Here is a 115,343-nt window from a genome sequence, read left to right as displayed (position 1 = left end):
GGTTTCATATGGAAGATTTCAATGGGTGTATGTTTCAGAAGGCCGTTGAAGAAGTTTCTAAAATATATCCATCAACCATGCAACCCGCTATAGAATATAAAGAGTGGTTGCTCGAAAGAATCCGTTTTGCTTTAGAGCAGTTGGCAATAAAACAGCCACTTCAGTTGGCTGTACTTTTGACTAGTATTCTCGATGGGATGACGATACAAGCACAAATTGATAAAAATTCGGTCAATATTGAGGAATACTGGAAACGTGTTTATCAGTTAATTCAATTGGAACTCATGGCCGTTTAAATTTTACTGTGCTTATCGTTTGCTGCTTATAAATTTTAAAAAATAAAAAAGCGTGAATATTATAGTTATATATCACGCCTCGCTGAAAGTTCTTGGTTTAGTATTAATATTGAAGTCTCTTTCATAATGAAATTGGCTAAAATATTAATACTATGAGGAGTTTGAAAACTCCCTTCTTATGTTGTTTTTATACTTGTAAAGTGCCCTCTGGATGTATTATAAACTTCAGCTAAATAAAACAAATCAGCAGTATACAGACCTGTCTGTTTATGTTTGAGATTATAGGTACTTTTATTGCTTAAGACAACAATTTTTAGTCAGTTTTTTGACAAATTCTGACCAAAAATGTTGGTGTGGTTGAAATTCACTCACATTTATTCAGATTTAATAAAAAATAAATATTTGAAAATAAAAAAAAACCGAGGAAATTCCTCGGTTTTTCAATATGACGCGGTATTATTTTTCAACAAATGCACGTTCAACCACATAATCGCCAAGCACACCCATACGAGGTGATTCTTTTAGCCCATGCTGGTCTAAAAGTGCAACAACGTCTTTTAGGAATGCAGGGCTACCGCAAAGCATTGCGCGGTCAGTTTCTGGGTTGAAACGTGGTAGACCAATTTTTTCGAAGATTTCACCACTTTCAATTGCCGTGGTTACACGCCCTTGGTTTGGATATTCTTCGCGTGTTACAGTTGGGTAATAAACCAGCTTGTCTTTAATGCCTAATTCTTCGAAAAATTCATGGTTTGGAAGTTCATTATTAATTAAATCTTGGTAGGCCAATTCAGAGATGAAACGTGTACCGTGAACAACAATCACTTTTTCAAAGCGTTCATAGGTTTCAGGATCACGAATGGTTGCCAAGAATGGCGCAAGACCAGTACCTGAAGAAAGTAGGTACAAGTTTTTACCTGGGTTTAAGTCATCAAGCACTAAAGTACCTGTAGGCTTTTTAGAAACTAAGATTTCGTCGCCCACTTTTACTTTTTGTAAAATAGAGGTTAAAGGACCATCTGGCACTTTAATTGAGAAAAACTCTAATTCTTCTTCGTAGTTAGCACTGGCAATAGAATAAGCACGCATTAAAGGCTTACCGTTTACTTCAAGACCAATCATCACAAATTGACCATTTTTAAAACGTAGCGCAGTGTCACGCGTGGTTTTAAAACTGAATAATGTGTCATTCCAGTGGTGGACGTGAGTAATCTTCTCGACGTTGAAAGCAGCCATTAAAGGTCTCAATAAATTATCAAATTAGAACAGCTTACTATTCTAATCTAAAAACATTCTCGATAAACTGAATATATTTAATTGAGCTTATCAGAAAAATTGATTATGACTGAACTTAAAGTGCCTATTATTGGGTATATGAACTCGCCTTATCGTGAAAAATTTGGTATTCCGAGACAACCTAATTTGGTTCAAGTCGAATCTTATATTGAAATGGTTGAACCTTATAATGATTTATTGGCGTTCGAAGGCATTAATGAATTTAGTCATTTGTGGTTAATTTGGCAGTTTCATGACAATAAAAATCAACAAGATAGCCATAATTTTCGCCCTCAAGTCCGACCACCCCGTTTAGGGGGAAATAAGAAAATGGGGGTGTTTGCGACACGGAGTATGTATCGTCCTGCACCTATGGGCTTGTCTGTGGTGCAGTTGAAAGAAGTGAAAAAAGTCGGTAAGTCTGTTCGTGTGTATGTGACAGGGAGTGATTTGCTCAATGGCACACCAATTTTAGATATTAAGCCATATATTCAATATTCAGATGCCGTTGTTGCTGCAAAAAGTGGTTATGCGCAGCATGAGCCTGAACGAATGCGGGTTATTTGGAGCGAAAGTGCGGAGCAACAAAAGCAAGAGTTGATTCAGGTTCAAAACTTAGATGATCGAATTGTGAGTGAGTTGGAGCAAGTTTTATCCTTGGATCCAAGACCTGCTTATCAAAATGATGCAGCGCGGATTTATAAAATGAATTTTGCTCATTTAGATGTGAGTTTTTCTGTCGGGTTAGGCAATATTACGGTTGTTGATATTGTTCAACTCTAGCGTAGGCTGACCCAGAAAAGCACACTGATTAAAACGAGCATATGTAGTATTTGAGCAGGAACGAATACGCGCGCGAATTTCCAGCCACCCGTTAAAGTCGCATTAATAGATTTCGAAATTGCATGAGCGCCTAAGCCTAAAATCATGGCATAGAGTAATGTTGAGTTGGTTGGATCACCTTGAATGACCACGGCCGCTGCGGCTGCGTGAATTTCAAATAGTGAAGCTAACAGCGTTCCTGCAATTAATCCGGCATCCCCAAGTAAAAGATTGAGTCCATAAATTCCTGCTTGAATAATAGTTAATGTACCTGCAATGATGGCAGCTTCTTTTAAGCTAAACATTCGGCTATCGATTAATTCTATATTTTCAGGTGCTTTTGCGTTACGTAAAAGCCATAAAGCACAGAGAGCGAGAATAATGATGGCAAGTAATGATGGAAAAATCAGAATTTTTAGCCAACTTACAGACACGCCAGCAATAATAATTAACAGCAGCAATAAGGTGGAAATACAGGACATCAGTGCTGCACCTGCATTAGCATTTGCTTCTGCACGACCTGAGCGAACTTCCATACCTAAGCTGGCGATGGTGGCTGTACTCGATACAAAACCAGATGCTATAGATGAAAGCATGAGGGCATTTTTTGAAGACAGTAAGCGTTTTGCAATATGCGCTAAAGTTTGAACCACCAGTATAAGCGCTAGCAGTTTTAAAATAATATAAGGGTTGAGGACTGAACCCCATAAAGGTGTGTTTGGGGTCAGCGGTAAACCAATTAAAATCAGCGCGAGTAAAAATAAACCATCTTTAAACTCAGCTTCGGTAATCCATTTGCTTGCAATACCATGTATTGAATGTTTCATCATTAAAATAATGGTCAGTACAACGGATAAACTTGCAGCCAGTGTAATGTTCCAAAGGCAAAGTGCGCCGATAAAATAGGTCATGACAAAGGCCAGTTCAGTGGTTACACCAGGATCTTTAAGCTGGTTTTTAAGCGAAAAAATACCAATTCCACCAATAATGATTGCACCGACCAGACCAAAAATAGCGCCAAAAGTAAAACATAGCGCACCAAGTAATGCACAGATGACAAATGAACGAACGCCAGCAAAGCTATGTTGATTTTCACGTTGTTTGCTTCTTTCACGCTCTAAACCGATTAATAAACCACAACCTAAAGCCGCAGCCATAATCATCAGTAATTCTTGAAATGATGTGCTTTGAAGCGATAGATTAAGCAGATTATTCACAGTATTAATCCAAAAACTTAAGGTTGGGGAGTGTGGTGGTTAATTGAACAGTGTATGAAGCATTATTGGCTATAAATCAGCGAAAGTAAAAGTATAATCGTCGTTAAGTTAAGAGTAGTAATGGCCTTTATTTTGAAAGTGAGATAAGGGATCAATAAAGTTAATTTAACGCTCAAGTGCTTATTTTTATAAAAGTGATTTAAGCGAGATGAAATTTAGTTTGCTATAGTATTGCGATGTTTTGGGGCTTAGAACAATGAATTTTAATTTTGAAATGGACACATCTTGGTGTCTGGAACAATTACAAAAAGATGAACGTATTACCGAGCGCAATAAGCTACTGATACAAACGACACATCGGCAACGTGAGCAACTCAAGTGGCATCCATTGCAGTGGATTGCAAATTTTGATCTGGTGGATCAATCGCACCCTCAATCCACCCTGACTTTAAACCGTTTATGTCAGTGGATTGCAGAAAAAGCCAATATTCCTTTTTATATTATTGATCCTTTGAAAGCAGATGTGCAGGCATTGACCAGTGTGATGTCGCAAGAATTTGCTGTACGTAATAAAATTTTAGCGGTTGAAATTCAAGCAGATAAAGTATTTATTGCAACGGATCAACCTTATAAAACAGAGTGGGTTGCGAACTTAGAACACAGTCTTTTACCGAAAAAAATTCAGCGTGTATTGTTAAGTCCAGACCAGTTACAGCGCTATTTGGTGGAATATTACCAAGTTAGTCGTGCTGTAAATTCATCACAAAAAGCCAATGCTTATGATCGTGATCACAAAGGGGTAGAGGCGCTCTTACAATTGGGAGATACCCAAAATCCAGATGCCAATGATCAGCATATTGTCAAGCTTGTGGATTGGGTTCTACAGTTTGCCTTTGAACAAGGCGCGAGTGATATTCATCTCGAACCGCGTAAAGATGCAGGAAAGGTACGCTTTCGAATAGATGGTGTATTGCATACCATTTATAAAATGCCAGCCAATACACTGACCGCGGTGATTTCACGGATTAAAATTTTAGGTCGGATGAATGTGGCTGAAAAGCGTAAACCTCAAGATGGTCGCTTAAAAACCCGTACCCCGAAAGGGCAAGAAACAGAGCTACGTTTATCGACTTTACCGACTGCGTTTGGCGAAAAAATGGTGATGCGTATTTTTGACCCCGAAGTTTTGGTCAGAAGTTTTCAACAGTTGGGCTTTGAAGGCGATTTACTCAGTGATTGGCAAGCCTTAACGTCACATAGTCACGGCATTATTTTGGTGACGGGGCCGACGGGTTCGGGAAAAACCACGACTTTGTATTCTTCACTGAAACAGCTGGCAACAGAACAAGTGAATGTCTGTACGATTGAAGACCCGATTGAAATGCTTGAACCGAGTTTTAATCAAATGCAGGTAAATCAAGGGATTGATTTGGGCTTTGCCGATGGCGTTCGCGCTTTAATGCGTCAAGACCCCGATATTATTATGGTGGGTGAGATTCGAGATCAAGATACCGCAAATATGGCGATCCAAGCTGCGTTGACAGGTCATTTGGTGTTATCTACTTTACATACCAACGATGCACCTTCAAGTCTGACGCGATTGCATGATTTAGGCATCCAGCCATTTTTAACTGCGGCGACCATTTTAGGGGTTCTGGCACAGCGTCTGGTGCGGAAACTGTGCCCACATTGTAAACAAGAAACCTTTATTAATGAGCAAGAATGGAAGCATTTAACTTTTGATTATGAAATCGAAATGCCGAACTTTGTATTCCATGCTGTTGGTTGTGAAGAATGTCGTCACACGGGATATAAAGGTCGTATTGGTATTTATGAATTTATGCCTTTAAGTTTGGAGAGCAAACAACTGATTGGGGCAAATGCTAATTTAAACCAGTTGCGTCATCAGGCCAAGAAAGAAGGCATCGAACCCCTTCGAATTGCGGGTGCACGTAAAGTTTTAGCAGGCATGACCACTTTAGAAGAAGTCTTGCGCGTGGTGCCTTTGAATTAAAGCATTGGTGAAAATTAAGAAATCTTAAGATTCACCTCATCTTTATTTGTTTTAATGACTTTATCGAAAAGGTGAACAAAAAGATGAGGGTTTTAAGCATGAATATGATTTCAAAAGCAGCTTTAATTGCAGGTTTGGTGGGTGCAACAACATTTGCTATGGCAAATACCGCAGTCAATCAAACTGCAATTGCACCGCAAGTGACCACGACAGTTAAACAGGCATTGACTTTAAAAGACGACACGAAAGTACAGCTCAAAGGTTATGTGGTTAAAGCTTTAGGGGATGAGAAATATCAATTCCGCGATAATACGGGCACGATTACCGTCGATATTGATGATGAGTTATGGCAAGGTAAACCAATCTCTGCAAAAACACCTGTCACCTTGATTGGTGAAGTTGATATTGATTACAAACCTGCAAAACGTGTTGAAATTGATGTGGAAGCCGTTAAGTTTTAAGTTGTTCACGCAGCTGAAATAATAGATATCAGTGACTTAAGCAGATATCTATCTCAAAACCACATGCGTTATTCATGTGGTTTTTTCAATTTAATGCCTTTTAAAGCATGTTATCTTAAAAGTAAATCATGTCTAAATATGAGAACAACACATGCGAATCTTACTGGCAGAAGATGATGCCTCCCAAGCAGAAAGCATAAAAACATGGCTAGAAATGGATGGTTATAATATTGATTGGGTTGAGCGTGGTGATCATGCCATTTTAGCCCTTGAACAGCATCAGTATGATTGTGTGTTACTGGATCGTGGACTTCCTAAAATCAATGGCGATGACATTCTTAAAACTATACGCGCACAGCAACAACCCACGCCCGTAATTTTTATTACAGCGCAGGACAGTATTCATGATCGTGTTGAAGGTTTAGATTTGGGTGCAAATGATTATTTGGTCAAACCTTTTAGTTTGGAAGAACTTTCAGCCCGTGTACGTTCGCAATTGCGACAACATCAAGCTCAAGTGGGGCAATATCTTCATTTTGCCAATTTACAATTAGACCCACAAGCAAAAACCCTAAAGCAAGATGGTGAACCCATTAACCTCACTGCAAAAGAGTTTCAAATTTTGCATAAGTTGATGCAAAAACCAGATCATGTGGTCACACGTGAACAATTAGAAGAATCTTTATATGCGTGGGGCGATGAAATAGAGAGCAATGCGATTGAAGTCTTTATTTATCAATTGCGTAAAAAAATAGGCAGCCAATATATTAAAACCATTCGTGGTTTAGGCTATCGCATGAGTCACGATTAATATGCGCAAAACTGTCTCTTTACAAACCAAACTGATTAAAACCTCATTATTCAGTTCAATTCTGACAGGGCTGTTGGCATTGTTGCTGTTTGTGCTGATTTCACTGTATCAGACCATGCAAGTGCAAGATCAAATCATGGATGAAATTGCCGATATGCTCTTGATTTCGGATATAACCACACATTCAGGACAACAGGTGGATGAGCTGAGCGATGAGTTTGATATTCAATACCAATTAAAAGATCAGCAACAGATTCTCACCGAATCAAAAGAATTCCCGCTAGAACAGCAAAATTCAAAACTGCAAATGCAGACATCAAATGGTTATCGTTATATTTGGCAAGATCAGCAATTATGGCGCATGTATAGCGCTGAAGATGCTGAATTGAAGATGTCTGTGACTATGCTACAACCTGTAGGGGAACGCTTTAAAGAGCTGGCTCAAAATGTCATGGGTTACAGCCTGATTTTAATTTTGCTTTGGTTCATACAGTGGTTGATTTTACATTTTGCGGTGAAACGTCAATTTAAAGTCATTCAGCAATTGTCTAAAAACATTGCTGAAAAAAATGCCGATGATTTAGCACCCATTCAGCAGCAAGTGCCTGAGTTAAAAGAATTACAGCCGATGGTATTGCAGTTGAATCAGTTGTTGCAGCGGCTTAAACAATCCTTGCTTGCAGAACAGCGCTTTACTGCGGATGCTTCGCATGAACTGCGTTCGCCTTTATCGGCTATTCAGATGCGCTTACAGGTGCTTAAACGTAAATATCCAGACTTAAATCAGGACTTGGCGAGTATTCAAAATGATGTCAGCCGGGGTACGCAAGTTTTAGAAAATTTACTTTTACTGGCGCGTCTTGATCCAACCAATACCAACCAATTACCTAAAATAGACGTTAATTTACAGGCTATTGTTTCCGATGTTATTCAAGCTTTGCAACCCTTTGCACTAGAGAAAAATATTCAGATTACAACACAGATCGCGGATGATCTTTCTATCCTTGCCAATGAAAAATTAATTTTTACCTGTATGCGAAACCTTGTTGATAATGCAATTCGCTATGCTGGGCAAGGCGGACATGTATTTATTGATGTACAACAAAGGCAGCAAAATGTGGTCATAACCATTGCCGATGATGGGCAAGCACTCACTGAAGAGGTTTTACAGCGTTTAGGTGAGCGTTTTTATCGTGCCTTAGGAACAAAAACACAAGGCTCTGGACTAGGACTTTCGATTTGTCAAAAAATAATGCAATTACATGCAGGTGAAATTCATTTTTCTAAATCTGGCTATGGTGGATTACAGGTCACGCTGCAATTGCCGTTGCCTAATAAATAACTAAAAAGCAGTATGTTTGTGCACATACTGCTTGTTTCCACGTTTATTGTTTTAAATTATGATTATTTTTATTTGGTTAAAATGAGTCGATTATTGCGCGTGAGGCGCAAGCGATATTCTTCTCCAGCATGCATAATTCGGATTTCTCTGCCTAAGGAAAATAAGTTGTTCGAGTACAACATAGGTAGTGAGTGAGCTGCGTCATTATTACGTGTAAATAGGCTAAATGGTGCGTTCATTCCTTCGACTCCGTGGTATATGGGGGAACGATTTAAATGATAATCATTATCGAATAGGCCTGTCAATCAATTATTTAACAATTTATAAAAAACTTAAATTTGCTTACACTCCGTTATATTTTCACGCAAAGGAGTACGCAATGTCCAAACCCACGATTCATGTTGCAATTGCTATTTTATTGCATCAGGGCAAAGTATTGGTTGGGTGGCGTGAAGCAAAGCAGCATCAGGGCAATAAGCATGAATTTCCAGGGGGAAAAGTAGAAGAGGGGGAAACACCTTTAGCTGCCTGCCGCCGTGAAATTTATGAAGAAGTCGGTGTTGGTTTGCAAGATTGGCATACTTTTGATGTGATTCATCATGAATATGATGATGTGATCGTCAACTTGCATTTATTTCATGCCATTGTACCCACCGCATTATTGAATGAAATTCAACAGCCTTGGGCGTGGTATAGCCGTGATGAATTATTGAGTTTGAATTTTCCGAAAGCCAATCAAGCCATGATCCAGCGGCTTTGTTGGGCACATCAAATTAAAATTTCAGATCAATTAGATGTCTTGACACAATTACATCAAGATCAACTTATGTATTGGCGTGTTGAGGGAACTCAGGCGCAGATCGTTGAACTTTCAGCGTTGCGTGTTGAACAACTGTCTCAGCTCATTCTTAATGTTGATATTTACACGAAATTGAATACCATCCAACAACAAGCGATTTCTGCAATTCATTTAAAACAATCGCAACTGATGTCTCTAAAGCAAGGTGATTTAAGCATTGGAAAACGTCATATTGCGGCTTGTCATGATTTGGCAGCAATGCAACAGGCACAGCGCATTGGTTGTGATGCAATTGTATTGAGTCCAGTACTTGCGACAGCAACACATCCAGAAACGCCTGCACTTGGGTGGCAGCAGTTTAAGGCTTTAGCATCGCAAGTTGATATTCCTGTTTTTGCACTCGGTGGTATGCAAGCGAGTGATCTTGGTTTGGCGCAAGAACGGGGTGCATATGGTATTGCAGGTATTCGATTCTTATAAAAATGGTTGAATAGGATGTATTGAGCAATAATATTTAGATTTCAATACATCCTAGATTTTATAAGCTTTTCAGTGCCTTTTGCGCTTGTTGAATCATTTTTTGATCTTTTTGCTGTTGTGCAGCTTTTAAAATCACCTGCCAAAGTTGTTTCTTCATGGCATTGCTTTGTGCGTAACTTAGCCCTCGTTGTGCGAGAGCCTCAGCATTTGCAGGCTTATTTTTTTTCTGCGCAACCAAGGCCAAATACAAAAAAGTCTCGGCAGATTGTGGTGCTAAACGCTGTGCTTGAAGTGCAGCAGCTTCTGCTTCATTCCATTTTCCTTGTGTATAGGCTTGCTGAGTTTTTTGCATAAGTTTTTTGAATGCGGGTAGTTGACGACCATCTTCAAATTGCTGTTTGCTTCTTTGTTCTGGAATCACCACTTGCATTTTTTTACGTTGAATTTCTTCACGATCATAAGGCGTAATAACAACACCATCCGATTTTTTAATGGTCTTTTTTTCAGTAGACGGTTTTTTTTCTACTTCTGGTTGCTGAGGTGTTGGTAGGCTTTGACAGCCAACCAACCCTATTAAACCTAAACCGATTGCTATCTGTTTATATTTGCTGAATCGTACATTCATGCTTAATTTTCACCACTAATTATCATAGCCACCACTTGAAATGACTTTCTCATTACTTGGCAGATCGCGCTGCATTTCAGTTTCGCTTTCACGAATATAGTTTTCAATACTATCGTTTTGATCTGCGGGGGCTTGATTGTTTTCAGTATCGGGAGTGTAAACAGGCTCTACTTGATAATGCGGTAAACCACAACCTGTTGCCTCACGAGGCACATTATTACGTAGCAGTGGAATATACATTGCACCTTCACAGCCTTGCGCAGATAAGTGTCCAGTCGCACGATCAATCCATTGCCATTGCACATTTTCTGTTTGGCGTAAATTCACTGGTTTTTGGCGCAATTGCTTCATAACATTGGTCCAAACTGGAAGTGCACCAGAAGAACCCGTTAATCCTGTCACTTTGTTGTCGTCTAAACCCAGCCAAACCACACTTAAATAGTTGCCAGAATAACCTGCGAACCATGAGTCGCGTGTATCATTCGTGGTTCCAGATTTTCCTGCCAGTTTCAAGTCTGTCGGAAGAGCGCTATATGCCGAACGTCCAGTACCCGCGCTCATGACTTGTTGTAAACCGTAATTTAAAATATATGCAGCAGAAGGGTCGATGGTATTTTGAACTGTAAGACCGTAACGTTCTAACAAACGACCATTCGAATCGACCACTGAGCGAATGGATTTGATTGGATATTTGAAGCCACCCGTTGCAAAGTTGCTATAAACACTCATCACTTCCATAGGTGACATATCAACAGCACCCAGAAAAATAGACGGATAATTTGGAATGTCTGATGTCACACCAAATTTTTTCAGATGATTGCTAAATGTTGAAAGTCCAAATTCTTGTCCTAAACGCACCGCTGCAAGGTTGTATGAATTTGCCAAAGCTTCTGCCATAGGAACCACACCATGTCCACCACCACTATAATTTTTAGGTGTCCACGTTTTTCCTTCACTTAAAATGTTGATCGAGCTGTCTTCAATTGGACTTGCCCAATTGTAACGTCCAGATTCAATAGCACTTAAATAAATGACGGGTTTAAGTAACGAACCGACTTGGCGCTTGGCATCTAAGGCACGGTTAAAACCAGTAAAGTCTTGGGTTGAACCCACAGCTGCAACCAATTCACCATTTTCAGGATGAGAGATTAAAACAGCACCTTGCAAGTCTTTTAGGCGTTTAGGATTTGCATTGGCTAAGCGTGAAACAGATGCTTTAAAGGCTTCTTGCACTTGAGTTTGCGCAATAGGATCAAGTGTAGTGAAAATTTTCAAACCCTGATTGGTTAAATCACCTTCTTGATATTCAGTACGTAATTGACGACGTACAATATCGAGGAAGTCTGGGAAACGTGCAGGGCCTAATGTTGGTTTTGCAATCACGTTTAATGGTCGTGCAGTTTCTTGCTCAAACTGTTTTTGAGTCAGATAACCCATGACCAACATATTATTGAGCACAATATCACGACGTTTTTTTGCACCTTCAGGGTTTTTCCATGGGTTAAATAACGTCGGGCCTTGAACTAAACCAACTAAATAGGCTTGTTGGGCAATATTTAATTCGCTTAAAGGTAAACCAAAGTAAAATTGTGAAGCAAGACCGTAACCATTAATCGAATAATTACCATTTTGCCCCAGATTTACTTCATTTAAATAGGCTTCTAAAATTTCGTCTTTATCGTAATGTAGTTCAATTAACAATGCCATTAAGGCTTCATTGACTTTACGTTTTAAGGTTTTTTCGGGGCTTAAATAAAAGTTTTTAACCAACTGCTGAGTCAGCGTCGAACCACCTTGACGTTTACCTCCAGTCACATTACTGACTAAAGCACGTGCCGTACCACGAACTGAAATACCGTGATGATGATAGAAGTTACGATCTTCAGTGGCAATCAGGGCTTCAATTAATGGTTTAGGTACATTTTTAAGTTTAATCAGGACACGGTCTTCATTATGTTGAGGATAAATTCCCCCAATCAATAACGGCTCTAAACGCGCAATTCCAGTAGAAGAAGGTTTGGTTGCACTGACCTCACCAATTTGATTATCGGCAAAAGTGACTTTTAGAACCTGTTCTGGTTCAACACTGTCACCAAAGTCAAAACCTCGGGTATGCACATAGAGTTCATCACCTGACGTAACATAACTACCCGATTTGGTATAACTCTCTGAATTTTTATAACCCAATAATTTTAATTCTTGGGTGAAATCTGTTTGATTGACGGGCGCATTGGTATAAACCTCTAAAGGACGCGCAAAAACTTTTGCAGGAATATCCCAGCGTTGTCCTTCAAATTTATCTCGTACAATATTGTCCATTCGTATTAAGTAGATGCTAAAAACTAAGAAAACACCAATGACTAATATTGAGAAAATAAGGGCCAGTAAACCGATACCGCGTTCAGACTTCATCAATGAGTATAAGATCCAAATAAATTATGCTAATGATGCGAAGCTTTTCATTTTTTTGCAATAATTAATCTGTGAACGACGACAAAATATAACGCTAAAAAAGTCAGTCTAGAGGTAATGAGTTGTTGATTTTATAAAAGATGTTATTTTACAGTTGAGTCTGTTTTTAGATGTATTGGATGGGTTTTAATCAGTATTACCCAAAGTGAGGTATTACGGATTATGGCATGGCTGAAGTGTGGATTAAAAAATGTGATCTTTATCATGAAAACCGAATACCGTTATAGTTTATATAAGGTGAGCTTTAAGTGTAGGTGTGGCTTGAGAAAATGGTTTATTTTAGATTGGTAAATCGATATAGCTTGTATGATCAACTTTTAAAGTTTTTTAAAATGAATAGGGTTAATGCTATGATATGCATGAATCGTAGCGGAGCGATGACTTAGGTGCAAATTTCACATAAAAATTTTCGTAACATTGGATTGATCGGACGTCCAGATAAATCCTCCGTGGTTGAAACTTTAAGTCTCATTCATAACCATCTTTTACGTTTAGGGCTTCATCCTGTTTTTGATTCAGAAACAGCAGCATTGGTTCCTGATAGTCGTAATACGCAAACAGTAAGCCGTAGTTTGCTGGGTGAAGTGGTTGATTTGGTGATTGTAGTCGGTGGTGATGGTTCTTTGTTACATGCTGCACGTGCTTTGGTAAAACACAATACGCCAGTCATTGGCATCAACCGTGGTCGTTTGGGCTTCTTAACCGATATTAAGCCGACCGAGGTGATTTTTAAACTGGATCAAGTACTCAAAGGTGAATTTCAGCTAGACCGTCGTTTTCTATTGGAAATGGAAATTCGTTCTAAAGGCGAAAATATTTATGATGCGATTGCTTTGAATGATGTGGTCTTGCATTCAGGTCGCTCGGTTCATATGATTGACTTTGAATTGAATATTGATGGTCAGTATGTCTATCGCCAGCATAGTGATGGTTTAATTGTGTCTACCCCAACGGGTTCTACAGCGTATGCTTTATCAGGTGGTGGACCGATTGTTCATCCAAGTATGGATGCCATCTCTTTAGTGCCTATGCATCCGCATACATTATCTTCACGTCCTATTGTCGTTGGTGGGCATAGTGAAATTAAGATTATGATTCGCGAAAACCGTGTGTTACCTATGGTCAGTGCCGATGGTCAACATAGCGTTTCACTGAGTGTGGGTGATAGTTTACATATCCGTAAACATCCATTTAAATTGAATTTACTTCATCCACCGGGTTATGACTTCTATATGGCATGTCGTACCAAACTTGGTTGGAATCAAGATTTTGACTCTTTACAACAGCAGGATTAAATGATGAATATTGAACAAATGCTTGCCGTACTCGATCCTGAAATTGTTTCGCGTTTAAAAACAGCAGTAGAAATTGGAAAATGGCCAAATGGCCTTGTTTTAACCGCAGAACAGCGTCAAATTTGTATGCAAGCTGTCATTGCGTGGGAAGCTCAAAATTTACCTGAAAAGGAACGTAGTGGCTATATTGATAAAGGCCATAAAGAGGAAGGGGAAGAATGTGATTCACATGTTCCTGAGCCTGAATTTCAACCGATTCGTTTTGTTTAATGATGAATGGTTTTAGTCGCTTAACTTTAAATTGAAGTTGTGATTATGGCTACACGTAAAAGCCATTCGCAACTGTTCGAGGCAGGACGATATTAATATCGTCCTGTTTTTGCGAGAGAGATGACACTTTGTGGTATTTGCCGAGTTTTGCGAATGGAAAAAGTTTTGGTTACTTTTTTTAAAAGTAACACAACGAGCTCCAGATATTTGCGAATAAACGGTAAGACTCCGCAGAGCCTGATCTTTTAGCCTATTAAATAACTTTTCGGCTTTGCCAAAGCTCTTTGGCTTTTAGCATTGCTTCATCATAAGAATCACAAACTCCCATGGTATATAACGCAATACCCATGGTTTCAGTGACGGCAATTTCACCATATTCATGATGTTGCTTGCCTTCCCAAACCGCTTTAAATACGGCTAAATCCAGTTCTTCTTCAATCGGACTACGGTTTTCGGTCAATTTTGGTAATTCGTGTTCATACAGCTCACCATTTTTAATGCCACAAATTAAAGTTTTAGCATCAGGATTGCGTTCAAATTCGCCCCCTTCACCTTTAATGACAGCACTATTTTTATAGCCTAATTTAAAAGCCGTTTGCTGGTGTGAACCACGATAAGCAGGATGAAAAATCGCTTGCATGGTTGCTTTTGCATTAAATGGATTAATTAGGCGAGCTAGAGTATGAATGGGGGAGCGTAAGCCCATTACATTACGCAGTGCAATTAAATCACTCAGTATTGGGGAAATTACTTCTAGAGGAATATAGGCAAAATTGTGTTGTTGTAATTGTTGTTTCACATCTATTTCATTTTGGCAAATAGTATAACCGAGGTATTCCAATACTTGTTCTGTATATATACGGTTAATTGTATGTCCTGATGCACCATGCATCACCACCTTATAGCCATTTTGAGCAAGGGTGAGGGCTGCCAATAAAAACCAAGGATAGTGTTTTCGCTTGCCTGCATAAGATGACCAATCTAAATCAACATCTAAATGTTGAAAATGAAGTTGATCACGCGTTGCTTGTACAAAGCCAGTCAGCTCATCTACAGATTCTTCTTTAACACGTAGCAGCATTAAGAAAGCACCAAGCTGAACATCTAAAACGTCACCTTTCAAGATCATACTAAACGCTTGGTAAGCTTCATCAAAACTGAGCGAGCGCGCACCATTTTTCCCTTTACCTACAATACGAACAAATTGTGCAAAGGGATGTTCAAAATCTTTGTAGAGGTTTCTTTTATTGTTCATGCGTGCGTACCACAGTATTTCGTATGAAAATGAATGTCCACACTATGACATAAAAATAAAATGAAGAAAAAGATAATATCCATATTAGACTAATGTCTGAATGGATTTTGTGTGAAAAACAATCGAAAAGGACGCGTGTTAACAATTTCTTGATCTAAAATCAAGTACACTTTCTTCTTATAGAATTTATTTAAATTTTCATGATCTCCTTAGTCTAATTTTTTGCATTTAATAGATATTCTCTCAAATATTATTTGCGAAATTGACTATTTCATTTGTGAATCTTTTTTTGTTTTCATCTTAAGTCGGGTTTTTCACAAGAACTCATTGTCTTTTTGCATCTTGTAAAAAGGTTTAGGGTTGTATATTCGTAAGAATAGGCAAGAGAAAATGGATATTTCTGCGTGCGGAAATACATGAAGAAGTTATGATTATGGCTAAAAAACCTTTATATAAATCACTTTATTTTCAAGTGATTATTGCCATTATTGCGGGCGTGTTAATAGGTCACTTTTTCCCAAGTGGTACACAACTAGTCAATGGTGTTGAAAAACATGTGCCTGGTTTAGGCGAGCAATTAAAACCGTTGGGTGATGGATTTATTCGCCTAATCAAAATGATTATTGCACCTGTAATTTTCTGTACTGTGGTCAGTGGTATTGCTGGCATGGAAAGCATGAAGTCTGTGGGTAAGACAGGCGGTATTGCTTTACTTTATTTTGAAATCGTATCCACGATTGCCTTACTTGTTGGTTTGCTTGTAATTAATATTGCAAAACCGGGTGTAGGCATGAATATTGATCCTGCATCTTTGGATATATCGGGTATTTCTAAATATGTAGAATCAGGTCAATCACAATCGACGATTGATTTCTTTATGAATATCATTCCGAATACTGTTGTAGGTGCATTTGCTGAAGGTGAAATTCTTCAAGTCTTATTGTTCGCTCTTCTGTTCGGCTTTGCGTTGCATAAGTTGGGTGATGCGGGTAAACCTGTACTAAAATTTATCGATCAAATTTCTCATGTCTTCTTCAATATCGTAAATATGATTATGAAGTTGGCTCCAATCGGTGCATTTGGTGCAATGGCATTTACCATTGGTAAATATGGTATTGGCAGTCTTGCACAATTAGCGCAATTGATCATCTGCTTCTACATTACGTGTTTACTGTTTATTTTCATTGTATTAGGCTCAATCTCTCGTTTTTGTGGTTTTAATATTTTGAAAATGATTCGGATGATTCGTGAAGAACTCCTTATTGTATTGGGAACGTCATCTTCGGAATCAGTGCTTCCGCGGATGTTGAAGAAGCTTGAAATCGCGGGTTGTGAAAAATCAGTTGTTGGTTTAGTTATTCCTACAGGTTATTCATTTAACCTAGATGGTACGTCTATTTATTTGACGATGGCGGCTATTTTTATTGCACAAGCGACCAACACACCTTTGGATATTGAGCATCAAATTACCCTGTTAGTAGTGTTGTTGATTTCCTCTAAAGGTGCTGCGGGTGTAACAGGTTCAGGTTTTATTGTCATGGCGGCAACGTTATCTGCGGTAGGGCATATTCCAGTAGCAGGCTTGGCATTGATTTTGGGTATTGACCGTTTCATGTCAGAAGCACGTGCATTAACCAATCTTGTGGGTAACTCATTGGCAACGATTGTTGTGGCAAAATGGGTCGGACAATTGGATAAAGAGCAACTAGATTATGCTTTGGCCAATCCAGAAGAAGTGGATCGCTTAATGTCAGAAGAAAATAAAACCCATGCATAATTAAGCATGAATGAAAAAAGGAAGCTTCGGCTTCCTTTTTTATTGACTATAAAAGTCATAAAAATGACAGGAATAGGACATGACAGCGGACGATAAAATCACTAGCATGGCAAGAAGCTAAAAACTAAAACTGAAAATAAGGATGATATATGCTGGCTTATGATGCTGATCTAGAACTGTTTCGTGATAATTTTAAACGCTTTATGAATGAGCATATTGCACCTCATTATGAGCAATGGGAACATGAAGGCATTATGCCGCGTTCGATTTGGAACCTGTTGGGGGCAAATGGTTTCTTATGTGTCGATGTGCCTGAAGAATACGGTGGCTATGGCGTTCCGATCAATTATTCACTGATGTTGGTTGAAGAGTCAGCCCGTGCAGGATTTAGTGCCTTATCAACAGGTATTTCATGTCATTCTGAAATTGCAGCACCGTATATTTTGCATATTGGCACAGAACAACAGAAACAATATTGGTTGCCAAAAATGGTTGCTGGTGAAGTCGTCGGTGCAATTGGCATGACTGAACCGGGTGCAGGTTCAGACTTACAAGCCATGCGAACCAATGCAATTTTGCAGGGTGATCACTATCTTTTAAATGGTTCAAAAACCTTTATTTCAAATGGTCAGCATGCCGACTTGGTGGTGTTGGCGGTGAAAACCGATCCGCAAGCACGAGCAAAAGGTGTCTCTTTGATGTTGCTGGATACTCATTTAGAAGGTTTTAAAAAGGGCACCAACCTGAATAAAATAGGTCTACATTCACAAGATACTTCAGAACTGTTCTTCGATAATATTCAAGTGCCCAAAGATCAACTATTGGGTCAAGTAGGGCAAGGTTTTGCTTATTTGATGCAAGAATTACCACGTGAACGTACGGCTATTGCCTCCACTGCTATTGGTGCTATTCGTGGTTCGATTGATGTCACGATTGCTTACGTAAAAGAACGTCAAGCATTTGGGCAGCCGATTAGTCAATTTCAAAATACACGATTTGTTTTGGCTCAGGCAAAAATAGATGAACAAGCCACAGCCGCTTTTTATAATCAAAATGTCGAACTGTATATGCAAGGTAAACTAGATGTTGAAACTGCCGCAGCATTGAAAAGTTTTAGTACCGATATGCAAATGAAAATTGCCGATAACTTGTTACAGCTTTTTGGTGGTTATGGTTATATGACTGAATATCCAATTTCACGTTTCTTTGTGGATGCACGTATTCAACGCATTTACGGTGGTACTAATGAAATTATGAAAGAAATTGTAGCGCGTAGTATTTTAGGGCGTTAATGACTGGTTGTTTAGGTCTAAATAAAAAGAGCCGAAAGGCTCTTTTTATTGACTCAACACCATTAAACTTTCTTTAATAAAGGCTGCTAAGTCGTCAGGAGAGCGAGAAGAAATATACAGATTATTGTCATTCACCACACCGACATCGTAATACACAGCACCTGCATTAATTAGATCTGTGGCGACGGTTTTAATGGTGGTCATTAACCGACCTTTAACCACCTTTGCAGCAATAAGCAGTTGAGGGCCGTGACAAATACTCATAATGGGTTTTTGTGCATGGGCAAAATTACGGACAAAATCGACAAACCGATGATCAAGACACAATCGGTTGGGAGAATGTCCTCCGGGAATAAGTAAGGCATCAAAATCATGCACAGAAACACTGTCTATACTTTGATCGATAGTGACCGCAGATTTGCGTTTTTGACCATAAACAATATTACCTGCTCTGTTTTCAATATTTAAAATGCTATGACGTGCAGCTCGAAAGGCCTGTACGGGTTCCGAGTATGCAATATCTTCAAAATCATGGGTCACTAAAACGGCGATTCTTTTTGACATTATTATTCTCCGAATTGCTTTATTAAAAGAATATAGAGGAATCATTAAATTTTTGTGATGGATTTTGGTAAATAACTCTTGTAAAAGAGAAAGCCCCAAAGACTAAGCTTTAGGGCTGAATTTTAATGCTGTAATAAGCTGAAATTAATCAATATATTTTTGACTTTCCATTTGACGAAGTTCGGCACGTAAAATTTTTCCGACGGTTGACTTTGGTAACTCATTCAATATTTCAATCAATTTTGGGACTTTGTAGGCAGTTAGGTTGTCTTTGCAATGTTTGAGGATTTCATTGACAGAAAGATTGGCATTACTCGAGGCAATAAATGCTTTAACCGATTCTCCGGTTTGATCATCGGGTATACCAATAACAGCAGCTTCAATGATATCTGGATGCTCGGCTAGAATTGCTTCAATTTCATTGGGATAAACATTAAAACCTGAAACAATGACCATATCTTTTTTACGATCTAAAATATAACAAAAGCCATCTTCATCTACTTTGGCAATATCACCTGTATGCAACCAACCATCAATAAATGTTTCAGCCGTTTCAGTGGGGCGGTTTAAATAACCCAATACAATTTGTGGCCCTTTTACACAGAGTTCACCCGCTTCACCGAATGGAACTTCGTGACCTTGTTCATTGACAATTTTAATGTCGGAGCCTGGCAATGGAAAACCAACAGAACCCTGACGAATTTTACGGATGGGTGGATGGAGTAGCGCAGCACAACTGGTTTCTGTCATGCCAAAACCTTCAATAATTGTGCCGATTTTAGCTTGCCAGTTTTCTGCTGTTGCAGGACGTAATGCAGTACCGCCAGAAATGCTACAGGTCAGTTTCGGTGGGTTTGCAGTAAACCAACTTTCAGCCAATAAGCCCGCATATAGCGTATCGACCCCAGTTAACCAAGTGACTTTGAAGTTTTCAAAAGCAGGTTTTAAATTGCTAATTGGTCGTGGAGAAGGAATCAGCAGATTATGAGAACCAGCTTCAAAGAACATGAGGAAATTTACGCTAAAGGCAAAAATATGGTACAGCGGAATCGCTGTTAAAATACAGTCCTGATTGTTAAATTCAGATTCATGGGCATGCAAATAATCGCTGGTTATTTTGACCAAAGATGCCACATTTTGATGACTGATTACGGCACCTTTACTACGACCCGTTGTTCCACCTGTATATTGATATAGGGCAATCTCATGTTGAATAGGAATATATAATTCTAAAATTTTACCAATTTCTAAAGCATCTGCGAAGGTTGCATAGTCGATGCTTGGTTTGAGTGAGCGACCTTGCGCTTCGGCATCTGCCTGCATTTTTTGTGCAATCATGCCCTGATAAGGCTGATCAAAAAACTCACTTAAACTGGCAGTTACCAGTGCCAGTGATTGAAGTTGAGCGTTGTTTTGAATCACGCGTTCGAAAGTTGCTAAAAATAGATCTGAAACAATCAATGCTTTTGCAGCACTGTCAATTAATTGGTATTCAAGTTCGCGCGCTGTATACAGTGGATTAATGTTGGTGATGATTAATCCAACTTTCCAACAAGCAAATACAGCAATTGGATAGTGCAAAGAATTTGGCATTTGTAAGCCAACCACATCGCCTTTCTTAAGTTTCAGATGATGCTGTAAATAATTGGCAAATGTGGTTGATAGATCATCAATTTCTTGAAAGCTTAAGCTTTTACTTAAGCCTGTAGGTAGTACCACACTAAATGCGGGCGATTGTGAAAATTGAGCCGTAGTGTGGGTTAGTAATTCTGCTAAGTTTGATTTAATTTGATCAGGCTTAAGTTGATAACCATGTAATGAAATGGGTAAATTCTTTTCCCATGGGCGCTGTGCGTAATGACTCATTGATGATCCTTAAGATAGATGTTTTAGCTTTGTTTTGGTTTTTATGTCAGTCCAGACATTTGTCTTCAAACATCAAGCAAATGTTTATTTTTGGCAATGATTTAATCTGCCAATGACCCAGATAAATAGTAAAAAAGCAGGGTGCAAAAATATTGATATTAAGCGTTTTAAAATATGATGTTATTCGCAAAAAAAGATCAATATATTCGACCAAATAGCATAAAATTCACCTTGGTTGCGCAAGGCTGAAAATGTACAACTGTAGTGTAATTTGTGGAAAATTGGCAAAAGGTCATTAATTTTAAGAATTTATTGCAAAATCATAGACAATAAAATTGCTGATTAAATCAACTGTATGTTTTTAAGGCTGAATCAATCAAAGTCTTATTGCGTAACATTTGAAAGCTAACTATTGTTATACTGTTTGCATAATGTTTTTGAAGGGCGACATAACAATGATCAACGACGATCAAAACACAAAGACTTCTCTTGACCTTGCTCAGATTCGTGAGGATATTGACTCAGTTGATCAGCAGATTCAACAGCTTATCAACCGCCGAGCGAAACTCGCAGAAGCGGTAGCAAAAGCAAAGTTTGCTTCTGAAGAGAATCCAATGTTTTACCGTCCTGAACGTGAAGCACAAGTTTTGCGTAATGTTATGGAGCGCAACGAAGGGCCATTGTCTGATGTGACCATGGCGCGTCTATTTCGCGAAATCATGTCGGCTTGTCTGGCACTTGAAGCACCACAAAGTATTGCATTTTTAGGTCCAGTGGGTACTTATACACATTCAGCTGTGCTGAAGCACTTTGGTCAGGACGCGATTGTTCGTCCACTTCCAACTATTGATGAAGTCTTTCGTGAAGTGGAAGCGGGGAGTGCTCATTACGGTTTAGTGCCAGTGGAGAACTCTTCTGAAGGGGTGGTCAACCATACTTTAGATTGTTTTAAATCATCGCATTTAAATGTGATTGGTGAAGTTGAATTGCGTATTCATCACCAATTTTTAGTTTCTGCAAATACCCGTAAAGACAGCATTAAACAAATTTATGCGCATCAACAAACTTTGGCGCAATGTCGTAAATGGTTAGATGCACATTATCCGGGTGTAGAGCGCGTTGCTTTAAGTTCAAATGCTGAAGCGGCACGTCGAATTCGCAATGAATGGCATTCAGCAGCAATTGCATCTGATGTGGCTGCCAATATTTATGAATTAGAAATTCTACATGGCAATATTGAAGATAATCCGGAAAATACCACACGTTTCTTGGTGATTGGTCGTGAAAAAGTACCGCAAAGCGGCAATGATAAAACCTCATTACTGATTTCAGCACATGATCGTGCCGGTGCATTGCTTGAAATTCTTGCACCCTTTGCAAAACATCATATTAGCTTAACCAGCATTGAAACCCGTCCTGCACTACCTGAAAAATGGGCTTATGTATTCTTCATTGATTTAGAAGGTCATGTGGAGCAAGACAATGTCAAAGCGGCAATTGAAGAAATTCGTCCGTTGGTGAAAGAAGTCCGAGTATTAGGTTCATATCCGATCGCGGTATTGTAAATCGCTATTTGGTGGTTAATTTTAATTTGAAGTTAACCACTTTTATCACTTGAAACAATTGGAAGAGTAACATGTCGTTTGTCCCTGCCAATGAAGGCATCTCAAAGTTAAAACCTTATCAACCGGGTAAGCCAATTAGTGAGCTTGAGCGTGAGTTAGGGATTACCGATATCGTCAAATTGGCATCGAATGAGAATCCATTGGGCTGTTCTGATCGGGTCAAACAAGCAGTGGCTGCTGAATTGGCAGAAATTGGTCGCTATCCAGACGGTGGCGGTTTTATTTTAAAAGATCAAATTTGTGCGCAATTTGGTGTGACTGCTGACTGTATTACTTTGGGTAATGGTTCAAACGACTTATTGGAAATGTTTGCTCGTGCATTCGTTGCAGAAAAAGATTCTGTGGTGTATAGCCAACATGCATTTGCTGTTTATGCTTTGGTGACACAAGCGATAAATGCACAAGCGATTGAAGTTCCTGCAAAAGGCTTTGCACATGATTTAGATGCCATGGCTGCTGCAATTCAATATAACACCAAACTTATTTTTATTGCCAATCCAAATAACCCAACGGGGACTTGGTTTGAAGAAGCTGAATTTGAAGCATTTATGCAGAAAGTACCTGCAAGTGTGATTGTGGTACTCGATGAAGCGTATGTGGAATATTTTCCAGAAAACTTCAATAGCTTAAAATTTTTAGCACACTATCCAAATATTATCGTCAGTCGTACATTGTCTAAATGTTATGGTTTGGCAGCCCTGCGTGTGGGTTTTGCACTGGCATCAAAACAAGTCACTGATTTTTTAAACCGTATTCGTCAGCCCTTTAATGTGAATCATCTTGCTATGGTAGCTGCTGTTGCTGCACTGAAGGATGAAGACTTTATTGAGCAATCACGTGTTGTTAATAAAGCGGGTATGAATCAATTAGAGCAAGGTTTTCAATCCCTTGGCTTGGGCTATGTGGCATCACGTGCGAACTTTATTTTGGTTGATGTTCAGGCCGATGCTGCACAAACGTTCAATGCTTTGTTAAAAGAGGGGGTGATTGTACGTCCTGTCGGAATTGCAAATCATCTGCGTGTGTCTATTGGTACTGAAACTGAAAATGCTAAATTCCTTAGCGCACTTGCGAAGGTACTTGATTTAGCAAGCAATGCTGTAGAGGGAAAAGCTTAAGTGATGTCCAAGCCTCTATTTGAAAAAGTTGCATTTATTGGACTTGGGTTGATTGGTTCAAGTCTAGCGCGTGTGATTATCGCTGAAAATTTAGCAAAGCAAATTGTTGCATCAACACGTTCGCAAAAAACATTGGATGATGCGAAAGCACTTGGATTGATTCAAGCGGGATATAGTAATCCTGTTGATGCCGTCCAAGGTGCCGATTTAGTCGTTTTAGCCTTACCTGTTCGTGCGACAGAAAAAGTACTTGAAATGATCAAGCCTTATCTTTCTGCGACCACCATCATCACCGATGTGGGTAGTACCAAAGGCAATGTAGTAGATGCTGCAAAAGCGGTATATGGTGAAAACCTTCCAGAAGGTTTTGTTCCGGGGCATCCGATTGCTGGGGCTGAACACACAGGTGTACATGCCGGTAAGGTGGATTTGTTTGCCAATCATAAAGTGATTTTGACGCCTCTACCGACCAGCGCTGATTGGGCGGTAGAAAAACTGACACAATTATGGCAAGCGGCTAAAGCTGATGTGATTTGTATGGATGTCGATAAACATGATGAAGTCCTTGCACATACCAGTCATCTTCCACATTTGATGGCATTTAATTTGGTTGAACAGCTTGCCAATCGTGAAGATAATTTTGATATCTTTCGTTATGCAGCAGGTGGTTTTCGTGACTTTTCACGCATAGCTGCCAGTGATCCGCAAATGTGGCATGACATCTTTTTTGCCAATAAAAAAGCGATTTTAAATGCAGTCGATGGCTTCGAAAAGCAACTCGCAATATTACGTAAACTGATTGAAGATGAAAACTCACAGGCATTAATGGGGGTGTTGGGGCATGCACAGGCTGCACGACAACACTTCAATCACATGCTCGCCAAACAACCCTTGATGGAGAAAAATAAAGTGACACAACAATTTACCATTTTGCCAGGTTCTCAAAATTTCCAAGGTAAATTTACCGTGCCTGGTGACAAATCTGTGTCACATCGCTCCATCATGTTTGGTGCGATTGCAGAAGGCACAACCCATGTTACAGGTTTCTTGGAAGGTGAAGATGCGCTGGCAACTTTGCAAGCATTCCGTGATATGGGCGTGAGTATTGAAGGGCCAAAAAATGGTGAAGTCACTATTCATGGTGTCGGCATTAATGGCTTAAAAGCACCTGCAAGTGCTTTGTATATGGGTAACTCTGGTACATCAATGCGTTTACTTTCAGGCATGTTGTCTGCGCAAAAGTTTGATTCTGTAATGACGGGTGATGCATCACTGTCTAAACGTCCAATGGAACGTATTGCTAAACCTTTACGTGAAATGGGTGCGCAAATTCAAACCACAGGTGAACGCGGTACACCACCAGTATCGATTACAGGGAGTCAAAACCTTCAAGGTATTCATTACGATTTGCCGATGGCATCTGCGCAAGTGAAATCTGGCATTCTATTGGCGGGGCTTTGGGCAAGCGGTGAAACGTCAGTGACGGAACCTGAACCAACACGTGACCATACAGAACGTATGTTACGTGCATTTGGTTATGAAGTAAAAACTGAAGGTAATCGCATTTCATTACAAGGTGGCGGTAAGCTTATTGCGACTGAAATTCAGGTGCCATCAGATATTTCATCTGCGGCATTCTTTATGGTGGGAGCTGCCATTACCGAAGGTTCAGATGTGACTTTAGAGGCGGTTGGAATTAACCCAACGCGTACTGGTGTAATTGAAATCCTGAAACAAATGGGTGCGGACTTGACGGTTGAAAACGAACGTATTGCAGGTGGTGAACCGATTGCAGACATTCGTATCAAAGGCTCTCGTACGCTTAAAGGCATTCATATGCCTGAAGACCAAGTGCCATTGGCAATTGATGAATTCCCAGCGCTCTTTGTTGCCGCAGCATGTGCTGAAGGTCAAACCATTTTGACCGGTGCTGCTGAACTTCGCGTTAAAGAATCTGATCGTATTCAAGTTATGGCAGATGGTTTGAAAACCATGGGCATTGACTGTACACCAACGGATGATGGCATCATTATTGAAGGTAAAGGTAAGTCAGGCGATTGGTCTACAATCTTCACGGGTGGTGAAATTGAATCGCATCATGATCACCGTATTGCGATGAGTTTTAGTATGGCGGGTTTACGTACTTCAGGCGAAATTAAAATTGTTGGTACAGAAACTGTGGCAACCAGTTTTCCTACCTTCACTGAACTTGCGAATCAAGCAGGTTTAGCGATTCAAGTGAGTGAATAATTAGTCTAGTTTTGTACGTTTGTTAGACAATAGCCAAGCTTTTGCTTGGCTGTTTTGTTTTTATTGCTTATTCTAAAACCATACAATAAGAATGCCTTTGGATACATCGATGAGAAAATTACAATTTACAGCAAACTGTGAAAAACATAATCATGCTTCATTGCAGGCTGGTGATCGTCATGTGACTCAAGAATATGTTGCCGATCTTTTGTCTAAAGAATTGGGCGAATATGGTTTTCAGACTTTGTCACAAAGTGGCGACCATGTTGCAGTCAGTGTAGATAATCATTCCTTGCCACTGTCAATTACTTGCCAAGGGCATGATCAGGGTGGTCATTTGGTCTGTGAAATTACCTCGCATCCAGATGAGGATCAGGATTGGTTAGACCGCATTACAGAGCAGAGTTTGTTGAATCAGCTGGCGCAAGCGGTTGAAAATACATTAAAACAAGATGAAGCTTTTAGTGAATTTGAATGGAAGGACCATCTTTAGCAAAAAAAGGTAACTTTGAAGCTTGGAAGGGAAGATATTGTTGACACCTATAGCTGCCATTTTTGAATTTGAAATGATAAGGGTTTATTGGTCTTGCATAGTTTGAGCTACGAACAAAACAGTGCTGTGTTGGTAGCTCAGGACTTATATTTTATTCCACACGTAGCCAAGTCTGGTTACGACCTACAGCGGATACTCCCATATATCCGCGAAGAAATAATTTTTTGCCATTTGCGCTGACTCTGCCTTTAAGGCGGTAAACTTTTCCTGAAACAGGATCAATGATTTTCCCATTTGTATAATTCATTTGATCTTCAGTTTGTAATCCAGAAATAACCTGCATACCTATGATGGGCTTGTTGGTGTAGGGTGCAGGACAATTAGTACAAAACTCTTTCGGTATGTAGCCAGCACGTGGTGTTGCTTTGAGTGCTGTACCTGCGTATGTTCCATTGGCTTGCTGCTCAATTTTGACTAATCCCTTAGCTTCACCTGTTTTATCATCCATATAACGCCATGTACCTACAATATTTTCTGCAATGGCTGATGAACTGAATAAAACGATGCAAATTATCCCAAAAATAGTTTTCATAATATCCCTCTAACTATTAAAAATGTTTCCGAACATCTTAAGCCGTACTTGGCTAAGTATTTGATTATATAATTCTTAGATTCTCAAATGAAGTGCAATAGAATTAATTTTGCAAAGATGTGAATTGATATAGCATTTTGCTTAGCAAGTTCATAAGTTGGTTCACGAAGGCATATTTTTAATATTTATATGATCTGGCCTGACACTTGGTTTAAGGTAGGGTAATATTTATTTATCCAGTAGGGCTCTGAATAAGTTGCCTTTAAAATCGGTATAGGTCTTTATTTTCTATCAATTAAAAACAATCATAGCAGACATGGGTAAAGGCGTTTAGCCCACATCACCCTGATGAATATCTTGCAAAGATCTATATAGATTGGAGCTATTGCGCAAAAAAAGACTCGGATTTAAGAGTCCGAGTCAGGTGTTATTTCAAGAGCATAGTATTGCACTTTAAATGTTAATTTAAGCCAGTTAAATTAAAAAACGAGAAATTGCAATACGCAATTGTTTTAAATAGCCAGTAAAGAAATGGTTCGCACTAGGCAAGATCGTCAATAAGTGACGTTGAGGTTTTGCCCAAGCGATCAAGTCTGACAATAAAGTAACTTCATCACCTTCACCGTGAATAAATAAAATATCACCTTTAATTTCGGGGGTTACATAATGACGCAAGCCAGCAACAGTTGCAGTCGGTAAACCACATAAAATTAATTGTTTAGGTTTGATTTCATCAGGAAGAGCATGATAACTTTTAGCCATCACGTGCGCTCCAAAACTAAAGCCGCCAGCATAAAAAGGCAGGCCAATATGTTTGCAACGCATCTGTCTAATTACTTCTAGAATATCATCCGTTTCACCAAAGCCTTCATTATGGACACCGGTACTTTGACCTGAACCACGGAAACTAGGTCGGTATACAATACAACCACGCTCAACAAACATTTGAGCAAGAAGTGTTGGCACTTTATGCTGTGGTGTACCGCCTTGTAATGGATGAGGGTGGCATACAACCGCGAATCCTTTCACTTCACCCTGTGGATAATCAACAAAAACTTCAATTTGACCTACAGGACCTTGAATGAAAATTTGCTCGGACATATTACAACCGACTAATAACAGGAGAATCGCCTATTTTACCGATAATGTTCAGTAAAAACACAAATTGGAAATAAAATAAGTCTACTGTTATAGTCTGTTTAATTATTTTTTGATCAGGTTGTCCATGCTCGCCTTAATTTCTCCTGCTAAGACTTTAGATTATGAATCTGCACTTCCTACCGATTTACATACTTTACCAAGATTGCTGGAACATTCACAACAACTTATAGACGTAAGTCGTAAACTGTCTGCCACAGATATCGCCAATTTAATGAGTGTCAGTGAAAAGATTGCCAAATTGAATGTAGATCGCTTTCATGACTGGCAATCAGACTTTAATTTTTCTAATGCACGTCAGGCTTTATTTGCGTTTAAAGGTGATGTTTATACGGGTTTAGATGCATACAACCTAAATGATCAAAAACTTGAATATGCACAAAAGCATTTGCGCATGTTATCTGGCTTGTATGGTTTATTACGTCCTTTGGATTTGATGATGCCATATCGTTTAGAAATGGGCACAAAATTACATAATTCACGGGGTCATAACCTCTATGAATTTTGGGGGGATAAAATTACCAGTTTAATAAATGATGATTTGGAACAAGCCAATTCAGAATTATTGGTCAATATTGCTTCGGATGAATACTATAAATCAGTGCATGAACGCAAACTTAAAGCTGAAATCATTAAGCCTGTGTTTTTAGATCAAAAAAATGGCAAATATAAAGTCATTAGTTTTTATGCTAAAAAAGCGCGTGGCTTGATGGCTCGATATATGATTGAGAATCAGTTAAGTAAAGTTGAAGACTTAAAATCATTTAATGTTGATGGTTATTATTTTGATGCTAAGAGTTCACTTCAGGGTGAGTTAGTTTTTAAACGTGATGAAAAAGTAGTTTAAGTTGGTTTTTTAAAGACAGAAAAAATCCTGACATTGTTCAGGATTTTTTATTTATGTGAAATTTAATGAATTGCTTGAAAAGCGTGGAAGTTATAAGTGTACAGAGATGAAAGGGGCGCGCTGAACAGCTATTTGGTTTGATAAGGATCATCTATACAATTTTTTTTATTAGTCGCTTTAATGGATATTAAAATATTTAAAAAATGTGTTTCATATCACCTTTTTGTGTTGTTTTTTGTTATTATAATGAAAAGTTTTTAAAATAATAAAATTTTGTTATGAAAAAATTACTCATTCCAGTCTTTATTCTTATTGTTGTGCTATTGGGATATTATGTTTATCAGGATGCTCAACGTAAAAAAAAGAATGAAGTTGATCAGTTGATTTATGACGCTCATCAGTCACTCAGTGTAATCGACTCTAATCCTAATTTTTTTATTCACAATACTGAAAGTAAAGACGTAAAGACAAAACCTTTAGTTCAATTGGTTGGCCAGTCCACTAAAGACTAGACGATGAGTTTAACGGACTAAACTAATATCCTATTGAATTTTAATTGAAAATAAATTTTAGAAACAATAAAAAATCATTGTGTTATAATTTGCCCCGACCATATTTGAATCATATTGTTTATTAATTAAGTATTTGATTTTTTTGAATTAATTGAGCTGCATAAAAGTTATGCGGCTTTTTTGTTTACAATTTTTGTCATTTGGCTATTTGGGCTGGAATGAAGAATTGTTCAATATACTTGTTTTTAAATGGAAATATTGGCATATCCATTGCTTAAACATCTACAAAATTAATGATGATTTGTATTAGACGGATCATTAATTTTGTAGCGTGCTGATTGCATAAAGTTTACTTACAGGGGTGAAGTCATGACGACTCCTAGTCCATCTTCAGAGAATATGCTTGAACGTTTATTTAAGTTGAGCGAAAACAAAACCAATTTTCGTACCGAAGTTCTTGCTGGTGTAACTACTTTTTTAACAATGTGTTACATCATTATTGTTAATCCAATGATTTTATCCGAAACAGGGATGGATCATGGGGCTGTGTTTGTCGCAACTTGTCTTGCAGCCGCAATCGGTTGTTTGGTTATGGGGCTTGTTGCAAATTATCCAATTGCACTGGCACCGGGTATGGGGCTAAATGCTTACTTTACCTATTCTGTATGTATGGGTATGGGCGTGCCTTGGCAAACGGCACTTGCTGCTGTGTTTGTATCAGGTTTGGTGTTTATTTTCATCAGTATGTTTAAAATCCGAGAGGCAATTGTCAACGCGATCCCAATGTCATTAAAACTGGCGATTGGTGGTGGTATTGGAATGTTCCTTGCACTGGTTGCGCTAAAAAATGCCGGTATTATTGTTGCTAATCCTGCAACTTTAGTCGGTTTGGGGGATTTAAAACAACCTTCGGTTATTCTTGCCTTGCTTGGTTTCTTAATGGTTGTGGTCATGCATCAGTTTAAAGTGCGTGGTGCAATTATTATTAGTATTTTAGCAGTGACGGCTATTTCAACAATATTGGGTTATAACCAATTCCATGGTGTTGTCGGTCAAGTGCCATCAATTGCGCCAACATTTATGCAAATGGATTTTGAGGGTTTATTCACTGCAAGTTTGGTGGGAGTAATTTTTGTCTTCTTCTTGGTCGATTTGTTTGACTCAACAGGGACATTGGTTGGGGTTTCACACCGTGCAGGTTTGTTGGTAGATGGTAAATTACCTCGTTTGAAAAAAGCACTTTTTGCTGACTCAACTGCAATTGTTGCGGGTGCTGCTTTGGGTACGTCTTCAACTACGCCTTATATTGAGTCATCTGCTGGTGTTGCGGCTGGTGGTCGTACGGGTTTAACGGCTGTTGTTGTGGGCATTATGTTCTTGTTATGCCTCTTTTTAGCACCACTTGCGCAATCAGTGCCAAGTTTTGCTACAGCACCTGCATTGTTATTTGTAGGGGTATTAATGATTCAAGGTATTGTTCATATTGAATGGGATGATATCACTGAAGCGGTTCCTGCCTTTTTAACCATTGTATTTATGCCATTCACATACTCAATTGCAGATGGTATTGCGATGGGTTTTATTAGCTATGCGCTAATCAAACTATTCACTGGTAAAGCGAAAACTGTACCTTATATGGTGTGGATTGTTGCCGTACTTTGGGCATTGAAATTCGTATTATTTGGCGGTTAATATTCCAAATTTACAGCACAGCGTGTTGAACTTGCATTGATGAATGTTCCACACGCCTTAGGGTGTAAACTCAAGTTTGCACCTTTTTTTATTTTTAAGGATTAAGGTATGAATAGACTTGAGCTCATCCGTGCTTTGCCAAAAGCAGAATTACATGTACATATTGAAGGGACGTTTGAGCCTGAGTTGATGTTTGAAATCGCTCAGCGTAATCAAATTGATATTCCTTATAAGTCGGTTGAAGAAGTAAAGCAGGCCTATAATTTTCATAATCTACAATCTTTTCTCGATATTTATTATGCCGGTGCAAATGTTTTAGTACTCGAACAAGATTTTTATGATTTAGCATGGGCTTATTTCGAAAAATGTCATGCCGATCATGTGACGCACACAGAAATGTTCTTTGACCCTCAAACCCATACCGATCGTGGTGTAGCATTTGCAACCGTATTAAATGGTTTGCAACGTGCTTGTGATGATGCAAAAGCCAAACTAGGTATTAGCTCGCATTTAATCATGTGTTTCTTACGTCATTTAAGTGAAGAAGCGGCATTTAAAACCTTAGAACAAGCACTACCATTTAAAGATCAAATTATTGCGGTGGGTTTAGATTCTAGTGAAGTGGGACATCCACCTGCTAAGTTTGAACGTGTTTTTGCCAAAGCTCGTGAAGCAGGTTTCTTGGTGGTGGCACATGCGGGTGAAGAAGGTCCAGCTGAATATGTTTGGGAAGCCTTAGATTTACTAAAAGTAAACCGTATTGACCACGGTGTACGTTCAGAAGAAGATTCTGAATTAATGCAGCGGTTAATTCATGAAAAAATGCCTTTAACCGTGTGTCCTTTAAGCAATTTAAAGCTGTGTGTGGTTGATGATATGGCGCAGCACAATATCCGTCGTTTATTGCAAAAAGGGGTGCATGTCACGGTAAATTCAGATGATCCATCTTATTTTGGTGGATACATGAATGATAATTTCATTGCCATTGCTGAAGCTTTAGATTTATCTAATGATGAACTGAAACATTTGGCTAAAAATTCGTTTGAGGCTTCTTTTATTTCTGAAGCTGAAAAACAAAAATGGACACAGCAAATTGATGCCTTAGTGTAATTTATATTTGAAAATGTACTGCTTTATTTAGTGGATCAATCGATTGATCTACTAAATTATGAAGGTTGAAAATTAGGTTTGATGGTGAAAAAGAGTCTTTGTTGGATATTAGTCGCAGGTTTAGTGATTGGTTCGATGTCAGTTTTTGCGATCAATCAAGATTATTCTTTAACACAGAAAATGCTCAAGCCAGTATTAGAGCAAAGTTGTAAAAGTGAATTAAATGATTCAAAAATTTGGCAATCGGCTGCATTTTTTATGAGTGCAGAACGCCAAACGGGTTTGCAAAAACAAATCTGTGCTTGTGTGAGCGATCATGCACTGAATAATATTTCAGCCAAAGACTTGGCTTTGGCATCAGTCAGTGAATCTGCAAAAAATAGTCTGATTAAACAAGCGGTATTGAATAGTGTTAAGGGCTGTGCTCAAGAAGCGCTTAACTAAGTTTTAATCGCAAAAAAGCCACATCGCTATATAGCTGATGTGGCTTTTTTGATGTTGGGTTTTAATGCGCTATTTATCTTGTCGAGTCATACTGCGTAAAATATTATCTTTGTCGATAAAATGATGTTTTAACGCTGCTGCAATATGGCCGATGACCAGAAAGCCAGCAAACCAAGATAAATAAATATGGACGGGTTTAACAATTGCTAAAATATCAGGATTGTCTTGAACCAGACGTGGTATTTCAAATAAATATAAAACGGGTGCGGGATGTCCAGCACTCCAACTAAACAAACAACCTGTAATGGGTAAAGCCAATAACATTAAATATAAGGCCAAATGTCCAAGATGTGCCAAGACTTTCATCATAGGTGACATGCTGTCTGGGAGCTGCGGAGCAGGATGGGTATAGCGCCAAAACAAACGAATTAACACGAGGAATATAATCGTTGTCGCGATATTTTTATGCAGGGTAATAACTTGACCTTTAAAGCTGCCATCAACATCATAGCTTAAAAAATTGCCACTATAGAAACCAATCAACCATGCTGCAATGAAAATGATGGCCATGAGCCAATGTAGCATTTGTGCTGTGCGCGTATAGTATTGTGAAGTGCGTTGCATGTTGTACCAACATGTGATTTTTAGTTTAACTATGCTAATCAAATTACAGTCATTTAAAAACCTTGAATATAGAACAAAGCGTATAATTCTTGAAACGCTGAAAGCTGTATTGTTTTTAGCCAGATAGTAAGTGCGCTTGGAATTGCAATGAAATATACGTTTCTTCTGTATCAAAGATTCGGCAAAATACGCGCAATCTATTTTAGAACTTAGGATATTAAACTGTGAAAAAATTAATTGCTGTACTTGTACCTTTGACTTTAGCTCTAACCGCGTGTGTTTCAACGAACACAACAATGGGTACAACAGGCATGCAATCAACAACTCAGCAACTTGGCAATACGGCACTTAAAATTGCCATTAATGCAAAATGCACAACAGAGTTAAATAATACTGCTGCATGGCAAACCGCAACGAAATTGATGACAGCAACGCAAAAACAAAATATTCAGTCTGAAATTTGTGGTTGTGTTAGTGAAAAAGCACCACAGAGCGTTACAGCTGTAGATTTAGCAACTGCTGCTATTGATCCCGCAGCACGTAACACGATTGTTACCAATGCTGTGACTAAAACCATTAATGCTTGCGTTGCTGAAGCAGTGAAATAATTGTTCATAAAGAAGGGTCTGTTGATATTTCAGCCATGCATTGCGTTATTCGCTAAAACAACGCAAACAAGGCATGAAATGCAGACAATGGTGACCCCCTTGTTAAATTTCATAACGAAGTTTGGGGTAGTTTTAGTGATAACCCTACGGGACAGGGATATTTTTGCCGCTACTGCGTTATCTTGCGCAGCTTTAGTCACTGCTCATCATTTAGAATGACTAAATTTCGCAAAACATGCCTTGTACCGTCTAAACATCTTGCGCCGTATAGGCTCATGTCGCAAGCATCTGTGAAATATCAACAGACCCTCATAATGAGGCTGACGTGTTCAGCCTCTTTTTTTTTATAGGTAGATGAAGTGATGAAAATTGCTGGTGTAGATGAAGCGGGGCGTGGCCCACTTGTCGGTTCTGTGGTTGCTGCTGCGGTTATTTTAGATCCCAATAACCCAATTGAAGGTTTAAATGATTCTAAAAAACTCTCTGAAAAAAAACGTGAAAAATTATTTGTAGAAATACAAGAAAAAGCATTGGCTTGGGCAATTGCTGAAGCAAGTCATACAGAAATTGATGAAATTAATATTCTTCAAGCATCATTGTTGGCGATGCGCCGTGCTGTGGAGGCTTTAAGTATTTCACCTGAGCATGTGCTGGTAGATGGAAATAAAGTCCCACAAGGCTTGATGATGAGCTGTGATGCGATTGTTGGTGGGGATGCCTTGCATGCGGAAATTTCAGCTGCCAGTATTTTGGCGAAAGTAACGCGAGACCGCGATATGGTTGAGCTGGATGTGCAATATCCACAATTTGGATTTGCGAAACACAAAGGCTATCCAACCAAAGCACATTTTGAAGCGATTGCAGAACATGGTGTGATTGATCAACACCGTCGTAGTTATGCACCTGTAAAAAAAGCGTTAGCTTTGCTTGAGCAAAACTAAGCTTTAGATAAATTTAAAGCGGCTTAGTAAAGCCGCTTTAGGGGAAAACATTTAATGTTTAACGATTAAAGTTATTCTGGGTATTCTGTGTGAAATTATCTTCTTCAAACGAAGGTTGATAATCTTGATCGAGATGTTGAAGATGTTCATGCATAGCGCGTTCATGTTGAATACGTTGGTAAATTTCTTCACGGTGAACTGATACTTCTTTTGGAGCATTTACACCAATACGAACTTGATTTCCTTTAACCCCAAGTACAGTTACACTGACTTGGTCCCCAATCATTAATGTTTCTCCGACACGTCTAGTCAGAATCAGCATGTTTATCTCCTTGCAAAATGCTAAACCTGCAATTGATCTAAAATGAACAAAACACAACCTTAAATATCAAAAGAAAATTTTAACAAAGCAATGTCAGGAACATTACCCAAGATGCAGTTTTGTTAAAATTTTCTTAAAACCTTAGGGCTAATATAACAGAGCCACTATAAGAAAAACTATAGTGGCTCTGCTTTTTTGTGTTGTTTTTCAAAAACTGTCTAACAATGACAATTTTTGTTAGGTGCAAATTATGCGCGTACGCTTGATTCGCCATGTTCTCGGTCTAAACCGAAAGCAGTATGTAGTGTACGAACTGCGAGTTCTAAATAGTTTTCTTCAATGATCACAGAAATCTTAATTTCTGAAGTCGAAATCATCAAAATGTTAATGCCTTCTTCAGCCAGAGCAGTAAACATTTTGCTTGCAACACCTGCATGTGAACGCATACCTACACCCACGATTGATACTTTGACAATATCATCACGGGTTGCGACTTCACGCGCACCAATTTTTTGTGCTGTATCTTCTAAAATGGCTGTGGCTTTTTTCAATTCACCGCGGTTAACCGTGAAAGTAAAATCAGTTGTACCATCTTCTTCAACATTTTGGATAATCATATCCACTTCAATGTTGGCATCACCAATTGGGCATAAAATTTTAGATGCAATACCTGGTTCATCAGGTACACCTAGAATGGTTAATTTTGCTTCGTCACGGTTAAATGCGATACCAGAGATAATTGGCTGTTCCATGTTGTCTTCCAATTCAGTAGTAATAAGAGTGCCGACGTTTTGTTTAAAGTCTTCGTCAAATGCGCCATCATTGTCATTATCAAAACTTGATAATACACGCAAAGGCACTTGATACTTGCCTGCAAATTCAACTGAACGAATTTGAAGAACTTTAGAACCCAAAGATGCCATTTCAAGCATTTCTTCAAAAGAAATACGATCTACTTTTTTCGCTTTAGGTGCAACACGTGGATCGGTGGTATACACACCATCTACATCTGTATAGATTTGGCATTCATCTGCTTTTAGTGCAGCAGCAATCGCAACACCTGAAGTATCTGAACCGCCACGCCCTAGAGTAGTGGTGTTACCAAGATCATCAAAACCTTGGAAGCCAGCAACAACGAGTACACGTCCGGCATTTAAATGATCAGTTAAAACGTCAGTATCAATTGCTTCGATACGCGCTTTGGTGAAAGCACTGTCAGTTTTAATGCCAACTTGGCGACCTGTTAGAGACTTAGCTTCAACGCCAATAGAATTAAGCGCCATCGCCAACATAGAAATCGTTACCTGTTCCCCAGTAGAGACCATTTGGTCGAGTTCACGTGGATCAGGGGTTTCGGTAATGGCTTTCGCTAAAGCAAGTAGGCGATTGGTTTCGCCACTCATGGCTGAGACAACCACTACAACCTTGTGACCGTGGTCATGCCAACGCTTTACACGACGAGCAACATTTAAAATGCGCTCGGGAGTACCCATTGAGGTACCGCCATATTTTTGAACGATTAATGCCATAGTTGTTCCATAAAAGCCATGATCCTGAATTACCTTTTCAGGATCAGTTACACAAAAAGTGAAGTCTTATTTTGCTTCAAGCCAAGCAGTTAAACCTGCTATCACTGATGCAAACTTCTCGTTAAGTGGCGCGCCACCTTGTGCCAAGTCAGGTTTACCACCACCTTTACCACCAAGTTCTTGGCTCAAGTGTTTGATAATGTCACCTGCTTTAATGTTTGCAGTGAAATCTTTTGCGACCGAAGCAAGGAGGCTGACTTTGTCGCCTTCAATGCCAGCAAGCACAATCACTGCATTGTCTAATTTAGATTTTACCCCATCATGTAAGTTACGTAGCGATTTCGCATCCATACCTTGCACAGTGGTGATTAAAGTTGAACGACCAGCAATAGTTTGAACTTGGCTTAAAAGTTCAGCTGCTTGGAAGTTTGCTAATTTTTGGTTCAGTTGTTCAATGTGCTTTTGCAATTGATGTGCTGTTTCAACCGTCGCTTCAACTTTTTCAACCGTTTGATCTTTTTGCGCTTTCAATAAGCCATTGATCTGTTGAATGTCTGAATCTGCTTTTTGAATCACTTCAACTGCTTTTGTACCTGTCACAGCTTCAATACGACGTACACCCGCTGCGACACCACCTTCAGAAGTGATTTTAAACAGACCGATATCACCAGTACGTTTGACGTGAATACCACCACAGAGTTCGATCGAGAAGTTTTTATCTTCAACCATTGAACCCATAGAAAGTACGCGAACTTCGTCACCATATTTTTCGCCAAACAACATCATTGCGCCTTTTTCTTGGGCCGATTCGATGTCTAACAATTCGGTAGAAACGGCTGTGTTGGCAATCACTTCACGGTTTACAATGCGTTCAACTTGTTGAAGTTGTTCGAAAGTGACTGGTTGATCGTTGGCAAAGTCGAAACGTAAGATATCGCTGGCAACCAATGAACCTTTTTGCTGTACATGAGCACCGAGTACTTGACGTAGAGCAGCATGTAACAAATGCGTTGCAGAGTGGTTACGTGCAGTGGCTTCACGAATATCGGCTTTAACGATTGCGTCAACAGACTGAGTTGCTTTTAAGCTACCCATCGTTACGATACCTTGATGGACGAATGCACCACCAGATTTTTTGGTATCTTGAACTTCAAAAATACCTGTCTCATTTTTGAATAAGCCAGTATCACCGATTTGACCACCGCTTTCTGCATAGAAAGGCGTTTGGTTCAGTACGATCAGTGCTTCATCGCCTTCATTCACTTCAGTAACTTGCTCGCCATCTTTATAGATCGCAATAATTTGACCTTGACCATGGGTTGCATCATAACCGTCAAATTGAGTTTCGCCTTCAACATTGACAATGCTGTTGTAGTCGATTGCAAATTTACCCGCATCACGTGCGCGTTGACGTTGTGCAGCCATTTCAACTTCAAAGCCAGCTTCGTCAATCGTTAAATCACGTTCGCGTGCAATATCAGCTGTTAAGTCAGCAGGGAAGCCGTAGGTATCGTAAAGTTTAAAGACAACTGCACCTGGAATGACTGAACCTTTTAGGTTCGCAAGTTCACCTTCAAGCAATTTCAAACCTTGCTCAAGTGTTTTGGCGAATTGTTCTTCTTCTTTTAACAATAAAGCTTCAATACGTGCTTTATTTGCTTCAAGTTCTGGATAAGCAATACCCATCACATCAACAAGTGGTTGAAGCATTTTGTAGAAGAATGAACCTGTTGCACCGAGTTTATTGCCATGACGTACTGCACGACGAATAATACGGCGTAGTACATAACCACGACCTTCATTGGATGGGTTTACGCCATCAGCAATGAGGAAGCAACATGAACGTGCATGGTCGGCAACCACTTTTAAAGATGCAGGGTAGTTAACGGGTGTGTTGTTTGCCGCAGCTTCAGTTTCCAGTGCCGCAGTGTCTAAACCAATGATTTGCGCAGCAGATTTAAGCAAGTTTTGGAACAAGTCGATTTCGTAGTTTGAATTGACGTGTTGTAAAACCGCAGAAATACGTTCTAAGCCCATACCTGTATCTACAGATGGAGCAGGTAATGCATGTAATACGCCATCAGCAGTACGATTAAACTGCATGAATACGTTGTTCCAGATTTCAATGAAACGGTCGCCATCTTCTTCAGGTGTGCCTGGTAGGCCACCCCAGATGTGGTCGCCATGATCAAAGAAAATTTCAGAACAAGGACCACAAGGACCTGTATCACCCATTGCCCAGAAATTATCGGATGCGTATTGACCGCCTTTGTTGTCACCAATACGAATAATACGGCTGGCATCTAAGCCAATTTCTTTGTTCCAGATGTCAAATGCTTCGTCATCGGTATGGTAAACAGTGGCATAGAGTTTATCTTTAGGCAGTGCTAACCATTTTTCACTAGTAAGGAATTCCCATGCAAATTTGATCGCATCACGTTTAAAGTAATCGCCAAAAGAGAAGTTACCTAACATTTCAAAGAAAGTATGGTGACGTGCTGTATAACCGACATTGTCTAAGTCGTTGTGTTTACCACCGGCACGTACACATTTTTGTGAAGATGTTGCACGAACATAATCACGTTTTTCCAAACCAAGGAAGCAGTCTTTAAACTGGTTCATCCCGGCATTGGTGAACAGTAAAGTCGGGTCGTTGGCGGGTACTAGTGAACTCGACGCGACACGTGTATGCCCTTGCGATTCAAAGTAACGCAAAAATGCTTCACGAATTTCAGCTGATGTCATAAAACGAGTACTCACAACCAAGTCACTCCATATATTTCGTATTGGCTAATAGCATAACCGAGCAAATTCATTTAAGAATAGCTGCCTCAGTATACTGGGCTTAAAATTTTAAAACGCCAAATTATAACGGAAAAAGCTGTATGCACCAATCACTTTAAGGTGAATTAATGACAATTCTATAGAATCGTTGTCCTGAGCTTTTTGATGTAAATCTAAGAGTTAATTGATCTAGAGCCGTTATCGTCAAAATTTAATGCACAGCTTGGTCAATGTTTTTAGCTTGCTTTCTTTGATCTTGATTTGTGAAAAAATGACATCAAAATTAAAGTCAGGGTGATTGGAGCGCAATATTCATCAATAGATGTGAAGAAATGGTATCGATATTCAGTCGAAATCCATTAACATATACAAGTATTTACATCTACCCAAGAGTTAAGGATATCTAATGCAACGAGTAGCCATTAATGGTTTCGGGCGAATTGGTCGCAATGTATTACGTGCTTGGTTTGAAAATCCTAAAGATTTTCATTTTGACATTGTGGCGATTAATGATGTTGCAGATGTAGAGACTTTAATTCATTTATTTAAATACGATACAACCCATGGGCGCTTTAAAGGTAAAGTTGAAGTGTTATGGGAAAATGAACAGATTTTTTTGCATATTTCGGCGGGTTTGGCGCAATTAAAAGTAAAGGTCTTTTGCCAAGAAAATCCAGAATTATTGCCTTGGCATGATTTAAATATTGATGTTGTACTTGAATGTACGGGTTTATTTCGTTCTCGTGAAGCTGCGACAAAACATATTACAGCAGGAGCGAGGCGGGTCATTATTGGCGCAGCTCCTTTTGATAGTGTAGATGCAGCGATTGTTTATGGTGTCAACCATCATGAAGTGAAAAGCACGGATCAAATTATTTCCAGCGTATCGTGTACCACACAAGCCTTGGTTCCACTGGTTAAAATCATTGATGATGCATTTGGTATTGATACTGCACTCATGACGGAAATTCATGCCGTCACAGCAGATCAATCGGTATTGGATCATGCTCATCGTGATTTACGTCGTGCGCGTGCTTCTGGGCAAAACATTATTCCAACTACTTCGTCTGCTTTGGGGGCTTTGAAAAGTGTGATGCCAAAAATGGCAGATCGTATTGATGGTTATTCTATTCGTGTACCGACCATTAATGTGGCAGCCATCGACTTAACGTTTATTTCGCAATCGCATGTTACAGTACATAAAATTAATGAAGTTTTGGTCAAGTCAGCACGTCATGATTATGCTGAAATTATGGATGTGACAGATGAACCCTTAGTTTCATCGGACTTTAACCATTCTCCCTATTCGTTGGTGGTCGATCTGAATCAAACTATGGTGGTTGGGCATCAAGCCAAAGTTTTTGCATGGTATGACAACGAGTGGGGTTATGCCAATCGCTTGCTTGATTTGTGTGAATCATTTACATAACAAGCCATATAAAAACAGAGGCAGATTAAATGTTTTAACCTGCCTCTGTTTGAGAAAAAGACTATTCTTCTTCACTGATGTAATTTGGATCGTTTAAGAAGCCTTCTTGGATTTCTTTCGGCATGTCTTTGTGCCACCATGCATATATGGAAGATTGGATCTGTTGGTCTTCATCAGGGTCATTGAAGGGTTCATCATCTTCACGAATAAGTTCATCACCCTCAAATTTAAACCAAAATTCCCAAGGGTCATCATCACCACAACCCCAAGCTTGGGTGTGGATGTCAGAAACTAAGCTTTTTAAGAAGTTTAAAATGGCTTCCATGAATTCATCACCCGATGAACCATGCACAAAGTGAGCAATCGAATATCCTTCAAAACGGTACAGTGATTCTGGTCCTAAGTCATATTCAATCTGATCTACTAGGTCAATGAGATCTTGAGCAAGTTCTTCACCTTCGTTTGGATTGATGGTGGTCGCAATTTGTTTGAATATTTCAGTATTGCCCTGATGTTCTTGAAAAAGGCGATCTAATTTATTCATGATTTCTTGATTAGGATGCTTAAAGTATAAATTACTGTGAAGTTCCATAGTGAGCGCAGACCCCGAAATGTTGAAAGCATAAAATGCTGATAAATAATGATTGTTTTTAACGGTGTAAATGACAACTGAATATAGCGTTATTGATGAATAAAAATACAATGTATTGTGGTTATTTGGGAAGTGTTTTTTGAATGAATGTGTTGGCTGTGTCATTGGTGATTTAGAAATTAGCTCGATAGATCAAAATAGTTGCTGAACTTAAACGAATTTTTGAAAATTTAGATGATTAATTCGTTATGATAGTGAATAACAACTAAATAAGATAAGAGAAATGCATATCATGTTGATATTTATATGGGGTTTTATTCTGCTTTTAGCAATTGCTGTGATTTTTTTAATTTGGGTACAAATAAAGAATCAAACTGATGTACTAAGTGAAACTGAACTTAATCAAAAACTTGAAGAAAAAGTCATTCACTTAGAAGAAAACTTAAAAAAGACCTTGGAAATCATGCAGGACTTGGCCAAAAAAATGCATCTTCAGCAAGAAATGTTGGATAAAACCACGGTTAAATTAAGTCAGATCGAGTTGCACAATGCTGAACTGGTTGGGTTGCTGGCAAAGGCGGCAAATTCGTCTGACAGACCATCACTTTAATTTCAGTTTTTAAGGCTTAAACCAGCTTAAATAAGCACGAACCTTAAAACTGCTGCTGATAACATGCTAATCAACACTGTGGGTAGTAAGGAAAAACGTGAAGCTGCAAGCAGTGTAATCGCAATTGCCAGTAAATCGGCAGGGTTGTCTTTGACAAAATAAGGTGCAATCACTGAAATGAGCACACAGCCAGGAACCACTTCTAAGATTTGTTTCTGGCGAGCTGTGAGGGTTTTATTTTTCAGTAAGACATAGCCTAAAACACGTGTCAAATAGGTGGTGATTGCAATACATAAAATGGCAATCAGGGTTGCTGAGTGAATCATTCTTTATCTCCAAGCAACCAATAGGCTGACGCAATACCCGCGATTGCTCCAATAGGGACATGCCAACCTTGGGGTAAATATAAATATGCCAGCGCAGCCGTGATTAAGCTGACCAACCATGGTCGTGCCGCGTGTAAACCTTTCCACATGTTGCGTAATAACACTAGAAATACTGCGGGAAATGCCATGTCAAAACCAAAACGTGAGGCATCGCCTAAAATGGGGCCAATTGCGCCGCCTAATGCGGTGAATCCAACCCACATGAGGTAGAGAGCAAAACAAAGACCTGCGTAAAAAGACAGATTAAAGGCATGATTGATACCCGTCTGAGCTTGTCTTTTTTGTGCATCCGCCAAGGCAACTGCCCAACTTTCATCACACATAAAAAATAAAGCGGGGAAAACCTGTCTATTGGGTAAATGTCTTAGGTAGGGAACTAGGCTTGCACCCATGAGTAAATGACGACTATTCACTAAAAAAGTAATGAACATCAGCATTAAAATATTGGGTGGATTGGTCCACAATTCTAAAATGGCAAATTCTGAGCCGCCTGCAAAATTGAGACCTGTAAATAAAGGCACTTCAATAAAAGAAAAGCCTTTTTGCGTGGCTTGTGCGCCAAGTACTAAAGCAAAGGGAATAATCCCCAATAGCATAGGAATTGATATTTTTATGCCACGTTTAAATTCAGTAAAGTCCTGAGAATACGTTAAATCTTGAGTTATATTTTTTAACGTAGACATAAGGTTTGGCCTGATAGGATGAATTAAATGTAGGAGGTATTTTATGATGATTTATGGGGTATTTTTCACTTAAATTAGCTTGATTTTTGTTTTAAATGGCATTAAATAGCGTTAAATTATATTTAATTGAAATTTACTGCTCTGGTGATTAATGATGGATCATATTGATAAGCGCATACTGAAAGCCTTACAGCACAACGGGAAGTTGCAAAATAATGAACTGGCTCAAATCGTGGGTTTGTCGGCATCGCCATGTTTACGGCGCATTAAACAATTAGAAGATGATGGCGTTATTGAAAAATATGTGGCTTTGGTTGATCCGACAAAAGTAAATCTTGCGTTAACGGTTTTTGCACGAATTTGGCTGAAAGGACAAGATGCAGAAACTGTAAACCAGTTTGTCGATGCTGTGCATGATATGCCTGAGGTGGTGGAGTGTCAGCTTATGGCAGGGGATTGTGATTTCTTTTTAAGAATTGTGGTTGCCGACTTAGCGGCTTATCGTCAGTTTCAAATTCATCATTTAAATAAAATTGCAGGAATTCAAAATGTCAAAACTGAGATTCCTTTACAAAAAGTCAAACAAACAACAGCCTTACCTTTAGACTGATCACTTGCTTGCTGTATGATTGTGTTTTGGCTTAGATATTGAATTTTCTATTGATTGATAATTTCATAAATTTGAATGATTTCATGTCGATTAAACAATAAGTATTCGCCATTTTTTCTGAAAAAGTCAGGTGCACAGCTAAAATTATCGTGCTAGACTAGGAGAAATCGGGTGTGTTCCCGATTTTTTTATGCGGATTCGTTCCGCGCTGACAGAATTTAGGTTTACAACATGCCCATTTCAGAGACATGGTTATTACCTGATGGTGTAGCTGATGTATTACCCGAACAGGCGCAAGTGATTGAAACTTTGCGTCGTGACGCACTAGATTTCCTCGCATCTCGAGGTTATCAATTGGTGTACACGCCATTTATTGAATACATAGAATCTCTATCTTCTCTTTCAGAATCGAATCAAGATTTAGACTTAGCTACTTTTAAAGTGATCGATCAGCTTTCTGGTCGTTTACTTGGTGTGCGTGCCGATATGACACCACAAGTAGCTCGTATTGATGCGCATGTACATCCAGTAGAAGGTGTGGCTCGTTACTGCTATGCAGGAACGGTTTTACATACGAAACCACAAGGGTTTAATACCACACGTTCACCATTACAATTGGGTGCAGAACTATTTGGTTCAGACAGCATTGATGCTGATGTCGAAATGGTTGATGTCATGCTGAGCTTGATTGAAAAAGCAGGCTTGGCAGCAGGTACGCATTTAGATTTAGGGCATGTTGGGTTGTTCCGTAGTTTAGTTAAACATGCGGGTTTGACCAAGGCTGTTGAAAGTCATCTTTCGGATTTGTATCAACGTAAAGCACTGCCTGAACTGGCAGAGTTTACTCAAGAATTAAAATATGGTTCAGATTTCTATACGCTTGGTCGTTATTCAAGTGATTTAGATGCATTACAGACACATTTAAGTGCTGAAATATTGGCGGATGAAGCATTTAAACACGCTTTTGATGTATTGAAAACGACTCAAGTTGAAATTCAATCACGTTGGCCAAATCTGCACATTGGTATTGATGTTGTCGAATTGCGTTCATACCATTATCACACGGGTTTAATGTACGCAGTGTATGCACCAAACCGTGCAGCTCCACTGGCACAAGGTGGGCGCTATGACGGCATTGGTCAACATTTTGGTCGTGCCCGTCCTGCCACAGGTTTCAGTTGTGACTTATATGCTTTAAGTGCAGGTCAATTTACAGATTTAAATGTAGTGGTTGCACCGAAGGGTACAGCGATGGATTTGCTTGAAGCAATTTCGAATGCACGTACACAAGGCTTTGGTGTAATTCAGTTACTTGGAAATGACAGTTTAAACTCAGTACCACATGCAACTCATCAATTGGTGAATGTGGCAGGTGAGTGGAAAGTCGAAAAGATTTAATGACATGAATTAGTTTCAAGTGACTAATTTGAGTTTTCAATTTTAACAGCATGATGCAATGAGGCTATTATGGGCAAAAATGTTGTGGTACTCGGTACCCAATGGGGCGACGAAGGTAAAGGTAAGATTGTCGACCTGCTCACAGATCAAGCGGCTGCGGTAGTTCGTTACCAAGGCGGACACAACGCTGGTCATACACTCGTGGTTGGTGGTAAGAAAACTGTATTACACCTCATTCCATCTGGTATTTTACGTGAAAACGTACTTTGCTTAATTGGTAATGGTGTTGTACTTTCACCTGCTGCATTAATCGAAGAAATGGACATTCTTGAAAAAGAAGGCGTGCCTGTTAAAGAACGTTTACGTATCTCTCCAAACTGTCCTTTAATTCTTCCGAACCATATTGCACTTGACCAAGCACGTGAGAAAAAACGTGGTAATGCGAAAATTGGTACGACTGGTCGTGGTATTGGCCCAGCGTATGAAGATAAAGTTGCACGTCGTGCAATTCGTGTTGCAGACTTAGTGCGTGGTGGTGAACATCTTAAAGCTCAACTTGAAGAGCTACTTGAATACCATAACTTCCAATTAACTCAATTCTACGGTGTAGAAGCGGTTAATCTTGAAGATGTACTTGCGCTTTGTGATCAATGGCGTGAAGTTGTAGCTCCACTTGTTGTGGATGTAACAACTGAATTGCATAACTACCGTAAAAACGGTGAAAACATCATGTTTGAAGGTGCTCAAGGTTCACTTCTTGATGTCGATCATGGTACATACCCATATGTAACATCTTCAAACACAACAGCGGGTGGCGTAAGCTCAGGTTCAGGTTTAGGTCCATTGCACCTTGACTATGTGCTTGGTATTACTAAAGCATATACAACACGTGTAGGCGCAGGTCCTTTCCCAACAGAGTTGGTTTATGATGCTGCAAATGACGTAGGTGATGCAATTGGTAAACACCTTGGAACTAAAGGTTCTGAATTTGGTGCATCTACGGGTCGTCAACGCCGTTGTGGTTGGTTTGATGCAGAAATTCTACGTCGCTCTGTAGATGTAAACTCACTTTCTGGTATTTGCTTAACTAAACTTGACGTTCTTGACGGTTTAGAAGAAGTGAAAATCTGTATCGGTTACGAAGCTGCTGATTCTGGTTGTGTTGGTTCTTCTGATGCACTTGCATTTGAAACTTTAAAACCAATCTATGAAACAATGCCAGGTTGGTCTGAGTCGACTTTTGGTGCAAAAAGCATGGAACAATTGCCAGCAAATGCAATTGCTTATGTAAAACGCATTGAGCAGTTAATTGAATGTCCAATCGACATCGTTTCAACTGGTCCAGACCGTGAAGAAACCATTGTATTACGTCATCCTTTTAATGCTTAATTTAAGCGCATAGAAAGATGGTAAAAAAAGCCTCGCAATATGTGAGGCTTTTTTATATTCACTTTTTTAACAAGATGATAAGTGGATATATTGATGAAAATTTTGCAAGACTAAAGTTGCATCAGAGAATACTGTTTAAATCATTGGCAGTTGCTAAAATACAAAACATAAGATAAATAGCGGGTTGTGCGGATGCATAAAAATATTTCAGGAACGATTTTTTATTCCTTACTTTTTGCAATGGGTGGAGCACCGACCATTGCGATGCTGATTATTCAAGCACAGACCCAAGATCCTAATATTGTCTATGGGGTATTTATTGGTTTAAGTGTCATTATTGCGTGTATTTTGGTGCCATTAATTTTAATTCAAAATGCATTTTTATTTTTTAAACGAAAAAATGATCAACTTGAGCAAAAAATCAAACCCCTTTGCCAAGTGTATTTGGTTCTGAATGCTTTATGTCTTATTTATTGGCTTAGTTTTCAGTTTCTTAAATAAGCACGGTTACATAAATGATATGAATGTGGATTGAATAATAATTTAAAGCTGATCCACAATTCCATATAATCGCCTTAAAACAGATATCTATTTTTAAGGTGGAGATTATTATAATGAACAGCAAGTTTATTTTGAGTTTGTGTGCAGCAAGTGTGATTACTATTTCGGGTTGTACCACTGTTGCGGAAATGGCAGGGGCGGATTCATCCACATTAAATGTAGCTGCGGCACAAGGCTTTAATAAAACAGTTCAAGAAGCAAGTGCAAATAAAACCTTAGATACTTCATCTGCGACGTATAAACGTATTAATGCTGTATTTTTGCGTTTAAAGCCGTATGCAGATCAAGTTAACCAAACGGGTCAGAAGTTTAGTTGGCAACTGGCAGTTTTGAAATCTGATCAGGTGAATGCTTATGTCGCACCTGGTGGTAAAGTTGTGTTCTATACAGGCATTGTCAATAAGCTAAACCTGACTGATGCAGAAATTGCGGCAGTGATGGGGCATGAAATGGTACATGCTTTAGAGGAACATTCTAAAAATAAAATTGGTGCTCAAGCCTTAACTGATTTAGCTTTAAATATTGGTTTAAGTGCAGCAGGAAATAACGTTGGACAATTGGGTACAGCAGCAGCGCAGTTAGGGAGTCAAGTCGGGATAGGATTGCCTTATTCACGTAGTCTCGAAAGTCGTGCCGACCAAGGTGGATTACTTCTTATGGCGCGTGCAGGTTATAACCCGCAAGCAGCAATTACCCTTTGGGAAAAAATGAATAAACTAGATGGTGCAGGTGGTTCATCATTCTTGTCTACTCACCCTTCAAATAGCCAACGTATTGAAGCAATGCGTAAAAATTTGCCTACTGCGCAAGCAATTTATAACAAACGTTAATAAATAGTTAGGTTCAAAAAAGGATGCGATAGGCATCCTTTTTTATATGATTTTTTTTGATTTTGAACATCATAAATTATTTGTGACAGGTGAAGCAGTGCTTCACCTTAACAGGTAACTGAGAAATATCTATGGTGCAGGATTAGGTTGTTGACGATGGATATCTTCAATGCCTTGTAAAATGTCTACAGATAAATCAATGTCAAAAGCTTGGATGTTTTCTTTGAGTTGATCTAAATTTGTTGCACCAATAATAGTGCTGGTCACAAAGAACTGTTGCTTGATAAATGCCAGTGCAAGCTGAGTGAGGGTTAAACCATGTTGCTCTGCAAGTTGAGCATACTGTTCAGTTGCCCATTCACTTTCTGGATTGCTATAGCGGCTAAAACGAGAGAATAGTGTGACACGAGCATTGGCGGGACGTGCGCCATGACGGAGTTTACCTGTCAAATAACCAAAAGCTAAAGGGGAATAGGCCAGTAATCCTACATTTTCATAATGAGCAATTTCTGACATACCAATTTCATAGGTACGGTTTAATAGGTTGTAGGGGTTTTGCACACTGACAAACTTTTCTAAACCTAATTTTTCTGCCAAGTTTAAAAATTTCATGGTTCCCCATGGTGTTTCATTGGACAGTCCAATATAACGAATGCGTCCTTTTTTAATTTCATCACTTAAAGCGGTTAGGGTTTCTTCTAAAGCTGTAATTTCGCTATTTTGCTGTGCTTCACTGTTGCCATAACCGAGTTTACCAAAGAAGTTGGTTGGGCGTTGTGGCCAATGCAGTTGATAGAGGTCGATATAATCGCTTTGCAGGCGTTGTAGGGAGTCATCAATGGCAGAAGTGATTTCTGCTGCTGTAAAGCGTGTTTGTCCATCACGGATCTGGCTGCCGCCTTGTGATGGCCCTGCTATTTTTGAGGCAATAAATAATTGATCTCGATTGCCACGTTGAGCAATCCAATTGCCCAATATAGTTTCAGTAGCACCTTGAGTTTCAGGTTTGGGAGGTACTGGATACATTTCAGCGGTATCCCAAAAGAACAAACCTTGATCTAAAGCATATTCAAGTTGTTGGAAGGCCTCTGCTTGGGTATTTTGCTCACCAAAAGTCATGGTTCCTAAACAAATTTCAGGAACCAATATTCCTGTATTGGCTAAAGGTTTAAGTTGCATCGAGGTTTATCCTTTAATTTTTATCATGGAGTTTTAAATCGTGTACAAGACTACCTGATTTAGTCATAAGAGTTAAATCATGAATAATTTTAAAGTTGTCATAAATGTGACAAAAGAATAAAAAATTAAAGCATAAAAAAGCAAATCATAAGATTTGCTTTTTTATTGAATTGGCAAAGATAAAAAGCTTATTCTTCGTCATCATCCTTATCTAAAGAAACATCAGTTTCTTCAGGTGTAACATCAAAAATAAGAATGGCTTTACCATCTGTTTCGATCATGCCTTGTTCTTCAAGCGTTTTTAAAACGCGTCCAACCATTTCGCGAGAACAACCAACAATACGGCCAATTTCTTGACGAGTAATACGGATCTGGCGACCATTTGGAAGAATCATGGCTTCAGGTTGTGAAGAAAGGTCAATTAAACAACGTGCAATACGACCAGATACATCTATAAATGCAAGGTCTGTGACTTTACGTGTGGTATTTTTTAATCGGCGCACCAATTGAGCAAATACAGCATAGCTAAGATCTGGATATTGTTTGCTTAATTCATGAAAATTTTCATAGGTAATTTCAGCAATTTCACATACGTCACGTGTACGAACTTCTGCAGTACGTTGTGGATTTGCTTCAAATAAACCCATTTCCCCAAAAAAGTCACCGGCATTCAAATACGCAACTACAATTTCGCGTTCATCATCTTCGCGTAAAATAATGGAGACTGAACCTTTTAAAATCAAATAAAGAGATTTTGATTCAGTGCCTGCGTCGATAATTGCAGTGCGTTTTGGGTAGCGGTTAATATATGCACGTTTTAATAATGCTTTTACTGACTCTGGTAGCTGGCCAGGAGAAAGCGCATCAGTGCTAAGTTGTGAAAAGTTTGCAGTCATGCTAACGGTTCCGAATATGGATAAGTAATAGATCGCACAAGACCTAAAATGAACTTGTCACATAGAAGAGATGAAATTCCGTATCAACTCAATTTATGTTAGTGTACAGGTACGTCGTAAATTTATAGCTTTTTTCAGGTAGTTGCAATGCAAACAAGTGTTCATTGGCTAGAGAATGTTGCTTTTGAAGCCAAATCAGAGAGTGGTCATCAAATTGTCATGGATGGGGCTGAGGCATACGGTGGTGAAAACCGTGGTCCACGTCCTATGGAACTTATATTAATGGGACTTGGTGGGTGTGCTTCCTTTGATATTGTGACTATTTTAAAGAAATCACGCCAAGATGTGACAGGGGTCATATGTCAGTTGAAAGCGGATCGTGCTGATAGTATTCCTGCCGTATTTACCAAAATCCATTTACATTTTGTGGTAACGGGTAAAGCGGTAAAAGAAAAACAGGTGGCTAAAGCAGTTGAACTTTCTGCTGAAAAATACTGTTCAGCAAGTAAAATGTTGTCAGATGGTGGTGTTGAAATTACTCACGATTTTGAAATTATTGAAGCTGAGTAATGAAAAAAAGGATGGTAATTCATACGTGAGTTGCCATTTTATAAGTTGTATCCTTTTTAAGTTAAATATTTACAATAAATTGATAAAATAGGTTCAGTTCAATTCAAAACTTTAAAAACAATGTTAAGGAGCCTTGTTCACTGGTTGTTTTATATTCATCAAATTGCTTATTTTAAACTGCATTAATATTCTGATTGCTCAAATAAACCTGATATATAAATTTTAAATCATCAAGCATAAATGCAGCGTGTTTAATGTGGTTGTTCAAAATGAGTCAGATAATATATTTTGAATAGAATTTGATACATAAGATATCAAATTGAACTTGAAAAATGTGCAATATATACCCATATTATAACTGAGTTATATTTTTTGTCTTAATGACTTTAATTATTGAAAATTAAAAATATTTTTTAATAAAATTGTTGAAAAATATCAAACCATTCCCATCTATTATCCAAGTACAAAATTTGTTGTGAGGAAAATAAGAATGCGTTTTGAAAAATTTACAAATCGCTTGCAGCAAGCCTTATCAGATGCCCAATCTTTAGCTATGGGTAAAGATAACACCGCTATTGAAGGTATTCACATTCTATCTGCACTGTTGGAAGAATCATCTAATATCAGCTTGTTACAACAGGCAGGTGCAAATTTAAGAGACCTTCAAACCAAGTTGCAGCAGGCATTAAATAATGCTGCAACGATTGCAAACCCAACAGGCGATATCAATTTAAATCCAGAAGCTGTACGTGCATTGAATTTAGCAGATAGTTTTGCACAAAAAGCGGGAGATGAATTTTTATCTACGGATTGGGTGATTTTGGCGCTCGCTGAAACAGGTGCAACGAAAACACTACTCAATAGTGTAGGTGTGACGACAGATAAGCTGCGTAAAGCAATTGAAAATATACGAGGTGGTGACAAAGTTATGGCAAATAACCACGAAGATCAACGTGATTCTCTGAATAAATATACGGTTGATTTAACTGAGCGTGCCATGTCTGGTAAGCTTGATCCAGTCATTGGGCGAGATGAAGAAATTCGTCGAACGATTCAAGTTTTATCACGTCGTACTAAAAATAACCCTGTACTTATTGGTGAACCAGGGGTGGGTAAAACTGCGATTGTAGAAGGCTTAGCACAACGTATTGTCAATGGTGAAGTGCCTGAAGGCTTAAAAGGTAAACGTGTTTTATCTTTGGACTTAGGGTCGTTATTGGCAGGTGCGAAATATCGTGGTGAGTTTGAAGAACGTTTAAAAGCCGTTCTAAAAGACCTTGCTAAATATGATGGCGAGATCATCTTATTTATTGATGAGTTACATACGCTTGTCGGTGCTGGTAAGGGTGATGGCGCGATGGACGCAGGGAATATGTTAAAACCTGCATTGGCGCGTGGTGAGCTTCGCTGTGTGGGTGCAACCACTTTGGATGAATATCGTCAGTTCATTGAAAAAGATGCAGCATTGGAACGTCGTTTCCAAAAAGTTTTGGTCGATGAACCGAGTGTAGAAGACACCATTGCAATTTTACGTGGTTTAAAAGAGAAGTACGCAACACATCATGGTGTGCAGATTCTCGATTCTGCGATTATTGCTGCGGCGAAAATGTCACATCGTTATATTACAGACCGTCAATTGCCAGATAAAGCCATTGATTTAATTGATGAAGCTGCATCGCGGATTAAAATGGAAATTGACTCGAAACCTGAGCCACTTGACCGTTTAGACCGACGTCTTATCCAGTTGAAAATGCAATTGGAAGCGGTAAAACAAGATGCAGACTCAGTCAGTAAAGTTGAAGTTGAATATTTGGAAAAGCAAATTGAAGAAGTTCAACGCGAATATAACAATTTAGAAGAAGTGTGGCGTGCTGAAAAAACCTTAGTTGAAGGGACGAATCAAGCGCAAGTTGAGTTAGATAAAGCTCGAACTGCTTTTGAAAAAGCACAGCGTGAAGGTGATTTGGCTGAAGCAAGCCGTTTGCAATACGGCGTAATTCCTGAATTGCAAAAACGCCTTGCAGCGGAAGAAGTGGCTGAAGAAAGCAGTGAAGAGCCGAAATTAATTCGTACCAAAGTGACTGAGAATGAAATTGCAGAAGTGGTCAGTGCTGCAACGGGTATTCCTGTGACAAAAATGTTGCAGGGTGAACGTGAAAAACTTCTTCATATGGAAGATTTTTTACATAACCGTGTGGTTGGACAAGATGAAGCGGTTGTTGCTGTATCGAATGCAGTTCGTCGTTCACGTGCAGGCTTATCTGATCCGAATCGACCTAGTGGTTCATTCTTATTCCTTGGGCCAACAGGTGTCGGTAAAACTGAATTGACCAAAGCTTTAGCAAATTTCTTGTTTGATAGTGACGATGCTATGGTTCGTGTCGATATGAGTGAGTTCATGGAGAAGCATTCTGTGAGTCGCTTGGTTGGTGCACCTCCAGGCTATGTTGGATATGAAGAAGGCGGTATCTTAACTGAAGCTGTGCGACGTAAACCTTATAGTGTAGTGTTGTTTGATGAAGTGGAAAAAGCACATCCTGACGTGTTTAACATCTTATTACAGGTGCTTGATGATGGTCGTTTAACGGACTCTCAGGGGCGTGTCGTTGATTTTAAAAATACAGTCATCGTGTTGACCTCAAACTTAGGTTCACAAGATGTGCGTGAGTTAGGTGGAGGTGCTACGGAGGATGAAGTTCGTACGGTGGTGATGAATGCAGTATCGCAACATTTCCGTCCAGAATTCATTAACCGTATTGATGAATTGGTGGTTTTCCATTCATTGAAAAAAGAACAAATTCGAGGCATTGCAGATATTCAGTTGGATCGTTTACGCTCACGCTTAAGCGAAAAAGACATGAGTCTTTCTGTAGAGGATAGTGCTTTTGATCAATTAATAGATGCTGGTTTTGACCCTATCTATGGTGCTCGACCACTGAAACGTGCAATTCAACAACAAGTCGAAAACTCGTTGGCACAAAAAATATTAAGTGGTGAGTTTCTTCCAGGCGATACGATTTTGATTAAAGGTGAACATGGTCATCTTGAGTTTGAGAAAATGAAATTGAGTTAAAAGTTTAACTCGTTTTCAATCGCAAAATAAAAAACCTAGCTTCGGCTAGGTTTTTTATTGAGGAATAGAAATGTTAAAAATGACATTTTAAAGTCAAAATGTGACGTAAGTTTTCACATTTTTGTGATGAAAATATCATCTAAGTGCTTTATTTGCAAAATAATTATCTTTATTTTAGGATTCTCTTTATAATTTATTTTAATAAAAAATAAACAGCTTGAGATGGAAAAAATGACTAAATTAAAGTGGGGTATTGGAAGTGTACTTACGCTTGCTGTGGTTGCAGTAGGAGGGAATCTTTATGCGGATAAAAGTTTGAAAACTTATTATCAGCAGGGCAGCAAGCAGTCAAATAATTTAAGTTTACAGTATCAAGCTTTTAACATGGGAGCTTTAAAAGGCAGTGCCAACTGGAGCGCTGAATTAGTACTTGATCCATGTAAACCGAAAGAAGTGCTTCAATTTAGTGGTCAGGATAATATTAAACGTAGTTGGAATGGATACGTTATTTATTCAGATATTAAAATTATTCAAGCACCGGGAGCACTTCAGTCGTTGTTGAAGGAACCGCTTAAAGTCCAAACGACAGTCAATTGGTTAGGAAACATGAATAGCACGTTGACGACGCCAGTCATTACACGAAATGAAGCCCAAATACAGTCTAGATTAGATCCGATAAAATTAAAATTCCGTGCAAAACCGATAGACCAACAATTAAAGATACTGGATTTACAACTTGAAATTCCGAATTTGACCGTAACAGATAAAAACACAAATTTCCAAATGGTTGGGTTAAAGCTAGAAACCAACCAGGGACTAAATGGTGAGTATCTAGAGGCGGGGAAAACCAAAATTCAGATGGATTTGTTGAAAATGTCAGATCGAGATATCAATAAACCAACCAATGCTGAACTGAAGAATTTTAGTATAGAGACTGAAAGTGAGTTGACGGATCGGGTTTTAAATACTGAAATGTTGCTGCGGCTTGATGAAATGAAAATGCCTTTTGTGCCTGCAATGCAGAAAGTGCAGTTTAATTTTAATATGCTTGATTTGAATCGACAAAAATTACAGAGTTTTTTTGATATCTTGAAAAACGGTGACAAAAGTTGTTTGGCCCAAGAAAAACTGGTGACAGATATAGAACCTGCTTTGTTGGCTGTGATCAATGAGGGCTTTCGTTTTGAATCAAAAGATAATCAGTTTGCTATGGGAGGAGGCGTTGCTCAAGCTGGCATGACGGGGCGTATTATGCCGAGTCATCAATCGACCATGATGGGTTTTGTAAAAATGATGCCAAGTTTAATTGAATACAAAGCAGATGTTCAGTTTGATAAAAATATGCTCTCTAGTGTGATGAATAATTATATGCAAAAAGGCGGAGTTGCCATGTCTGATCAAAATGTCGAAAATATGTTGTCTACTATGCAGCAGTCAGGGCAGGTGAAACGCGAAGGTGATATTTTGAAAATGTCAGTTGAATACAAATATGGGCAGAAAAAGTTCCTGACTGAATAATGCTGTGTGATTAGGTAGGGCATAAAAAATGGGACGAATTACGTCCCATTTTTTATGCTTGAAAACTTTCCAAGGCAAATCTTAGCAGAGATGAAATGCGAGGTCGTATTTCATCTCCAGTGCATTAGCTTTTTGGATGTGTAATTTTCCATGCGCGGTGAATTTTGGTATTGCGTTTGAAGTCAGTACCAATGGTTTCGTTGGTAATTTCTTCAACATCAAAGAAGGCCAAAATTTCATCATCCATTTCAAAACCACGATAGTTGTTTGAAAAGTATAATGTACCTTCTGTGGTTAAGCGGTTCATTGCGCGTTTGAGTAATGACAAATGGTCACGTTGCACGTCAAAAGTACCGTGGAACTTTTTCGAGTTAGAGAAGGTTGGTGGATCAATGAAGATCAGGTCATATTGTTCATGACCTTCTTTTAACCATTCAAAACAGTCGCTCGAGAAAAACTGATGTTGTTGGTCAGCATGATCGACAGTTAAGCCATTCAGTACAAAGTTTTCTTTAGACCAGTTCAAATAAGTATTCGATAAATCGACACTTGTGGTACTTGCAGCGCCACCTAAAGCAGCATGAACGCTGGCAGTAGAGGTGTAGCTATACAGGTTTAAGAAGTGTTTGCCTTTTGCTTCAGCAGCAATACGTAAACGCATTTGACGGTGGTCAAGGAACAAACCTGTATCTAAATAATCAGTTAAGTTGATTAAGAATTTTGCTTTGCCTTCTTGCACAATAAAACGCTTAGATGCAGTACTTTGTTTTTCGTACTGTGTTTTACCTTCCTGACGTGCACGAGTTTTAATAAAGATCGCATCACGACCCAAACCTGTTACTGCACGAATAGAAGCAAGCGCTAAATTAAAACGTTTTTTTGCTTTTTCAGGATCAATTGTTTTTGGTGGTGCATATTCTTGGACGTGTAAACGATCGCCATATAAATCTACTGCAACATTAAAGTCGGGCAGATCGGCATCATATAAACGTAAGCAATAGATATTTTCTTTGACTGCCCACTTTTTCAATGCCTGCATATTTTTTTGCAAACGATTGGTAAAGTCTTCAGCACCTTCAATCTTTTCAAATTGTTGTGGCTGCCAAACAGCAAGGAAAGGTTGAGTTGCTGTAGCGGGTTTAATTTGACCTGAGCGAATGTAAATTGGCAATTTACCATTCATTAAACGTAAAGTTTGCGGATCATTAAACGCTAAAACGTCAGCTTGCTCAATTTGAGAGGCAATAACGGCTGCTGTTTGATTTGGAAAGTGTTTTTGCAATAGGGCAGATAGACCTAGGTATAAAGCACGATTTGAAGCTTTTTCACCTAAACGCTCACCATAAGGCGGGTTAGTCACAATAAATGCTTTTTTACCCATTGCTGCAAAATCAGGCCAGTCAGCCAGAGTGCGTTCTTCAATTTTGATGTGATCAAGTAATGACTCAAAACCTGCGGCAATAATATTTTGCTTGGTCGCTTTCACCGCTTCCCAGTCAGCATCATAAGCATAGAATTGAGGTAATGGTTTTTCTAATGCAGCTTGGTGACGTTCAGTGGCTTCTGCTTTGATCGACATCCATAAATCATGGTTATGACCATTCCAACCATTGAAACCAAAGCGACGTACTAAACCAGGTGCGCGATCAGTCAACATCATGAGTGCTTCAATGATGAATGTGCCTGAACCACACATTGGGTCTAAAATAATGTCTGGATTACATTGGAGTAATTTGGCTTTTTGCAGAATTGCTGCTGCAAGGTTTTCTTTAATTGGCGCATCGGTCATAAAGTGACGATAGCCACGTTTATGTAAGGAATCACCTGATAAATCTAAGCAATAAGTGTGTTGAGTTTTACCCGCAAGCACATATAAAGTAATTTCTGGTTGTTTAATGTCAACACTTGGGCGTTTGCCGACGGCTTCCATAAAGGAGTCGACCACACCATCTTTTACACGTAAGGTTGCAAATTGACTATTTACTTTAATGTCGCGTTCTACGTGCAAACGAATGGCAAAGGTACTTTGTGGTGCAAAAATGAGAGACCAGTCAAAGTTCATTGCACCTTCATATAGCTCTTCTGCCACATCACGTGCATCATGCGTGAAGTCCAATTCATGGGTATGAATAGGCGTCAGTACACGAGATGCTAAACGCGACCAAATACAAATACGGTATGCATTTTCTAGCGTGCCTTGGAAAACTAAACGTCCTGGAAAGCGTTCAATATTTTGAACACCTAAACCTTCCAATTCTTCTTGGAGTAAGGTTTCAAGTCCATCTGCACAGGTAACCCAATATGTAGAAAGACGTAGTTTCGAATTCATGCAAATTTCCAAAAGCAGCTAAGCAATCTAATATTTTAACGTATTTTAGGGCGTAAAAGTTTTTAAATTATGGTAAAGCCTGAGTCTAATGGAAAAATATCGACTTTTTATCTCTTAAGCGTTCATATTTGGTATGTATTTTGCTGAAGAATATATGGATTAGTGATCAGTCAGGTGTTTGGGCTGAAAGCGTAGTTTAAAATTGATTTGATGGGGGCATTCATGACGGATTCAGTTTATAAAGGTTTTAAGGAAAATGGCGATGCATTTTCAGTTGCAACACTTATTTATGCGCGATTGAGACGTGTGGCTGGGCGGGTAATTGATGTCATGTATTTGGTGCATAATAAGGATTATGCCCAATATGTTGTTGGATTGGCGCAGGCGGAAAATGATGCCGAATTAGACCGACATGCTGCACGTTTAGATGCTTTAATTCTTGCTGAACGTGAACCTGAGATTGCAGTCATTCAGCCAGAAAAGAAAGTGGTTGTTGAAATGGTGCAAAATGAAGTTGAGGTTACAGAAGACGAAATTTATAGAGCGCAAGTTTCACATCATTATATTGGTGCATTGCGCTGATAAATATGGCTCTAAATCATCGTATTCATTTAGAGCCTGTTTTTTTATACGTGGGAGAAGTGGTGATTGTTTAATTAACATTAATCCTTTTACATAGTTAGAACAGAATGACATAAAAGAGAGCTATAAATACTCAGCTTGAAAATTTTTAATGTTTTGATGGGGTTGATACCGCATAGGCGTTTTATTTGCGCGGTGTTGGACGTGTTTTCGTGAATAAGAGAAGCCAGATCAAAAATTTAAATTGACTAAAAATTGCTTGATCGTGCGCATTGGTCTCGGATTATGCAGAATAATATCTGTATAATAGTTCAACTTAACCGCAAGGGAATCTCTCATGCACTTGGCAGCATTGCATACTCCGAGCCAGATTCAACTCAATCAACAGGGTAATCTTAAACATTTCTTGACCATTGAAGGTCTTTCCAAAGAAACCCTGACAAAAATTCTTGATACCGCTAATTCTTTTTTCAATGAACAAAATCAACTGATTACGACTCCACTCTTGGAAGGTCGTACAGTCATGAACCTATTTTTTGAAAACTCAACACGTACACGTACTACTTTTGAAGCAGCAGCAAAGCGTTTGTCGGCAAATGTTTTGAATATTGATATTGCGCGCTCAAGTACATCGAAGGGTGAAACGCTACGTGATACGCTGTGGAACCTTGAAGCAATGGCAGCGGATATTTTCGTGGTGCGTCATTCATCTTCAGGTGCAGCACATTTTATTGCACAAACGGTTTCGCCACATGTTGCGATTATTAACGCGGGTGATGGTCGTCATGCGCATCCAACTCAAGCCATGTTAGATATGTTGACGATTCGCCGTGAAACGAAAAAGCCATTCGAAGCTTTAAGTGTTGCGATTATTGGTGATATTAAACATTCACGTGTGGCACGTTCAGATGTGGTGGCATTGCAAACTTTGGGCTGTAAAGACATTCGCGTTATTGCACCCAATACGTTACTTCCATACGCTTTTGATGAATACGGTGAAGAGATTCGTCTATTTAATAACATGGAAGAAGGCATCAAAGACTGCGATGTGATTATTACTTTACGTATTCAAAATGAGCGTATTGATTCACCTGCACTCGCGTCGCAAGCCGAATTTTATAAAATGTATGGCTTGAATAAAGAACGTCTAGCAATGGCAAAACCAGATTGTATCGTGATGCATCCGGGGCCAATGAACCGTGGTGTAGAAATTGATTCCAGTATTGCCGACGGTCCACAAGCGGTTATTTTGCATCAAGTGACCAATGGTATTGCTGTACGTATGGCAGTGCTTGCCTTGTCTATGCAAGGTCAGTTGCAGGAAAAAGGTTTAATTGAAGCAATTGCGGGATAAGGTAAAGCCATGAGTATTGTAAAAATTGAAAATGTCCGTGTCCTCGATCCAGTCAAGCAAACGGATAGCGTAGAAACAGTCTATTTAGAACAGGGTAAACGCGTTGCAGCAACGGACCATGTGAGCGAAATTATTGATGGGCAAGGCAAATGGTTAATGCCAACCATGGTTGATTTGTGTGCACGTATGCGTGAACCCGGTCAGCAACAGCATGGTACGTTAAAGTCTGAAGGTCATGCAGCACGTAAAAACGGTATTCTACATATCTTTACACCACCAGATTCCAAACCAATCGTACAAGACAATGGCGCATTGATTCACGGATTAGTGGAAAAAGCCATGTTAGATGGTGGAATTTACTTAAAAGTCATTGGGGCACAGACTCAAGGTTTACAAGGCAAACAACCTGCAAATATGGCCGGTTTGAAAAAAGGGGGCTGTACAGCGGTATCTAATGCGAATGCTCCCTTTGCGGATGATGATGTTGTACTTCGTACGCTTGAATATGCAGCTGGTTTAGGTATGACCGTTGTGTTTTATGCAGAAGAACATCAAATTGCCAAAGATGGTTGTGTACATGAAGGCTTTGTTGCTTCACGCCAAGGTTTACCGATGATTCCAGCTTTGGCCGAAACAGTGGCAATTGCAAAGTACCTGTTGATGATTGAAGCCACTAAAGTTCGTGCCCATTTTGGTTTGTTGTCCTGCGGGGCTTCTGTTGAACTCATTAAAATTGCCAAAGCTAAAGGCTTGCCTGTCACTGCTGATGTTGCAATGCATCAACTGCATTTAACCGAAAGTTTAACCGATGGTTTTAACTCGTTGGCACATGTACGCCCGCCATTACGTGCTGAAAAAGATAAACAGCTATTACGTCAAGGCGTGAAAGAGGGTGTGATTGATGCAATTTGTACCCACCATGAACCACTGAGTAGTTCTGCAAAATTAGCGCCATTTGCTGAAACCGAGCCAGGTTTGACCGCTTTTGATACTTATGTTGCTTTTGGTGTTCAGCTGGTTAATGAAGGTTTGTTTGAGCCTTTAGAGTGGGTGGAAAAAGTCACACTGGCTCCAGCAAAAGTGGCCAATATGGTTGATCGTTGGGTGGAAGAGTCTGGTTGGGCTTTGGTTGACCCTAAACTCGAATGGTTGGTCGCTAAAGATTCAATTCTTTCACAGGGTAAAAACACACCACTTATTAATCAGAAAGTTGTGGGTAAGGTCATTCAAACTTTTGCGGCTTAATTGATTTCACATTTTTCTAAACGTTATAAAAGTCAGCTTCGGCTGGCTTTTTTATTGTTGAAAAACCATTGTATTTTAAACAATACAATTATTTACATTGCCTAAAAAACGAACAGATAAACTAAAAATAAGCATGATAAAACGAGAATAAAAGGAATAATGGATGAATATTAATTTGATTGACTTGCTTAAGAAAAAAGTATCTGCGATTGTCCTTGAGGGTGAAACGGAATATCTTAGTGAAAAGAGTCAGGCATTAACTAGTTTTTTCCCAATCCTATTATCAATCTTTAAATCTCAGCCAGAGCTTATTGGACGTTTACAAAATCAATTAAATCCAAGATTAACCGATATTTTTACAAATAATCCTGCTTTAAAACATCAATTTTTAGAACAAATTTCAGGTACTGTTCCCACAGGGGCTATGGAATCTACCTTAAATCGCTCAATTGCATTAGTGCTTGGTGTGTTAGAAATTGAAGCGGGGTCGGCTGAGCCAAGTGCGATGGTACATCTTATTGAAACACACTGGTCAGCTGTGTCGAATGCCTTACCATATTGGGCTACGGCACTTTTAACTGCTTTAGGGGGTGGTGCTGTATCTGGGCAAGCTTTGCACCAAGCTCCTGAAGTTGCATCTTCTCAAAATATTGAGGAAAAAAAGAAATCAGCTTTTTTATTACCCTTGATTGCTTTTATTATTTTAGCGGTGTTACTGGCGTTAATTTTTAGGGCGTGTTCGGGTAAAAAAGAAACTGAACCAGTAGGAGGTCTGGCTACACAAACAATTAGCAATGAACCCGCTAAATTACAGCTCAGTACTGGCGCATCAGGAGGTTTAACAACCTGTCAGCTATATTCTGGTAATGCGAATTATATCAATATTCTGCAACAGGAAATCAAACAAGTTTTTAATCACAACATGGGTTGTGGTGCAGAGTCCAATGCCAATTATCATACAGAATTTATTGATCAAGATGCTATTCCAAGCGTATTAAAACTGGTGAAAGGTGTGCCAAATGCCTCATTAACTTGGATGGGAAATCAACTTTCTATTCAGAGTGCTAATCCTATAGATGCACAACAACTGGCAGCTGAAATTCAACCACTGGTTAAAAATATGACCGTGATGACGCAAGCAGCCAACAATACCGCTCCACCTGTAGACAGTCATGCTGTAATGAGTACAGGCAATAGCAATGCGGAAAAAGCTTTGGCGGAAATTAACCCCGATCATATTCGTGCCTTAGATATTGCAACAGCACTGAATATGCAAATTATTAATTTTGATACAGCACGTGCCAATATCCCTGAAGCAAATAAATCGATTTTAGATCAAGCCGCGGCCTTGATGAAACGTGCGCCACAAGTGAAGTTAACCGTTAAAGGTCATACCGATGCTGTAGGCAATGCGGCAACAAATAAGACCTTATCCCAAAAACGTGCACAAGCTGTTGTGGATTATTTAGTGAAACAGGGTGTTGATCCTGCACAATTACAAGCAGTTGGTTATGGTCAAGAACAACCAATCGCGGATAATTCAACAGCTAATGGTCAGTTTAAAAATCGCCGTATTGAATTTGAAGTGCTCAATACTGAAACTGGAGTAACGCGTGAAGTGAATGATCAAGGAATTAAAAAACAGTAAATTATTTGATAATTTAAGAAGAAAAAATCTCTGGCTAAAAGCGGAGATTTTTTTATTGGAACTCTCGCTAAATGGATCACTTTTTGCTTAAATACGCAGCGAAAATTATAAATAATGTGGTTAACAACATAATGATGAATAAAACAATACTTTGCAGCCTAATTGTCGCGACAACTTTAATTTCGGGTTGTGACTATTTTAAAAATAAGAAGAGTGCGCCCGTTGAGGAAAAAGTTGAGACCTCAAATTGGAGTTGTACTGATGCAAAAAATATTGGACAAGTTGAAGCATATCTTAAAGCTGAATATTTAAAACAGTTAGATAAACAGTTACGTCATTCAAACTATGAAGCAGATCAAGAATTATTAAAGAAAATCACGCAAAATGTGAAGTTTAAAATTAAGAATGTCACCACAATTACGGATGATCCAAGCACAGCCAAAAACTTAGCCTGTAGCAGTGATCTGGTGGTTCAATTGCCTAAAGGCTTACAAAAACGTGCTGAAAATGCTTATTTAGAAGCACCTTGTGAAGATTGTGAAGGCGAAGAACGTGTATCGACATTCAATTTGCGTGATTATTTGGAAAGTGGTGAATCTAATTTAACGCTCGGTGATGATCAACTGAGCGGTGCTTATAGTTATGATATTACCAAGACCGATAAAGAAGGTTTAACCATTAGCGCGGAAAACCAAAATGCAGTGATTGATGGTATTGTTTTTGTAACGGTAAAAGCGGTGGAATATGAATCCTATGTCAAACAAAATAGTGAAAACCGCGAATATTCAGAAAAGTATTCACAAGAACATGCAGCCGAAGTCGCTTTAGCACAAAAAGTAATGGATATTCGCCAAAAAGAATTAGATGCAGACAAAACTAAAGGGGTTGAACGCTTAAATCAGATTTGGGATCAATTCTCTGTTGAACAAAAACAGCAGTTGCAACAAGATCAATCGGATTGGTTTGAAAAACGTGATGTGGATTGTAAAGTCATCGCACAAAAGAATGTCTATCAACTCGCTGATAATGATAAAGAAATCTATCAAAAGAAATCTGATTATTGGGATGATGCAATGCGTCAACAAAATGAAGCGATGCAATACAGCAAATGTTTTAATCAGAAAACCACTGAACGTATAATTTATTTAAATAACATTTTTAACTAAACTGCCCGATATAAACGCTATTAATGAAAAGGACGAATTGATTCGTCCTTTTTTTATTGGCATGCTGTGCTGAACAATAAAGTGTGAAAGCATATGCGAATTAGTTTTATTGGTGCAGGGCGGGTTGCGCATCATCTTGCTCATAAATTAAGCCAACATCATCAAATCGTTCAGATTTATAGTCGAACTTTAGCAACTGCACAAACTTTAGCGATAAACGTGAAGGCAACGGCAACTGCGAATATCGAAGAACTTAATCCCGAGATTGATTTGGTCATTATTGTGGTGAGTGATCAAGCGATTGCTTCGGTTATTAGCAATGTCCATCAGCAATTACCCAATGTTTTGATTGTGCATACTTCAGGCAGTACAGATATTGAGGTCTTGGCACATATCCATGCACGGGCAGGTGTATTTTATCCTTTGCAAACCTTTAGTTTGGATCGGGACATTCCATGGTCGGATACGCCTATTTTTGTAGAAGCCAAGTCTGAAGATGATTTGGTGTTATTAGCGGAACTCGCCAATCAGTTCAGTACACGCGTTTATTCATACACTTCAGCACAACGTTTAAGCTTACACTTGGCCGCCGTGTTTGCTTGTAATTTTAGCAATTATTGTTATGACATGGCGCAGCAAATTGTGGATGAACAGCAAGTGGATTTCTCCTTACTGTATCCGCTGATTTTAGAAACGGCCAATAAAGCCCTACAGGGTGATCCGAAATTGATGCAAACTGGCCCAGCCATGCGAGGCGATCAAAATATTCTAAAGATGCATGAACAGATGTTGCAAAAGGCGCAACGTGAAGATTTAAAAAAAATATATCACCTCATGAGTGAGCAAATTTTACAATCACATGAGACTCAATCTTAATTTTAAATCAGACTTAATTTTAAATCAGAATACGATTTTCTTAGATTAGTATTTCAATAATCGATAGATAAGGGGGAATAAAGCAATGGCAAAGGATTTTAACAGTCAGCACGTGGTTGATGGTTATGATGTACATATTCGTAAACTTATTCCGGGCTACGAAGTGGTGCATCAACAGATTCAAGCGTTGCTAAAAACCTATGTCAATGAACATGCACATGTACTGATTGTTGGTTGTGGTACAGGTTATGAACTGGGTTATTTATTGCAATTGTTTCCGAATTGGTCTTTTACTGCCACTGATTTATCAGCAACCATGTTGGATAAAGCCAAACACTATATTCAGCCATTAGATGCACTGCATCGAGTGGAGTTTGTATTGGCTGATGTTGATCAGTTAAAAACAGATTCAATTTATGATGCAGCACTTTCCATTCTTGTTACACATTTTGTTCCTTATGCGCATAAACCAGAGTTCTTTAAAGCAATTGTTTCACGCTTAAAGCAGCAGGGTGTGTTTATTGGCTTTGATTTGACCGCAATGAATACCGATCAAGAGCGAGGCATGCTTCAGCATATTTGTGAGGCAAATGGCTTAAGTACAGCGCAGTCTAGTGCAATGTTAAATCGCTTGGCAGATGACTTTTACCCATTGTCGGAACAAGAAACTTTTGAACAATTAAGTTCTGCGGGTTTTGCTTCAGTGCGGCGTTTTACACAAGTTTTATCTTATCAGGGGGTTATGGCGCTGAAAGTGTAAGTATTTGAATGAAAAATGGCTCATATTTGAATGAGCCATTTTTTAACTTATATTTGAAATTTACTTGATTTTCTTAAATAGAAAATCATTAATTTTATGACCTTCCTCTAAACCACGACGTTCAAATTTGGTTTGTGGACGCCAGTCTGGGCGTGGGTAGCTATTGCCTTGACCTGCCATGTTTTCAAGATTTGGACGATTATCCAATACCTCTAACATCCATTCAGCATACGGTTCCCAATCTGTAGCAGAGTGGAATGTTCCGCCCATTTCCAACTTTTGTTCAACCAATGGCATACGATCATGCGATACAAAACGACGTTTGAAATGACGTTTCTTTTGCCAAGGATCTGGAAAATAAAGCTGTACCGCATTAATGCTATTGTCTGGCATTTCACGCAGCACTTGAATGGCATCTGCATCAAGTAAACGTAAGTTGGTTAAACCCGCCATACCTGCTTCATAAACGCATTGTGCGATACCGGGTACATGAACTTCAATACCAACATAGTTGCGTTCAGGATTCGCTTTTGCCATAAGCACTAGCGAACGTCCCATACCAAAACCAATTTCAACGGTCAAAGGACGTTCTGGATGTTCAAAGTGCTGACGTAAATCGCCCACAGGATATTCCAAAATGAAGTGACCATATTGTTCAAGCGCAGTACGTTGAGAGGTATTCAGCGGAGATGAACGACGCATAAAAGTAACAATTTCGCGATGTTCATTCAAGTTGTCCAGTTCGACGACTTGCTGGTCTAATTGATCGTTCGACATAACTTTGGCAAATGTAAAAAATTCGAATGCGGTATTTTAAGTCTTAAGGGGTGTAAGTCAAATTTTTTACTGGGTTCAGTTCAATTTAATTGCTGAATAAAGTTGTGCTATATAAAAAAGCGCCTAAATAGATAATGCTAGTCAGTTAAGGGTTTTAGAAATAAAGTCCTTAGTTTCAGTTATTCATGACGGAGTCTTATATTTTTAAATCAAATACTTGGAGCTCATCTATTACTTTGGATAAGCCCAAATGAGAAGCCTCAAAATATATTTTGAGTTCGCAAGAAAGGCATCTTGCGGCACAGTGTGCCTCACCGCAAAACTCGCCAAATCTCTTTTATTGATTAATAAATCGCAGAAACAGTACTTTTTTAAAATAGTTCTGCCTCGAACAGTTGCGGATGACGTTTCCGTATATCGAATAACATTATGAATTTAAAAATAAAATACCAGTCAATTTCTTAACTGACAGGCATTACCTAAATAGACGCTTTAAAATCGCTCAAAATGAATTGGAACTATAACGGTCAACTAAAGTGCTGCTCGCTTCATTTAAACCAATAATATTGACTTCAATATTTTGCGCTTTAAATTTCTGTACCACATTATTGAGCATATTAACCGAGGTAATATCCCAGATGTGTGCATGAGTGAGATCAATTTCAACCTTGCTTATATTTTCTTTAAAGTCAAAAAACTGAAAAAATTTATCTGAACTGCTAAAGAAAATTTGCCCTGAAATACTGTAGTAACGAATATTGTTGATCAGCTCAGATTGAACTTTGACTTCACGCTCTAATTTATTGATTAAAAATAGCGCTGAAAGTAATACACCAAGCAATACGCCAAGTGCAAGGTTATGCGTTGCTAAAACGACAATCACCACAGCAAGCATAACGATATTACTTTGTTTGGGATGCTTACTAAAGTTGCGCACAGAATCCCAGTTAAAGGTGGTAAATGACACCATGATCATAATGGCAACCAAAGCGGCCATAGGAATATACGCCAGCCAATCTTTTAAAAAGACCACCAAACACAATAAAAATACTCCAGCCGTTAAGGTGGATAACCGAGTACGCGCACCTGACGAGACATTAATAATTGATTGACCAATCATGGCACAGCCTGCCATACCACCCATAAAACCACTAACAATATTGGCATAACCCTGACCGCGGCATTCTTGATGGCGATCACCTTCAGTTCCAGTAGCTTCATTGACAATAGTCGTGGTCATCATGGTTTCTAATAAACCGACAGTCGCTAAAGTCACAGCGTAAGGGAAGATAATACTGAGCATTTCAAAGTTTAGTGGAATGTCAGGAATCAAGAAAATAGGCAAGGTATCTGGGAAGTGACCTAAATCACTGACTGTACGCATATCGGCACCTAAAAAAAGTGCAACCAAACTTAGAACAATAATGCAAATTAGTGGAGAGGGAATTAATTTGCCAATTTTAGGAATGTAAGGAAATAAATAAACGACAGCCAACCCTAGCCCGACAAATAAATAGCCTAAGCTATCCATTTTATTCAGTTCAGGAAGTTGAGCAGCAAAAATCAAAATCGCAAGGGCATTCACAAAGCCGTAGACGACGGATTGAGAAATAAAGCGCATCAACTTTGCGACTTTAAAGTAACCAGCAATGACCTGAATGATTCCTGTAAGCACTGTGGTCGCTAATAAATATTGCAGGCCATGATCTTTTACAAGAGTAATCATCAGTAACGCCATAGCACCAGTGGCAGCAGAAATCATGGCGGATCTGCCGCCAAAAAATGCAATGGTGACCGCTATACAAAATGAAGCATATAAGCCAACTTGTGGATCGACACCTGCAATAGCTGAAAAAGCGATTGATTCAGGAATCAGCGCTAAGCCAACCACCAAACCTGCTAAAACATCGGTACGGATATTGGAAAACCATTCTTCTTTTTTCAGGCTAATCACAACGTTAATTTTCATCAAACTTTAAAGCTGGGTATGTTAAAACATCTTTATAAAAAAAAGCACATTAGATTGACTTGAAAAAAGTGAAATTTTGGACAATATTCAGAAGGTAAATATTTTTTATTCATTGATGCTTTTTTGCAATTTATAGGATTGATCACTTGAAAGTTTGTTAGAAGAGATTTAAAACAGTTAATAGTTAGATAACAAGGATCAAATATGAAGCTTTATTATTCTCCGGGTGCATGCTCTTTGGCTGCTCATATTATTTTAAATGAAATTAACGTTGATTTTGATTTAGAACGTGTCAATCTAAAAACACATAAAACAGAAAAAGGGGCTGATTATTACGCCATTAACCCTAAGGGTTATGTTCCTGCTTTAGAAATTAATCCTGGCTTGATTCTAACTGAAAATGTGGCAATTTTACCTTTCCTTGCACAGCATGATCCAAAACAAGATTTAATTCCACCATCGGGTTTAGGGCGTGCCAAAGTGCTTGAATGGCTTGGTTATTTAAACTCTGAATTACATGATGCTTACGCTGTATTCTTTGGTGCGTCATTATCTGCTGAAGCGAAAGAAAAAGCATATGCGGAAATTGATCGTTTATTAACTTATATTGATAAAACAGTGGGTGAATCTGACAACGACTATTTGGTCGATGATAATTTTGGCCCAGCAGATGCCTATTTATTTGTACTGACAAATTGGTCAAATGGGATCGAACACGATTTAACTCCCTATAAAAATATCATTGCACTGCGTAATAAAGTGGCTGAACGCCAATCGGTGCAAATTGCCATGCGTGATGAAGGTTTGATTGCTTAAGTGAATTTGGATTTAATTTAAAAGTACCTGAGGGTGCTTTTTTTACGTCTATTGAATTGGATTTATGGTGTTTGTTTTACGTACTGTATCTTGCAAAACTATTTCCGACTATTGATGTGAAATTTTAGATTAAGCAAAAATAATTTTGAAGTGAATTTTTCTTATTGTTGATTTTTTATCAATAATATTTTGCAGTTTGATGAATTTTTATCAATAAAAATCTCAAGTATATTGGTCGCTGAAAATGAATCCTTTAAGGTTAAGTAATGAGTAATATCCTGATTATTAATGGCGCTAAACAATTTGCACATTCTAATGGAGAGTTAAATGACACTTTGACAGAGCTAGCAAATAAGGTACTTTGCGAACTTGGTCATACCGTTCAAATTTCACGTGCAGATAGTGACTATGAGATTCAGGCAGAAATACAAAAATATGTATGGGCAGATGTGGTGATTTATCAAATGCCCGGCTGGTGGATGGGCGCACCTTGGACGGTGAAAAAATATATTGATGATATTTTTACAGAAGGGCATGGAACTTTATATGCAAGTGATGGCCGATCACGCACAGATGCATCAAAAAAATATGGTTCTGGTGGTCTTATTCACGATAAAAAATATATGTTATCACTTACATGGAATGCACCTATGGCAGCATTTACTGAACAAGACCAATTTTTTCATGGTGTTGGGGTCGATGGTGTGTATTTACCCTTTCATAAGGCCAATCAGTTTTTGGGTATGCAAAGCTTAGAAACTTTTATTGCCAATGATGTGATTAAAGCACCTGAAGTTGAAGCCTATATGGTGCAGTATCGTGAACATTTAACGCAAGTTTTTGCTTAATCAGGAGACGTGACCATGTTAACTGTGATTGCTGAAATTATTTGTCATACTGAACAAGATTTCAAAACGGTACTTGATTCATTTCACAATATCCGTGAACAGGTATTACAAGAGTCTGGTTGTCATCTTTATGATGTGCATATTGATCATCCTGCGATTGAGAGTGCCTTACAGACCAAAGTGCCATTTTCAATCATGATGTATGAGAAGTGGGAGAGCATGCCGCACTTAGAAACACATATGCACAGTGTCAATATGCAACAACATGCCAAAGCAACCGAAGGTGCAGTTGCTAGTGTGCAAATCCGTATTTTAGATGCACAGTAAGCTGCACATATGAGTTTAAAAGAGTCTTCAATGGCTAATTTTATTCAAACTCATGTGGTTCATTGAACTGAACCTGTTCGAGTTTCAATGCATAGCGACGTTTTAATATCGACCATTGAACTTTGACAGGTTGAGTGCTCTCTGCAAACTCGTTTTCACCTGTTGTGGTTTTCACTTTATTGGTCATAAAGTTAATACTTTGCGCCGTGATGTCGCCTGATGCACGATGGAAATCATTTACATCATAGCCAATCAGCTTAAATGTGCGGTCTTGGTATCGAAAGGCATAAATATGATTGCTCACATACCACGAACCGCAGCTTAGCCAATAGTGTAGATGAATTTTGAGCACACCTTTTTGTATGCTCAAAGCTTCAGATTCACCGAGTGGGTCAGCAAGACAAGGGGATTCTACATCACCTTCAGTCGGCAAAGTGCTATTACTAGCTGCAAGTTGATAACCATTAGCTTGCTTCAATAGAATCAAAAGCTTTCGTTCATTGGTATTGAGTACGTCAGTACCTAAGCCTGCATTGGCAACGAAATGGTCTGGATTGGTATCTGCAATAATCAGGGCAATATCCGCTTGACCATCTTGGTTTAAATCGCCTTGTACTTTTTCCAAGATTGTCCAGTTTTTGGGAACAAAGGATTTATAGCTTGCTTTGAGATTGGTTTTTATCTCTATTTCTGCCCAAGCACTGTTTGTTAGTGTTATGAAAAAGAGGGTGTTGAGTATGAGTAAAGGTTTGATGAGTTTTAGCATGGGGGTTAAATTCCTCTCATTTTTATATTGTTATAGATGGTCAAAGATAGAGATTGTTGAGTTTATTTAGATGTGTTGATTGAGAAAATTCAAACATTGAATAATCATAAGGTACTGTTTTATATTGAGATGAATAAAAAGGACTCCGCGGAATCCTTTTTAATGCTTAGAGCAGATCAGGTCGTTATTTAAAGAAATAGCCTGTTTCAGGCGAGCTTGCATTGGCCATACGTTTACGAGGCATACGACCGGCAAGGAAGGCTTCACGACCTGCTTCAACTGCTTTTTTCATCGCAGATGCCATTAAAATTGGATTTTGTGCAGCGGCAATGGCTGTATTCATCAACACACCATCACAACCCAGTTCCATCGCAATTGCTGCATCACTGGCTGTACCGACACCAGCATCAACAAGTACAGGAACTTTAGCATTTTCTTTGATAATTGAAATGGTGTGCGGATTTAAAATGCCTAGCCCAGAACCAATCAAGCTACCTAAAGGCATAATGGCTACACAGCCCATACTTTCAAGTTCTTGCGCCACAATCGGGTCATCCGAGGTATAGACCATAATCTCAAAACCATCGTCAATCAGCGTGCGTGCTGCTTTTAAGGTTTCTGTGATATTTGGGTATAAGGTTTTTTCATCACCTAAGACTTCAAGTTTAACCAGATTGTGACCATCTAATAACTCACGTGCAAGCATACAGGTACGCACGGCACTGTTGGCATCAAAACAACCTGCTGTATTTGGCAAAATCGTATATTTTTCAGGAGGGACAACAGAAAGTAAATTCGGTTGATCAGGATGCTGTCCAATGTTCACTCGGCGAATGGCAACAGTGACAATTTCTGCGCCACTGGCTTGAATCGCTAGATCAGTTTCAGTTAAATCTTTGTATTTACCTGTACCAACCAATAAGCGCGAATTAAATGTACGCGAACCAATTATAAGTGGGGTATCTTCCATGGGAGCTCCGAATTAGCCGCCACCGACGGCATGAATAATTTCGATATGATCTTCAGCACAAATCAGCGTTTGTGCCAATTTACTTTTGGAGATGATCATTTCATTCTGTTCTACAGCAAAGCGTTTGCCTTCAAGTGCTAACTCTTGAACCAATGCTAATAAATTGGTACATGACGTATTTTTTGATTCGCCATTTAAATAAATATGCATACTGATGTCCCTATTTTTACTTTATTTCGCGTATTTAAATGCATTCCAAGCAAGTAACAGCCAACCTGCAATCATGAGTGCACCACCAATGGGTGTAATGGCACCTAAAATACGCGGTAAACCTAACGCCATGACATATAAAGAGCCACAGAAAAATACAATACCGATTTGAATGAGTAAAAAACTGGCTTTAATTGGAAGTTGAGGAATAACTCTGGTTAAAATGGCAAGTGCCAAAAGTCCAAGTGCATGATAGAAAAAATAATCAGTCGCTGTTTGCCACCATGCAAGCTGAGCTTCGGTCGCGTGTGCTTTTAAACCATGTGCACCAAATGCGCCAAGCATGACCGCAAGTGCTAAGTTAAGTGCTGAAATTGCAATCCACATAAGCAATTGTCATATGAGTAAATTTGCGCCTAACCTTAACATATTTTAGGCTTTACACGAAAGGCGAAAAGCAACAATGCTTATTGCTAAATATAAAGAAAGGGCACGCAGCCCTTTCTTTAATGATGAAATAAAATCAGTCCAATGGTTTAATTAGAAGACATTGCAACTTTAATTTTTTCCATTGCATTTTTTTCTAACTGACGAATACGTTCGGCAGACACATTATATTCAGCAGCCAATTCATGTAGTGTCGATTTTTCATCGTCTAACCAACGGCGCTGTAAAATATTGCGTGAACGATCATCCAGTTGATCCATCGCACTATGAAGGGCAGAGCTACTTTGTTCCTCGTAGTCTTCCTCTTCGGCAAGACGCGCTGGATCATAGCGGTTATCTTCTAAATACAATGCTGGTGCAAGATGTGTTGAACCTTCATCGTCATCATCACCTTGTGCTTCAAAGGCAGCATCATAGGCAGTAAGTCGACCTTCCATTTCCAAGACTTGTTCTGGTGTCACATTTAAGTCATTGGCAATAGATTTTGCTTCATCGAGTGTGAGTTTTTTACTCGATTTTTTTAAGCTGCGTAAATTGAAGAAAAGTTTGCGCTGAGCTTTGGTCGTTGCAATTTTAACAATGCGCCAGTTACGAATCACATATTCATGAATTTCAGCTTTAATCCAATGCACAGCAAAAGAGACTAAACGCACGCCCATATTGGGGTCAAAGCGCTTAACGGCTTTCATTAAACCTAAGTTGCCTTCTTGGATTAAATCGCCCTGCGGCAAGCCATAGCCTGCATAACTACGGGCAATATGAACCACAAAACGCAAATGCGACATAACTAGCATTTTTGCTGCGTCTAAATCTTGCTCGTAATAATAGCGCTCAGCCAACTCTTTTTCTTGTTCAGCCGTTAAAATAGGAATCTGATTGACAGTACTGATATAAGCACCGAGATTTACCCCTGGCGCCGATAATGACAGGGGCATCAATTGATTGCTGCTGTCACTCATGTGTTCTCCTTTAAAATGGGATGACATAACCAACTTAAATTTTATCTTAATCTAATATTTTTGTGAATTAAGGAAAATTGGGTAGAGAAATGTAATTTTTTATGCAAATTTGAAAAGCTATAGTCTAATTGAAAATAATTAAGATTCAATTAAGTAGTGGTATTCCGAAGCGGAAATTGCTGTCATGCCACATTTGAGCTGATGCATTTGGCAATAGCGCATGACATCTTGTTGACTATGTGGATCCGAAGATTTTAGCAAAAATAGATGATCTGATTTATTCTTGAGTGCTCGCTTAAGCATCAATAAGGGCATGGGGCAAGGTTTCCCCATTGCATCTATAATCATCGCTGTATTCGCTAGATCATTCATCTTATTTAATATCCAGTAAAACTTTCTGAAATGTTAGCAAATTTAGTTCCAAACAAAAATAAAATTATTGAATCACAACATAAAGATACTTTTATAAAAACAAGAAATAATCAGTAAAAAAATAGCTGAATTAATAACGCAGATTAATCAAAAAAACAGTATGAATTGTTAGAAACCCGTGTTAAGCTCTTTGCGTATTCAAAATAATGACAACACTTAAATTTGTCTTAAAATTGAATACAGTAATGGATGTAACCGGGATTTTGTTAATAGTAATACAGAATGATTACAAGCTTAGAAATAATAAATATTTTTAAACCTTGTTTACTCTGCTGTTTGCAACACCGGGTGGTCCTTCTATTAAATACAATGAGGATTAACTTATGACAGCTCGTGAACAAGGCGTAGTTAAATGGTTCAACGACACTAAAGGCTTCGGCTTTATTCAACGTAATGGCGGCGACGACGTATTCGTTCATTTCCGCGCTATCCAAGGTGACGGTCACCGTTCACTTCGTGACGGTCAACGCGTTGAATTCAGCGTAGTTAAAGGTCAAAAAGGCTTCCAAGCTGAAGAAGTACAACCTTTAGACTAATCGCCTGATTATTCATGAGAACGCCCCAATGTAATTTGGGGCGTTTTTGTTTATAATAGGCTGCTATTTTTCCTGATTATTAAGTTAGAGCACATTTTTATGCCATCTGGTTTTGAAACCTTAAATTTACATCCGAAACTTAAACAAGCTATTGATGCTTTAGGTTTTAAAGAAATGACGCCCATTCAGGAAAAGGTTTTAAAATTCACTTTGGCTGGACATGATGCGATTGGTCGTGCGCAGACGGGTACGGGTAAAACAGCTGCTTTTCTCGTAAGTGTAATTAATGATTTACTCAATAATCCGATTAAAGAACAACGTTTTCGCGGTGAAGCACGTGCGCTCATTCTTGCACCAACGCGTGAGTTGGCTTTGCAGATTGAAAGTGATGCTAAAGATTTAACCAAATTTACAGATTTGCATTTAGTTACTTTGTTGGGGGGTGTGGATTTTGATAAGCAAAAAGCACAACTTGATAAGCAATTTGTCGATATTATCGTGGCAACACCAGGTCGTTTAATTGATTTCGTTGAACAAAAAGAAGTTTGGTTAGATCAAATTGAATTTTTAGTGATTGATGAAGCAGACCGTTTATTGGATATGGGTTTCATCCCATCGGTAAAACGAATTGTTCGTTATTCACCGCGTAAAGAGCAGCGTCAAACGCTGATGTTTTCGGCAACCTTTAGTTATGATGTTTTAAATTTGGCACAACAATGGTTATTTGAACCAGTGACTGTAGAAATTGAGCCAGAAAAGAAAACCAATGCAGATGTTGAACAGCGCGTTTATATGGTTGCAAAAACAGATAAATACAAGTTATTGCAAGAAATTTTACGCGATGAACCGATTGAAAAAGTTATGATTTTTGCCAATCGTCGTGATCAGGTGCGTAAACTGTATGATCATTTAAAAAGAGATGGTTATAAAGTGGTGATGTTGTCGGGTGAAATTGCACAAGACAAGCGTATAAAAATGTTAGATCAATTTAAAAATGGTCAGCATAATATTATGATTGCAACCGATGTTGCAGGTCGTGGTATTCATGTGGATGGTGTTTCACATGTGATTAATTTTACTTTGCCAGAACAGTCTGATGATTATGTACACCGTATTGGTCGTACAGGTCGTGCGGGTTCAAGTGGTGTGAGTATTAGTTTCTTGTCTGAAGATGATGCGTTCTATCTTCCAGAAATTGAAAAAGCCATTGGTCAAAAATTACCTTTAACACGTTTAGATGGTTATTGTTAATTTAAAGACTAAATCACATTAAATGTAAAAAGCCGCTTATTTAAAGCTAAAGCCAGTCAGTTAAGAAATTGACTGGCTTTTTTTATTTAAATTCATAATGCTATTTAATGCGTGGAAGTTTCATTCGCAACTTGAGCAATAAATGTAAATAAAGCACGGCTTTATTTTGTAGTGCAAGATAAGGCGACTTTGAAAAAGTCAGATCTTTGCAGTTAATTGGATTATAAAAGGTATTTAACGGCTTTTTCTGTAAGAATGGTTCTAAATAAATTATTTAAAACCATTCTTAAGCTGCTTTTGTTAGGAACTCAAAATATATTTTGAGGTTTCTCATAGGGGTTTATTTAAAGTAATGAATTAAAATATTTGATTTAAAGGTGTAAGTATTTATCTTGAATAACTAAAAAGCTAAGGAGTTTATTGTAAACCCCTTAACTGATTAGCATTACTTATTTAAATCAGCTTATTTGAAATACTTGAAGCATTATTAATTTATTGCTGTACTTAAGTTATTATTCAATTATTTAGTTTGCTCGACATTTAAAGGTGAGCGTGGTTTGATAGTCTTCATCTCGAGCAAGGCTGCCATTTTTTCCTGCTAAAGTGCCTATAACGCTTGCTGCTGCTTGAATCATTTGTCCAGTTTGTTCATCGACAACCCCTTTTAACGCACCGTTATATTCAGTTTTTTCATCAATAATGACAGCAGTGGCTTTTTTACCACAGGTCGTGTTTGCGGCAGCAATCGCATTGTTTTTAGCAATTAAATTACTTTTTCCTACACCTGTGACTTCATATTGATTATTTTCTTTTTGAATCGCTAAGGATGCAGTTGGGTTTGATGCACAGGCAGTTAATACTAGAGTAGCGGTAGCTGTAGAACATAGTGCGAAAAATTTATTCATTTTTTCCCCTTATTTATTTTCAAAAGAACAAAGGCTATTTGAGCATAACTTTTTGGATGGTTTTTGAAAGACTTGTATAAAATATGCAGTTTTATATGGTCACTCTGTGACTGATTAATCTGTAAGATTGGCGTTGAGTAGAGCACATTGGTTCATCGCTCTAGAGAATCTGAATAAGAGTGTGCTAATCTTATTGAAATACTTTAGTACATAGATATAGAAACCAATGACGGATTCAGTGGTAGATACGGTTCATTATAATATTCATCAACGTCAGTCGATTGGTCATTTGGTCGAGCCGGCACCGAATGCAGAGCAGTTAGAAAAAGCTTTTCAAGCGGCATTAACTGCGCCAGATCATCACCGTTTAAAGCCGACTCGTTTCATTGTTATTCCTCACGATCAGCGAGGCGCTTTTGGGGAGTTGTTATCTAAAGCTTTGGCAGATTTGGGTGAGACTGATCAGACTCAGTTAGATCGGGTTAAAAATCATCCATTTCGTGCGCCACTTTTGGTTTTGGCATTGACTCAGTTTCAGCCGCATCCGAAAGTTCCTAATTTTGAGCAAACCTTAAGTACAGGTGCTGCGATACAGAATTTTTTATTGTCACTGCAAGTTCAAGGTTTTTCAACGATGTGGCGTAGTGGTGCTGTAGTTGAGTCTAATTTATTTAAACAACTTTTAGGCCTAACGAAAGATGATTTAATTTCTGGAATTATTTATATTGGAACGGCAGTAAAAGCTATTCCAGCACGTGCAGAAATAAATACACAAAATTATGTCAGTTATTGGAATAAATAACTTTATTGAATAATGAGTCATTAAATACTGAGTCGAGATATAAAAATAATGTCAGAGTTAAAATTTTCAGATCTTGTTGAGCCTGTTTCAGTGGATCAAAAAACTGCGTTACGTGTAACAGTTTTGGGTGGTGGTAGTTTCGGTACTGCAATGGCCAATACCGCAGCTCGAAACGGCTGCGATACAATGATTTGGATTCGGGATGAAGCGGCAGCAGCAGAAATTAATCAAACGCATGTAAATAAACGCTATTTAGCCGATTTTACTTTAGAGTCTGGTTTGAAAGCGGTGACAGATTTAGAAACGGCAATTTGTAATCGCGATATTATTTTGGTGGCGATTCCAAGTCATTCTTTTCGTCATGTGCTTCAACAAATTAAGCCATTTATTACTTCTCAGGCGGTTGTATCCTTAACCAAAGGGATTGAAGCCAAAACCTTTAGCTTTATGAGTGACATCATTCGTGAAGAATTACCTGAAGTTCCTTATGGTGTGCTTTCAGGACCAAATTTAGCCAAAGAAATTATGGCAGGGCAGCCAGCAGGGACTGTGATTGCAAGTCAGTCGGAACTGGTGCGTTATGCAGTGCAACAAGCTTTACACAGTGCATTATTCCGCGTATTTGCAAGTGATGATGTGCATGGTGTGGAACTTGGTGGTGCTTTAAAAAATATCTATGCTGTTGCAATGGGGATGGCAGCTGCTTATAAAGTGGGTGAAAATACCAAAAGTATGATTTTAACCCGTGCATTGGCCGAAATGAGTCGTTTTGCGGTTAAATTGGGTGCGAATCCGCTGACATTTTTAGGTTTGTCAGGTGTGGGTGATTTATTTGCGACTTGTAGTAGTCCTTTAAGCCGTAACTATCAAGTGGGCTTTGCGCTAGGTTCAGGTAAAACATTGGAACAAGCAACCACTGAATTGGGTCAAACGGCAGAGGGTATTAATACCATTGTGCAGGTGCGAAGCCGTTCGGAAGAATTGGATGTGTATATGCCCATTACCAGTGCTTTATATAATGTGATTTTTGAAGGCGCACCCCCTTTAACCATTGCACTTTCATTAATGAAAAATGGGCATCGTAGCGATGTAGAGTTTGTTTTACCGCATAATGAAGTGTAATTTTGAATATAATTGAATAAATTCGCGCTGTCATAAAGCTCAGGTATAATCGCTACATATTGAAAATAAGGAAATTTTAATGCAACTCACTTTAGTCCGTCACGGTGAAGCCTCTCCAGCGGTCAATGGGAATGATGATAAACGTCCATTAACTGAGCGAGGGCATAGACAAGCACAGCAAGTTGCAGAATATTTAAAGGATGTGATTCAACCAGATGTATTTGTGGTCAGTCCTTTGTTGCGTGCACAAGAAACCTTGGCACATCTGCAACATTATTTTTATGATGTGCCTGTAATGTTGTGCGATAAAATTAAGCCTGAAGATGATGCGAAATTGGCGATTGAATGGTTGTCTCAGTTGCCTTATGAATCTGTTGTTGTGGTTTGTCATATGAATGTGGTTGCACATATTTCATCATTATTGACAGCGGAATCTTTTCAGCCTTATGCTTTGGCTGAAGCGCGTATTTATGAGCAAGCAGTCATTACAACTGGGTTGTCTACGCAGTTAAACAGTTTTATTCCAAACACATAAAATATTAATTAAAACGGCAGAAAAACATTAATGTTGTATTTATGGATGCCTGAAGCCAATGGGGTTTGGCAATGGTCGACTGGAGAGAGCTGGTATCAAGCCTCTAGTCTTGAGCATTTAATTCAAGAGACTCAAGCCTATCATGGCGAAGAAGCAGTTGCGTTTTTTCCAAGCCGTGATGTACAAGTGGTTCAACAAACCTTAGCCAAGCCACAATATAAAAAATTAGGTGTGGATGGAGTTAAATATCTACTTGAAGAATTTGTGGTTTTGCCCATTGATTCAATGAAAGTATTGCATCATTTTCAGAATCCAGATCAGCTCATTATTTTGGGTGTTGCAAATACGACGGTTGAAACACTACAACATGCCTTGAACTTGATTCCAGTTAAGGTCATTTCCTTATTGCCAGATTTTCTAATTTTGCCGAGCCCTGATGTGGGGCAAACAGTCATTGCCAATATATCTGGACGTTTACTGGTACGTGAAAATGAATTTATGGGCAATTCAGTCGATGATTTGGCTTTATTTTTAGATTATCAGCTTCAAGGGCAGCGTTATAAGATTAGTAATTTTACGGCTGAGCAAATGCAGAGCCTTGAAGCTATGGTTGCATCTGATCAAATTGAAAATTTTCATTATGAAGTGCCTGTATTAAAAAAAGCCAAGTCTCATCCATTTAATATTCTACCTAAAGCAAAAACTGCGACAGCTATTTCGGGTTATTGGAAGGCATGTGCTGTTGTGCTGGTTGCTGCACTTGTGGTTCAGTTTAGCTATGATGCGACACGTTGGTATAAGTATAAGAAAGTGGCAGATCAGACTGCGCTGCAAGCGATTGATCAATACAAATATTGGTTCGGGCAGAGTAGCCGTGTGACTGAGCAAAATTTAAAAAGTCAGTTTGAAAGTCATGTGCGCTTAAATAAAGGTGCCAATACTCAATCTTTACAGTTATTAAGCCGTGTTGGCCCAGTGCTTATGCAAAATCAGATTGTCGCCAACCGTGTTAATTACGAGACCTCTATTTTAAATATGGAATTGAAAGCCAATTCTGCTGCTACATTACAGGGTTTGACTCAACAGCTTAACCAACAGGGCTTTAAGGTTGAATTGGGTAATATTCAGCCGAATGGTACGGGGGTAATTGGATTGGTGAAAATACAATAATGAAAACAGCAGAAACAATACATAACTCCATTGAGAAATTGATAGAAAGAATTACCGATTATCTTGAGCGTCTGTCTGTACGTGAGCGCTATATGGTGATTTTTACCACGATTGTTGTGGTGGTTGCCGCAGTGGGTTCCGCACTTTGGTATATGCATGCAGCCGCAGAAAAACAGCAAAACCGTGTCAATGATTTAAAAGACATGATGGTTTGGATGCAAAGCAATGCGGTGACCATGAAACCTGCCGATGATTTGCAATTAAGTGCATCGGATAAAGTTCAGCGTGTTGCTCAGCAGCAGGGTTTGTCGGTTGCATCGCAACAAACAGGTGAGCAAATTCAGATTGTGGCCACACATGCAAATTATGCAATTCTAGCCAATTTTTTAACGCAATTAGCACAAATGGGCCTAAGTCTTGAAAAAATAGAATTAATTTCAGATGCGGGGCAGATTAAATTAACAGCGACAGTGCAATAATGGGTGAAAATAAAGACCCGCTAAGCATGGTGTTTTCGATAGGCTATGCCTATAATATGGCGACTTAAAAAGCAGTAGACTTTTACAGATATGTTATATTCTCTTGCTCGCCCTTTGTTGTTTTCTTTAGCACCAGAGCGTGCACATGAGCTAACACTATCGTTATTGAAATCGGCTCATCGTATGGGCATGATGCGTCAAAGCATTGCCTCTAAACCTGTTACTTGTATGGGAATTCAATTCCCGAATCCAGTTGGTTTGGCGGCAGGGTTAGACAAAAATGGCGCTTATATTGATGCCTTAGCTGGACTAGGTTTTGGTTTTATTGAAATTGGAACCATTACACCGCGTCCGCAAGTGGGTAATCCGCATCCTCGTTTATTCCGCTTAGTTGAAGCCAAAGCCATTATTAACCGTATGGGCTTTAATAATGATGGCGTAGATCAACTGGTTGAAAATGTCAAAGCTTCAAAATTCAAAGGAATTTTGGGGATTAATATTGGTAAAAATGCCGATACTCCAGTTGAAAATGCAGTCGATGATTATCTTATTTGTCTTGAAAAAGTCTATAATTACGCTTCTTATGTGACGGTAAATATTTCATCGCCAAATACTAAAAATTTGCGTAGCTTGCAAAGCGGTGATGCACTGACAGAATTGTTAGAAACGCTAAGAAAGCGTCAGCTTGAATTGGCGGAAGAACATCAACATTACGTACCGCTTGTGCTTAAAGTTGCGCCAGATTTAACCGCTGAAGATATTGAATTTATTGCAAAGCAATTGCTCCAATTTAAAATTGATGGGTTGATTGTGACCAATACGACTTTGTCACGTGAAGGCGTGGAAAATCTTAAATATGCAGACGAAGCCGGTGGCTTATCTGGTGCGCCAGTGTTTGAGAAAAGCACAGCATGTTTGGCAGCATTTTCGAAAGCTTTGGATGGTCAAATTCCATTGATTGGTGTCGGTGGTATTTTGTCGGGTGAACAAGCTTTGGCTAAACAAAATGCAGGTGCAAACCTTGTACAAATCTATAGTGGCCTCATATATACAGGGCCAACACTGATTAAAGATTGTGTTGATGCTCTAAAACCATTATGAATACACTGGATATCTTTGTACTCATTATTTTGCTCATTGGAGGGCTAAACGGTTTGCGACAAGGATTGGTTACAGCCTTTGCGAACTTGGTAGGATGGATTTTTGCACTGATTATTGGTGCAAAATATGCAGTCATCTTAGCACCTTCGATGGTCTCATTGAGTCAAGATCCAGTGGTACAAAAAATAGCAGCTTTTGCATTTATTGTATTGGTGATTGTGGTTTTAACTTGGATTGTTACTGCATTACTCAATAAAATATTAAAGAGCTTGAGATTAGGACCATTAAACCGTTTAGCGGGTGGTGCTTTTGGTTCTTTAAAAGGTTTATTGATTGTACTGATTACCATGCAGGGAATTGGCCCTTGGGTAGAAAGCTCTCCTCATTGGAAACAATCTAAACTTGTACAGCGCCTTATGCCTTATGCACCATGGGCAACCAAACTTTCAAAAGACGCGGCGCATGATGCGCTTGATCATATTAAGTCTGAAGATGCACCGAAATCTTCAGGCTCGTCATCTGATAAAACGCAGAAGCATGCAGCGCGTACAGATGAATCAACGAATAATCCTTTTTATTAATCCTAGCGTGTTTGCGAGGTTGCTATGTGTGGAGTAGTTGGTATAGCTGGTAAGTCACCTGTTAACCAAATGTTGTTTGATGCATTAACGATGTTACAGCATCGTGGTCAGGATGCAGCCGGAATAGTAACTTGTCATGAAGGGCGGTTGTTTTTACGTAAAGACAACGGTATGGTGCGCGATGTTTTTCATACGCGTCATATGCGTGCATTGCTAGGTAATTATGGTATTGGTCATGTGCGTTATCCTACGGCAGGTTCATCAAGCAGTGCAGAAGCACAGCCATTTTATGTGAACTCACCTTATGGGATTACTTTGGCGCATAATGGTAACTTGACCAATGCTGAAGAAATTCACGATGATTTGTTTAAAACTGATCTTCGTCATATGAATACTGATTCAGATTCAGAAGTATTGTTAAACGTATTTGCACATGAAATGCAAAAAAATGGCAAGCTGAATCCAACAGCGGAAGATATTTTTAAAGTGGTTTCACGTGTCCATGAGCGTTGTAAAGGTGCTTATGGTGTTGTGGCAATGATCACTGGACATGGTTTGGTTGGCTTTCGTGATCCAAATGGTATTCGTCCACTGATTTATGGTTCACGCGAAACTGAACAGGGCATGGAATACATCATTGCCTCTGAATCTGTTGCGATTAGGGCTTTAGGTTTTAAAGTTGAACGTGATATTGAGCCGGGTGAAGCAATCTTTATTTCATCAGAAGGTGAGATTTTTACCCAGCAATGTGCAACCAACCCAGAATATCGTCCATGTATTTTTGAATACGTTTATTTTGCGCGTCCAGATGCGATTATTGACGGTATTTCGGTATATAAAGCACGTTTAAAAATGGGTGAAAAACTTGCCTATAAAATTTCACGTGAATGGGGTGAGGAACACGATATTGATGTTGTGATTCCAATTCCAGATACATCACGTACTTCAGCTTTAGAGCTTGCTAATATTCTTGGTGTGAAGTTCCGTGAAGGCTTTATGAAGAACCGTTATATCGGACGTACCTTCATTATGCCAGGTCAGAAGCAGCGTGAAAAATCAGTTCGTCAAAAGTTAAACCCAGTGGAACTTGAGTTTAAAGGCAAAAATGTATTGCTAGTGGATGACTCGATTGTTCGTGGTACGACCTGTAACGAAATTATTCAAATGGCACGTGATGCAGGTGCGAAAAAAGTATTTTTTGCTTCTGCTGCACCTATGGTGAAATATCCAAATGTGTATGGTATTGATATGCCTGCGAAAGATGAGCTTATTGCATCTGGTCGTAGCGTTGAAGAGATCCGTGAAATTATTGGTGCAGACCGTTTGATTTTCCAAGATTTGGAAGATTTAAAAGGTGCAGTGCGTACCAGTAAAGTGCCAGCATTACAGGAATTTGATTGCTCTGTATTTGATGGTGTGTACGTTGCGGGCGGAATCGATGAAGCTTATTTAGATGAGCTTGAACGTAAACGTAATGATTCTGCAAAAAAAGCTAAAGGTGGTTATATTGATGTGAATATTGATGCCGCATCAGTTGATCTTACTGGAGTAAAAGAAGAATAAAATTCTTCTTTAATTCGATGAAAAGCGGGAATTTCCCGCTTTTTTCATTTATGATAGTTCAATAAAGACAATGTAATAGAGGATCTTTACATTGAAGAGCGTGGGTTATTCTTTCATTAAAAATAAAAACATGGTTTGGTCTGCAAGTATTTGTATACTTGCCGTGCTGTTAACGCTATTCATTTTAAATACGATTTTGGGCTTGTTGGTCTTTTATCTTGATTCAACTCAGTCTATTTTTTGGCATGCTTTAAGTCCTTATCTCATTGTGTTGTTGCTTAGTGTAATGACCATTTCTGTGCTTTACGAATTCTATGTATTCCGTTCAGGTGGGCATTCGCTTGCAAAACAGTTGGGCGCTCGTCGACTCAGTTTAATTGAAAGTATTCCTGAAGAAAGTGTTGCTTTAAGAGTAACGGAGCAATTGGCGAATACCTTTTTAATTGAGACACCCGCTGTATATGTACTTCCTGATGAAGTCGGTGTAAATGCGCTGACTGCTGGATTTTATCCGCGGGATATTGTGATTATTTTGACTTGGGGTGCTTTACAAAATTTAGATGAATTAGAGCTTTATGGGTTGTTAAGTCATGAATTTAATAAAATTTTATCAGGTGAAACAGCAGAAAATACGCGATTAAAAATTCTCTATAGTAGTTTGACGACTTTTAGTCAGTGGGGCAGTAAAATTGCCAAACTGGGTTTTACCAAGCACGGTCAAGCACATACGCATAAATTTGCGACTTCCTTTGTTGCAATGGGAGGTGTTATTTGGTTGATTGGGAGCCTTGGGATTTTGATTACCCGGTTTATCAAATATATATCTTTGGGTGGTCGAACTTTTAAAAATGATCAAAAAACCAAGCGCCTTATTCAAAATGACGCCAATGTTCAGACACTATTAAGAATTTATGTGCATCATTCAGGCTCGCAAATTCATAGTGAGTATGCTGAATCTATTTCGCATATGTGTTTTGCAAACTCTTTAAGTCCACAAAATTGGATGAATATCCATCCAGCGATTGAACAGCGTATTTATGAGCTAAATCCAGGTTTGGTACAAGATTTACAGCTCGAAAATTTAAAGAAGCTACGTAATCAACCCTTATTTAGTTTATTTCGATCTCTAGAAGAAATGAATAGTGAAATATATCTGCCATGGAGTTCACCACAACCCTTACCACTATTGCGGTTATCACCCATAAGTTTTGCCGTTAAGGATGCCATTAAGCCTTTAAATCCAGAAATACGACAGAATATGCAGCGCCCAGAATTGATATTAAGGGCTTTGCAGACTGCGACGGGTTCGCGCGAAGTTATGGTGGCAATTTTAATGATTCGTCAATATCGTGAATTTATTCCAGCGGAAGCAGAGGTGAGTCGTGCAATTGTCGATTCTTTGCTGAATTTGGATGGTCGGGTGCATATTTCTATTTTTTATGATGCATGTAAAAACATTGGGGGGATGCCAGCCACAATTGCACGGCAATTTTTAACCAAATTGGCTCGGATTATTCAAGAAGATGGTGAAATTGGACTGTTAGATGAACTGCTGCTCGAATATGTAAAATTTGAATTGAATCTTATGCCATTGCATATGCCAACCTCTTTGGGGGAAGTAAAACCCGATATTGTGCGTTTGATTGATGCCTTATTGCATGTGCAGCAGATTAACAGCCTAAATCAACTGGATGTACGTGAAAAAATTCTAAAGCGTGTGCTGGGTGCGAAAGAACTGGAAATGTATACAGAAATTTCAGATGAACCCATTGATTTGGCTGAAATTTTGAATGATATTGCTGGTTTGCTATTACGTGACCGTTTAAGTATTTTGGGAATTGCAGAATTGTGTTTGTGGAGTGATCGCATTATTACCCAAGATGAATTAGATGTATTGCAATTGCTGTATTGGCGTTTTGGTTTTGAAACCAGTGAAATTGTTGAGCAAATGCAGAAAAAGAATAGTTTGATGATTGTATAAATAGGGTGAGAAGAAATTATAGATGAGTGATGATTAAACTAATCTGCAATAAAAGCACAGCAAAATATAGATATTATCGTTAGAATACCAAGCATTAAATTGGTGATGAAAAAAGATGATAGGGCATCAGCGTGACATACTGGCGACATTAGGAATTGATATTTGGATTCCTAAGGATGCGGCATGTCAGAATATGCCATCGTCATCGATTTGGCGAGATCAGGCAGCACCTGAGTATCTGACTGAAATTGTCATTGCGAAATCTCAGCCTAAAATACCAATAGCATCTCAGGTTGAGCAGCCTAAAGCTCGGACAGAGCCTTTAACGATACCCGCATTGGTGATCAAAGAAGTGCCAACTGAAGTTGCACCTTTGGTTGTTGAAGAGCGTTCGCTTCTACAGATTGCGCCTTTTCAATTGCAAGCTTTTGGCTTGCCCGATTGTGTGATTGTTGTTGATGCCACGGCAATGACAGCCGAACAACAGCAGCTTTGGAATAATATTCAGCAGGCACTTCAGGCTGAATATTATGAGCTGCAATGGCCATTTCCTTTGCTTAATTTCCAAGATAGTCGTGGTGTAGACAGTTATGTACATGGTTTCTTAGATGCCATTAGTGCAGATAAAAACATTATTTTAATTGGGCAGCTGCCTTATTTAACTGACCCTAAAAGTATAAATTTGGCTAGCTTGCAAGAAATGCTCGATCAGCCATTGTTGAAAAAACGCCTATGGCAATTTATGCAAAAAAAGTAATTAGAGCACGGATGGGATATGAATAAGAAAGTTGTTGTTTTTAGTCAGTTAGATCAAGATGTGCTTCAGCGCTTGCAAGCTCAGTATCATGTGGTGGTAATTAACCCGAAACAGGGTGATGTGAATGAGCAAATTCGCGAACAGGTCAAAGATGCGGATGCTATGATTGGTGCGGGGCGTTTACTGAATGAAAGTAATTTGGCGACGGCACAGCAGCTTAAAATTATTTCCAGTGTGAGTGTGGGGTATGATAATTATGATCTCGCTTATTTAAATCAGAAAAAAATTTGGTTAGCCAATACACCGCATGTCTTGACTGAAACCACGGCCGATTTAGCCTTTACTTTGCTGATGAGTGCTGCGCGAAAAGTACCTTATTTAGATCAATGGACCAAGCAAGGTCATTGGCAACGTACTGTGGGTGAAGCACAATTTGGGCATGATATTTTTGGTAAAACATTAGGCATTATTGGTCTAGGCAATATTGGTGCTGCTGTTGCACGTCGTGGTTTTTATGGTTTTAATATGAATATTCTTTACCATAATCGTCGTGAAAAATTAGAATTAGCGCAGCCTTTAAATGCAAAATATTGCGGTTTAAATGAGTTGTTGCAACAGTCTGATTTTGTTGTTGTTGCTGTTGATTTAAATGCTGAATCTAAAGCATTAATTGGTCAATCTGAATTTGATAACATGCAACCCCATGCTGTTTTTGTCAATATTGCTCGTGGTTCTGTTGTAGACCAACAGGCACTTATTGATACCCTAAAGGCAGGTAAGATTTTTGCTGCGGGACTTGATGTTTATTTGAAAGAGCCTTTACAAGAATCAGAACTTTTTCATTTAAATAATGTGGTGACTTTGCCGCATGTCGGTTCTGCCACGGCAGAGACGCGTAAAAAAATGGCTGAACTCGCCTATCGTAATGTGGTGGATGCACTTGAAGGGCGAACTCCACCTTATCTCGTGAATCCTGTATTTTCTTAAAATTTGATAACACTTCATTGCAAATGCCTCCAATTTTCAATGCTATAGTTTGATAAATTGAAAAAAAGCAGTTTGAGTATATAGCATTGAAACGGTTTTTATTGGCTTGTAGTACGGCTTTGATTTCAGTCATGGGGGCAACTCACAGTGCTAATGTGAATGCTTTGCCACAGTTTAGTGTTCCTGAAATTGGCAGTGGAATTGGTTTAATTGACCAACAAAAAGAAAAAATGATTGGGGAAAAAGTCTTTCGTGAAGTGCAAAGACACATGCCAGTCATGCAAAACCCATGGTTAGAAGATCAATTATTTAATGTATTTTCACATATTTTAAGCCAAACTCAGCTTGGGCAGCCTATAGGTTTAGTAATTATTAACGATGCTCAAATTAATGCGTTTGCTGTTCCTGGTGGATTGTTTGCGCTTAATGCAGGCTTAATTACCTCTGCTCGAAATATGGATGAAGTGGCTGGTGTAATGGCACATGAGGTGGCACATGTATCACAACGTCATTACAGTCGTTCACAAGAAGCATTTAAGGGACAAGGTTTACTGACCTTAGCGGGACTTTTAGTCGGGGCTTTGGTTGCTTCGCAAGCGGATGGCGATGTTGGTACGGCCGTGATGCTGGGGACACAAGCTGCATTAATGGATAAGCAACTGAATTATAGCCGTAACCAAGAGCGTGAAGCAGATCGTATTGGTATGCAATATATGTATTCAGCGGGTTATAACCCACAGAGTATGGCTGACTTTTTTGAGGTAATGCATCGCGCGACCAGTCAAGTGTCTTTTTTACCTGATTTTTGGTTAACGCACCCACTGAGCACGGAGCGGATGAGTGAAGCGCGCTTACGGGCAAATCAACTGCCTCAAGTGAAGTCGAATTTGCATGATGAGGATTTTGAAATACTGAAATGGTACAGTATGGTGATCTCTAATCAGGCAACGGAACAACAATTACAAATTTTGGCAAATCGTAAAAATTTTGCAGGACAGTTGGCTTTATCGGCATTTTATTTAAAACAAGGCGATTATGTTCTCGCTCAGCAAGCTTTAGATCAGGCAAAGCTGCATCAGCGTTTAAATAATTTGATGATTCTCATGCAAACGGATATTTATTTAGGGCAAAATAAAGTCGATGAAGCATATAAGGCGATTCAATCCACTGCACGCATTATGCCTGAAAATCGGGCTTTAGCTTTTAAGTGGGCAGAAGTGTTGATTCGTCAAAAGGAAGCGGGGCAAGCCTTGAATTTGATTCAGCCCTTTGCAAATAAGAATCCGAGGGATATTTCCGCATGGCGTTTAATGCAGCAAGCTGCCAATATTGATCAACAATCACCTTTTAGAACAGTGAATGTATTACGTTATCGTGCAGAGGTTGAGTATTGGTCAGGTTGGGAAGAAAATGCGATTAAGTCATTGTTGCATGCAGAGCGTTTGGTTAAAAATAATGAGGTATTGTCTGCAAAACTTAAAATGCGACTGGGTGAAATGCAAAAAGAGCGGCAGCTAAAAATTTAATTCACCAGTATTATTTTGCAGTAATGATAATAAAAATAAGGAGTCGAAGATGGTCGAGGGACAATGTTTATGTGGCTTAGTAACGTACCGTTATCATGCGGATATTGAAAAAACAATCATCTGTTATTGTGAGCATTGTCAGCGTGCTCAGGGTTCTGTATTTGGCTGGAATAGTGCGCTGGATAAATCTAAATTCGAGATTAGTAGTGGTATTAAATTTCTAAAAGAATATTTTCATAGTCCTCATAAAGCACGTGTTTTTTGCCAAGAGTGTGGTAGTCCTATTTATTCTTATCGGGTGGATTTACCTGAGGTTATACGTTTACGCTTGGGAACGGTAACGAGTGGTCAATTGCCAGCACCGACGGAACAGGCTTACTTGGAATACAAACCATCTTTTTTGCATATAGATGAATGAAATCTACCGTTAAAGTTGCTAAGTATATGATAATCTTGGTTTGAATTTATGTTTTTAACGATGAACAGTATTGATTGATTTATGAAAAAAATATTATTTTGCATGTTTATGCTGGGGTGTTCTGCATCTGGTGTTGTCTTTGCGAGCGTAGAGCAATATGTAGCAGCAGTGGAAAAAATTTCTAAGCAATATAAGCAGGAAACAAGGAATTTTTTTAGTGGTTTAGATGCTCGACAGACCAATTTCACAGCACCGCAACAGGTGCAATTTTGTGGAATTGTTGGGGATTATGTTGAGCAGTTATATCAAGCAGCAGATCAAAATAGAGGGGCTCTAGATCGTCAATTTAGACAAATGACTAAGCAAGATGTGATTGATCAAGTAATGTCGTCAAAAGAGATGTTAATTTTGAAAAAATATAATGTTCAATGTGATCTGAAATAGAAAATAACAACTTTTGAACTGTCTTTGAAATAAAGGCAGTTCAACGTTAAAGAATAGATTTGATAAGAGCGGGATTACGCAAGTTTTGCTTTAATTTTTGCAGAAACTTGTGCAGGATCGGCACGTCCGGCTATGATCGGACGTAGAGAATTCATCACCTTACCCATATCTTTCATGCTAGTAGCTTCTTGCGCAGTAATCGTCTGTGCAATGATTGAATCAAGTTCTTCCTCAGTCATAGCTGCTGGTAGAAATTGAGAGATAATCTCAACCTCGGCTTGTTCCTTACTAGCTAAGTCTTGTCGATTAGCACCTTCAAAGGCTTTAATCGATTCTTTACGTTGTTTGATTTGCTTTTCAATGACCGCAAGAACTCGACTATCATCAAGCTCTACGCGCTCATCGATTTCAATTTGTTTGATTGCTGCCTGTAGACCACGAATGACCGTTAACTTAGACATTTCTTTAGCGCGCATAGCTGCTTTCAAAACTTCAGTTATTTGGTTTTTTAAAGTCGTCATCTATTTTTCCCAGTTCAGTCAATCAGTCACAAATTAATTTTAGTAAAGGCGAGTAGTACGTACAGATTCACGCGCCAATTTCTTTTGGTAGCGTTTAACTGCAGCAGCTTTTTTGCGTTTACGTTCTTGAGTTGGTTTTTCATAGAATTCGCGTTTACGAACATCAGCTAAAACACCCGCTTTTTCGCATGAACGTTTGAAACGACGGATAGCTACGTCTACTGGTTCGCCTTCTTTCAATTTAACTTGTGGCATGAAGAATCCTCATTAAGTTATGGATAAGATCTAGACTGGATTGCCTAGATCACAAGTGAAGGACAGTATTTTACTCATTTACATCTCATATCACAAGTCTATAATAGCATTAGCAATATTTAGATACGGGTAAAAGGCAGTTTAATGATCGTTCTTGGCTTAGAAACTTCATGTGATGAAACAGGTTTAGCACTTTATGACAGTGAAGTTGGTTTAAGAGCACAGGTGCTATATAGCCAGATTAAATTGCATGCTGAATATGGTGGTGTTGTGCCAGAGTTGGCTTCGCGTGACCATGTCCGCAAGCTAATTCCTTTGTTGAATCAATTGCTTGAAGAAAGTAAAATTCAAAAATCAGAAATTGATGCGATTGCTTATACCCGTGGCCCTGGCTTAATGGGTGCGTTAATGACCGGTGCATTATTTGGTCGTACCTTGGCATTTGCATTAAATAAACCAGCAATTGGTGTGCATCATATGGAAGGTCATATGCTGGCACCTTTATTGTCTGAGACCCCACCAGAATTTCCATTTGTCGCTTTATTGGTCTCTGGTGGGCATACCCAGCTTATGGCAGCACATGGCATTGGTCAATATGAACTCCTTGGCGAGTCAATTGATGATGCTGCGGGTGAAGCTTTTGATAAAGTCGCAAAAATGATGGGGCTTGCTTATCCGGGTGGGCCGAATGTTTCTAAATTAGCCTTGCAAGGCAGTGCAACAGCTTTTGATTTTCCACGTCCGATGTTACACCAAGGATTGGACTTTTCATTTAGTGGTTTAAAAACTGCGGTTTCAATTCAATTGAAAAAAGTTGCTGGTCAAGGCCGCGAAGCAGATATTGCTGCGTCTTTTCAAGAAGCCTTGGTTGATACCTTGGTTAAAAAATCGGTTAAAGCGTTGAAGCAAACGGGTTTAAAGCGGTTGGTGATTGCGGGTGGTGTCAGTGCCAATTCGCGTTTGCGTGAACGTTTAGAAGCAGATTTAGCGAAAATTAAAGCGACTGTTTACTATGCAGAACCTGCATTATGTACTGATAATGGTGCAATGATTGCCTTTGCAGGTTATCAGCGTTTAAAAGCAGGGCAATGTGATGGTTTGTCGGTAACCACGACACCGCGTTGGCCAATGACGGAATTGAGTAATCCTGAGCAAGGCTAAATATTGGATTTTGAAAAGAGGCGAAAGCCTCTTTTTTTATTTCCATTTGGCTCAATATTAATGGTTTTAAGTTGTGTATTGTTGAAAAGAAACTTGGAACAATAAAAAGAGTAATTTTTCAATGAGAAATTACTCTTTTTAAATGAATAGCTTAATGAATGCTTTAATTAATCTTGACGGATCAATGCATTGAATTGATCTTTAAGCTCAATATATTTTGGATTTAATTTTGCTTGATCACTTTTATCTTTAAAAATTTTCGCCACAGTCGCTTTGACTTCATCTGTATGGCTGCGTGGATGTTTTTCAGTTGTTACAGCATCATTAAGTAATATTTTAACTTTGGTTGTTGCACCTTTATTTTTTCGGCCAGTTTTAGATGTGCCTTTTTTATGGTTTGCATAACGACGCGCACGTGTATAACCCATGAGCAAAAATTTTCTTGCCATGTCTGCGCCAACAAAATCATTTTTCTCTAAATAATCTAAGAATAATGCAAAGATTTTTGTACTACTTTCAGTGGCTTGTGCTTCATCTTCAAATTGCCAAAATGGTGAAATTTCAGATTTATACGGTTCAACCAATAAAACACCTTCTTCACCGCGCCCAATGCGATATAAGGTCGGACGCTTTCTAAAATTAATCTTTTCAAAGTCGAGTGAAAAGTCAAAACTGCGTGAAAATGCTTTGGCATCAGACTTAGGCGTTAATGAAACTTGTTCATTATCGGTCATGGGGTATTCCTTAAAATGTGTGATTTCTCTGAATAATGAACACTATTCATAAAGAGGTTGGATAGCGTTTAAGGCGTTGTGATAGGTCAAAACTGCAATGTATAAACCATAGCTGTTTATATCACTCAAATAAAAGGATTCAGTGCTTTGAGAAAGAAGATATTAAACAATCAATAATCTAGAATTATTGCAAATAGGAATGACTGAAACAACAACCTAAAATGATTGTGCATTTGATTTTAGATCATTATTTCAGAAATCATGCGAAATTAAAAGGCTACCAATCGTTGTGAACCAATCCAATGTTTGGAAAATTGATAAGCTGCACGTCCAGAACGCTGACCACGTAATTGACACCATCTTAAAGACTCAGCTCGGACTTCATCAGTAAAGTGAATATCTGCTTTGGCCAAATAATGTTCTACGATTTCTAGATAGAGCTTCTGATCCATTGGATAAAAAGACAGCCATAAGCCAAAACGATCAGACAATGAAATTTTTTCTTCAATCGCTTCTTGAGGGTGTAATTCGTTGTATTGCGGGACATCCACGCGTGTCACAGGCGTATTTTCATGCATAAATTCAGGCAATAGATGACGACGGTTACTGGTTGCATAAATAATAAAATTGCTTGAACCTGACTGTAGGGAACCATCTAGCACACTTTTTAAACTGCGGTAGTTTTCATCTTCTGCGTTAAAAGCCAAATCATCACAATACACAACAAATTTTTCAGGACGGTCTGCAATCAATTTCTGAATTTCGGGTAAGTCTGATAAATCATCACGTTCTATTTCAATTAAACGTAAGCCTTTAGATTCATATTGAGTCAGTAAAGCACGGACAATAGAGGATTTTCCCGTACCACGTGAGCCTGTGAGTAGTACGTCATTAGCCGGTAGACCTTGCAGAAATTGCAAGGTGTTTTGAATTACTTTTTCTTTTTGCTTTTCAATACCTTTTAAATCATCTAAATAAATTTTCTTCGGCTGTTGAATGGCTTTCAATTGTTTGTCTTGCCATTTATAAGCGGATGCTGAAAAGTCAGTTTCTTGTTTCAGTTCTGGTAAGTTCTGCTGTAGTTGTTGGAGTACAGTGGAAAGAGCTTCTAAGATATGGTCAGGTAAATCAATTGTTGCCATGATTGTTCAGCTTGTACGTTTGAAAGATAAAAAAGATAGTTTTGCTTAAGAACTGTATATCAATTAGTCGTGATTTGCCAATGGAATAGGCATTTTTTGTCATGATAATCCGCTGAGTTTTCTGTCAATGTCATGCTTGATGCCCTATCATGGATAGTGGATGAAAATGAAAATGTTTGAGGGATAGGTATGTTATTTAAAGATTTCACACAAGATATTAATCCACATCAAGCGTATCGAATAAAAAAATTAAAAAGCCAACTTGGAACAGCCGAATCATATGAAGAATGGAAAAGTATCGCGCTGAAAATAGATGAAGAATCTGGCGCGCAAGAATGGAAATTTGATAACTGTTCACCTTATTTTGATGCTGAAATTATTGCTCATCGATTAGTTTTATTAAAACGCTATCGTTTCCAAAAACGTACCCGTGATCTCATGTATATATTACGTGAAGGTTTAACCTACGATATTGCGAATATTGCTCATCCCATGTTGTTTACTGCGACATATATGGGAACTAAAAAAATTATTGAAGATTATGTAGAAGAAGTCAGTGAAAGTCTGGCTTATATTGCTTCAACTGCTTGCCAGTGTTTGTCATTGTCAGAAAAAATTGATTTTTTTCAGCATTGTAAAAAAGCATATGGGCAACCTGCCTTAATGTTCTCCGGAGGAGCAACCTTAGGTTTGTTTCATACGGGAGTATGTAAGGCTTTACTTGAGCAAGATTTAATGCCCAAGGTATTATCCGGCTCCAGTGCAGGGGCTATTATGACGGCAATGCTAGGGACTTCAAAACCCTCAGAAATTTCAGCGCGTTTAAATGGTGAAAACTTTTTTAGTGAAGCTTTCCATTTTCGTAAATTCAGCGAACTTCTTAAAGGTAATGGCGGTCTTGCTGATGTGAAATACCTAAAGAAATTTCTTGTGGAAAATTTAGGTGATATTACCTTTGAGGAAGCATTTAAAATTTCTGGCTTGCACATCAATGTGGCTGTAGCCCCTTATGATGCTTCACAAGAAGCGCGGATTATGAATGCCTACACGTCACCAGATTTGTTGGTCTGGAGTGCCGTTTTAGCGTCCTGTGCAGTCCCGATATTATTTCCGCCAGTTAGACTCACCAGTAAACGCTACGATGGTGAATTAACGCCATATATGGCATCCACGCGTTGGGTCGATGGCAGTGTACGCAGTGATTTTCCTCAAGAGAAAATGGCACGCTTGTATAATTTAAATTACACCATTGCCAGTCAGGTCAATCCACATATTGTGCCGTTTATGCAAAGTGATGCAGAGCGCTATCGCAAAGATATGTTAAGTTGGCCAGAACGGATTATTCGTCGTCAGGGTAAGGTCATTACCAAAGGAATTATGGACTTTGCCCGTGGGCGGGTTGGAAAAATTCCACCGATACGACGCTTGCTCGATCATGGTTATGGTGTGGTAGACCAAGGCTATTATGGTGATTTGAATATTGTGGGTAATTATAGTTCGCGGCACTATACTTATATGTTGCAAAACCCACGGCCATATTTATTTAAATTATTACAGCGTGAGGGTGAGCAGGCGACATGGCCTAAAATGTCATCCATTGAAACGCATGCCCGCGTCGGTAAAACCATTCAACATTGTTTGGAGCTTTTAAATTATCAACAGGATCCAGAGCAAAAAGCCGCAGAATTTATTGCAGTTTAATGTTGAAGATATTTCTCGTTTAAATTTAACGTTAAAGACCAAGCCGACAAGTTTAGCTTTTGGGCGTGCTTTATATGCATTTGAATATCAGCAGCAACATTATTGGTTGAAAACCCAAGCACCGAATGTGAATCCAGATTATGAAGCTGGATTTTTAAATGAATTGGCTTTTTATCAACAATGTATAGAACAACAAAGCTGTACAGATTTTTTGTTACCCTTTCAAATTATGCCTGACGTTAATATTTTGGCTGAGCAACAAGTGTCGGGGAGAGCTGCCTTGATTGTAAGGCATGCAGATTTATTGCTTCATGATTGTTCTGCTCTGTCGACTCAAGAGATCCAAAAAATACTATTACAGGTACTCAATGCCGTTGATCAATTACATCAATTGGGCTGGATTCACGCTGATTTAAAAAGAGAGCATTTGGTTCAGTATCAACAAAAAGTGTACTTGATTGATTTTGAACATGTACAAGAAATTAATTCACAGATCGCATTACAAAGCTTAACTGCAACGCCACGTTATATGGCACCTGAGTTGTTTCATGGTGCGGCAAAAACCATTCAAACTGATATTTATGCACTAGGCATCATTATTTATGAATGGCTTACAGGGCAGCGTCTGGCTGCAAAAAATTATCAAGAGTGGGCTTATCTGCACTGTCAAAGGTTAACGATTGAACTACCAGAACATTTTTTACTGTTTAAAAAGCTTTTAAATGGAATGCTGACGAAGCAAAAAGAATATAGATTTGCCAATATTTACACTCTAAAACAGTGCTTAATGACTGAAATTGTTTAAGAAAAATACAGAAAAACTTTTTTTGTTTTTTATTTAAACAAACAAATAGATTTTTCATAAAAAGGTCTTGTCATCATGAATCGATCTCTATAATATACACAGCCATTGGGGACGTGGCGAAATTGGTAGACGCACTGGATTTAGGTTCCAGCGCCGCAAGGTGTGAGAGTTCGAGTCTCTCCGTCCCCACCAATTATTATCAAACTTGTTTGATAATAAGGCTATAGAGGATTGGTGTAATGGTAGCATGACGGTCTCCAAAACCGTTCGTCAAGGTTCGAGTCCTTGATCCTCTGCCAAGTTTTTTAAAAATCCAACAAAATGTTGGTACCCTGATGGGGACGTGGCGAAATTGGTAGACGCACTGGATTTAGGTTCCAGCGCCGCAAGGTGTGAGAGTTCGAGTCTCTCCGTCCCCACCATCATATGAAAGCAAGGTTATTGACCTTGCTTTTTTATTGCCTGTACATAATGAAAAGTTAAATAAAAAGCCCTAAATAGGGCTTTTAATATATAACAATACGTTATTCTTTTTATCTCGATCTAAAAGTGAACTCGTCTTTAAGCTTTTAAATGATCTTCAAATTCTTCACCCAGTTGCATTGCAAGTGAATTCCCCGCTAAATCACACGTTACAAGACCATATTCTTTTTTAAAGCTAAAAGTAAATCCGCGATTGTCGGTTAATGATTTTACTGAATAGCCTAATTTTTCTAACCAAATACGAAATGCAATTAAATTTTTTGCTTTCACAACTTTCTTCACGAGAGAACTCCTTGTCTATATTAAATACCTTGTGGGCACTTCATAATTAATAGGGGTGAAGTGGTTTTTTTTAAAGGGGAGATTTGTGCTGTTTTTTATAAAAAAAATATTTGGTTGGTTTTTTATACAAAAATAGCGTAAATAATCGTTAAAATTTGCACTGAAAGTTAAATGTAAGATAGCATTTTAGCTGATTGTTTGAATTGTATTGAACTGATTTATATTGTTTTTATTGGTAATTGTATGTGTTTTAAAATAATGGAAATATTTATACACAATTTTTAAAGTATTACTCAATAATTTTTATCGGACTTTGGCTGACTATTGTTCTAAATTTGCAGTAGAAGTGCTAAAGCTCATCTGATTGAGTCATTTTGTGCGTAGCTTGGATGTACCTAAACCATCTTAAATGAGCTTTGAACAAGATATGGCTGCTTAATGCTGATACTTTGGTAAGGTGATGAGATGGGTTACAGCGCTAGAGTGTATTGAGTCAAATTCAAAAGATGCAGCAACAAGATTTAGTTCTTATTGCTGCCATGTGCTAGGGCATACAGGTTGCTGATTCAAGTTGCGCTAGAAGCTCATGCTTAGATGTATCAAATTTTATCAGTCAAAGTTAAAAGTTATCTTTTAACTCTCTTAACCGTTGGAATTCTGCCACACTTTCGACTCTTAAAAATGGGTTGGTTTCTAATTCTAATTCAATGGTACTGGGGAGCGTGCATTGACTGAGCATGCGCTTAGCTTCAACTTCATCAAAGCGCTGTTGAATCGCTAAATTGTTTGGTTCTACATGCAATGCAAATTTTGCATTTGCAAGGGTGTATTCATGAGTGCAGTAAACTTTTGTACGCGCAGGTAGAGCAGCCAAACGATTGAGCGAATGATACATTTGCTCGTATGTTCCTTCAAAGACCCGACCACATCCCATTGCAAAGAGTGTATCACCGCAAAAAACAAGTTCTAAAGCTTCGATAAAATAGACAATATGACCCAATGTGTGACCCGGCACTGCAATAATCTCAACGTCCAAATCATGAAATTTAATTTGTGCTTGGTCTTGTAGCGGGTGAGTAATAAAGGGGACTTTAGTTAATTCTTCACGTGGGCCATAAACTGGAATATTACGATTAAGTAATAGCTCTGGTACGCCACCAGTATGATCTTTATGCCAATGCGTGAGCCAAATTTGCGTTAAGTTTAAGTTGTTTTCCGCACAGTAAGCTTCTACTAAATGTGCTTCGGTTGGGTCAATCGCAACAACATCCTTACTTGGTTGATGTTCTAATAACCAAATATAGTTTTGTAATTGGTTTTTGACATCAATCATATGAATTTGAAAAGTCATGAGATACAAGACCCGTAAGATAGATATGAATAAGCTATCGTTAAAGTCGATTTTTTTCTAGTCGTAGAGCGCAAAAACATAATATTCAAGCCGATTGCCTAGTCTGAGTTGCGTGTCTAAAACTTGATAAAAGCTGTGAAGTTTCGGCTCGGCTATTTAAAGTGTCTACTCATGATTTGATGAAAATTTAATAAAGCCGTATGAACTTTATTGTTATAGATTATTGATCATAACGGCTTTGATTTTTTGTATAAGCAATGGTGGTCATGATAAAAGCTGAATTTTTAATTCATTGAGAAGAATAAATGTACGAAGGACATTAAGGGGCTAAAAGCAGCATTAAGTTTTGCTTTATAATAGAGACAGATTATCCTAAGGGAAAAAATATGAATATACCCTTGATATTGAATGTTATCGCATTTTTTGTCTTATTGCTTTTATTAACCCAAACACGAAAAACAGACTGGAGCTTGGCGAAAAAAGTTTTAGTCGGTTTATGTTTAGGTGTCGCTTTTGGTTTGGTTTTGCACCTGATTTATGGTGAAAACTCATCTATATTGAAAGACACTACTCAATGGTTTAATTTGATTGGTAATGGTTATGTAAAACTTTTACAAATGATTGTTATGCCTTTGGTTTTTGTTTCTATCTTGGGCGCAGTCATTCGATTACATGATGCAGGATCATTGGGGAAAATTAGTTTCCTCAGCATTGGGACGCTATTGTTTACTACGGCAATTGCTGCTTCGGTGGGGATTTTAGTGACCCACTTATTTGGATTAAGTGCGATTGGCTTAGTTCAAGGGACTGCTGAAACAGAGCGACTCAATACGATTCAAACGGACTATGCAGATAAAGTATCCGATCTAAATATACCTGATTTATTTTTATCGTTTATTCCGAGTAATCCCTTTGCAGAACTGACAGGTGCTCATCCAACCTCAATTATTAGTGTGGTTATTTTTGCAGTGCTTTTAGGGATGGCGGGTTTAAACCTGATTAAAACCGATCCTGAAAAAGGTCAAAAAGTACTGGCTGCGATACAGATTTTACAAGCTTGGGTCATGAAGTTGGTACGTTTAATTATGACCTTGACACCTTATGGTGTTTTTGCACTGATGGCAAAAGTCGTTGTTAGCTCTAAAATGGCAGATATTCTAAATTTAGGTGGCTTCTTAGTGGCGTCCTATGTGGGCTTAGCCATTATGTTTGCTGTGCATGCTGTCATTTTATTGCTGACAGGTGTGAATCCGATTCAGTTTTTTAAAAAGGTTTGGCCAGTACTGAGCTTTGCATTTACCAGTCGTTCAAGTGCTGCGAGTATTCCTTTAAATATTGAAGCGCAAACCAGACGTTTAGGTGTGCCAGAATCGATTGCGAGTTTTTCAGCATCTTTTGGGACTACAATTGGGCAAAATGGTTGTGCAGGTTTATATCCTGCCATGTTGGCGGTGATGGTTGCTCCAACGGTGGGGATTAATCCTTTTGATCCGATTTGGATGCTCACTTTAGTTTGTGTGGTGACTTTAAGTTCAGTTGGCGTTGCGGGTGTCGGTGGTGGTGCAACATTTGCGGCACTGATTGTATTGCCTATGCTCGGTTTACCTGTGACATTGGTGGCATTGCTGATTTCAATTGAACCGTTAATTGATATGGGCCGTACTGCATTGAATGTGGATGGATCCATGACGGCGGGTATGGTCACGAGTCAGTTGTTAGGTCAAACAAATAAATCAATATTTGAACAAGATTCAGCTGATTTAAAAGAAATTTAAATCATCAGTTTTGCTTGGCGTGTCCATATGATGCGTTTATATAAAGCCAATAGATTACTATTGGCTTTTTTTTATTCAAAAATAATCTGTATCAATTATTTTTTAAAATCTGTCGCTATTTTGCTGTGATGAGTTGCGTAAAATGATGAAAAATACAGTGAGGTTAATGAATATGAAAATGTATCAGGTCGATGCTTTTACCAATGTGTTATTTAAAGGCAATCCAGCCGCAGTGATTGTGACCGAACAATGGTTGGATGAAGCATTGATGCAAAATTTGGCTTTGGAAAATAATTTGTCTGAAACGGCATTTGTAAAAGTCATTGATGCAGAAAATTATGAAATTCGTTGGTTTACCCCAACAACAGAAGTCGATTTTTGTGGACATGCGACTTTAGCCAGTAGCTTTGTGCTGTTTAAAGATTTCACCTCGGCTAAAGTAATTCAATTTCATGTGAAAAATTTGGGTATCTTTGTGGTCAGTCAAGAGGCAGATGGCAAAATCAAAATGAATTTTCCAATTCGCCGTGCAGAGAAGATTACGGACTACCCTGAAATACTCAATCAAGCTTTAAGCAAGCCATTTAAAAATGTGTATTTGAATAGCCAAGCTTATATTGTGGAATATGAAAACCCACAACATGTCATAGATGAAACGCCAAATTTAGAACTGTTAAAACAATTGGGGAAAATTCGCACGGCAATTACAGCACAAGGAACATTGGTTGATTTGGCCTTAACTGCGCAAGCCGAACAATATGATTGTATTTCTCGTTATTTTGCCCCAGCCAATGGTATTAATGAAGATCCAGTCACGGGTTCAATTCATACCGCGATTGCACCCCTTTGGGCTGAAAAATTGGCTAAAAAGGAAATTTTAGCTTATCAAGCTTCACAGCGCGGAGGTGAGTTGTATTGTGTGGTGCTTGAAAATGAACGGATTGAAATTTCAGGTTATGCAAAACTGTATATGCAGGCAGAATTGTATTTGTAAAATATTGATCAAGATGAGCTGAAAAGCCGTTGAAATAAACTAATGCTGATCAGTTAAGGATTTTAGAAATAAACTCCTTAACTTTTGTTATTCATGGCGGAGTCTTATATCCTTGAATCAAATATTTGGAGCTCGTTTGTTCTTTTGTTACGCCAAAAGAACCAAAAGCATTTGTCATCCGCAAAACTCGTCAAATACCTTTTATTGATCAATTAAATCGCAGAAACCTTACTTTTTAAAGTGGTTTTGCCTCGAACAGTTGCGGATGACGTTTCCGCGTATCGAATAACTTTATGAATTTAAAAAAATACCCATCAGTTTTTTAACTGACTGGTATTAGTTGCAATAAACGGCTATTTTTTCAAAAAACCACTATTAAAACTAAAAATCATTTCCTAAGATGTCAGGGTTATAAAAATTCATATGATTGAATAAATTAGGATAATTATGTTAATGCGGTTTAAACAACTTACCATCTCCTTATTATTAGTAGGCTTGAGTGCCACTGCTTGGTCACAACCTATTTTAGTTAAATCTCAACAAAAGATTGAGGAATATAAATTAGAGAATGGTTTTCGTGTGATTCTTGCGCAAAATGATAAAGAAAATAAAGTGTTCATGAATACGGTTTATTTAACCGGTTCATTGAATGATCCGCAAGGTAAAGGCGGTTTAGCACATTTATTAGAACATTTGGCTTTTAAAGGGACACAGAATATTCAAGGCGAAGAGTTTCAACGTCGTTTGGATCAATATACCTTAATGACCAATGCCAGTACGGATTATTATTCGACCAAATATACCAATGTCATTCGACCAGAACAAAATGTGATTAATGAAGTGATTCATCTTGAAGCTGAGCGGATGGATAAATTGGTTTTACAAGAAAAATTTGTCCCTTCAGAAATTTCGATTGTGAAACGTGAACGTGAAGTTCGTATGGATCAGCCTTTTTCTGTGATGATGGATCAAATGTGGAAGTCGGCTTATGGCAATCAATATTTAGGACGCTTACCGATTGGTGATTTAAACGAATTACAATCAATTAAAATGGATGAGTTAAATAAGTTTTATCGCACATGGTATGCACCTAATAATGCCGTGATGGTGATTTCAGGTAAATTTGATAAAGCTGAAGTGTTGAAACAGATTGACCAAAATTTCAGTCCAATTGCAGCACGCCAAGTTCCAGCACAGACCAAAGTTCCTGTGCTTGATTCGTCTAAAATGAAACAGCGCAATTTTCTGGTGCAAAAGGGCAGTGATCTGGCGAAATTCAATATTTATTTGAATGGTAAAAATGAAAAAATCAAATCTGAACTTGCCTTAGCACCCTATTTATATACGATGCAGCCGAGTGGGCATCTTTATCAAAGTATCGTGGAAACAGGTTTAAGTACAGCAGTTCAATCAACGACATGGTTGGATCAAGACTTTAATTTGGTTTTTATCGGCGCAATTTATGCACCTAATCATGATGCTAAGAAAGTTGAATCGGCATTAATTTCAGGGGTAGAGAAAAATCAACCCTTCAATGAAACTGAACTTAATCGGGTAAAAAACCTGATTCAAAATCAGTCTGATAGCGTATTAAGCAATGCCGCAGCATTGGGCGGGCGTTTGAGTGATTATTATGTGTCTTATCAGGGCGATTGGTCACAGTATTTTACCGATTTGGAGAATGTCAAAAAACTTAAACTGGCCGATGTGAACCAAACCTTAACCCAGTTTTTAGTCCCACAACATCGTATTTCGGGCGATATTCAACCGACACCTGAAGAGCAGAAAAAAGCATTAAAGCAAAAGCAAGCAGCTGAACCCACTAAGACCTTAGCGCAAACGGATATTCAAGAAGAGCCACTGAAAGATAGCCGTGTCTACCAACAGGAGGTTGCTAACTATGTTAAAGCCTCTAAGCAGTACTTGGTCAATACTGAAAAGAAAATTCAACGTGGCACATTGAAGAATGGTATTTCGTACGCTTTATATCCAACATCGACACGTGATGATAAAACCTACGCTACGATTTCGATCGATTTTGGTACTGAAAAATCACTGTTTAATCAAGGTGAAGTTTTAGATTTGATGGCATATTTATTATTACGTGGTTCAGATCAATATAGCTTGCAAGATATTGCCGATAAATCCATTGAAGCGGGTGGTGGTGCGGCTGCAAATGCATCCGGCAATAGTATTACCATTCAAATTGTTGCGAAAAAAGAAAAGTTCGAAGACTACTTTAAATTTATATTAGATGTTTTGAAAAAACCGAAGTTTGAACAATCACAATTTGATTTGATTAAATCGCAAAGTTTATCTGCTCTAGATCGACCTTATACCGAGCCAGAAACAGTGGCTGCGCTGACCATGACACGTTTGTTAGAGACCTATCAACCTGGGGATTTGCGTTACCATTTTGAACCTGATCTTGCAAAGCAGCAGATTAAGGCTGCAACAGTTGAGCAAGTGAAGACGTTGTATCAGAATTTCTTTGTGAGTAATCATGCACAAATTGCGATTACTGGCGATTACCAAGCCAAAACAATGCTCAAAATCTTGCAAAAGGAATTTGGCAGTTGGAAAGTGCAATTGCCATACCAACGACTCAGTTCCGATTATCAAGTTTATCCTGCACAGAAGGTGCATGCTTTATCGGAACAACGTGAATTTGGCAATTACCAATCTATTTTGACTTTCCCTGTCGGTGCTGATCATCCAGATACGCCAGCTTTAATGGTGTTTAGTTATATTTTGGGCGACTCACAACTTTCTTCACATCTTGCACAAGAACTGCGTGAAAAAAATGCTTTGGTGTATGGTTTTGGCAGTAGTTTAGACCTAGATGATTGGATTGATTCAGGTGCTTTAACCATTGAAGCCAATTATACAGCAGGTAAGTCGGCACAAGTTTCACAGAGTGTGCATAAAGTTCTCAACAATTTGCTCAGCAAAGGTGTGACCGAGCAAGAGTTGGAGGCTGCCAAAGCCAATATCTTGAAAAAACGAGTCACCGCTTTGGAAGATGAACGTAATATTCATCGTATGTTAATGCCACAACTCGAACATCATCGAGATTTATTGTTCCGTGAAAAGCGTGATCAGGCGTTGGCAAAATTAACGAAAGCCGATGTCGATGCTGTCATTAAGAAATACATCAAGCTAGATCAGTTCGTGGAAGTGATGGCTGACCAATATGGTAAAGCACAAAAATGATGGAATGAAAGTCATTTCATTTCACCTTGTGTGATAAAGCGTTAAAAATAACATGCTCTTTAGAACCTCCCTGTATTTAAGGGAGGTTCTTTTTTATAACGAATAAAACTGCTTGGCAGTGTGATGAAAAACTTGTTGTAATGCATTTGGATCATAAGCCACCACAGCATCACTAAAAGCATCAATAATATTCACCAATGATGTACTGACACGATCCATCGGGAAATTAGAGGCAAACATGACTCGATAAGGACCAAAGCTTTTCAGCACGTGAGTAATGAGTGGCATGGCTAAATCATAAACTTCTTGTTTACTGGCTACGCGACCTTGCTTGTGAAATTGATGACCCAATACAGGCATAAATAAACCTGACATTTTGGTATAGACATTTGGACATAAGGCAAGCTCAGCCATATCGTCCTGCCAACGAAATAAAATATTTCCACGGGCAATTTTGGTGAGTCCCGTCAGTGTACCAACCTGACCAAAAAGCCCTGCGGGTGTGCCAAAATGATCCAGCACAATGGATGTTTCAGGAAATTGTTTGGCTAACGCAATCACATCATTTAATTGGGTGGAATACACCCAAGCATCAAATGTGAGGTTGTAGTGTGCTAGGGCTTCGAAACCTTTTAGAAATTTTTTATTAGCATATAAGTGCGGTTCATCTGCCCAAGCATAAATGTCTTGATCTTCATGCACTGCGGCCATTTTACGAATGCCTTTAAAGCGTGGCGAAGCCTTGCTGTGTAACTGCAATATCTTTTTAAAATTACTGTCTCGCGGATCTGCTGTTGCAATAATACCGCCTAGTTTTACCGTTTCTTGGTTAAAAGACAAAGATTCAATAAAATGGGTTTCATCCACAGCGCCTTTGCCTTTGTTTTTATGCCAACGGGCTTCAACATGCACGACTTGTTCGACGGGGTAATGTCCAATATCTTGTAGATAGTTTTCAGGTAAATAAGGTGCAGTAATGTGATTGGTTAACCCAAGTGTTTCGATCAGGTCATCGGATTTAACCAGACGCACAAGCTTATCTAGTAAGTAAGGATGCTTACCCAATAATTTAACTGCTAAAGAGGCTGAATAGGACATGTGATAAGCATCCCATTGGTGAATATGCGCATCAATCATTGCAAAATTCAGTTGTTGCATATGTATCCCTAATTCAGCATGTCCTGACTATTTACCATACTGCAAAGTATGATTGCTTTGAATAACCTTTTATCCAAAAAATGAAGACCTAAAAAAAGCCCTGACGGGCTTTTAATCGAATGATCAATGTTTGTGATCATGGTCATGCTTATTGGCATGAAATTCTTCGTTATGACGGAAGCGAAGATAGTTTTCAAACTGTTCGCAATATTCATCATAGTTATCTTCAAGCATCATTTGAAATTGTTGCATGATGTAAGACATGACTTGATCTTTCGCATCACGCATTTCATTGCCATCTTTAAAGTTATTTGCTGCGACCCACGTATTAAAACGCGCCGTACCAAATAACATTGCAGCACTGACTTGCCCACGTATTTCAGTCGGCTTTACTTGCGAACCTTTTTCAATACGGCAGAAGTCATTGGCATGTTTAATAAATTCATCAGCACGTTCAAAAAAAACAGCATTTAACGCTTCTTCTTCGGTTACATCTGTTGCTTCAATCTTTTGAACCATGAACTTTTCCTGCAAAAACGATCTAATGCCATATTATAGGCAAAGGCTTGCAGAAACTAAACCTTTGGCTTAATCTAAAAATAGCCTAAGTATAAAAATGGATAATGTAATGCAAGATGCCATTGCGGTACAAAGTTTAAAAAGTGACATTGCTTTATTGCGCCAAAATATTTGGCCACCTGTAAATTTAGCCAATGTTGAAGGTTTGCCTATTTATTATGGTTCCAAGGTCGAAGTTGAAGAATATTATCGGCAATGGACAGGGCTTATTGAAAGGGCACAGGATCTATTTCAACCTTTTATGCAGGATGAGGTAGTAGATGCGATTCATTTACCCAGTCATTTGAACTTGCCTTTATTTTATTTTCATGTGGATCGGATTCGGATTAATAAAACTCGTGCTAAGGAGTCGAAGACTTTTCGCGGTATTGCCAGTTTAATAGACAAATGTGGACAATATGAAGCTGAACAAATTCAAGCGATGCAAGCTTGGTTAGAAAGTGATGATACTGCTGCGTTAGTGGCGCACCGTGAATTTATTGACCTGCGTACCTATGTGTTTCAGCATGGGCAAAGTGAATATACGCGGACGCGATTTTATGTGAATGGTATTGTACTTAGTACAGAGCCACACTTTGAATTGGTTGATGCACGAGATAAGCCGCGTAAACAGCGTAACGATAGCTATAGTGACCCGTTGGCTGATAATAATACGTGGAAAATTTTCGGCAAATATCGCTAATTGATGGTGATATTTGCTTCTCTTTTATAACCAAAAAGTCTTCGTTTTGGAAAATGTTACTAAATGCTGCTCTGACTGTTGCAACATGTATTGTTTTTCATTGGCAATCCAGCCCAAAACAAACCAGACTTTTTGTTTCTGTTTAACAATGCCTTGAAATAGTGCTTCAGCCACAAGTAAGTCGTTATATTGTCCCAAACTTTCTTGTAGTGGTTTTAAGTCTTTGAGATACTTTTTAACGGCTTTATTGGGATAGAGCGAGGCAATAAATTCAACACAATAACGCAAGCGTTTGACTCGTTTGCGGGTGCGATGTTGTGACGCAATATCCAGTTCTAGAAATTGGTCGGCATCCTTACAAATTTGCTGATGCAATTTTTGGAATTTTTTTGCGATATCTTTTTTTAAGACCATCTTTTTTTGCTTTTTAGTGGGTTGATGCACGAATTGCAGTAACGCTAACATCAACTGAACAGTATCTAAAGTACGTAAAGACGCATCAATGGGGACATTATTCTCCTCGGTAACGGGGGGGAGCTGAGTGAAAGGAGCACCTGCTTGCTGTAACCGTGGGATGAGTCCTTCATTTAAGGCATCATAGTCTCGTGTTGAACCGAGTTGACGAAACAGTGTGGTAAGTTGTTGTTGCCAGTTTGGATCAACATCATTTGACCAATTGCCAAAAATACGTAAAGCACTTCTTAGGCGGCGGATCGCGACACGCGTCTGGTGTACATGTTCATGTGTATAGTGTTCAGAAGCAATGGCTGTAGCATTAGGCAATAGATGTTGTAAGCTATTATTTACGATCTGTTTTAATGCGGCATCGGTAGAGTCTTGTCGATTAAGTTGCAGTGGAGCTGCAAATTGCACAGTTGTAGTCTTTAATTCTTGGCTTAGACAATCACCACGCTGTGCTTTACTTCTCACATCTAACCATAAATCATATTGTTTAATCCACGGTTGGATAAATTGAATAAAGTTGGGGATTGCACCTTTTTTAAGTTCAAATTCAAGCTCATAAATGGCTAGTTTCTGTTTGTCATGACGAATTTCACCCCGATCCAAACTGACTTCAATTTCTGCATGATTATAATGCACCACATAAACAAGGCGATTTACATCTGTTTCAAATTGCATGCTTAAATTTTTAGCCTGTTTGCCTAAAGCATGCTCTAGCACTTTTTTTGCTTGTGGATGTGATTGATAAATTTCGAGATTTAAAGCGGGATGTTCAACTGCTCCTAAATCAATTTCTAATTCAAAGCGTTCTAAATGATGCTCACTGGATACTTTTAAGGTTTGTATCCAGTGCGTATCTTCAAGGCGTTGTCGCAATGAAATATGCTGTTGAGCTAAATGTCGTTCGGGGGTGTCGTAGTATTGTGCATATAGTGAGCGAGGCTGCGCATTTTTAGCCAAAAACAATTGGTAGAGTTTTTTTTGATGTTGCGAGGGGATCTGAAATTTTAATTCAACTTCTAGCATATCAAAACTCCTGACATTTTATTATCGATATTGTTCTATCCTAATTGTAAGCCAGACTGAATAAAATAGTAGTCATGTTATGCTGAAAAAGTAGATCAAGCGTATCGTCCAAAATATCGGCAGTGATTCGAATAGGGGACAATACGCTTTTGATGGTTTACTTAATAAATTTTCGGCTGACTAGGAATTGTTCAGTCGCTTCAAGTAAATGCTGCGCATAAACCTCTTGTTTGGCGGTAAGCCAACCCAAAACAAACCAGTCACTGGCTTCAAGTTCAGTTTGTTGAATATAAGCTGCGGAAGAAGCTAGAATTTGATATTCACTGGCGGCAAGCTGAGCGTCATTTAAAGCTTTGCTGTATTTTTGCAAATTTTTAACATCATAAATCGAGGTTAAAATAGGGAAGCTAAATTTTAACTCATGAATTTTAGTGGATAATTTATCGAGGCTTTCAAAGTCAGCAATATTTGCACTGGTTAAACTGTCATGTAATTGCTTGTATTGATTTTGCAATGTGTTTTGAGCAAACCATTTTAAATCATGTGTTTGAGGTTTTTCCTCTTGCTCTAAACTGAACATCAAGAGTTCCAAATAATGATGTACATTTTGCGTTGAGCGAACCAAATTGGACAACTTTTCTTTGGCATACAAAATATCTTTGGTCAGATTGGATGCAGTATTGGGGTTTTGTAAAAAGGCTCCCAAAGTGGTTTGCATGTGTTCCAAATGCTGTAAATGATCGAACTGCTGTTTAAATGCACCCAGTTGCATGGCCCATTTATCTGAAACAGCGTCATTCCAATCTTTAAATAAAGATAGCGTTAAATTCAAATGATCTAAGGCAATTTGGGCTTGTTGAACATGTTCTTTTTCCGCCACAATCGCTGAAATAGCGGCAATATTTGGCAGTAAATGTTGTAATTGTTGAGCAATTAGAAGTCGTAAGTTTTTGTTAGCAGAATCTTTTTTACTTAAAGTAAATTCTTTTGCTGATTTTGCCGAACTGACTTTTTGATGGGTGGCTAAAAGATGACCTATTTCAGCTTTGCTACGAACATCTAACCAAAGTTGGTATTTTTTTACCCATTCAAAACTAAAGGCTAAAAGGGCTTGGATTGAGCCTGCTTTAAGCTCGAATTCAACTTCATGAACCTCGCACTGTGCAGTTGCAGTACGGACTTCACCAACATCTAAACTGACTTCAATGTCGGTTTCTTCAAATCGAAGAACGCGAAAAGTGCGCTGAATATCCGTCTCAAATTGTAATTTAAGTTGTGCTTGTGAGTTGCCCAAAGCATTGTTAAGGATTTGCTGTGCTTCAGCATCATTATTATAAATAGTTAAATCAAGCTCTGGTGCTTGTTCTTGTTCACCAAGGTCATAATTGTGCTCAAAGCGGTGTAAATGGCTTTTTCCAGCCGCTTTTAAGGTTTGAATCCAACGTGTACCTTCTAATCGTTGTCTTAAGGCAACACCATGTTGTGAAAGTAAGCGTTCTTCAGTGTCATAATATTTTGCTTTAAGTTGAATAATTTCTGATTTTTTAGGATCTAACGCTTTGAGTAAAGCATTACGTCGTGCTTCTGGAATTTGAAATTTTAATTCAACTTCGACCATGATCTTTCATCCTAATTTTTTGACGCTATGTTAGACATAAAAAACGTCATCTTTACGGTACAAATGCGTTATGAAAAAGTGATTTTTAATAGCGCTTGAATTGTATTCTTTATTTTAAACCTGCAATTGTAGCGAAAATGATTTTTCATGTAAGACTTGACGAAGCGATTCTTCAGGCATTGTATTTGAAATGAACAAAAAGTTATCGCTAGGAACACTTTTGTTTGTATGGAAAATACGCTAACGTAAAGAAAAATAAATAGGATGATAAAAATGAATGCACCCGTAGAGCTTAAATTGGAACTTAACCCACAACCAGAATTTCAGCTTCCTATTCAAAATTATCATGAATTTTATCGCTTTTATTTAACCGAGCATCGAAATATCATCAGTCGCCGTTTACACGTATTGGGAAGTAGTGTCGGGGTGTATTTTTTGAGTAAAGCCATTCTTCAAAGAAAGCCAAAATATTTTATCTATGGGCTGTTATCTGGCTATGCTTGTGCATGGGTCGGACATTTCGTTTTTGAGAAAAATAAACCAGCTAGTTTTAAACAACCGATCTATAGTTTTATTTCGGATTGGCGTATGTTTTCCGATGTATTACGCGGAAATTTAAGTTTAAAAGACCGCTCATTGGATAAAATTTCAAGCTAATGAGAGAACTAAAGCATGATTTAGCCATCATAATAATGATGGTATGAAAAACAAGTCGCACTTTGATCAAAAATTTAAACTGCTTAGGGCTTGCAAAAATAGAATGAATATTCTATTAATAGTTATATGTTGAATTGTTGATCTTTTAGATTAAACAAAAATACAAATTTAAAGCTTTCCAAGCCTAGAGCGACCTTTCTCTGGGCTTTTTTTATGGATGAATTTATAGCGAAAATTTACAGTATTTTCTCGTTGGAGAAATACATTTTTATTGGGTTAATAGATTGAATTGACATAGGTTTTAGCTAAAATAGTTGACTCTCTAATTCTTTGTCCGCTTCCCCAAGCGCGTTTTATGACAAAGCATTAGAAAGTCAATTCGTTGTTTTGTTCCAAGTTACTATTTTTTTGTTTATGGTTATTCTGTTGTTGTATTAGACCGTTTAATTTGCATTCGATCTATCCCTGAAAACAGGTATTTCTCGCTGCAGGATGGAAAATGTGAGATTGATTACAATTTTCTAATTTTTTCATCCGTCTATGGTTAGTAATCAATTGCTATTTGCCTGAAATGCACTGAATCTGGTTAATCTTGTGCATATAATAGGGTAGTTTTAATTTTGGCAGTTTTTTATGCGCGGTTTATATCTTATTACCAATGATGATCCTTTAGAAGTTTTACTTGCAAAGTTGGAAGGTGTTTTTGCAAATGGTGGCATAGCCGTATTGCAATATCGCCGTAAGAAAGTCACAAAAGAAGATCAAATTTACGAAGTGGAATATATGAAAGCCTTGTGTGCTGAATATGCTGTTCCTTTTGTGATTAATGATGATCTAGAAATGGCAGTTAAATATGGTGTGGGTGTACATTTGGGGCAAGATGATGGCTCAATTGCCGATGCTGCCGCACAATTGCCTCAAGGTGTACTGATTGGTTGTAGTTGTAATAATTCACTCGAACTGGCTGAACAAGCCATTGCAGAAGGTGCAAACTATGTGGCATTTGGTGCAATTTATGCCACTGATACTAAACCTGAAGCAGGCAATATTGGTCTGGAAACATTAAAGCAAGCAAAAGCCAAGTTGAATGTACCGATTTGTGCCATTGGTGGTTTAACGGTTGAAAATTCCGATGTTGTGATTACAGCAGGCGCAGATTTATGCGCGGTGATCAGTGATATTTTAGGTCGTCCAATGAATCATATTCCTGAACGTTTAGATGAGTGGTCTGAACTTTTTAGTGCGACGGTTTAAGCAGTTTTTTTATTTTTGTAGTTAAATTTTTAGTTGAGTAAATTGATGAGCTTATCTCCAAAGCAAGAACAATTGTTTAAACAAGCCAGCAAACATATTCCAGGTGGGGTGAACTCACCAGTACGTGCTTTTAATGGGGTAGGTGGTACGCCTGTATTTATCGAAAAAGCCAAAGGTGCGTATTTGTACGATGTCGATGGTAAGCGTTATGTCGATTACGTGGGTTCATGGGGGCCGATGATTCTAGGGCATGCGCATCCAGCCATCATTAAAGCAGTTCAAGATGCTGCTGTGGACGGTTTAAGTTTTGGTGCACCTACGGTTCATGAAACAACTTTGGCGGATATTATTTGTGAAATTATGCCGTCGATTGAATTGGTTCGTATGACCAATTCGGGAACTGAAGCGACCATGACTGCCATTCGTCTAGCGCGTGGTTATACGGGGCGTGACAAAATTGTAAAATTTGAAGGTTGTTACCACGGTCATTCAGACTCGCTTTTGGTTAAAGCGGGCTCGGGTATGTTGACCAATGGTGAAGGTGAAGCGACTTCTGCGGGTGTGCCAGCTGATTTTGCGAAGCATACTTTAACCCTTCCGTACAATGATATTGCAATGCTTAAAGAATGCTTTACTAAATTTGGTCATGAAATTGCTGGGGTCATTGTTGAACCTGTAGCGGGTAACATGAACTTGGTTATACCAATTGATGGTTTCTTACAAGCAATTCGTGATGTATGTGATGAACATGGTTCAGTGTTTATTATTGATGAAGTAATGACAGGTTTCCGTGTCGGTCTGGGCGGGGCACAAGCCCATTATGGCGTAACACCTGACCTGACGACTTTAGGTAAAATTATTGGTGCAGGCTTACCCGTCGGTGCATTTGGTGGTAAACGTGAAGTGATGGAATGCATCGCGCCACTGGGTAAAGTTTATCAAGCGGGGACATTGTCAGGTAATCCGTTGGCGATGCGTGCCGGTATAGAAATGTTCAAACATTTACGTGTTGAAGGCTTCTATGAAAATTTAACTGCCCAACTTGCTAAGTTACTTTCAGGTTTGGAAGCAGTTGCGAAAGAAGCGGGTGTTGCATTTAAAACGCAACAAGTGGGCGGTATGTTTGGGTTGTATTTCACCGATCAAGAAGACATCACCAGTTTTGATTCAATGTTGAAATGTGATGTTGCTGCCTTCCGTAAATTCTTTCATGGCATGTTAGACCGTGGTGTAAATCTTGCCCCATCTGCTTTTGAAGCTGGCTTTATTTCGGCAGCACATTCTGATGAAGATATTGCTTACACGATTCAAGCTGCCAAAGAAACCTTTGCAGAAATGAAAGCTTAATATTTATAATTTATATTAGCCCAAGCCCGAATTCGTTCGGGTTTTTTTATATAGATTTTGAAAATGGAAAAAGATGAATGCAAACCAAACATTATTTGACTTTGAGCGATGCTGAATTTTTATTAAATGAAGCTCATCAATATGCGATTCAGAACAGTTTCAATGTCAGTATTGCTGTGGTAGATGAAACAGGGAGTTTATTAGCAATGAAGCGTATGGATGGCGCAGCACCGATGACTGCAAATTTGGCAATAGAAAAAGCCAAGTGCTCGGCAATGAGTCGCAGTCCGTCCAAACTGTTTGAAGATATTATTAAGGGCGGTCAAATGGGCTTTCTGACTATGGACAGTTTTTCTGGCATGCTGGAAGGTGGTGAGCCGATTTTGTATCAAGGGCAACTTGTTGGAGCAATGGGTGTTTCTGGGGTGAAGTCATTTGAAGATGCGGAGATTGCGCAGCAGGCAATTGAGAAGTTTTTGGCGCAAGGTGGCTGATTTTTATATTTTGATTTTATATGGTTTTCTAAGTTTAACTCAATAAAATCTCAGGATTTTGTACGATAATGAGTTGTGGAACGTGATAAATCGACAAAAAAGCCCAGATTGGTAAGTCTGGGTTTTTATATTTTAAGTTATTGAAAAATATTAAATAAAATAAAGTTTTCGTGTAAAGAGTATTGTGTTGATTTTAGAAAAACTACATACACGCTATTAAGTAGATAACTTTGAAAAACCAAAATTAGTCTAAAAAGCCTCGATAAATCCGATAAAGTTCACTATAAATAAACCGCTCGAAATAACGATTTTATTTATTTGTAATTAATTCAGGATCTCTTTTGGATATAAGAGCCTTTTTTCTTAAAAACGGACTTTCAATAAACTTGTAAGTAAAAAGAGATAGCAGTACTACCACACTAAAAATGATAGGGAATGAAAGATAGTAGGAGTATAAAGATGTAGTGTTAAAATCTATAATATTCAAAACAGAAAAGAAAAAGTACAATACTGCGCCATGAATAAGATAAATACTGTAACTTACTTCACCTAGTATTCGAAGACCATTGTTATAGAGCATACCGAAGAAATTATAACCATTTGCAATGAATGAAAAAATGACCGCTAAAGGGATCATTTGTGAAAAGGTATATGGTTCAGTAAAAAATAAAGAAAGCACGCTAAGTCCGATTACAATCACATTCGTCGCTTTAGGAGATTCAAATATAAAGCTTTTTAAATGTTCCTTAAACTTGATTGCAGGAATAGAAAGAATAAATAGGGCGTAGTAGTAGTGAGACTTTTCCTTAAAAATATAGAAAAGAAGTGCTGCAATAATAATTAGTGATAAGGCTAAGGGAATCTTCTTATGGTAAATACAGTAGATGATTGGAAGGCTGAAATAGAATTTCCATTCATACATCAAAGTCCAAGCTACACCAGCAATGACAAGCCCACTTTCAAACCCTTCAAAAGTTCCACCTTTAAAAAGAAGCCAAGCACTTACCCATTTTAGGAATGCACTAATATTCGTATTACTAATCGGAACATTAGATACTGTAATCGCAAGAATGAAGAAAAATGTCGCAATATAAAGAGGGTAAATCCGCTTTATCCGAGATAAGTAAACTTGTTTCCAACTAATATCCACTTTCATCATTTTGTTGATAAAAAGATAGCCAGTAATTAAAAAAAAGAGAGAAACTGCTGTACCCCCGAAATTATCAATTAAAACAAATTCAGGCTTTTTCCATTCTCCAGCAGTCTTCCATACATAGGTAATATAAAAATGATGAGCAAGTACTGAAAGAGCAAGAATTCCACGCAAACCATCGAGCGGTGAAGAGCGTTGAATCACTTCTGTTGGTAAGAAGTGAACTTTTTTTAAAAGAACAACAGTAAGCCCAATACATGAAATGAGTAGTAAAAAAAGATAAATGGCATCAATTGGAAAAAAATACATTGTATATTTGTTGACAATATTAAACGTGCATTGTAAGTATTCGCCTTCATCTTTTCTACATAATTTTATAGACACCTTTTAGCAACGAACTATTTATGGCCATTTTGATCATAGATTTAACATAAAATCTTTTATTCGAAATGCAAGTGTTAGAACCCATTCAAAATGTCTATATTCTCACCAATAAAAATGTCTAGTTTATGATGGCTTAAACATCATGGACTGGATATGAAATATAGATG

At 38.5% G+C, this 115,343-nt stretch carries 109 protein-coding genes and 3 tRNA genes (1 of these 112 running past the window's edge); 72 read left to right on the top strand and 40 right to left on the bottom strand.

Annotated elements, in window-relative coordinates; all coding sequences use genetic code 11:
* Window positions 1-296 carry the 3' portion of a TetR/AcrR family transcriptional regulator gene (locus tag BLV99_RS10675; protein ID WP_086184699.1) on the top strand. 271 nt of this gene lie to the left of the window's left edge, so only the last 296 of its 567 coding nucleotides appear in the window; its start codon lies off the left edge, out of view; the stop codon is at window positions 294-296.
* Window positions 297-752: 456 nt separating this feature from the next.
* On the opposite strand, the gene BLV99_RS10670 is transcribed toward BLV99_RS10675, so the two are convergent.
* Entirely contained in the window at window positions 753-1,532 is a 780-nt protein-coding gene (locus tag BLV99_RS10670) for a ferredoxin--NADP reductase (RefSeq protein WP_092690421.1), read from the bottom strand.
* Window positions 1,533-1,637: 105 nt separating this feature from the next.
* Here BLV99_RS10670 and tsaA point away from each other — a divergent pair, with 105 nt between their 5' ends.
* Window positions 1,638-2,354 carry a tRNA (N6-threonylcarbamoyladenosine(37)-N6)-methyltransferase TrmO gene (tsaA, locus tag BLV99_RS10665; protein WP_092690418.1) on the top strand — a complete coding sequence of 239 codons (717 nt, stop codon included), beginning with the start codon at window positions 1,638-1,640 and terminating at the stop codon, window positions 2,352-2,354.
* Here tsaA and BLV99_RS10660 read toward each other — a convergent pair.
* A complete protein-coding gene (locus BLV99_RS10660) occupies window positions 2,351-3,556 on the bottom strand; it encodes an MgtC/SapB family protein (RefSeq protein WP_086184725.1) in 1,206 nt (401 codons plus the stop codon). The genes tsaA and BLV99_RS10660 overlap by 4 nt on opposite strands.
* A 310-nt stretch (window positions 3,557-3,866) precedes the next feature.
* On the opposite strand from BLV99_RS10660, the gene tfpB reads away from it, so the two are divergent.
* The 4 genes from tfpB to BLV99_RS10640 all read left to right on the top strand — a co-directional run bounded on the left by tfpB (window position 3,867) and on the right by BLV99_RS10640 (window position 8,238).
* Window positions 3,867-5,624: a type IV pilus assembly ATPase TfpB gene (tfpB, locus tag BLV99_RS10655; RefSeq protein ID WP_092690415.1), complete on the top strand. Its 1,758-nt coding sequence runs from the start codon at window positions 3,867-3,869 to the stop codon at window positions 5,622-5,624.
* Window positions 5,625-5,722: 98 nt separating this feature from the next.
* Window positions 5,723-6,085: a NirD/YgiW/YdeI family stress tolerance protein gene (locus BLV99_RS10650; RefSeq protein WP_092690413.1), complete on the top strand. Its 363-nt coding sequence runs from the start codon at window positions 5,723-5,725 to the stop codon at window positions 6,083-6,085.
* A 151-nt stretch (window positions 6,086-6,236) separates the two neighbouring features.
* Window positions 6,237-6,896 carry a response regulator transcription factor gene (locus BLV99_RS10645; protein WP_092690410.1) on the top strand — a complete coding sequence of 220 codons (660 nt, stop codon included), beginning with the start codon at window positions 6,237-6,239 and terminating at the stop codon, window positions 6,894-6,896.
* 1 nt (window position 6,897) lies between these two features.
* Complete coding sequence (locus tag BLV99_RS10640) at window positions 6,898-8,238, top strand: sensor histidine kinase (protein ID WP_092690407.1); 1,341 nt, start codon at window positions 6,898-6,900, stop codon at window positions 8,236-8,238.
* A gap of 68 nt (window positions 8,239-8,306) precedes the next feature.
* Here the strand turns inward: BLV99_RS10640 and hemP are convergent, their stop codons facing one another.
* Complete coding sequence (gene hemP / locus BLV99_RS10635) at window positions 8,307-8,477, bottom strand: hemin uptake protein HemP (RefSeq protein WP_086165760.1); 171 nt, start codon at window positions 8,475-8,477, stop codon at window positions 8,307-8,309.
* Between the two features lie 140 nt (window positions 8,478-8,617).
* On the opposite strand from hemP, the gene BLV99_RS10630 reads away from it, so the two are divergent.
* Entirely contained in the window at window positions 8,618-9,517 is a 900-nt protein-coding gene (locus tag BLV99_RS10630; protein ID WP_092690404.1) for an NUDIX domain-containing protein, read from the top strand.
* 58 nt (window positions 9,518-9,575) lie between these two features.
* Here BLV99_RS10630 and BLV99_RS10625 read toward each other — a convergent pair whose 3' ends face one another.
* Window positions 9,576-10,142, bottom strand: a complete 567-nt coding sequence (locus tag BLV99_RS10625; protein ID WP_092690402.1) for a hypothetical protein — start codon at window positions 10,140-10,142, stop codon at window positions 9,576-9,578.
* Window positions 10,143-10,157: 15 nt separating this feature from the next.
* Window positions 10,158-12,554, bottom strand: coding sequence for a penicillin-binding protein 1B (gene mrcB, locus BLV99_RS10620; RefSeq protein WP_092690398.1), 2,397 nt, complete (start codon window positions 12,552-12,554; stop codon window positions 10,158-10,160).
* Between the two features lie 446 nt (window positions 12,555-13,000).
* Between mrcB and BLV99_RS10615 the strand changes: the two genes are divergently transcribed.
* Both BLV99_RS10615 and BLV99_RS10610 read left to right on the top strand, forming a co-directional pair.
* Window positions 13,001-13,909: an NAD(+) kinase gene (locus tag BLV99_RS10615; protein ID WP_086165756.1), complete on the top strand. Its 909-nt coding sequence runs from the start codon at window positions 13,001-13,003 to the stop codon at window positions 13,907-13,909.
* A gap of 3 nt (window positions 13,910-13,912) precedes the next feature.
* Window positions 13,913-14,179, top strand: a complete 267-nt coding sequence (locus BLV99_RS10610) for a YeaC family protein (RefSeq protein WP_086184724.1) — start codon at window positions 13,913-13,915, stop codon at window positions 14,177-14,179.
* A 253-nt stretch (window positions 14,180-14,432) separates the two neighbouring features.
* On the opposite strand, the gene BLV99_RS10605 is transcribed toward BLV99_RS10610, so the two are convergent.
* Window positions 14,433-15,434 carry a glycosyl transferase family protein gene (locus tag BLV99_RS10605; protein ID WP_092690395.1) on the bottom strand — a complete coding sequence of 334 codons (1,002 nt, stop codon included), beginning with the start codon at window positions 15,432-15,434 and terminating at the stop codon, window positions 14,433-14,435.
* Between the two features lie 433 nt (window positions 15,435-15,867).
* Between BLV99_RS10605 and BLV99_RS10600 the strand changes: the two genes are divergently transcribed.
* Together BLV99_RS10600 and BLV99_RS10595 are read left to right on the top strand one after the other, a co-directional pair.
* Window positions 15,868-17,211 (top strand): dicarboxylate/amino acid:cation symporter, encoded by a 1,344-nt coding sequence (locus BLV99_RS10600; protein WP_086184723.1) that lies wholly within the window; start codon window positions 15,868-15,870, stop codon window positions 17,209-17,211.
* Between the two features lie 149 nt (window positions 17,212-17,360).
* Window positions 17,361-18,503 carry an acyl-CoA dehydrogenase family protein gene (locus BLV99_RS10595; protein WP_092690392.1) on the top strand — a complete coding sequence of 381 codons (1,143 nt, stop codon included), beginning with the start codon at window positions 17,361-17,363 and terminating at the stop codon, window positions 18,501-18,503.
* Between the two features lie 45 nt (window positions 18,504-18,548).
* Here BLV99_RS10595 and BLV99_RS10590 read toward each other — a convergent pair whose 3' ends face one another.
* Both BLV99_RS10590 and BLV99_RS10585 read right to left on the bottom strand, forming a co-directional pair.
* Complete coding sequence (locus BLV99_RS10590) at window positions 18,549-19,067, bottom strand: type 1 glutamine amidotransferase domain-containing protein (RefSeq protein WP_092690389.1); 519 nt, start codon at window positions 19,065-19,067, stop codon at window positions 18,549-18,551.
* A 144-nt stretch (window positions 19,068-19,211) separates the two neighbouring features.
* On the bottom strand, window positions 19,212-20,933 hold the full coding sequence (locus BLV99_RS10585) for a long-chain-fatty-acid--CoA ligase (RefSeq protein WP_092690387.1): 1,722 nt from the start codon (window positions 20,931-20,933) through the stop codon (window positions 19,212-19,214).
* 455 nt (window positions 20,934-21,388) lie between these two features.
* On the opposite strand from BLV99_RS10585, the gene pheA reads away from it, so the two are divergent.
* The 4 genes from pheA to BLV99_RS10565 all read left to right on the top strand — a co-directional run bounded on the left by pheA (window position 21,389) and on the right by BLV99_RS10565 (window position 26,419).
* On the top strand, window positions 21,389-22,498 hold the full coding sequence (gene pheA, locus BLV99_RS10580) for a prephenate dehydratase (RefSeq protein WP_086165750.1): 1,110 nt from the start codon (window positions 21,389-21,391) through the stop codon (window positions 22,496-22,498).
* Between the two features lie 71 nt (window positions 22,499-22,569).
* Entirely contained in the window at window positions 22,570-23,676 is a 1,107-nt protein-coding gene (gene hisC, locus BLV99_RS10575; protein WP_092690382.1) for a histidinol-phosphate transaminase, read from the top strand.
* 3 nt (window positions 23,677-23,679) lie between these two features.
* Window positions 23,680-25,926, top strand: a complete 2,247-nt coding sequence (locus tag BLV99_RS10570) for a bifunctional prephenate dehydrogenase/3-phosphoshikimate 1-carboxyvinyltransferase (RefSeq protein WP_092690380.1) — start codon at window positions 23,680-23,682, stop codon at window positions 25,924-25,926.
* A gap of 109 nt (window positions 25,927-26,035) precedes the next feature.
* Window positions 26,036-26,419 (top strand): hypothetical protein, encoded by a 384-nt coding sequence (locus BLV99_RS10565; RefSeq protein WP_092690377.1) that lies wholly within the window; start codon window positions 26,036-26,038, stop codon window positions 26,417-26,419.
* Window positions 26,420-26,570: 151 nt separating this feature from the next.
* Here BLV99_RS10565 and BLV99_RS10560 read toward each other — a convergent pair whose 3' ends face one another.
* Window positions 26,571-27,011 carry a DUF2147 domain-containing protein gene (locus tag BLV99_RS10560; RefSeq protein WP_092690375.1) on the bottom strand — a complete coding sequence of 147 codons (441 nt, stop codon included), beginning with the start codon at window positions 27,009-27,011 and terminating at the stop codon, window positions 26,571-26,573.
* A gap of 474 nt (window positions 27,012-27,485) precedes the next feature.
* Window positions 27,486-28,112 (bottom strand): alpha/beta hydrolase, encoded by a 627-nt coding sequence (locus BLV99_RS10555; protein WP_086184682.1) that lies wholly within the window; start codon window positions 28,110-28,112, stop codon window positions 27,486-27,488.
* 124 nt (window positions 28,113-28,236) lie between these two features.
* On the opposite strand from BLV99_RS10555, the gene yaaA reads away from it, so the two are divergent.
* From yaaA to BLV99_RS10530, 5 genes are all read left to right on the top strand, one after another.
* Window positions 28,237-29,016 (top strand): peroxide stress protein YaaA, encoded by a 780-nt coding sequence (gene yaaA, locus BLV99_RS10550; RefSeq protein ID WP_092690372.1) that lies wholly within the window; start codon window positions 28,237-28,239, stop codon window positions 29,014-29,016.
* Between the two features lie 278 nt (window positions 29,017-29,294).
* Window positions 29,295-29,528, top strand: a complete 234-nt coding sequence (locus BLV99_RS10545; protein ID WP_092690369.1) for a hypothetical protein — start codon at window positions 29,295-29,297, stop codon at window positions 29,526-29,528.
* A 369-nt stretch (window positions 29,529-29,897) separates the two neighbouring features.
* The gene (locus BLV99_RS10540) at window positions 29,898-31,220 is read left to right on the top strand and encodes an NCS2 family permease (protein ID WP_092690367.1); all 1,323 of its coding nucleotides are present in this window, start codon (window positions 29,898-29,900) and stop codon (window positions 31,218-31,220) included.
* A gap of 108 nt (window positions 31,221-31,328) precedes the next feature.
* Complete coding sequence (locus BLV99_RS10535; RefSeq protein WP_092690365.1) at window positions 31,329-32,330, top strand: adenosine deaminase; 1,002 nt, start codon at window positions 31,329-31,331, stop codon at window positions 32,328-32,330.
* An 81-nt stretch (window positions 32,331-32,411) separates the two neighbouring features.
* Window positions 32,412-32,774: a hypothetical protein gene (locus BLV99_RS10530; protein WP_092690362.1), complete on the top strand. Its 363-nt coding sequence runs from the start codon at window positions 32,412-32,414 to the stop codon at window positions 32,772-32,774.
* A gap of 69 nt (window positions 32,775-32,843) precedes the next feature.
* On the opposite strand, the gene BLV99_RS10525 is transcribed toward BLV99_RS10530, so the two are convergent.
* Window positions 32,844-33,398 carry a cytochrome b gene (locus tag BLV99_RS10525; RefSeq protein WP_086165739.1) on the bottom strand — a complete coding sequence of 185 codons (555 nt, stop codon included), beginning with the start codon at window positions 33,396-33,398 and terminating at the stop codon, window positions 32,844-32,846.
* Between the two features lie 224 nt (window positions 33,399-33,622).
* Between BLV99_RS10525 and BLV99_RS10520 the strand changes: the two genes are divergently transcribed.
* A complete protein-coding gene (locus tag BLV99_RS10520) occupies window positions 33,623-34,006 on the top strand; it encodes a hypothetical protein (protein WP_086184675.1) in 384 nt (127 codons plus the stop codon).
* A gap of 362 nt (window positions 34,007-34,368) precedes the next feature.
* Window positions 34,369-34,947, top strand: a complete 579-nt coding sequence (rnhB, locus tag BLV99_RS10515; RefSeq protein ID WP_086184673.1) for a ribonuclease HII — start codon at window positions 34,369-34,371, stop codon at window positions 34,945-34,947.
* Between the two features lie 58 nt (window positions 34,948-35,005).
* Here rnhB and csrA read toward each other — a convergent pair whose 3' ends face one another.
* From csrA to alaS, 3 genes are all read right to left on the bottom strand, one after another.
* Window positions 35,006-35,269 (bottom strand): carbon storage regulator CsrA, encoded by a 264-nt coding sequence (gene csrA / locus BLV99_RS10510; RefSeq protein ID WP_004648598.1) that lies wholly within the window; start codon window positions 35,267-35,269, stop codon window positions 35,006-35,008.
* Window positions 35,270-35,517: 248 nt separating this feature from the next.
* Window positions 35,518-36,798 carry an aspartate kinase gene (locus tag BLV99_RS10505; protein ID WP_086184672.1) on the bottom strand — a complete coding sequence of 427 codons (1,281 nt, stop codon included), beginning with the start codon at window positions 36,796-36,798 and terminating at the stop codon, window positions 35,518-35,520.
* 66 nt (window positions 36,799-36,864) lie between these two features.
* Window positions 36,865-39,558: an alanine--tRNA ligase gene (gene alaS / locus BLV99_RS10500; protein ID WP_171259176.1), complete on the bottom strand. Its 2,694-nt coding sequence runs from the start codon at window positions 39,556-39,558 to the stop codon at window positions 36,865-36,867.
* A 430-nt stretch (window positions 39,559-39,988) separates the two neighbouring features.
* On the opposite strand from alaS, the gene BLV99_RS10495 reads away from it, so the two are divergent.
* On the top strand, window positions 39,989-41,011 hold the full coding sequence (locus tag BLV99_RS10495) for a type I glyceraldehyde-3-phosphate dehydrogenase (protein ID WP_086184670.1): 1,023 nt from the start codon (window positions 39,989-39,991) through the stop codon (window positions 41,009-41,011).
* A 61-nt stretch (window positions 41,012-41,072) separates the two neighbouring features.
* Here the strand turns inward: BLV99_RS10495 and BLV99_RS10490 are convergent, their stop codons facing one another.
* The gene (locus tag BLV99_RS10490) at window positions 41,073-41,603 is read right to left on the bottom strand and encodes a hypothetical protein (protein WP_092690357.1); all 531 of its coding nucleotides are present in this window, start codon (window positions 41,601-41,603) and stop codon (window positions 41,073-41,075) included.
* A 292-nt stretch (window positions 41,604-41,895) separates the two neighbouring features.
* Here BLV99_RS10490 and BLV99_RS10485 point away from each other — a divergent pair, with 292 nt between their 5' ends.
* Window positions 41,896-42,213, top strand: coding sequence for a hypothetical protein (locus BLV99_RS10485; RefSeq protein ID WP_086165732.1), 318 nt, complete (start codon window positions 41,896-41,898; stop codon window positions 42,211-42,213).
* A 26-nt stretch (window positions 42,214-42,239) separates the two neighbouring features.
* On the opposite strand, the gene BLV99_RS10480 is transcribed toward BLV99_RS10485, so the two are convergent.
* Both BLV99_RS10480 and BLV99_RS10475 read right to left on the bottom strand, forming a co-directional pair.
* Window positions 42,240-42,539, bottom strand: a complete 300-nt coding sequence (locus BLV99_RS10480; RefSeq protein WP_092690355.1) for an AzlD family protein — start codon at window positions 42,537-42,539, stop codon at window positions 42,240-42,242.
* Window positions 42,536-43,282, bottom strand: a complete 747-nt coding sequence (locus BLV99_RS10475; protein ID WP_092690352.1) for an AzlC family ABC transporter permease — start codon at window positions 43,280-43,282, stop codon at window positions 42,536-42,538. Before BLV99_RS10475 ends, BLV99_RS10480 begins: the two co-directional genes overlap by 4 nt.
* Before the next feature lie 154 nt (window positions 43,283-43,436).
* Here BLV99_RS10475 and BLV99_RS10470 point away from each other — a divergent pair, with 154 nt between their 5' ends.
* The 5 genes from BLV99_RS10470 (at window position 43,437) to BLV99_RS10450 (ending at window position 48,070) form a co-directional block, all read left to right on the top strand.
* Window positions 43,437-43,892: an Lrp/AsnC family transcriptional regulator gene (locus tag BLV99_RS10470; RefSeq protein WP_092690349.1), complete on the top strand. Its 456-nt coding sequence runs from the start codon at window positions 43,437-43,439 to the stop codon at window positions 43,890-43,892.
* 231 nt (window positions 43,893-44,123) lie between these two features.
* Window positions 44,124-45,290, top strand: coding sequence for an ATP phosphoribosyltransferase regulatory subunit (locus BLV99_RS10465; RefSeq protein ID WP_092690347.1), 1,167 nt, complete (start codon window positions 44,124-44,126; stop codon window positions 45,288-45,290).
* A gap of 69 nt (window positions 45,291-45,359) precedes the next feature.
* Window positions 45,360-46,679, top strand: coding sequence for an adenylosuccinate synthase (locus tag BLV99_RS10460; protein WP_092690345.1), 1,320 nt, complete (start codon window positions 45,360-45,362; stop codon window positions 46,677-46,679).
* A 192-nt stretch (window positions 46,680-46,871) separates the two neighbouring features.
* Window positions 46,872-47,180, top strand: coding sequence for a hypothetical protein (locus BLV99_RS10455; RefSeq protein ID WP_086165726.1), 309 nt, complete (start codon window positions 46,872-46,874; stop codon window positions 47,178-47,180).
* Window positions 47,181-47,293: 113 nt separating this feature from the next.
* Window positions 47,294-48,070, top strand: coding sequence for a M48 family metallopeptidase (locus BLV99_RS10450; RefSeq protein ID WP_086165725.1), 777 nt, complete (start codon window positions 47,294-47,296; stop codon window positions 48,068-48,070).
* 129 nt (window positions 48,071-48,199) lie between these two features.
* Here the strand turns inward: BLV99_RS10450 and BLV99_RS10445 are convergent, their stop codons facing one another.
* Both BLV99_RS10445 and crp read right to left on the bottom strand, forming a co-directional pair.
* Window positions 48,200-49,249 (bottom strand): NADP(H)-dependent aldo-keto reductase, encoded by a 1,050-nt coding sequence (locus BLV99_RS10445; protein ID WP_092690342.1) that lies wholly within the window; start codon window positions 49,247-49,249, stop codon window positions 48,200-48,202.
* A 188-nt stretch (window positions 49,250-49,437) separates the two neighbouring features.
* The gene (gene crp / locus BLV99_RS10440) at window positions 49,438-50,145 is read right to left on the bottom strand and encodes a cAMP-activated global transcriptional regulator CRP (RefSeq protein ID WP_086184662.1); all 708 of its coding nucleotides are present in this window, start codon (window positions 50,143-50,145) and stop codon (window positions 49,438-49,440) included.
* A 147-nt stretch (window positions 50,146-50,292) separates the two neighbouring features.
* Here crp and BLV99_RS10435 point away from each other — a divergent pair, with 147 nt between their 5' ends.
* The 3 genes from BLV99_RS10435 to BLV99_RS10425 all read left to right on the top strand — a co-directional run bounded on the left by BLV99_RS10435 (window position 50,293) and on the right by BLV99_RS10425 (window position 55,306).
* Entirely contained in the window at window positions 50,293-50,715 is a 423-nt protein-coding gene (locus BLV99_RS10435) for an OsmC family protein (protein WP_092690340.1), read from the top strand.
* 490 nt (window positions 50,716-51,205) lie between these two features.
* Window positions 51,206-53,788, top strand: coding sequence for an ATP-dependent chaperone ClpB (gene clpB / locus BLV99_RS10430; RefSeq protein ID WP_092690337.1), 2,583 nt, complete (start codon window positions 51,206-51,208; stop codon window positions 53,786-53,788).
* 231 nt (window positions 53,789-54,019) lie between these two features.
* Entirely contained in the window at window positions 54,020-55,306 is a 1,287-nt protein-coding gene (locus BLV99_RS10425; RefSeq protein ID WP_092690334.1) for a DUF945 family protein, read from the top strand.
* A gap of 124 nt (window positions 55,307-55,430) precedes the next feature.
* Here the strand turns inward: BLV99_RS10425 and rlmKL are convergent, their stop codons facing one another.
* Window positions 55,431-57,635: a bifunctional 23S rRNA (guanine(2069)-N(7))-methyltransferase RlmK/23S rRNA (guanine(2445)-N(2))-methyltransferase RlmL gene (rlmKL, locus tag BLV99_RS10420; RefSeq protein ID WP_074945280.1), complete on the bottom strand. Its 2,205-nt coding sequence runs from the start codon at window positions 57,633-57,635 to the stop codon at window positions 55,431-55,433.
* Between the two features lie 222 nt (window positions 57,636-57,857).
* On the opposite strand from rlmKL, the gene BLV99_RS10415 reads away from it, so the two are divergent.
* The 7 genes from BLV99_RS10415 to BLV99_RS10385 all read left to right on the top strand — a co-directional run bounded on the left by BLV99_RS10415 (window position 57,858) and on the right by BLV99_RS10385 (window position 65,266).
* The gene (locus BLV99_RS10415; RefSeq protein WP_086184658.1) at window positions 57,858-58,217 is read left to right on the top strand and encodes a hypothetical protein; all 360 of its coding nucleotides are present in this window, start codon (window positions 57,858-57,860) and stop codon (window positions 58,215-58,217) included.
* A gap of 337 nt (window positions 58,218-58,554) precedes the next feature.
* Entirely contained in the window at window positions 58,555-59,571 is a 1,017-nt protein-coding gene (locus tag BLV99_RS10410; RefSeq protein ID WP_086165718.1) for an aspartate carbamoyltransferase catalytic subunit, read from the top strand.
* A gap of 9 nt (window positions 59,572-59,580) precedes the next feature.
* Window positions 59,581-60,816 carry a dihydroorotase gene (locus tag BLV99_RS10405; RefSeq protein WP_092690332.1) on the top strand — a complete coding sequence of 412 codons (1,236 nt, stop codon included), beginning with the start codon at window positions 59,581-59,583 and terminating at the stop codon, window positions 60,814-60,816.
* Between the two features lie 163 nt (window positions 60,817-60,979).
* Window positions 60,980-62,464 (top strand): OmpA family protein, encoded by a 1,485-nt coding sequence (locus tag BLV99_RS10400; protein WP_092690329.1) that lies wholly within the window; start codon window positions 60,980-60,982, stop codon window positions 62,462-62,464.
* A gap of 134 nt (window positions 62,465-62,598) precedes the next feature.
* The gene (locus tag BLV99_RS10395) at window positions 62,599-63,630 is read left to right on the top strand and encodes a lysozyme inhibitor LprI family protein (RefSeq protein WP_092690451.1); all 1,032 of its coding nucleotides are present in this window, start codon (window positions 62,599-62,601) and stop codon (window positions 63,628-63,630) included.
* 93 nt (window positions 63,631-63,723) lie between these two features.
* Window positions 63,724-64,506, top strand: coding sequence for a Rossmann-like and DUF2520 domain-containing protein (locus BLV99_RS10390; RefSeq protein ID WP_092690326.1), 783 nt, complete (start codon window positions 63,724-63,726; stop codon window positions 64,504-64,506).
* A gap of 85 nt (window positions 64,507-64,591) precedes the next feature.
* Entirely contained in the window at window positions 64,592-65,266 is a 675-nt protein-coding gene (locus BLV99_RS10385; RefSeq protein ID WP_092690323.1) for a class I SAM-dependent methyltransferase, read from the top strand.
* Window positions 65,267-65,326: 60 nt separating this feature from the next.
* Here BLV99_RS10385 and trmB read toward each other — a convergent pair whose 3' ends face one another.
* Together trmB and BLV99_RS10375 are read right to left on the bottom strand one after the other, a co-directional pair.
* A complete protein-coding gene (gene trmB / locus BLV99_RS10380; protein ID WP_092690321.1) occupies window positions 65,327-66,043 on the bottom strand; it encodes a tRNA (guanosine(46)-N7)-methyltransferase TrmB in 717 nt (238 codons plus the stop codon).
* A 502-nt stretch (window positions 66,044-66,545) separates the two neighbouring features.
* Window positions 66,546-67,997, bottom strand: coding sequence for a SulP family inorganic anion transporter (locus BLV99_RS10375; protein WP_092690448.1), 1,452 nt, complete (start codon window positions 67,995-67,997; stop codon window positions 66,546-66,548).
* A 219-nt stretch (window positions 67,998-68,216) separates the two neighbouring features.
* Here BLV99_RS10375 and BLV99_RS10370 point away from each other — a divergent pair, with 219 nt between their 5' ends.
* From BLV99_RS10370 to BLV99_RS10360, 3 genes are all read left to right on the top strand, one after another.
* Entirely contained in the window at window positions 68,217-68,828 is a 612-nt protein-coding gene (locus BLV99_RS10370; protein WP_086184653.1) for a glutathione binding-like protein, read from the top strand.
* A 266-nt stretch (window positions 68,829-69,094) separates the two neighbouring features.
* Window positions 69,095-69,676 carry an NAD(P)H-dependent oxidoreductase gene (locus BLV99_RS10365; RefSeq protein WP_092690318.1) on the top strand — a complete coding sequence of 194 codons (582 nt, stop codon included), beginning with the start codon at window positions 69,095-69,097 and terminating at the stop codon, window positions 69,674-69,676.
* A 15-nt stretch (window positions 69,677-69,691) separates the two neighbouring features.
* Window positions 69,692-70,003: a putative quinol monooxygenase gene (locus BLV99_RS10360; RefSeq protein WP_092690315.1), complete on the top strand. Its 312-nt coding sequence runs from the start codon at window positions 69,692-69,694 to the stop codon at window positions 70,001-70,003.
* A 40-nt stretch (window positions 70,004-70,043) separates the two neighbouring features.
* Here the strand turns inward: BLV99_RS10360 and BLV99_RS10355 are convergent, their stop codons facing one another.
* From BLV99_RS10355 to BLV99_RS10330, 6 genes are all read right to left on the bottom strand, one after another.
* Window positions 70,044-70,769, bottom strand: coding sequence for a hypothetical protein (locus BLV99_RS10355; RefSeq protein ID WP_092690312.1), 726 nt, complete (start codon window positions 70,767-70,769; stop codon window positions 70,044-70,046).
* Between the two features lie 184 nt (window positions 70,770-70,953).
* Window positions 70,954-71,739, bottom strand: coding sequence for a thiazole synthase (locus BLV99_RS10350; protein ID WP_086165708.1), 786 nt, complete (start codon window positions 71,737-71,739; stop codon window positions 70,954-70,956).
* Window positions 71,740-71,751: 12 nt separating this feature from the next.
* A complete protein-coding gene (gene thiS / locus BLV99_RS10345) occupies window positions 71,752-71,949 on the bottom strand; it encodes a sulfur carrier protein ThiS (RefSeq protein WP_086184648.1) in 198 nt (65 codons plus the stop codon).
* A 21-nt stretch (window positions 71,950-71,970) separates the two neighbouring features.
* A complete protein-coding gene (locus tag BLV99_RS10340) occupies window positions 71,971-72,336 on the bottom strand; it encodes a DUF423 domain-containing protein (protein ID WP_004648639.1) in 366 nt (121 codons plus the stop codon).
* A gap of 149 nt (window positions 72,337-72,485) precedes the next feature.
* Window positions 72,486-73,355: an RNA polymerase sigma factor RpoH gene (rpoH, locus tag BLV99_RS10335; protein ID WP_086184647.1), complete on the bottom strand. Its 870-nt coding sequence runs from the start codon at window positions 73,353-73,355 to the stop codon at window positions 72,486-72,488.
* Between the two features lie 138 nt (window positions 73,356-73,493).
* The gene (locus tag BLV99_RS10330; RefSeq protein WP_092690309.1) at window positions 73,494-73,727 is read right to left on the bottom strand and encodes a sulfurtransferase TusA family protein; all 234 of its coding nucleotides are present in this window, start codon (window positions 73,725-73,727) and stop codon (window positions 73,494-73,496) included.
* Between the two features lie 383 nt (window positions 73,728-74,110).
* Between BLV99_RS10330 and BLV99_RS10325 the strand changes: the two genes are divergently transcribed.
* Together BLV99_RS10325 and rhlB are read left to right on the top strand one after the other, a co-directional pair.
* A complete protein-coding gene (locus BLV99_RS10325) occupies window positions 74,111-74,323 on the top strand; it encodes a cold-shock protein (RefSeq protein ID WP_004648643.1) in 213 nt (70 codons plus the stop codon).
* Window positions 74,324-74,422: 99 nt separating this feature from the next.
* A complete protein-coding gene (gene rhlB / locus BLV99_RS10320; protein ID WP_092690306.1) occupies window positions 74,423-75,574 on the top strand; it encodes an ATP-dependent RNA helicase RhlB in 1,152 nt (383 codons plus the stop codon).
* A 524-nt stretch (window positions 75,575-76,098) separates the two neighbouring features.
* Here the strand turns inward: rhlB and BLV99_RS10315 are convergent.
* Window positions 76,099-76,479, bottom strand: coding sequence for a hypothetical protein (locus tag BLV99_RS10315; protein ID WP_086184645.1), 381 nt, complete (start codon window positions 76,477-76,479; stop codon window positions 76,099-76,101).
* Between the two features lie 226 nt (window positions 76,480-76,705).
* Between BLV99_RS10315 and BLV99_RS10310 the strand changes: the two genes are divergently transcribed.
* The 14 genes from BLV99_RS10310 (at window position 76,706) to BLV99_RS10245 (ending at window position 89,945) form a co-directional block, all read left to right on the top strand.
* On the top strand, window positions 76,706-77,281 hold the full coding sequence (locus BLV99_RS10310) for a nitroreductase family protein (protein WP_092690303.1): 576 nt from the start codon (window positions 76,706-76,708) through the stop codon (window positions 77,279-77,281).
* Window positions 77,282-77,329: 48 nt separating this feature from the next.
* On the top strand, window positions 77,330-78,403 hold the full coding sequence (locus BLV99_RS10305; RefSeq protein WP_086184643.1) for an NAD(P)H-dependent glycerol-3-phosphate dehydrogenase: 1,074 nt from the start codon (window positions 77,330-77,332) through the stop codon (window positions 78,401-78,403).
* Window positions 78,404-78,482: 79 nt separating this feature from the next.
* A complete protein-coding gene (sixA, locus tag BLV99_RS10300) occupies window positions 78,483-78,938 on the top strand; it encodes a phosphohistidine phosphatase SixA (RefSeq protein WP_092690301.1) in 456 nt (151 codons plus the stop codon).
* A 30-nt stretch (window positions 78,939-78,968) separates the two neighbouring features.
* Window positions 78,969-80,108, top strand: coding sequence for a type II secretion system protein GspL (gspL, locus tag BLV99_RS10295; RefSeq protein ID WP_092690298.1), 1,140 nt, complete (start codon window positions 78,969-78,971; stop codon window positions 80,106-80,108).
* Window positions 80,108-80,587, top strand: a complete 480-nt coding sequence (gene gspM, locus BLV99_RS10290; RefSeq protein WP_086184640.1) for a type II secretion system protein GspM — start codon at window positions 80,108-80,110, stop codon at window positions 80,585-80,587. Before gspL ends, gspM begins: the two co-directional genes overlap by 1 nt.
* A 90-nt stretch (window positions 80,588-80,677) precedes the next feature.
* Window positions 80,678-81,688, top strand: a complete 1,011-nt coding sequence (locus BLV99_RS10285; protein ID WP_086184639.1) for a quinone-dependent dihydroorotate dehydrogenase — start codon at window positions 80,678-80,680, stop codon at window positions 81,686-81,688.
* On the top strand, window positions 81,685-82,269 hold the full coding sequence (locus tag BLV99_RS10280; RefSeq protein ID WP_092690295.1) for a CvpA family protein: 585 nt from the start codon (window positions 81,685-81,687) through the stop codon (window positions 82,267-82,269). Before BLV99_RS10285 ends, BLV99_RS10280 begins: the two co-directional genes overlap by 4 nt.
* Window positions 82,270-82,293: 24 nt before the next feature.
* On the top strand, window positions 82,294-83,832 hold the full coding sequence (gene purF, locus BLV99_RS10275) for an amidophosphoribosyltransferase (RefSeq protein ID WP_086165696.1): 1,539 nt from the start codon (window positions 82,294-82,296) through the stop codon (window positions 83,830-83,832).
* Between the two features lie 130 nt (window positions 83,833-83,962).
* Window positions 83,963-85,813: a M48 family metalloprotease gene (locus BLV99_RS10270; RefSeq protein ID WP_425283555.1), complete on the top strand. Its 1,851-nt coding sequence runs from the start codon at window positions 83,963-83,965 to the stop codon at window positions 85,811-85,813.
* Window positions 85,814-85,928: 115 nt separating this feature from the next.
* Window positions 85,929-86,570 carry a hypothetical protein gene (locus BLV99_RS10265; protein WP_092690290.1) on the top strand — a complete coding sequence of 214 codons (642 nt, stop codon included), beginning with the start codon at window positions 85,929-85,931 and terminating at the stop codon, window positions 86,568-86,570.
* Between the two features lie 18 nt (window positions 86,571-86,588).
* Complete coding sequence (locus BLV99_RS10260; RefSeq protein WP_092690287.1) at window positions 86,589-87,557, top strand: 2-hydroxyacid dehydrogenase; 969 nt, start codon at window positions 86,589-86,591, stop codon at window positions 87,555-87,557.
* 86 nt (window positions 87,558-87,643) lie between these two features.
* Window positions 87,644-89,083 carry a M48 family metalloprotease gene (locus BLV99_RS10255; protein ID WP_092690285.1) on the top strand — a complete coding sequence of 480 codons (1,440 nt, stop codon included), beginning with the start codon at window positions 87,644-87,646 and terminating at the stop codon, window positions 89,081-89,083.
* 49 nt (window positions 89,084-89,132) lie between these two features.
* Window positions 89,133-89,501: a GFA family protein gene (locus BLV99_RS10250; protein ID WP_092690283.1), complete on the top strand. Its 369-nt coding sequence runs from the start codon at window positions 89,133-89,135 to the stop codon at window positions 89,499-89,501.
* Window positions 89,502-89,582: 81 nt separating this feature from the next.
* On the top strand, window positions 89,583-89,945 hold the full coding sequence (locus tag BLV99_RS10245; protein ID WP_092690280.1) for a hypothetical protein: 363 nt from the start codon (window positions 89,583-89,585) through the stop codon (window positions 89,943-89,945).
* A gap of 74 nt (window positions 89,946-90,019) precedes the next feature.
* On the opposite strand, the gene BLV99_RS10240 is transcribed toward BLV99_RS10245, so the two are convergent.
* Both BLV99_RS10240 and rpsU read right to left on the bottom strand, forming a co-directional pair.
* Entirely contained in the window at window positions 90,020-90,466 is a 447-nt protein-coding gene (locus tag BLV99_RS10240) for a GatB/YqeY domain-containing protein (RefSeq protein WP_004648662.1), read from the bottom strand.
* A 39-nt stretch (window positions 90,467-90,505) separates the two neighbouring features.
* The gene (gene rpsU, locus BLV99_RS10235; RefSeq protein WP_001136722.1) at window positions 90,506-90,721 is read right to left on the bottom strand and encodes a 30S ribosomal protein S21; all 216 of its coding nucleotides are present in this window, start codon (window positions 90,719-90,721) and stop codon (window positions 90,506-90,508) included.
* Between the two features lie 144 nt (window positions 90,722-90,865).
* On the opposite strand from rpsU, the gene tsaD reads away from it, so the two are divergent.
* Window positions 90,866-91,882: a tRNA (adenosine(37)-N6)-threonylcarbamoyltransferase complex transferase subunit TsaD gene (tsaD, locus tag BLV99_RS10230; RefSeq protein ID WP_092690277.1), complete on the top strand. Its 1,017-nt coding sequence runs from the start codon at window positions 90,866-90,868 to the stop codon at window positions 91,880-91,882.
* A gap of 167 nt (window positions 91,883-92,049) precedes the next feature.
* On the opposite strand, the gene BLV99_RS10225 is transcribed toward tsaD, so the two are convergent.
* Together BLV99_RS10225 and BLV99_RS10220 are read right to left on the bottom strand one after the other, a co-directional pair.
* The gene (locus BLV99_RS10225; protein ID WP_092690275.1) at window positions 92,050-92,616 is read right to left on the bottom strand and encodes a DUF4385 domain-containing protein; all 567 of its coding nucleotides are present in this window, start codon (window positions 92,614-92,616) and stop codon (window positions 92,050-92,052) included.
* A gap of 269 nt (window positions 92,617-92,885) precedes the next feature.
* The gene (locus BLV99_RS10220) at window positions 92,886-93,758 is read right to left on the bottom strand and encodes an ATP-binding protein (protein ID WP_086184629.1); all 873 of its coding nucleotides are present in this window, start codon (window positions 93,756-93,758) and stop codon (window positions 92,886-92,888) included.
* A gap of 189 nt (window positions 93,759-93,947) precedes the next feature.
* Between BLV99_RS10220 and BLV99_RS10215 the strand changes: the two genes are divergently transcribed.
* The 5 genes from BLV99_RS10215 (at window position 93,948) to BLV99_RS10195 (ending at window position 96,686) form a co-directional block, all read left to right on the top strand.
* Window positions 93,948-95,459 (top strand): DUF3336 domain-containing protein, encoded by a 1,512-nt coding sequence (locus tag BLV99_RS10215; RefSeq protein WP_086184628.1) that lies wholly within the window; start codon window positions 93,948-93,950, stop codon window positions 95,457-95,459.
* Window positions 95,449-96,264, top strand: a complete 816-nt coding sequence (locus tag BLV99_RS10210; protein ID WP_244516302.1) for a serine/threonine protein kinase — start codon at window positions 95,449-95,451, stop codon at window positions 96,262-96,264. The genes BLV99_RS10215 and BLV99_RS10210 overlap by 11 nt, the downstream gene beginning before the upstream one ends.
* Window positions 96,265-96,371: 107 nt before the next feature.
* Window positions 96,372-96,456 (top strand) — tRNA-Leu (locus tag BLV99_RS10205).
* 33 nt (window positions 96,457-96,489) lie between these two features.
* A tRNA-Trp gene (locus BLV99_RS10200) sits at window positions 96,490-96,563 on the top strand.
* A 38-nt stretch (window positions 96,564-96,601) separates the two neighbouring features.
* Window positions 96,602-96,686: transfer RNA gene (locus BLV99_RS10195), tRNA-Leu, on the top strand.
* A gap of 139 nt (window positions 96,687-96,825) precedes the next feature.
* Here the strand turns inward: BLV99_RS10195 and BLV99_RS10190 are convergent.
* The gene (locus tag BLV99_RS10190; RefSeq protein WP_004648669.1) at window positions 96,826-97,029 is read right to left on the bottom strand and encodes a hypothetical protein; all 204 of its coding nucleotides are present in this window, start codon (window positions 97,027-97,029) and stop codon (window positions 96,826-96,828) included.
* Between the two features lie 619 nt (window positions 97,030-97,648).
* Window positions 97,649-98,380 (bottom strand): hydroxyacylglutathione hydrolase, encoded by a 732-nt coding sequence (gloB, locus tag BLV99_RS10185; protein WP_092690270.1) that lies wholly within the window; start codon window positions 98,378-98,380, stop codon window positions 97,649-97,651.
* Window positions 98,381-98,766: 386 nt separating this feature from the next.
* Here gloB and BLV99_RS10180 point away from each other — a divergent pair, with 386 nt between their 5' ends.
* From BLV99_RS10180 to BLV99_RS10170, 3 genes are all read left to right on the top strand, one after another.
* Window positions 98,767-100,155 carry an L-cystine transporter gene (locus tag BLV99_RS10180; protein WP_092690267.1) on the top strand — a complete coding sequence of 463 codons (1,389 nt, stop codon included), beginning with the start codon at window positions 98,767-98,769 and terminating at the stop codon, window positions 100,153-100,155.
* Window positions 100,156-100,327: 172 nt separating this feature from the next.
* The gene (locus BLV99_RS10175) at window positions 100,328-101,149 is read left to right on the top strand and encodes a PhzF family phenazine biosynthesis protein (protein ID WP_092690445.1); all 822 of its coding nucleotides are present in this window, start codon (window positions 100,328-100,330) and stop codon (window positions 101,147-101,149) included.
* A 447-nt stretch (window positions 101,150-101,596) separates the two neighbouring features.
* Window positions 101,597-104,362 (top strand): M16 family metallopeptidase, encoded by a 2,766-nt coding sequence (locus BLV99_RS10170; RefSeq protein WP_092690265.1) that lies wholly within the window; start codon window positions 101,597-101,599, stop codon window positions 104,360-104,362.
* Window positions 104,363-104,455: 93 nt separating this feature from the next.
* Here BLV99_RS10170 and BLV99_RS10165 read toward each other — a convergent pair whose 3' ends face one another.
* Window positions 104,456-105,520 carry an amidohydrolase family protein gene (locus tag BLV99_RS10165; protein WP_092690262.1) on the bottom strand — a complete coding sequence of 355 codons (1,065 nt, stop codon included), beginning with the start codon at window positions 105,518-105,520 and terminating at the stop codon, window positions 104,456-104,458.
* A 123-nt stretch (window positions 105,521-105,643) separates the two neighbouring features.
* A complete protein-coding gene (locus tag BLV99_RS10160; RefSeq protein WP_092690260.1) occupies window positions 105,644-106,039 on the bottom strand; it encodes a DUF3144 domain-containing protein in 396 nt (131 codons plus the stop codon).
* A gap of 109 nt (window positions 106,040-106,148) precedes the next feature.
* On the opposite strand from BLV99_RS10160, the gene BLV99_RS10155 reads away from it, so the two are divergent.
* Window positions 106,149-106,781, top strand: a complete 633-nt coding sequence (locus BLV99_RS10155; RefSeq protein ID WP_086165679.1) for a hypothetical protein — start codon at window positions 106,149-106,151, stop codon at window positions 106,779-106,781.
* Window positions 106,782-106,805: 24 nt separating this feature from the next.
* Here BLV99_RS10155 and BLV99_RS10150 read toward each other — a convergent pair whose 3' ends face one another.
* Together BLV99_RS10150 and BLV99_RS10145 are read right to left on the bottom strand one after the other, a co-directional pair.
* Window positions 106,806-108,269: a CYTH and CHAD domain-containing protein gene (locus BLV99_RS10150; protein WP_092690257.1), complete on the bottom strand. Its 1,464-nt coding sequence runs from the start codon at window positions 108,267-108,269 to the stop codon at window positions 106,806-106,808.
* A gap of 157 nt (window positions 108,270-108,426) precedes the next feature.
* The gene (locus BLV99_RS10145) at window positions 108,427-109,887 is read right to left on the bottom strand and encodes a CYTH domain-containing protein (RefSeq protein ID WP_092690254.1); all 1,461 of its coding nucleotides are present in this window, start codon (window positions 109,885-109,887) and stop codon (window positions 108,427-108,429) included.
* Between the two features lie 273 nt (window positions 109,888-110,160).
* On the opposite strand from BLV99_RS10145, the gene BLV99_RS10140 reads away from it, so the two are divergent.
* The 4 genes from BLV99_RS10140 to BLV99_RS10125 all read left to right on the top strand — a co-directional run bounded on the left by BLV99_RS10140 (window position 110,161) and on the right by BLV99_RS10125 (window position 113,639).
* Window positions 110,161-110,544, top strand: coding sequence for an Mpo1-like protein (locus BLV99_RS10140; RefSeq protein ID WP_086184618.1), 384 nt, complete (start codon window positions 110,161-110,163; stop codon window positions 110,542-110,544).
* 633 nt (window positions 110,545-111,177) lie between these two features.
* A complete protein-coding gene (thiE, locus tag BLV99_RS10135) occupies window positions 111,178-111,798 on the top strand; it encodes a thiamine phosphate synthase (protein ID WP_092690251.1) in 621 nt (206 codons plus the stop codon).
* Between the two features lie 45 nt (window positions 111,799-111,843).
* A complete protein-coding gene (gene hemL, locus BLV99_RS10130; RefSeq protein ID WP_092690249.1) occupies window positions 111,844-113,145 on the top strand; it encodes a glutamate-1-semialdehyde 2,1-aminomutase in 1,302 nt (433 codons plus the stop codon).
* 77 nt (window positions 113,146-113,222) lie between these two features.
* Complete coding sequence (locus BLV99_RS10125; RefSeq protein ID WP_092690246.1) at window positions 113,223-113,639, top strand: GlcG/HbpS family heme-binding protein; 417 nt, start codon at window positions 113,223-113,225, stop codon at window positions 113,637-113,639.
* Window positions 113,640-113,949: 310 nt separating this feature from the next.
* Here the strand turns inward: BLV99_RS10125 and BLV99_RS10120 are convergent, their stop codons facing one another.
* On the bottom strand, window positions 113,950-115,101 hold the full coding sequence (locus BLV99_RS10120; RefSeq protein WP_092690440.1) for an acyltransferase family protein: 1,152 nt from the start codon (window positions 115,099-115,101) through the stop codon (window positions 113,950-113,952).
* Window positions 115,102-115,343 lie beyond the last annotated feature (242 nt).

Origin of the sequence: Acinetobacter kyonggiensis, assembly GCF_900107285.1 — a bacterium.
In the GTDB taxonomy this organism is placed as follows: Bacteria; Pseudomonadota; Gammaproteobacteria; order Pseudomonadales; family Moraxellaceae; genus Acinetobacter; species Acinetobacter kyonggiensis.
This window is presented reverse-complemented; position numbering and strand designations above follow the sequence as displayed.

What these genes read in the sequence shown, in the direction of transcription:
- BLV99_RS10670 (WP_092690421.1), bottom strand. Translation starts at nt 1,532, where the DNA reads ATGGCTGCTTTCAACGTCGAGAAGATTACTCACGTCCACCACTGGAAT.
- tsaA (WP_092690418.1), top strand. Translation starts at nt 1,638, where the DNA reads ATGACTGAACTTAAAGTGCCTATTATTGGGTATATGAACTCGCCTTAT.
- BLV99_RS10660 (WP_086184725.1), bottom strand. Translation starts at nt 3,556, where the DNA reads ATGATTATGGCTGCGGCTTTAGGTTGTGGTTTATTAATCGGTTTAGAG.
- tfpB (WP_092690415.1), top strand. Translation starts at nt 3,867, where the DNA reads ATGAATTTTAATTTTGAAATGGACACATCTTGGTGTCTGGAACAATTA.
- BLV99_RS10650 (WP_092690413.1), top strand. Translation starts at nt 5,723, where the DNA reads ATGAATATGATTTCAAAAGCAGCTTTAATTGCAGGTTTGGTGGGTGCA.
- BLV99_RS10645 (WP_092690410.1), top strand. Translation starts at nt 6,237, where the DNA reads ATGCGAATCTTACTGGCAGAAGATGATGCCTCCCAAGCAGAAAGCATA.
- BLV99_RS10640 (WP_092690407.1), top strand. Translation starts at nt 6,898, where the DNA reads ATGCGCAAAACTGTCTCTTTACAAACCAAACTGATTAAAACCTCATTA.
- hemP (WP_086165760.1), bottom strand. Translation starts at nt 8,477, where the DNA reads ATGAACGCACCATTTAGCCTATTTACACGTAATAATGACGCAGCTCAC.
- BLV99_RS10630 (WP_092690404.1), top strand. Translation starts at nt 8,618, where the DNA reads ATGTCCAAACCCACGATTCATGTTGCAATTGCTATTTTATTGCATCAG.
- BLV99_RS10625 (WP_092690402.1), bottom strand. Translation starts at nt 10,142, where the DNA reads ATGAATGTACGATTCAGCAAATATAAACAGATAGCAATCGGTTTAGGT.
- mrcB (WP_092690398.1), bottom strand. Translation starts at nt 12,554, where the DNA reads ATGAAGTCTGAACGCGGTATCGGTTTACTGGCCCTTATTTTCTCAATA.
- BLV99_RS10610 (WP_086184724.1), top strand. Translation starts at nt 13,913, where the DNA reads ATGAATATTGAACAAATGCTTGCCGTACTCGATCCTGAAATTGTTTCG.
- BLV99_RS10605 (WP_092690395.1), bottom strand. Translation starts at nt 15,434, where the DNA reads ATGAACAATAAAAGAAACCTCTACAAAGATTTTGAACATCCCTTTGCA.
- BLV99_RS10600 (WP_086184723.1), top strand. Translation starts at nt 15,868, where the DNA reads ATGGCTAAAAAACCTTTATATAAATCACTTTATTTTCAAGTGATTATT.
- BLV99_RS10595 (WP_092690392.1), top strand. Translation starts at nt 17,361, where the DNA reads ATGCTGGCTTATGATGCTGATCTAGAACTGTTTCGTGATAATTTTAAA.
- BLV99_RS10590 (WP_092690389.1), bottom strand. Translation starts at nt 19,067, where the DNA reads ATGTCAAAAAGAATCGCCGTTTTAGTGACCCATGATTTTGAAGATATT.
- BLV99_RS10585 (WP_092690387.1), bottom strand. Translation starts at nt 20,933, where the DNA reads ATGAGTCATTACGCACAGCGCCCATGGGAAAAGAATTTACCCATTTCA.
- pheA (WP_086165750.1), top strand. Translation starts at nt 21,389, where the DNA reads ATGATCAACGACGATCAAAACACAAAGACTTCTCTTGACCTTGCTCAG.
- hisC (WP_092690382.1), top strand. Translation starts at nt 22,570, where the DNA reads ATGTCGTTTGTCCCTGCCAATGAAGGCATCTCAAAGTTAAAACCTTAT.
- BLV99_RS10570 (WP_092690380.1), top strand. Translation starts at nt 23,680, where the DNA reads ATGTCCAAGCCTCTATTTGAAAAAGTTGCATTTATTGGACTTGGGTTG.
- BLV99_RS10565 (WP_092690377.1), top strand. Translation starts at nt 26,036, where the DNA reads ATGAGAAAATTACAATTTACAGCAAACTGTGAAAAACATAATCATGCT.
- BLV99_RS10560 (WP_092690375.1), bottom strand. Translation starts at nt 27,011, where the DNA reads ATGAAAACTATTTTTGGGATAATTTGCATCGTTTTATTCAGTTCATCA.
- BLV99_RS10555 (WP_086184682.1), bottom strand. Translation starts at nt 28,112, where the DNA reads ATGTCCGAGCAAATTTTCATTCAAGGTCCTGTAGGTCAAATTGAAGTT.
- yaaA (WP_092690372.1), top strand. Translation starts at nt 28,237, where the DNA reads ATGCTCGCCTTAATTTCTCCTGCTAAGACTTTAGATTATGAATCTGCA.
- BLV99_RS10545 (WP_092690369.1), top strand. Translation starts at nt 29,295, where the DNA reads ATGAAAAAATTACTCATTCCAGTCTTTATTCTTATTGTTGTGCTATTG.
- BLV99_RS10540 (WP_092690367.1), top strand. Translation starts at nt 29,898, where the DNA reads ATGACGACTCCTAGTCCATCTTCAGAGAATATGCTTGAACGTTTATTT.
- BLV99_RS10535 (WP_092690365.1), top strand. Translation starts at nt 31,329, where the DNA reads ATGAATAGACTTGAGCTCATCCGTGCTTTGCCAAAAGCAGAATTACAT.
- BLV99_RS10530 (WP_092690362.1), top strand. Translation starts at nt 32,412, where the DNA reads ATGGTGAAAAAGAGTCTTTGTTGGATATTAGTCGCAGGTTTAGTGATT.
- BLV99_RS10525 (WP_086165739.1), bottom strand. Translation starts at nt 33,398, where the DNA reads ATGCAACGCACTTCACAATACTATACGCGCACAGCACAAATGCTACAT.
- rnhB (WP_086184673.1), top strand. Translation starts at nt 34,369, where the DNA reads ATGAAAATTGCTGGTGTAGATGAAGCGGGGCGTGGCCCACTTGTCGGT.
- csrA (WP_004648598.1), bottom strand. Translation starts at nt 35,269, where the DNA reads ATGCTGATTCTGACTAGACGTGTCGGAGAAACATTAATGATTGGGGAC.
- BLV99_RS10505 (WP_086184672.1), bottom strand. Translation starts at nt 36,798, where the DNA reads ATGGCATTAATCGTTCAAAAATATGGCGGTACCTCAATGGGTACTCCC.
- BLV99_RS10495 (WP_086184670.1), top strand. Translation starts at nt 39,989, where the DNA reads ATGCAACGAGTAGCCATTAATGGTTTCGGGCGAATTGGTCGCAATGTA.
- BLV99_RS10490 (WP_092690357.1), bottom strand. Translation starts at nt 41,603, where the DNA reads ATGGAACTTCACAGTAATTTATACTTTAAGCATCCTAATCAAGAAATC.
- BLV99_RS10485 (WP_086165732.1), top strand. Translation starts at nt 41,896, where the DNA reads ATGTTGATATTTATATGGGGTTTTATTCTGCTTTTAGCAATTGCTGTG.
- BLV99_RS10480 (WP_092690355.1), bottom strand. Translation starts at nt 42,539, where the DNA reads ATGATTCACTCAGCAACCCTGATTGCCATTTTATGTATTGCAATCACC.
- BLV99_RS10475 (WP_092690352.1), bottom strand. Translation starts at nt 43,282, where the DNA reads ATGTCTACGTTAAAAAATATAACTCAAGATTTAACGTATTCTCAGGAC.
- BLV99_RS10470 (WP_092690349.1), top strand. Translation starts at nt 43,437, where the DNA reads ATGGATCATATTGATAAGCGCATACTGAAAGCCTTACAGCACAACGGG.
- BLV99_RS10465 (WP_092690347.1), top strand. Translation starts at nt 44,124, where the DNA reads ATGCCCATTTCAGAGACATGGTTATTACCTGATGGTGTAGCTGATGTA.
- BLV99_RS10460 (WP_092690345.1), top strand. Translation starts at nt 45,360, where the DNA reads ATGGGCAAAAATGTTGTGGTACTCGGTACCCAATGGGGCGACGAAGGT.
- BLV99_RS10455 (WP_086165726.1), top strand. Translation starts at nt 46,872, where the DNA reads ATGCATAAAAATATTTCAGGAACGATTTTTTATTCCTTACTTTTTGCA.
- BLV99_RS10450 (WP_086165725.1), top strand. Translation starts at nt 47,294, where the DNA reads ATGAACAGCAAGTTTATTTTGAGTTTGTGTGCAGCAAGTGTGATTACT.
- BLV99_RS10445 (WP_092690342.1), bottom strand. Translation starts at nt 49,249, where the DNA reads ATGCAACTTAAACCTTTAGCCAATACAGGAATATTGGTTCCTGAAATT.
- crp (WP_086184662.1), bottom strand. Translation starts at nt 50,145, where the DNA reads ATGACTGCAAACTTTTCACAACTTAGCACTGATGCGCTTTCTCCTGGC.
- BLV99_RS10435 (WP_092690340.1), top strand. Translation starts at nt 50,293, where the DNA reads ATGCAAACAAGTGTTCATTGGCTAGAGAATGTTGCTTTTGAAGCCAAA.
- clpB (WP_092690337.1), top strand. Translation starts at nt 51,206, where the DNA reads ATGCGTTTTGAAAAATTTACAAATCGCTTGCAGCAAGCCTTATCAGAT.
- BLV99_RS10425 (WP_092690334.1), top strand. Translation starts at nt 54,020, where the DNA reads ATGACTAAATTAAAGTGGGGTATTGGAAGTGTACTTACGCTTGCTGTG.
- rlmKL (WP_074945280.1), bottom strand. Translation starts at nt 57,635, where the DNA reads ATGAATTCGAAACTACGTCTTTCTACATATTGGGTTACCTGTGCAGAT.
- BLV99_RS10415 (WP_086184658.1), top strand. Translation starts at nt 57,858, where the DNA reads ATGACGGATTCAGTTTATAAAGGTTTTAAGGAAAATGGCGATGCATTT.
- BLV99_RS10410 (WP_086165718.1), top strand. Translation starts at nt 58,555, where the DNA reads ATGCACTTGGCAGCATTGCATACTCCGAGCCAGATTCAACTCAATCAA.
- BLV99_RS10405 (WP_092690332.1), top strand. Translation starts at nt 59,581, where the DNA reads ATGAGTATTGTAAAAATTGAAAATGTCCGTGTCCTCGATCCAGTCAAG.
- BLV99_RS10400 (WP_092690329.1), top strand. Translation starts at nt 60,980, where the DNA reads ATGAATATTAATTTGATTGACTTGCTTAAGAAAAAAGTATCTGCGATT.
- BLV99_RS10395 (WP_092690451.1), top strand. Translation starts at nt 62,599, where the DNA reads ATGAATAAAACAATACTTTGCAGCCTAATTGTCGCGACAACTTTAATT.
- BLV99_RS10390 (WP_092690326.1), top strand. Translation starts at nt 63,724, where the DNA reads ATGCGAATTAGTTTTATTGGTGCAGGGCGGGTTGCGCATCATCTTGCT.
- BLV99_RS10385 (WP_092690323.1), top strand. Translation starts at nt 64,592, where the DNA reads ATGGCAAAGGATTTTAACAGTCAGCACGTGGTTGATGGTTATGATGTA.
- trmB (WP_092690321.1), bottom strand. Translation starts at nt 66,043, where the DNA reads ATGTCGAACGATCAATTAGACCAGCAAGTCGTCGAACTGGACAACTTG.
- BLV99_RS10370 (WP_086184653.1), top strand. Translation starts at nt 68,217, where the DNA reads ATGAAGCTTTATTATTCTCCGGGTGCATGCTCTTTGGCTGCTCATATT.
- BLV99_RS10365 (WP_092690318.1), top strand. Translation starts at nt 69,095, where the DNA reads ATGAGTAATATCCTGATTATTAATGGCGCTAAACAATTTGCACATTCT.
- BLV99_RS10360 (WP_092690315.1), top strand. Translation starts at nt 69,692, where the DNA reads ATGTTAACTGTGATTGCTGAAATTATTTGTCATACTGAACAAGATTTC.
- BLV99_RS10355 (WP_092690312.1), bottom strand. Translation starts at nt 70,769, where the DNA reads ATGCTAAAACTCATCAAACCTTTACTCATACTCAACACCCTCTTTTTC.
- BLV99_RS10350 (WP_086165708.1), bottom strand. Translation starts at nt 71,739, where the DNA reads ATGGAAGATACCCCACTTATAATTGGTTCGCGTACATTTAATTCGCGC.
- thiS (WP_086184648.1), bottom strand. Translation starts at nt 71,949, where the DNA reads ATGCATATTTATTTAAATGGCGAATCAAAAAATACGTCATGTACCAAT.
- BLV99_RS10340 (WP_004648639.1), bottom strand. Translation starts at nt 72,336, where the DNA reads ATGTGGATTGCAATTTCAGCACTTAACTTAGCACTTGCGGTCATGCTT.
- rpoH (WP_086184647.1), bottom strand. Translation starts at nt 73,355, where the DNA reads ATGAGTGACAGCAGCAATCAATTGATGCCCCTGTCATTATCGGCGCCA.
- BLV99_RS10330 (WP_092690309.1), bottom strand. Translation starts at nt 73,727, where the DNA reads ATGAATGATCTAGCGAATACAGCGATGATTATAGATGCAATGGGGAAA.
- BLV99_RS10325 (WP_004648643.1), top strand. Translation starts at nt 74,111, where the DNA reads ATGACAGCTCGTGAACAAGGCGTAGTTAAATGGTTCAACGACACTAAA.
- rhlB (WP_092690306.1), top strand. Translation starts at nt 74,423, where the DNA reads ATGCCATCTGGTTTTGAAACCTTAAATTTACATCCGAAACTTAAACAA.
- BLV99_RS10315 (WP_086184645.1), bottom strand. Translation starts at nt 76,479, where the DNA reads ATGAATAAATTTTTCGCACTATGTTCTACAGCTACCGCTACTCTAGTA.
- BLV99_RS10310 (WP_092690303.1), top strand. Translation starts at nt 76,706, where the DNA reads ATGACGGATTCAGTGGTAGATACGGTTCATTATAATATTCATCAACGT.
- BLV99_RS10305 (WP_086184643.1), top strand. Translation starts at nt 77,330, where the DNA reads ATGTCAGAGTTAAAATTTTCAGATCTTGTTGAGCCTGTTTCAGTGGAT.
- sixA (WP_092690301.1), top strand. Translation starts at nt 78,483, where the DNA reads ATGCAACTCACTTTAGTCCGTCACGGTGAAGCCTCTCCAGCGGTCAAT.
- gspL (WP_092690298.1), top strand. Translation starts at nt 78,969, where the DNA reads ATGTTGTATTTATGGATGCCTGAAGCCAATGGGGTTTGGCAATGGTCG.
- gspM (WP_086184640.1), top strand. Translation starts at nt 80,108, where the DNA reads ATGAAAACAGCAGAAACAATACATAACTCCATTGAGAAATTGATAGAA.
- BLV99_RS10285 (WP_086184639.1), top strand. Translation starts at nt 80,678, where the DNA reads ATGTTATATTCTCTTGCTCGCCCTTTGTTGTTTTCTTTAGCACCAGAG.
- BLV99_RS10280 (WP_092690295.1), top strand. Translation starts at nt 81,685, where the DNA reads ATGAATACACTGGATATCTTTGTACTCATTATTTTGCTCATTGGAGGG.
- purF (WP_086165696.1), top strand. Translation starts at nt 82,294, where the DNA reads ATGTGTGGAGTAGTTGGTATAGCTGGTAAGTCACCTGTTAACCAAATG.
- BLV99_RS10270 (WP_425283555.1), top strand. Translation starts at nt 83,963, where the DNA reads ATGGTTTGGTCTGCAAGTATTTGTATACTTGCCGTGCTGTTAACGCTA.
- BLV99_RS10265 (WP_092690290.1), top strand. Translation starts at nt 85,929, where the DNA reads ATGATAGGGCATCAGCGTGACATACTGGCGACATTAGGAATTGATATT.
- BLV99_RS10260 (WP_092690287.1), top strand. Translation starts at nt 86,589, where the DNA reads ATGAATAAGAAAGTTGTTGTTTTTAGTCAGTTAGATCAAGATGTGCTT.
- BLV99_RS10250 (WP_092690283.1), top strand. Translation starts at nt 89,133, where the DNA reads ATGGTCGAGGGACAATGTTTATGTGGCTTAGTAACGTACCGTTATCAT.
- BLV99_RS10245 (WP_092690280.1), top strand. Translation starts at nt 89,583, where the DNA reads ATGAAAAAAATATTATTTTGCATGTTTATGCTGGGGTGTTCTGCATCT.
- BLV99_RS10240 (WP_004648662.1), bottom strand. Translation starts at nt 90,466, where the DNA reads ATGACGACTTTAAAAAACCAAATAACTGAAGTTTTGAAAGCAGCTATG.
- rpsU (WP_001136722.1), bottom strand. Translation starts at nt 90,721, where the DNA reads ATGCCACAAGTTAAATTGAAAGAAGGCGAACCAGTAGACGTAGCTATC.
- tsaD (WP_092690277.1), top strand. Translation starts at nt 90,866, where the DNA reads ATGATCGTTCTTGGCTTAGAAACTTCATGTGATGAAACAGGTTTAGCA.
- BLV99_RS10225 (WP_092690275.1), bottom strand. Translation starts at nt 92,616, where the DNA reads ATGACCGATAATGAACAAGTTTCATTAACGCCTAAGTCTGATGCCAAA.
- BLV99_RS10220 (WP_086184629.1), bottom strand. Translation starts at nt 93,758, where the DNA reads ATGGCAACAATTGATTTACCTGACCATATCTTAGAAGCTCTTTCCACT.
- BLV99_RS10215 (WP_086184628.1), top strand. Translation starts at nt 93,948, where the DNA reads ATGTTATTTAAAGATTTCACACAAGATATTAATCCACATCAAGCGTAT.
- gloB (WP_092690270.1), bottom strand. Translation starts at nt 98,380, where the DNA reads ATGACTTTTCAAATTCATATGATTGATGTCAAAAACCAATTACAAAAC.
- BLV99_RS10180 (WP_092690267.1), top strand. Translation starts at nt 98,767, where the DNA reads ATGAATATACCCTTGATATTGAATGTTATCGCATTTTTTGTCTTATTG.
- BLV99_RS10175 (WP_092690445.1), top strand. Translation starts at nt 100,328, where the DNA reads ATGAAAATGTATCAGGTCGATGCTTTTACCAATGTGTTATTTAAAGGC.
- BLV99_RS10170 (WP_092690265.1), top strand. Translation starts at nt 101,597, where the DNA reads ATGTTAATGCGGTTTAAACAACTTACCATCTCCTTATTATTAGTAGGC.
- BLV99_RS10165 (WP_092690262.1), bottom strand. Translation starts at nt 105,520, where the DNA reads ATGCAACAACTGAATTTTGCAATGATTGATGCGCATATTCACCAATGG.
- BLV99_RS10160 (WP_092690260.1), bottom strand. Translation starts at nt 106,039, where the DNA reads ATGGTTCAAAAGATTGAAGCAACAGATGTAACCGAAGAAGAAGCGTTA.
- BLV99_RS10155 (WP_086165679.1), top strand. Translation starts at nt 106,149, where the DNA reads ATGCAAGATGCCATTGCGGTACAAAGTTTAAAAAGTGACATTGCTTTA.
- BLV99_RS10150 (WP_092690257.1), bottom strand. Translation starts at nt 108,269, where the DNA reads ATGCTAGAAGTTGAATTAAAATTTCAGATCCCCTCGCAACATCAAAAA.
- BLV99_RS10145 (WP_092690254.1), bottom strand. Translation starts at nt 109,887, where the DNA reads ATGGTCGAAGTTGAATTAAAATTTCAAATTCCAGAAGCACGACGTAAT.
- BLV99_RS10140 (WP_086184618.1), top strand. Translation starts at nt 110,161, where the DNA reads ATGAATGCACCCGTAGAGCTTAAATTGGAACTTAACCCACAACCAGAA.
- thiE (WP_092690251.1), top strand. Translation starts at nt 111,178, where the DNA reads ATGCGCGGTTTATATCTTATTACCAATGATGATCCTTTAGAAGTTTTA.
- hemL (WP_092690249.1), top strand. Translation starts at nt 111,844, where the DNA reads ATGAGCTTATCTCCAAAGCAAGAACAATTGTTTAAACAAGCCAGCAAA.
- BLV99_RS10125 (WP_092690246.1), top strand. Translation starts at nt 113,223, where the DNA reads ATGCAAACCAAACATTATTTGACTTTGAGCGATGCTGAATTTTTATTA.
- BLV99_RS10120 (WP_092690440.1), bottom strand. Translation starts at nt 115,101, where the DNA reads ATGTATTTTTTTCCAATTGATGCCATTTATCTTTTTTTACTACTCATT.